The 102305-nt window shown below is 39.1% G+C and carries 68 protein-coding genes; 17 read left to right on the forward strand and 51 right to left on the reverse strand.

Annotation, left to right across the window (positions count from 1 at the left end; all coding sequences use genetic code 11):
- Positions 1-385: 385 nt before the first annotated feature.
- The 4 genes from metG to D1Z92_RS10525 form a co-directional block, all read right to left on the reverse strand.
- On the reverse strand, positions 386-2371 hold the full coding sequence (gene metG, locus D1Z92_RS10510) for a methionine--tRNA ligase (protein ID WP_128895634.1): 1986 nt from the start codon (positions 2369-2371) through the stop codon (positions 386-388).
- Positions 2372-2761: 390 nt separating this feature from the next.
- Complete coding sequence (gene yidD / locus D1Z92_RS10515) at positions 2762-3016, reverse strand: membrane protein insertion efficiency factor YidD (protein ID WP_128895635.1); 255 nt, start codon at positions 3014-3016, stop codon at positions 2762-2764.
- Between the two features lie 17 nt (positions 3017-3033).
- Positions 3034-3444, reverse strand: a complete 411-nt coding sequence (locus D1Z92_RS10520; protein WP_128895636.1) for a Fur family transcriptional regulator — start codon at positions 3442-3444, stop codon at positions 3034-3036.
- A gap of 140 nt (positions 3445-3584) precedes the next feature.
- A complete protein-coding gene (locus D1Z92_RS10525; protein ID WP_128895637.1) occupies positions 3585-4229 on the reverse strand; it encodes a hypothetical protein in 645 nt (214 codons plus the stop codon).
- Positions 4230-5065: 836 nt separating this feature from the next.
- Between D1Z92_RS10525 and D1Z92_RS10530 the strand changes: the two genes are divergently transcribed.
- The gene (locus D1Z92_RS10530; protein ID WP_370741269.1) at positions 5066-5875 is read left to right on the forward strand and encodes an ABC transporter ATP-binding protein; all 810 of its coding nucleotides are present in this window, start codon (positions 5066-5068) and stop codon (positions 5873-5875) included.
- Positions 5862-6629, forward strand: coding sequence for a hypothetical protein (locus D1Z92_RS10535; protein WP_128895638.1), 768 nt, complete (start codon positions 5862-5864; stop codon positions 6627-6629). Before D1Z92_RS10530 ends, D1Z92_RS10535 begins: the two co-directional genes overlap by 14 nt.
- A gap of 62 nt (positions 6630-6691) precedes the next feature.
- Here the strand turns inward: D1Z92_RS10535 and D1Z92_RS10540 are convergent, their stop codons facing one another.
- On the reverse strand, positions 6692-7435 hold the full coding sequence (locus tag D1Z92_RS10540; RefSeq protein WP_128895639.1) for a nucleotidyltransferase domain-containing protein: 744 nt from the start codon (positions 7433-7435) through the stop codon (positions 6692-6694).
- 521 nt (positions 7436-7956) lie between these two features.
- Here D1Z92_RS10540 and D1Z92_RS10545 point away from each other — a divergent pair.
- From D1Z92_RS10545 to D1Z92_RS10575, 7 genes are all read left to right on the forward strand, one after another.
- Complete coding sequence (locus D1Z92_RS10545; RefSeq protein ID WP_164931560.1) at positions 7957-8667, forward strand: nitrous oxide reductase accessory protein NosL; 711 nt, start codon at positions 7957-7959, stop codon at positions 8665-8667.
- Positions 8668-8843: 176 nt separating this feature from the next.
- Positions 8844-10220, forward strand: a complete 1377-nt coding sequence (locus D1Z92_RS10550; protein WP_164931561.1) for a right-handed parallel beta-helix repeat-containing protein — start codon at positions 8844-8846, stop codon at positions 10218-10220.
- Positions 10213-10935 carry a nitrous oxide reductase accessory protein NosL gene (locus D1Z92_RS10555; RefSeq protein WP_128895642.1) on the forward strand — a complete coding sequence of 241 codons (723 nt, stop codon included), beginning with the start codon at positions 10213-10215 and terminating at the stop codon, positions 10933-10935. Before D1Z92_RS10550 ends, D1Z92_RS10555 begins: the two co-directional genes overlap by 8 nt.
- A complete protein-coding gene (locus D1Z92_RS10560; protein WP_128895643.1) occupies positions 10932-11750 on the forward strand; it encodes an ABC transporter permease in 819 nt (272 codons plus the stop codon). The genes D1Z92_RS10555 and D1Z92_RS10560 overlap by 4 nt, the downstream gene beginning before the upstream one ends.
- A complete protein-coding gene (locus D1Z92_RS10565; RefSeq protein ID WP_240666668.1) occupies positions 11743-12471 on the forward strand; it encodes an ABC transporter ATP-binding protein in 729 nt (242 codons plus the stop codon). Before D1Z92_RS10560 ends, D1Z92_RS10565 begins: the two co-directional genes overlap by 8 nt.
- On the forward strand, positions 12472-12855 hold the full coding sequence (locus D1Z92_RS10570; protein WP_128895644.1) for a hypothetical protein: 384 nt from the start codon (positions 12472-12474) through the stop codon (positions 12853-12855).
- Positions 12856-13131: 276 nt separating this feature from the next.
- Complete coding sequence (locus D1Z92_RS10575) at positions 13132-13392, forward strand: metal-sensitive transcriptional regulator (RefSeq protein ID WP_128895645.1); 261 nt, start codon at positions 13132-13134, stop codon at positions 13390-13392.
- Between the two features lie 216 nt (positions 13393-13608).
- Here D1Z92_RS10575 and D1Z92_RS10580 read toward each other — a convergent pair whose 3' ends face one another.
- The 18 genes from D1Z92_RS10580 to D1Z92_RS10665 form a co-directional block, all read right to left on the reverse strand.
- Entirely contained in the window at positions 13609-14811 is a 1203-nt protein-coding gene (locus D1Z92_RS10580; RefSeq protein ID WP_128895646.1) for an acyltransferase, read from the reverse strand.
- 303 nt (positions 14812-15114) lie between these two features.
- A complete protein-coding gene (locus D1Z92_RS10585; protein ID WP_128895647.1) occupies positions 15115-15459 on the reverse strand; it encodes an S-Ena type endospore appendage in 345 nt (114 codons plus the stop codon).
- A gap of 337 nt (positions 15460-15796) precedes the next feature.
- On the reverse strand, positions 15797-17731 hold the full coding sequence (locus tag D1Z92_RS10590; protein ID WP_164931562.1) for an FAD-dependent oxidoreductase: 1935 nt from the start codon (positions 17729-17731) through the stop codon (positions 15797-15799).
- A 369-nt stretch (positions 17732-18100) separates the two neighbouring features.
- On the reverse strand, positions 18101-19159 hold the full coding sequence (ltaE, locus tag D1Z92_RS10595) for a low-specificity L-threonine aldolase (protein WP_128895649.1): 1059 nt from the start codon (positions 19157-19159) through the stop codon (positions 18101-18103).
- Positions 19156-20412: an ATP-grasp domain-containing protein gene (locus D1Z92_RS10600; RefSeq protein WP_128895650.1), complete on the reverse strand. Its 1257-nt coding sequence runs from the start codon at positions 20410-20412 to the stop codon at positions 19156-19158. The genes ltaE and D1Z92_RS10600 overlap by 4 nt, the downstream gene beginning before the upstream one ends.
- Positions 20405-21424 carry a cysteine synthase family protein gene (locus D1Z92_RS10605; RefSeq protein ID WP_370741270.1) on the reverse strand — a complete coding sequence of 340 codons (1020 nt, stop codon included), beginning with the start codon at positions 21422-21424 and terminating at the stop codon, positions 20405-20407. The genes D1Z92_RS10600 and D1Z92_RS10605 overlap by 8 nt, the downstream gene beginning before the upstream one ends.
- A 59-nt stretch (positions 21425-21483) precedes the next feature.
- The gene (locus D1Z92_RS10610; RefSeq protein ID WP_128895652.1) at positions 21484-22380 is read right to left on the reverse strand and encodes a GHMP family kinase ATP-binding protein; all 897 of its coding nucleotides are present in this window, start codon (positions 22378-22380) and stop codon (positions 21484-21486) included.
- A 27-nt stretch (positions 22381-22407) separates the two neighbouring features.
- A complete protein-coding gene (locus D1Z92_RS10615; RefSeq protein ID WP_240666669.1) occupies positions 22408-23874 on the reverse strand; it encodes an argininosuccinate lyase in 1467 nt (488 codons plus the stop codon).
- 22 nt (positions 23875-23896) lie between these two features.
- On the reverse strand, positions 23897-34390 hold the full coding sequence (locus D1Z92_RS10620) for a non-ribosomal peptide synthetase (protein ID WP_128895654.1): 10494 nt from the start codon (positions 34388-34390) through the stop codon (positions 23897-23899).
- 76 nt (positions 34391-34466) lie between these two features.
- The gene (locus D1Z92_RS10625) at positions 34467-43043 is read right to left on the reverse strand and encodes a non-ribosomal peptide synthetase (protein ID WP_128895655.1); all 8577 of its coding nucleotides are present in this window, start codon (positions 43041-43043) and stop codon (positions 34467-34469) included.
- A gap of 23 nt (positions 43044-43066) precedes the next feature.
- Positions 43067-45424, reverse strand: a complete 2358-nt coding sequence (locus D1Z92_RS10630) for a penicillin acylase family protein (RefSeq protein WP_128895656.1) — start codon at positions 45422-45424, stop codon at positions 43067-43069.
- A 138-nt stretch (positions 45425-45562) separates the two neighbouring features.
- Entirely contained in the window at positions 45563-46798 is a 1236-nt protein-coding gene (locus D1Z92_RS10635; protein WP_164931563.1) for an MDR family MFS transporter, read from the reverse strand.
- Between the two features lie 106 nt (positions 46799-46904).
- A complete protein-coding gene (gene asnB, locus D1Z92_RS10640; RefSeq protein ID WP_128895657.1) occupies positions 46905-48839 on the reverse strand; it encodes an asparagine synthase (glutamine-hydrolyzing) in 1935 nt (644 codons plus the stop codon).
- Between the two features lie 413 nt (positions 48840-49252).
- On the reverse strand, positions 49253-52522 hold the full coding sequence (icmF, locus tag D1Z92_RS10645; RefSeq protein ID WP_128895658.1) for a fused isobutyryl-CoA mutase/GTPase IcmF: 3270 nt from the start codon (positions 52520-52522) through the stop codon (positions 49253-49255).
- Between the two features lie 715 nt (positions 52523-53237).
- Complete coding sequence (locus D1Z92_RS10650; protein ID WP_128895659.1) at positions 53238-54377, reverse strand: acyl-CoA dehydrogenase; 1140 nt, start codon at positions 54375-54377, stop codon at positions 53238-53240.
- Between the two features lie 105 nt (positions 54378-54482).
- Complete coding sequence (locus tag D1Z92_RS10655) at positions 54483-55622, reverse strand: acyl-CoA dehydrogenase (RefSeq protein ID WP_128895660.1); 1140 nt, start codon at positions 55620-55622, stop codon at positions 54483-54485.
- 217 nt (positions 55623-55839) lie between these two features.
- Positions 55840-56685 (reverse strand): 3-hydroxybutyryl-CoA dehydrogenase, encoded by an 846-nt coding sequence (locus D1Z92_RS10660; protein ID WP_128895661.1) that lies wholly within the window; start codon positions 56683-56685, stop codon positions 55840-55842.
- A 465-nt stretch (positions 56686-57150) separates the two neighbouring features.
- Positions 57151-58329 carry an acetyl-CoA C-acetyltransferase gene (locus tag D1Z92_RS10665; protein ID WP_128895662.1) on the reverse strand — a complete coding sequence of 393 codons (1179 nt, stop codon included), beginning with the start codon at positions 58327-58329 and terminating at the stop codon, positions 57151-57153.
- A 678-nt stretch (positions 58330-59007) separates the two neighbouring features.
- Between D1Z92_RS10665 and D1Z92_RS10670 the strand changes: the two genes are divergently transcribed.
- The 3 genes from D1Z92_RS10670 (at position 59008) to D1Z92_RS10680 (ending at position 61337) form a co-directional block, all read left to right on the forward strand.
- On the forward strand, positions 59008-59796 hold the full coding sequence (locus D1Z92_RS10670; protein WP_128895663.1) for a hypothetical protein: 789 nt from the start codon (positions 59008-59010) through the stop codon (positions 59794-59796).
- Positions 59797-59858: 62 nt separating this feature from the next.
- Positions 59859-60557 carry a hypothetical protein gene (locus D1Z92_RS10675; RefSeq protein WP_164931564.1) on the forward strand — a complete coding sequence of 233 codons (699 nt, stop codon included), beginning with the start codon at positions 59859-59861 and terminating at the stop codon, positions 60555-60557.
- Positions 60558-60611: 54 nt separating this feature from the next.
- On the forward strand, positions 60612-61337 hold the full coding sequence (locus tag D1Z92_RS10680) for a hypothetical protein (RefSeq protein WP_128895665.1): 726 nt from the start codon (positions 60612-60614) through the stop codon (positions 61335-61337).
- A gap of 177 nt (positions 61338-61514) precedes the next feature.
- On the opposite strand, the gene D1Z92_RS10685 is transcribed toward D1Z92_RS10680, so the two are convergent.
- The 6 genes from D1Z92_RS10685 to D1Z92_RS10710 all read right to left on the reverse strand — a co-directional run bounded on the left by D1Z92_RS10685 (position 61515) and on the right by D1Z92_RS10710 (position 68121).
- Positions 61515-62330 carry an SDR family oxidoreductase gene (locus D1Z92_RS10685; protein WP_164931565.1) on the reverse strand — a complete coding sequence of 272 codons (816 nt, stop codon included), beginning with the start codon at positions 62328-62330 and terminating at the stop codon, positions 61515-61517.
- Positions 62331-62453: 123 nt separating this feature from the next.
- On the reverse strand, positions 62454-63413 hold the full coding sequence (locus D1Z92_RS10690; protein ID WP_128895667.1) for an SDR family oxidoreductase: 960 nt from the start codon (positions 63411-63413) through the stop codon (positions 62454-62456).
- Entirely contained in the window at positions 63410-64336 is a 927-nt protein-coding gene (locus tag D1Z92_RS10695) for a bile acid:sodium symporter family protein (RefSeq protein ID WP_128895668.1), read from the reverse strand. Before D1Z92_RS10695 ends, D1Z92_RS10690 begins: the two co-directional genes overlap by 4 nt.
- Positions 64336-66084 carry a thiamine pyrophosphate-binding protein gene (locus D1Z92_RS10700; RefSeq protein ID WP_128895669.1) on the reverse strand — a complete coding sequence of 583 codons (1749 nt, stop codon included), beginning with the start codon at positions 66082-66084 and terminating at the stop codon, positions 64336-64338. Before D1Z92_RS10700 ends, D1Z92_RS10695 begins: the two co-directional genes overlap by 1 nt.
- A gap of 70 nt (positions 66085-66154) precedes the next feature.
- Positions 66155-67339: an iron-containing alcohol dehydrogenase gene (locus D1Z92_RS10705; RefSeq protein WP_240666671.1), complete on the reverse strand. Its 1185-nt coding sequence runs from the start codon at positions 67337-67339 to the stop codon at positions 66155-66157.
- Positions 67340-67404: 65 nt separating this feature from the next.
- Positions 67405-68121 (reverse strand): GntR family transcriptional regulator, encoded by a 717-nt coding sequence (locus tag D1Z92_RS10710; protein ID WP_240666674.1) that lies wholly within the window; start codon positions 68119-68121, stop codon positions 67405-67407.
- A gap of 309 nt (positions 68122-68430) precedes the next feature.
- On the opposite strand from D1Z92_RS10710, the gene D1Z92_RS10715 reads away from it, so the two are divergent.
- Complete coding sequence (locus D1Z92_RS10715; RefSeq protein WP_128895671.1) at positions 68431-71115, forward strand: peptidase G2 autoproteolytic cleavage domain-containing protein; 2685 nt, start codon at positions 68431-68433, stop codon at positions 71113-71115.
- Positions 71116-71340: 225 nt separating this feature from the next.
- A complete protein-coding gene (locus D1Z92_RS10720) occupies positions 71341-72141 on the forward strand; it encodes an RnfABCDGE type electron transport complex subunit D (protein WP_206099740.1) in 801 nt (266 codons plus the stop codon).
- A 105-nt stretch (positions 72142-72246) separates the two neighbouring features.
- Here the strand turns inward: D1Z92_RS10720 and D1Z92_RS10725 are convergent, their stop codons facing one another.
- The 9 genes from D1Z92_RS10725 to D1Z92_RS10765 form a co-directional block, all read right to left on the reverse strand.
- Positions 72247-73896: a glycoside hydrolase family 13 protein gene (locus tag D1Z92_RS10725; RefSeq protein WP_128895672.1), complete on the reverse strand. Its 1650-nt coding sequence runs from the start codon at positions 73894-73896 to the stop codon at positions 72247-72249.
- 116 nt (positions 73897-74012) lie between these two features.
- Entirely contained in the window at positions 74013-74453 is a 441-nt protein-coding gene (locus D1Z92_RS10730) for a hypothetical protein (RefSeq protein ID WP_128895673.1), read from the reverse strand.
- Positions 74454-74771: 318 nt separating this feature from the next.
- Positions 74772-75242 (reverse strand): nucleoside deaminase, encoded by a 471-nt coding sequence (locus tag D1Z92_RS10735; protein WP_164931566.1) that lies wholly within the window; start codon positions 75240-75242, stop codon positions 74772-74774.
- A gap of 217 nt (positions 75243-75459) precedes the next feature.
- Complete coding sequence (locus tag D1Z92_RS10740; RefSeq protein WP_128895675.1) at positions 75460-76881, reverse strand: alpha/beta hydrolase family protein; 1422 nt, start codon at positions 76879-76881, stop codon at positions 75460-75462.
- Positions 76882-77003: 122 nt separating this feature from the next.
- Complete coding sequence (locus D1Z92_RS10745; RefSeq protein ID WP_128895676.1) at positions 77004-77693, reverse strand: ABC transporter permease; 690 nt, start codon at positions 77691-77693, stop codon at positions 77004-77006.
- A gap of 1 nt (position 77694) precedes the next feature.
- Positions 77695-78606, reverse strand: coding sequence for an ATP-binding cassette domain-containing protein (locus D1Z92_RS10750; protein WP_240666672.1), 912 nt, complete (start codon positions 78604-78606; stop codon positions 77695-77697).
- A 28-nt stretch (positions 78607-78634) separates the two neighbouring features.
- Positions 78635-79552 carry a sensor histidine kinase gene (locus tag D1Z92_RS10755; RefSeq protein ID WP_164931567.1) on the reverse strand — a complete coding sequence of 306 codons (918 nt, stop codon included), beginning with the start codon at positions 79550-79552 and terminating at the stop codon, positions 78635-78637.
- Positions 79549-80256, reverse strand: coding sequence for a response regulator transcription factor (locus tag D1Z92_RS10760; RefSeq protein WP_128895698.1), 708 nt, complete (start codon positions 80254-80256; stop codon positions 79549-79551). The genes D1Z92_RS10755 and D1Z92_RS10760 overlap by 4 nt, the downstream gene beginning before the upstream one ends.
- 498 nt (positions 80257-80754) lie before the next feature.
- Positions 80755-81474, reverse strand: coding sequence for a YebC/PmpR family DNA-binding transcriptional regulator (locus D1Z92_RS10765; protein WP_128895679.1), 720 nt, complete (start codon positions 81472-81474; stop codon positions 80755-80757).
- A gap of 272 nt (positions 81475-81746) precedes the next feature.
- On the opposite strand from D1Z92_RS10765, the gene D1Z92_RS10770 reads away from it, so the two are divergent.
- Positions 81747-83339, forward strand: coding sequence for an aspartate:alanine exchanger family transporter (locus D1Z92_RS10770; RefSeq protein ID WP_240666675.1), 1593 nt, complete (start codon positions 81747-81749; stop codon positions 83337-83339).
- Positions 83340-83533: 194 nt separating this feature from the next.
- On the opposite strand, the gene D1Z92_RS10775 is transcribed toward D1Z92_RS10770, so the two are convergent.
- The 5 genes from D1Z92_RS10775 to D1Z92_RS10795 are packed head-to-tail and all read right to left on the reverse strand — an operon-like array spanning position 83534 to position 89459.
- The gene (locus D1Z92_RS10775) at positions 83534-84433 is read right to left on the reverse strand and encodes a hypothetical protein (protein WP_128895680.1); all 900 of its coding nucleotides are present in this window, start codon (positions 84431-84433) and stop codon (positions 83534-83536) included.
- 36 nt (positions 84434-84469) lie between these two features.
- The gene (locus tag D1Z92_RS10780; protein ID WP_164931568.1) at positions 84470-85729 is read right to left on the reverse strand and encodes an MBL fold metallo-hydrolase; all 1260 of its coding nucleotides are present in this window, start codon (positions 85727-85729) and stop codon (positions 84470-84472) included.
- An 8-nt stretch (positions 85730-85737) separates the two neighbouring features.
- Positions 85738-87387: an ABC transporter permease gene (locus D1Z92_RS10785; RefSeq protein WP_128895682.1), complete on the reverse strand. Its 1650-nt coding sequence runs from the start codon at positions 87385-87387 to the stop codon at positions 85738-85740.
- Positions 87388-87402: 15 nt separating this feature from the next.
- The gene (locus D1Z92_RS10790; RefSeq protein WP_128895683.1) at positions 87403-88473 is read right to left on the reverse strand and encodes an ABC transporter substrate-binding protein; all 1071 of its coding nucleotides are present in this window, start codon (positions 88471-88473) and stop codon (positions 87403-87405) included.
- Positions 88470-89459, reverse strand: coding sequence for an ABC transporter ATP-binding protein (locus D1Z92_RS10795; RefSeq protein WP_128895684.1), 990 nt, complete (start codon positions 89457-89459; stop codon positions 88470-88472). Before D1Z92_RS10795 ends, D1Z92_RS10790 begins: the two co-directional genes overlap by 4 nt.
- Positions 89460-89710: 251 nt before the next feature.
- Here D1Z92_RS10795 and D1Z92_RS10800 point away from each other — a divergent pair, with 251 nt between their 5' ends.
- The gene (locus D1Z92_RS10800; protein ID WP_128895685.1) at positions 89711-90613 is read left to right on the forward strand and encodes a LysR substrate-binding domain-containing protein; all 903 of its coding nucleotides are present in this window, start codon (positions 89711-89713) and stop codon (positions 90611-90613) included.
- Positions 90614-90854: 241 nt separating this feature from the next.
- Here the strand turns inward: D1Z92_RS10800 and D1Z92_RS10805 are convergent, their stop codons facing one another.
- The 7 genes from D1Z92_RS10805 to D1Z92_RS10830 all read right to left on the reverse strand — a co-directional run bounded on the left by D1Z92_RS10805 (position 90855) and on the right by D1Z92_RS10830 (position 96328).
- Complete coding sequence (locus tag D1Z92_RS10805; RefSeq protein WP_128895686.1) at positions 90855-91106, reverse strand: hypothetical protein; 252 nt, start codon at positions 91104-91106, stop codon at positions 90855-90857.
- 320 nt (positions 91107-91426) lie between these two features.
- Positions 91427-91897, reverse strand: coding sequence for a DinB family protein (locus D1Z92_RS10810; RefSeq protein ID WP_164931569.1), 471 nt, complete (start codon positions 91895-91897; stop codon positions 91427-91429).
- A gap of 16 nt (positions 91898-91913) precedes the next feature.
- Complete coding sequence (locus D1Z92_RS10815; protein ID WP_128895688.1) at positions 91914-93119, reverse strand: MFS transporter; 1206 nt, start codon at positions 93117-93119, stop codon at positions 91914-91916.
- Positions 93120-93188: 69 nt separating this feature from the next.
- The gene (locus tag D1Z92_RS10820) at positions 93189-94079 is read right to left on the reverse strand and encodes a 5'-nucleotidase (protein WP_128895689.1); all 891 of its coding nucleotides are present in this window, start codon (positions 94077-94079) and stop codon (positions 93189-93191) included.
- A 151-nt stretch (positions 94080-94230) separates the two neighbouring features.
- Entirely contained in the window at positions 94231-94368 is a 138-nt protein-coding gene (locus D1Z92_RS17320) for a hypothetical protein (protein WP_164931570.1), read from the reverse strand.
- Positions 94365-95657: a helix-turn-helix domain-containing protein gene (locus tag D1Z92_RS10825; protein ID WP_128895690.1), complete on the reverse strand. Its 1293-nt coding sequence runs from the start codon at positions 95655-95657 to the stop codon at positions 94365-94367. The genes D1Z92_RS17320 and D1Z92_RS10825 overlap by 4 nt, the downstream gene beginning before the upstream one ends.
- Before the next feature lie 221 nt (positions 95658-95878).
- Positions 95879-96328, reverse strand: coding sequence for an NUDIX hydrolase (locus D1Z92_RS10830; RefSeq protein WP_128895691.1), 450 nt, complete (start codon positions 96326-96328; stop codon positions 95879-95881).
- Between the two features lie 335 nt (positions 96329-96663).
- Between D1Z92_RS10830 and D1Z92_RS10835 the strand changes: the two genes are divergently transcribed.
- A complete protein-coding gene (locus D1Z92_RS10835; RefSeq protein WP_164931571.1) occupies positions 96664-99099 on the forward strand; it encodes a peptidase G2 autoproteolytic cleavage domain-containing protein in 2436 nt (811 codons plus the stop codon).
- 164 nt (positions 99100-99263) lie between these two features.
- Here D1Z92_RS10835 and D1Z92_RS10840 read toward each other — a convergent pair.
- Positions 99264-102305: peptidase G2 autoproteolytic cleavage domain-containing protein (locus tag D1Z92_RS10840; protein WP_306438816.1), on the reverse strand; the 3042-nt coding region annotated here is incomplete at its 5' end.

The following is a 102305-nucleotide window of genomic DNA, read 5'->3' on the forward strand; positions in this document are numbered from 1 at the left end:
ATCTTATAGATAAGTTGAATGAACTTGTTCAACCAACTTATTACCTCTATTCATAAGATGGAGAAATCTCTATATTAACCTTTACGCCTGGCTACTGAGGCGTAAACTTAGTTCTCATTATTTCTTCATCTTATATGGTTTTGATTTAACAAAAATGATTATACGTAATGATTACGATTTAGTCAATACTTTTAGAGCAGAAAGCCTACTTAATTAGAAAACAGCTAACTTATCTATACATATAATTCCCTATATTCATTAGATTTAATAACATTTATCTTTTACACACATATAAATTAGTTCACGTGGACTAGCCGTCCCATAGGGACGGCACATTTATCTTGTTACGTGGTCTTTTCAATCTGAACGATGTATTTCTAAAACATTATTTCACGATAGAACCATTCGGCATATGCTGTGGCACCGTAGCAAGCGTAAGCTTATCCCCTTTGGATGCGGCAAGTATCATGCCCTGAGAAAGTTCTCCTCGTAACTTTACCGGCTTTAAGTTCGTGACACAAATTACTTTCTGACCAGTTAATTCCTCTACCGTTACATGTTGGGCAATACCTGAAACAACTTGTCGTTGTTCATTTCCCATATCCAATTGTATTTTCAGCAATTTATCTGCTTTCTTTATTTTCTCTGCTGCTATCACTTGACCCACTCTTAATTCTACTTTACTAAAGTCATCTATCGAGATCATCGGGACTTCTTCATCTGTTTGTTTTTTGGATTTGTTTTGTTGCTCTTTTTCTTGTTCTTGCTCTTCCTTTGTTTTCACTTTTGCACCCATCGATTCTACAATGTACACTATTTCTTTCTCCATCTCTAATCGAGGGAAGATCGGATCTGCTTTTGCTACTTTTGTACCTTCTGCAATGTTTCCAAGGTGTTGCATACTCTCCCAACTCGTTACGGATTCATCATGTAAGCCAAGCTGTTCCCACATTTTCTTTGGCGTTTCAGCTAAGAAAGGCTGTAACATAATAGAAATACTACGTAATGCCTCAACAAGATGAATCATAACGGATGCAAGCTCTTCCTTACTTTCCTCTTGTTTTGCAAGTTTCCATGGCTCTGTCAGATCAATATATTTATTCGCACTACTAACAAGCTTCCATATAGAAGTTAGTCCTACAGAAAATTGCATCGTTTCTAACGCATCTTCCACTTCGGATATCACTTCGTTCATAGTATGTTTCAATGACTCATCATGCACGGTAACATTGCCTTTATACGTAGGGATAACACCTTCAAAATATTTATGAATCATCGCAACCGTCCGATTTAATAAGTTCCCTAAATCATTGGCTAAGTCAAAATTGATTCTTTCCACAAAGTTTTCTGGAGTGAAACTTCCATCGGCACCAAATGGAACTTCGCGCAATAAATAGTAACGAACGCTATCTAATCCATAACGATCAATAAGCGTCACAGGATCAACCACGTTACCTTTAGATTTCGACATTTTACCACCGTTCATTAACAACCAACCGTGAGCAAAGATCTTTTTCGGTAAAGGCAAGTCCAAGGCCATAAGCAAGACAGGCCAATAGATGGTGTGAAAACGGACAATTTCTTTTCCTACTAAATGAACGTCTGCAGGCCAGAACTTGTTATATTTAGTGGCATCATCAGAACCATATCCCAATGCCGTAATATAATTAGACAATGCATCAATCCATACGTAAACGACGTGTTTAGGATCTCCTGGCACTTTTACTCCCCAATCAAACGTAGTACGGGAAACAGCTAAATCTTCTAGTCCAGGCTTAATGAAATTGTTAATCATTTCATTTTTACGTGACGTTGGTTGAATGAAATCTGGATGATCCTCATAATATTTTAACAGTCTGTCCGCATATTTACTTACCTTAAAGAAATAACTTTCTTCCTTTACTTTACCCACAGCTCTGCCGCAATCCGGGCAATTGCCATCCTCTAATTGTCTTTCTAGGAAAAAGGCTTCACAGTCTGTACAGTACCAACCTTCATAATGATCTAAATAAATATCTCCTTTTTCCAGTAAGGCAGCGAAGATTTTTTCTACAACTTGTTTATGTCTTGTTTCCGTTGTTCGTATAAAATCATCATATTGAACGTCTAGCTTTTTCCATAGCTGTTGAATACCACTTACAATGTCATCTACAAAAGCTTGAGGGGTGACGCCTTGTTCTTTCGCTTTTTTCTCAATTTTTTGACCGTGTTCGTCCGTTCCTGTTAAGTACATGACTTCATATCCACGTAGTCTCTTATACCGTGCCATCGCATCACCTGCAACCGTCGTATAGGCATGACCAATATGTAATTTTCCGCTTGGATAATATATAGGCGTCGTAATATAAAATGTTTTCTTTTCGCTACTCATTTAATGAAAGTCCTCCTATTTTAACATCATAAAATTTTACAATCATGAAATTACCATGAAAATTATCCTGAAACACAAAAAAAAGCCCTTGTCCTATGGGACGAGAGCTGATCACGTGTTACCACCCAAATTTCTCTTTATTCTCACAAACAAAGAGCTTAGTAAGTCATAGACTTCACTCGTTAACGCCAAGCATACGTTGCCTCTTACTAAACAGGTATAACCTATCAGCTCGATAGCAAATCCTCCAGGACCATCTTCCCTTTCCTCATACGATACCAGTTTTCAGCTAACCTGGCTCTCTGTAATCGCTTCGTAAAAGTACTCATCCGTTCATCGGTCACATGTATTAAACATTACATCTTATTACGTATTGTACACAAAACGTTTCTATTTTACCAGCTCGTCCTTTTTGTTGCCAGGAACATCATCTACTTCTGGTACAGGGTCTAATCCACCATCGTGGAAAGGATGACATTTACTAATACGTTTGGCAGTTAATACCAACCCCTTACCAGCACCATGTTTGTCAATGGCTTGCAGTGCATATTCGGAACACGTTGGATAAAATCGACATGTTGGCGGTTTGAGTGGTGAAAGAAACTTTCTATAGAAGTGAATTGGCATCTTCAATGTCCGCTTCATTATCATCTGATCACCCACTACTTACAATCCTTACAGTATCCAAAAACTTCGAATTTATGTTTCACAGGTTCAAAATCATGAGATAAATGCTTCACTTCTTCCATAGGACAATAATGTAGAGGAAACGTTTTTTCACATTGCAAACAAATCAAATGATGGTGATGTTCTTCGCTGCTACAGTGAAGTTTAAACTTCATACCATCTTCAAAAACAAACTGCTCTAGCACGTTCATTTCCGTTAATACACGTAAATTCCGATATACCGTATCGAAACTGAGACCACTGTATGTTTGTGATAAAAATGAATGAACTTGTTTTGCCGTTAACTGTGAAGTTGTGTTGACAAAAAGTTCTGCCAAGGTTTTACGTTGTTCTGTTATACGCAGCCCTTTTTCGGACATTACGTTAAGCACTTCTTGTACAGTCACAAATATCCCTTCTTTAAACTTTCAAGTATTTAAACCTCTTTACAATATATCATAATGATAAAACAGGATAAAGAAAATGAAAACTTTCCCTCCACATTACACTCTTACAATTTAATAGTGCAACGTTGAAACATCTATGCTTATATTTTCAATTCTGGCCAATCTAACTGTACATCTTTAAATAAACCGGAAACAAAATAATTACCGAATGTATCTCGTTTTGGAAATCCGTCTGGGTGAGCAGGAGATACTTCCATCTCTGTGTTGCATGACGAACATGTTACTGTCTTTGTACTTAAAGGTACAAACTGCTTCCCTTTATGTTTTCTTTCCATTCTACATTTTTCATTTGGGCATGCATAAAATAACTGGTAATGAGGCAATCCATTAATTTGGCGTATTCCTTTGTCAATATCTGACCTCAATGCATGATCTTGATTTTTCTGAATAGAAGAAAAATTGTTATTATTTGACGGCTTTTCCCCAACTTTTTCTATCTCAGCTGAAGCTTCCATATAGGATTGAATCATATTATGGCGTACTTCATCTATATTTTTCGTTTTTCCTTTCACAGAAGGCTTGTCTTCTGTGGGTTTCATATCCTGGTAGAACATTTTATATATTTTCTCTACTTCTTGATACGATTTTAGTAGCTCCGTATCTACACCAAATATACTGAACACATGTTCAATGAGTATAAGCTTCTGATACTCATCTACTTCCGCAAGCTCCAAACTCATTTCTTTATCACCATTTTTAACATACAATTTAATATCTTTATCCATTATATGCCTCCTTTCCCTATTAAAATCTTCATGACCATACGGACTCCACTCCTATGCATAGTACAAAATATTTTGTTTAGTTATCCAATATAATCACAAGTGCATTATGTATACAAAGGAAAATATACTTCCTTTTTGACACCAAGTTTCTTAATTCATTAATAATACATCACAAACATCATAAAATAAATATCAAAATGTGTTTGTGCATTAATGCTATAAAGTTCAATGTTAAATAGTAAATATCTAGAATTTAAAATTTTTTAGATTTGCAAACAAAAATCATGACATGTTGAATGATTAATTTTAATAATTTTACCATATATTATATTATTTTTAAACTTATCTTTTAAGCTTATAATGACTTAAACAGGATTGAAAATTACCTGCTGAGTATCTTTGTGTTTATTCTATCAAATCTGAATCATCATAAACACTTTTTTATTGCTTTATTTTAAAAAAGTTTTCTATTTTTTTAAAAACACACAAAACATTTGAGCACTACCTCTTCTTTTTTTCCCTAATCTCAATATAATTTACCTCTTTCATTGGTCTATATTCATGTCTTTTTTGTGGAAGTGATATACTTTTTCACATCTCCTTTTATTTTTGTTGTATAATAAATGAAATGCAATTGAAAATTATTCTCATTTAACCACCCATACTGTAGCGCAATAAGAAAAAACATTCAACTTCTTGTTGCGAAGTCATTGAAAATGATTATCGATTTCATTATAATGATGATTGTATCAAGCGTTTTATCTTCACTCTAATTATTTAATTCGGAAGAATAATTATATATTAAGCGCAAACAGGGAGTGTTTATCATGTCCTTAATGACAAAAAATATGAAAATGATGTACAGTGATAAGCTTGTATTAGATGACATAAATATTGAGATTCCAAAAGGAAAAATTACGGTTTTTTTAGGCAGTAATGGATGTGGTAAATCTACTTTGCTACGTAGCATGGCAAGATTATTAAAACCAAATGAAGGTTCTATTGTATTAGATGGGAAAAACATTCATAAAATCCCGACTAAAAAACTAGCCAAACAACTCGCTATATTACCCCAGAGTCCTGTGCCTCCAGAAGGCTTAACTGTATTCCAACTCGTTAAACAAGGTCGGTATTGTTATCAAAACTTTTTAAAGCAGTGGTCTGAGGAGGATGAATTTTACGTAACGACAGCATTAAAGGCCACCAACATGGAAGCATATAAAGATGCACCTTTGGACACACTCTCCGGTGGACTCAAACAAAGAGCATGGATTGCCATGACATTAGCACAAAACACAGACACTATTTTACTAGATGAGCCAACTACATACTTAGATATAACGCATCAGATTGAAATTTTAGATTTACTTTTTGATTTAAATGAAAAAGAAAACAGAACGATCATTATGGTCTTGCATGATATTAATTTAGCATGTCGTTATGCCCATCATGTAGTAGCGATTAAAGACCGCAAAGTGTATGCGGAAGGTAAACCAGAAACGGTCGTTCACCCACAAATGATTCGTAATGTATTTGATTTGCAATGCCAAGTTATTTGTGATCCGATATATTGCACTCCACTGTGCATACCAACAGGTAAAGGAAGAAAAATTGAATTGGAGGAACGAATGGATGCTGTCGTCTGAGTACAAAACACTATTAAAAGAAAAATTTCACTTCGTTTTTGAAAAAATAGAAGATCCTATATTTTCTATTAGCATGAAAGATATGTTGAATGAAAATACATTAAAAGAAATGATTTTAGAATATGCCAAACACTTAGAAACAGATAACTTTGCTGCCGCTGCATCTATTTACACTAAATATTATGGACACATGATTTGTGGAGTTCCTTTTTTGATGAGTTATTTACATTTACATTTATCCGCAAAACCTGAGCATATGACATTATATGTTGCTAGGAACAACGTCCCGTATATATATTTTGATCAAGCAGCTTGGATACCAACGGAAAATGCGCAAAGTAGTCAGGAATGGAAAGATGATTGTTTGACAGTTTTATTCCAACACAATATTGATCCTTTCTTTCGTACTATCCATAACATGACGAAAATAAAACTAGAAATTCTTTGGGAAAACCTGCTTGGATACGTGAATTACATGTATAGAGAAGGGGTAAAAGAACTGGATGTACCTGATTCATTAAAAACACAAATAAAGCAAGACCATGCATATGTAACGCAAATTGCTGATCCAGCTCTCTATGGCGATTATGAAGCTAACCCTCTACATATTGAAGGTACTTTTATTCCCCATCCAGATCAGCCTAATGAGCAATTCCGAATAAGAAAAACGTGCTGTTTAAAAAAATTGACGATGGATCGAACATGCTGCAGCAACTGTCCAGACTTGAAATTAGATACTGCAATGACTAGTTAATCACTATTCGCAGCAGCTAGTGCAACCTGTAAACCTGCAAAAATAATGAAAAAATAGAGAGCTTAGTTCTCTTTGCTCTCTTCAACATCCTCACTAGAGATATCAGATAATGCAAAATATCCATTAAAAAATCTCCCACCGTGCGGTTCCAGTATATTATCTACAAATGCAATAATCTTTTCTTTCTCCCCTCGCAAATAAAAAGCATCGAAAGCACTCACCAATTCTTCACTCAGTTGAAGGTGATCCACTTTTAGTTGACGAATACCCCATTTCCCAATTCCATTCCAATTTCCTCTTGTTCCTACAATAAATTCATGAATACGTTGCAGCAACGTATTAGCTGTATACAAAAGCTCTTCGCGATCATACAAATCAATGAAATCATATAAGTTATCGGTAATTTCGTAGCGACTCTGGATAATCTGTGATTCTGACCACTGCCCTGGGCCTTCATTAAATAGTTTTTTTGCTTCATTCATGATTTGCTCCCCGATGCCATCGTCTTTGATAACATAAGCGTGACTTAACATTTTCAGCATCGTAGGAATTCTTGTCTCAATAGATTGCTCAAAAAAATAAGGGTATACTTTCGTGTTAATCACGAAAATCTCTACCTGCCTCTCGTTGTAATAAAAAGATTGGCGAAATGGCGTTTCTTCTTCATCATCACAAACGACGATATCTAGGTCTGAATTGACAGTATCGGTACCCATAATGACACTACCAGATAACGATGCAAAACGTGCATTAGGGAAATACTCTGCTACACATGCTTTTGCTGTAGCAATAGCTTCTAAGTTCATTTTCTCTTGCCTCCCCATTGATTTATAACTTTCCTCCAACCATGACATATGAGCATTTATTAAACTATAGGTAAGGTGCCCCATACACATCGTCACTAAGTTACATATACTTGAAGTATCTTAAGAAATGGAAGGAGGACCATTACATGAGCTACGCAAAAGGATATGGTTATAACCCTTGTTCTTGTGCTTCAATCATTTTAGTTTTATTTATCTTACTTGTAATTATCTTGGCAGCTGGATTCGTAGTCTAATGATGGTTAATTATCCTCTCGCACATGCGAGAGGGTAATGTAAAATCCAAATCCAGTATGCTTATACATAGATGACATGACATTTGGAAGATTAGTGATCATTATATTGCTAGCTGAATTATGTATATTCATGATGAGAATTAGATGACACTCGCCTCAATGTAAAAACTGTCACTTTTTAGTTAAAAATACGAACTTTTTATCAGAAAGATACGTGATAAAATAAATTGTAATCACTTAACTATCATGAAGGTGGGAGTATTTCTAATGAAATTTTGGAACCAATCAAAGAAATCTTTTATGCTGCTATTTGTAATAGCACTAGTGCTTGTAGGCTGTAGTAACGAGCAAGAATTATTTGAACCTGAAGCAATCATCGAAGGTGTAGATATTTGTGAAGAATGCAACATGGTTATTGCCGATGATCATCACGCTACACAACTCATTACAGAAGAAGGAAAAGTGTATAAATTTGATGATTTAGGCGATATGGTCCTATGGAAAGAAAAAAACACAGCAAAAGAGATTAACGTAGAATATGTAAGAGATTACAATTCATTAGAGTGGTTAAAAATTGAAGATGCTTATTTTGTGTATGACGCATCATTACATACTCCGATGGGATTTGGTGTATACTCTTTCAATGAAAAAGAAGATGCTGAACAATTTATAGCAGAGCAAGAAGTTGGAAAGTTATTTTCATATGAGCAATTAGTAAACGATCATGAATGGACTAGAGCTAATGCAAATCATGATCATGGCAACCATCAAGAGGAAGGTGACATGGAAAACGACGAGAGCATGGATCATGATGAACACTCTGACATGGAACACGACGAAAGCATGAGCCATGATGAACACTCTGACATGGAACACGACGAAAGCATGAGCCATGATGAACACTCTGACATGGAAAACGACGAGAGCATGAATCATGATGAACATACTGACATGGAAGAAACAAATAGTGAAGAGTAATTTAAATTCGGGAAAGAAGTGTCACTGCATAGGACACTTCTTTTCATATTAAAATCAACATAAACTTATATTCCGTCATTTTTTTATCTCATATCGTTTTCACATTTTGTTTAAAAGACAGACACACTTATTACCGTTACAGCAAAAACATTATGCTAAAATGGAGCATATGGAAAGTGGAGGTGAGCGTACTGAAAAAGAATTACTTGTTATGCATACTGATGCTATTCTTGTACGTTTCTAGCTGGAATACTACTATTTACGCTAATGAGTACGAAGATGCTTCTAAACTGCAAAACATCATTGAGAAAAGTGTTGCAGGAGATAGTATTGTATTTCCAAAAGGAACATATTATGGGACGATAAAAGTAAATAAACCATTAAGTATATCTGCTGCTGAGACAACACTTACTTATGACGCAGATGCTACGTTACTCATTATAGAAGGTGAAAACGTAACAATAGATGGATTAAACATCAATTCCACTCACCCTCACTACAAGCATCGCGTATTAGAAATGTATGGAAATAACCATCAACTTACTAATGTAAACATAGAAACAAAATCAACGGGTATACACTTATTCGGTTCCAGTGATAACACTTTAAGCAACTTGACGATAATAGGAACAACACCTGAAGTACAGAATGGCATGATTCAACGAAGAGGAAACGGTATTGAACTGTATGATGACTCCAATGATAACCATATCATACAAAACCATGTCGACAACATGTATGATGCCATTTATTTAGAAAATGTAGATCGTAACGTTATTGAAGAAAATATCGTGTTTAACTCAAGGTATGCCTATCATTTAATGTACACGAATGATACACAAATTATAAACAATGAAAGTTATCGGAATGTAACGGGTACGATGATTATGCAAGTGAGAAACACAATCGTAAAAAATAATGTGCTGGCTGAACAAAATCAAAACGTGCATTCTCAAGGCATTTTATTATTTGATGCTTACGATACAACGATTGAAAACAATACTGTAGAAGGAAATAGAATTGGAATTATTGTGGAGCGAGCGCAAAGAAATCTCATTCAACATAACTTTATTTCCAAAAATTTTGTAGGCGTGCAGTGGAAAGATTCTACGGAAAACACATTTACAGGCAACACTTTACAGGCAAACGTTGTTCAAGCACAGGCTATTTCAGATACGGATAGCAATAACAATCAAAGTGCTGAGCAAAGTAATATCATCAAAAATAACTTCTGGGATGACTCAGAAAAGCTGGACCTACAAGGAGATACCCAAAGTGATTTAACATATAAGATTAACCCTTATTTTTTAACATTGACAGATGAACGCCCTCAGTTTCAAATTTTATTTCAGTCACCTGGGATGGTTCTATTAGAACAGTTATTTTCCATCGATTCTGATGAATGGGTAAGTGATGAAAGTCCTAGCATGGCTCCACTCCACACAGTAAACACAGACAATGAGCAATCTGTTAGCTTAATCACTGTCTCTATTTTATTTACTGCCTTGAGTTCTTTCGTTATTTTAAAAGCAGGAGTGAAGAAGAATGATTAAAAAAATGAAATTGCATAACGTGATAGGTTACCTCGTCATCACAACCATATTCATCACTGGTTGTGGCGGCGGAGAAAACAATAAAGCAGCAGTAAATGCGGACGACGTTATAGAAGGTGTAGATATTTGTGACGTATGTCATATGGGAGTAGCTAATGATGAATTTGCTACACAACTCGTATTAGAAAACGGAAAAGTGTTAAAATTTGATGATATTGGGTGTCAACATATTTATAAGCGAGACATCAAGCCTGATGCAAATATTGCCGCTGAGTATGTGCGAGACTATTACACACTGGAATGGGTTCACATGCATGAAGCAACCTTCGTATACGATGAGTCTCTGCAAACGCCAATGGGTTTCGGCATTTACTCTTTTAAAGATAAAGAAAGCGCAGAAAAACTCATAGATGAAGAACAATTAGGACAATTACTTACGTTTGACGATTTAAAAGAGGATCACCATTGGAGAGTAGATATAAACATGTATAGTGGAATGGACCTCCATGCCTTCGACCAGAAATGGATAGATTACTATTTCCCAGAAGGCTTACCAGAAGATTATCACTATGAAGGAAATGAAGATCACCAAAACTCTACTGATACAAAAGCAAATCATAACATAGATGAAATACAGAATGAAATGGACGATGAAACTGAGCATGATGGTGACATGCATAATCACAACAACAGTGATGAGGAGACACATCAATGAACGAATGGATTATATTAAATAGGGAGCTTAAGGTTGGTTTTCGCAATCCATGGGCCTACTCCTTTCTGACCTTGTTCACGTTATTTAGTATTTTTCTCATACTTATTCAAGCACAACAAGGTATGGAAGGATACACTAGTACAACAGGGAGTCTGCTGCATTTTATTTTATTTTTACTTCCGCTCATGGCACTGATTTTAGGTTCTTTTTCCCTTACATCAGAAAAAGAAGACGGGGCTTGGAAACTTTTAGCGACGTATTCCATCTCTACACGTTCTTTTATCATCGGTAAATTTACTGGCATTACTATCCTTCTCATTACGATTATTTTGTTTGGATACGGGATTTCTGGATTGTTTGGTGCCATATTTGGACAACCAATACATTTCAATACTTTTATTTTTTTCGTTTTCTTTTCGATTTTGCTCATATTGCTCTATACAGGAATTTCATTTATTATAGGAAGCATTGCTTCCAATCGATGGACAGCGCTTACACTATGTGTTGCTGTATGGTTTATCACCATTGTTGGTTGGCCTACGATTCTAATATCTTCCGTAGGATGGTTACACTACACGTGGATTAAACCCGCGCTTGTTGTATTGACATTTTTAAACCCTGCGGAGCTTATTCGCTTTTTTATGGTAGTCCAAATGGATGGTGGTTCTATATTCGGTGAAGAATACTACCAATGGGTGAATTGGGCGGAAGGTAGTTACGGCAGTATGGTTTTTGGTTTGGTCATGTTAGCTTGGCTTATGCTTACCATTTTTGTGGCAACGTTCATATGGGAAAGAAGGCGATACCGTGTCTAATCCACCTATTTTACAGATTGATAAATTAACTAAAGTCATAAAAAACAAGACGATTGTGGAGCCTTTCTCCTTAGCGATGAAAGAAGGAGAAGTCATCGCGCTCTGCGGTGGAAATGGAGCTGGAAAAAGCACGATTATACGTATGATCGTAGGGCTTACACAGCCCACTGCTGGAAGCATTCATCTATGCGGCTATGCTGCAACAAAACATCGCAAAAAAATTGCAGATCTTTTTGGATATATGCCAGATGACTTTCAATTTACAAATGGTTTAACTGCCTATGAAACACTACAATTTTATGCTAAATTAAAACAAGCATCGAAGAAAAATATAGATGAATTATTAGCGCAAGTAGGTCTATACGAAGTAAGAGGGAAAAAAGTGAATACATTTTCAAAAGGGATGAGACAACGTCTGATATTTGCACAAGCGTTACTGTCATCTCCTCCCCTACTTATTTTAGATGAACCTACTAACGGACTAGATCCTTTTTGGATGGATTCCTTTGTCACGTTAATGAAACTAGCAAAAGAAAATAATCAGTCCGTTCTCTTTTCCAGTCATCAGCTTCATATTGCTGAACAAGTGGCGGATAAACTCATATTTTTAAACGAGGGACACATATTGGCTCAAGGTGAAACAAAGCAATTCCAAGAACAGTATGGTGAGAACGGCTTACATGGCGCCTTTTCTAAAATTGTCATGAAGGAGACAAACTAAATGAAAAAACTACTAACAACGATGGTATTGACCCTTACACTTATTCTTTCAGGATGTGGCACTACTGATGAGCTGCCAGAGTTAGAATTAGCAACATATAGTCTCGATTACCCAGATCAAATTAAAGTAGGAGAACCCGTTACATTTAACGTAACATTATCTGACCTTTCTAATTATGAAGGCATAGATGTCGAAGTGGATTTTATTAAAACATTTACAGACCAAGATGATAGAATTAACCTTGAATCGGAACAAGAAGAAACAGTATTTACAACAGAAGAGCACACATTTACGGAAGCTGGTACATACGATATTGTCATCCACATGTACTTACCTTGGTTTCATCAACAAGAAAATGGTGGACAAGTCATCGTTGCAGAATAAATGTCTATGCCGAGCATGAGAAGAACTAAGAGCATCATCTAAATAAAACAAACATGATGGAAATGACAGCATGCTTTTTCATATAAATGGCATGCTCTTTCATATCAACTAGTGCTTTAGTGCTAGCATAAGCATTATACGCTTCACCTTAAAATTTTTCCCAACCCATGTAGGTAGGGATTTTTTTAGTAAAAATTGGTTTGAATGCCCATTGACCGACATACCCCCACCTGTATATAATGAAAATACATACAACAAAGAATTGAGGCACGCACGATGGATTACAACATGCAGATGAAAAATAGACTGAAAAGAATTGAAGGACAAATACGCGGTGTGTTAAACATGATGGAAACAGAACAAGACTGTAAAGAAGTCGTTAGTCAAATGTTAGCCGCTCGGAATGCAATAGACCGTAATATTGGTGTTATTGTTAGTAAAAACTTAGAAGATTGTCTACGTCTTCAAATTGAAAAAGGCGAGCAAACGGATGATATATTAAAAGAAGCTGTAGACTTATTTGTAAAAAGTAGATAATGAAGAGTAGAGTATATTAAATCAATACATGTTTTGTACTATCCCTGAGGCTGTTCTAAAGTAGATCTTCTGCTTTAAGGACAGTTTCTTTTTTAAGAGAAGTTTCTTCTTTCAGGGCAGTTTTTCATAAAAAAAGAACATGCATCATTAGAGCATGTTCTCCATCAACATTCATTACATTTTAAAATATGACATGAAATCTCACCAGATTCAAAATTACATGGAAACACTCTTACTATCTTCTGCTTGCTTATCACGTTTTGCTACATACGGTACTCTCTTCGGGAAAGCACCAAATAAAACCCAGGAACCTCTAATATACCTCATCGCCATACCAACTACCATCCATGAAAGGAATAACGCAGCTGCAATCATCGCCATGGCACTTAAATGAAAGCCAAGTGGGTGACCGCTAATGCCGATGTTGTCAACATATAAAAAATTTACTAATGGATGAATCAAATAAACTCCAAAAGAAACGACGCCAAGATGGATAAGACCATTTACTACAAATACGGGTAATTTACGATACAACCAATAAGAAAGCTGCATGACCACAATAGCCGTTAAAATGGATCTCACATTCCACATGAACAAACTCCATAAAGCATAATACTGTATTTGCCACTGATGTACATTGACTCCGTACTCCACTATCACATTTACTCCCATACTGATGAAAGCCAAACACCAAAAAGAAATAAAACCTACTGCATGGTGTTTAAAATAAGATTTGGTAATTAAAATAAACTTCTCTATTTTATCGTAATAAATCCCCATAAATGCACCTAGAAAATAAAAAGAAAAGTAAGATAACGCAATACTACCGTTCGTTATAGGAAACTCATGCCAAGGTACTTGTTTGACTTCGGTGTAAATAACAAACGACCACTGCAACGCAAAACCAATAAAAATACTAAGGCGTGCTAACGTTTTAAATGTTTTCATTAAAGCCAGCAATATTGGAAACAAAATATACAATTGCACACTAATAAACACAAAATATAAATGACCGTTCGCAGTGCCTGTCCATAATTGATGCAGAAATTCAAATAATGCTGCTTTGTAACTAGGATAATCAATATAATAATAAGCTTTAAAACCAAAATAAACGGCTGATATTAAAATAAATGGAATGATAATATACATTAATCTTCGCTTATAAAATTGACCTATTCTCTTTATATTCCAAGGTTTATGGTAATAGCTTAAAAATAGGACAAAACTACTTAACATAATAAAAGTAGGCGTACCAAATTTCGCTATCGTATGTGCAGCAAGATAGAGCGGATACCAAGTAGAATCCGGCGTTAAGCGAACAAAAAACTCTCCAATACTATGGAAAAATACCACAGAAAAAATAGCAATAGCTCGTACAATAAAAAGTTCGTCGATCTGCTTTTGCTTTTGTTTTTGCATGATGTACTCCCCTTTATGCAAAGGATAAAATATGATCTATATAGATGTATACCATCTAAAGTAATAGGAACATAGACCATGCAACATTATAACAGATATAGGACAAATAATATACTATCATCCATATTAGTCAATAATAAAAATATTGGAGAAAGTAACATATCATAGAGAAGGATACGATACTTTCTCCAAAAAAGAAGGTTAATATGATAGAAAAGTGTTCGTCATAGTACAAAATGCAATGTGTTGTATACGCTATGCAATGTACGTGGGCAAAAATGTTATACACCATGCACATTTATATTACAACTTTTCAGCGACACCGTATATTTCAAACTCTCCAGAGCCAGTACCCGCTATACGTTCTATTTCAATCTTCACCACATTACTAAACGTGAACCCTCTTTCTACTGTTTGGTCGACATCAACAACTTCCACACTGTTATTTTTGCGAGTTATTGTAGTTCTAATAGAGCCCCCATCTGTATAAATTTGAATAGAAGCTGATACAATACGGGGGACATCAGACCTGTATATTTCTCTTTTTCCAACAATGTTATTTAAATTAAATTCCTGAAAACTATCTTCAGAAGTTAATAAATGAATGGACTTACCAGGAACAACAGCTCTACGATCTCTAATAGACATATCCTTACCTCCTCTTCTCCTTTATAGTGAAAAACGATGAAACCTAATATAACAAAACATTGTTTTTCATTTATTTCTATGCTATGTCTCAACTTCATGAATGAACACCCAGCTACATTCCCCCTTCTCGTTGTGCTATATCATATGTGTCAAGATACATTTTGCTTGGACGATGAAACAAATATACACACATACAAAAGAGCCATCGAACAGGCAATGATTCCAAAAAAGCTAGATCATGACTCTAACTATTGGATGCAATACCTGCGATGACTCTTTTTGCAAAATAATATAAGCTATATTAAGAATATAAACTAATTATGTTATGACATTCATGCTATGACTGAAGTACAGATTGGAATAATAAATTCAGTGTATAATAGACTTCACCATTTGTTACAATACGATTGCTATCTAAGCGATCCACTATGATGTTATCCACTAGTTCTAAATCCACTGCTTGCTGCCACACATCTTCTTCTAAAGAAAGCTCCGCATCATGCAGTTTAATCAGGATAGTAGCCATATCATCACGGAGTAACGTTTCCTCTGTGTAAGTTCCATATAACTGTTGTACCATTTCTATCATAGGCGATACATCTTCTTCTACATCTAATCGCTTCAATCCATTACCCAAAACATTAAACATTCTTCCAGGTGATGCTTCTTCCTCTACTGCAAAACGTTCGTTGGTATACCCACCAACAATGACACCAATATTGATTAAATTCGTAAGCGCATCATCGTTCCATTCCCCTTCAAAAGGATAATCCACAGTAAATTGATCAATATAAGCACCTTGCTCCATTAATGTTTCACGTAGCTGTTGTATTAACGTTTCATCTTTGGACATTTCACGGAACGTTATATTTTCGTCCATGGATAGTTTAGCCGCTAACCCACCAGCTTGGGCTACATTCATACCAGTAGGGATCATGCGAGTCGTCCCTGCTGCTAGAGAAGAGTATCCTGCCGAACGACTCACGACAAGTAATTGATCCACTTCTACTGGAACGGTAGAACGAAATGGTATGGCATAGCGATCTGGACTAGATATCACATAACCCTGATTTTCTGGAGATGTGGATTGCACATCCACAGGATAACCACCGATAGCGATACTGTCCCAGTGATCTTTATTTCTCCAAATATCTGACATTGGCAATTGGTATTCAGCTAAAATATGTCTCGTCTCACGTATATACATTTCTGTTGGATAACTTGCAATCTCAGCATTTTCAAATCCTGGTATATTCTCTTGGAAATACGTAACGATGTGATCTATTTCTCTAATGCCGCGCTCCAAACCTTCCTGTTTGGAAGCTTCATCTAAGCCATCCACACCGAACACTTGCAAAGCATTAATGTAAAAATGCTCCGTACCCTCACTATCCATCGTGCGAGCGACGTTTAAACCACGCAAATGTGTATCTGCTTCTTTCTCTTCGTATACATGATGAAGTTCTCCATAACCCCATGCTGCATCTCCCGTAGCTTCATAACCGCCTAATACGTCTTGATTGCTTTTGTCTCTCACTTTTTCCCAATCTACATTTTTCAAATGAATCATCGGTGTAACAGCCATCTGTTCATCGTTCAAGTTTAAATCTTCATTACCTACAAAATAAGGGACACCTGCCATAGCAGCTAAATCAGCATCTTGTGTAGCATCAATGAACCTTTGTCCTGTTATTTTTTTCGTTCCTTCTTCATTTTGCAAGGTAATAGCGTTTAAAATTGCACCATCTTCTTCGCTAAAGTGAACATCCACTAATGTCGTTTCTAGTGCAAGCGTAATATTTTCTTCATCTTGTATTAATTTTAAAAATGCAGCTTCCGCAAGCTCAATATCAAAAGCGCTGCCTCCGCCAACCATGTTGTGCCATTCCGTAAAGATACCTTCACTTAATAACTTTCCATCTTTATCTTGTGGTAAGTCTAGGAAATTCAACATCGCTACGGTCATTAATCCGCCTAACCTATCTCTTGGTTCCACTAGTAATGTATCGCAGCCATTTCTTGCCGCAGAAACTGCTGCTGCCACGCCTTCTGGTTCCCCACCTACAACAATACACTCATATGCATCTGCTAGAGACGGTAGTGCTTCTGGATAAACATAATTTTCCACCAATTGCTTCTCTTCATCGGTAGGTGTGGGATCATTATCACTAAACACACCACTTTCATTTAAATAGACAAAGCCAAAAACTGCTATAGCGAATACGACAAGTAAAGCAATAATGGTCGTCGGTTTACGTAGTATAACTTTCAAAATATCACTCCTATTTATATATGTAATGAATATGATGACTACAACATAGAGACATTAAAGCAAGTTATCCTTCCTAATATAAGTGAACATCATTTCAGTTTCATTTTATCCACCTTGAATCTATTAACACAAACTAAAAAATGCATAGAAATTCCCTCACTTCTTACGTAGCGAGGGAAACGTAAGATATGAAAAACAAAAACTATTGGTTAGCTTATATAGATATAGGCGTAGCTCATACAGGCATCATTTGTTTTGACACCATTCATGAACTATTTTCTTGCTTATTTGTCATTGTCAACAATATTTATTGTACAGAAAATAAATGACAAGTCAAATCGTACAAACATGTTATTTTACAGAAAATAATTAGGAAAAGTGTCCTACTACAGCTTCTTGCATGATATGTTCTATAATCTCTAATGCTTCATCCACTTCGCTACTCTTCACCCCTGCATGCGTGACCGCACGAATTCGACCATAACCTAATTCCGCAACATGCAATCCTCTTTCTTTCGCCATCTTAACAAAATTTTGCCAACTTATATTTGGGTGCTCTATAGTAAAAAATACAATATTTGTTTCTACCATTTGGATATCACAATGTATTCCATCCATACGGCTGAGACCTTCTGCTAGTTTATAAGCATTTTGATGATCTTCTCTTAATCGATCTACCATCTTCTCTAATGCCACTATACCCGGCGCGGCCATAATCCCAACTTGTCTCATGCCTCCACCTAGCATTTTACGAATGCGATACACTTTTTGGATAAAGTCATGACTCCCTACTACCATAGATCCTATCGGTGCAGATAGACCTTTGGATAAACAAAATTGTAGTGAGTCAGCATACTGAGCAATTTCATTTACTGGGAGGTCTAGGGCAACAGCGGCATTAAACACCCTTGCTCCATCCATATGCACAGGTAGTTGATTTTCCTTTGCAAACACGCTAACTTCATGTAGATAGGATAAAGGTAACACTCTTCCTCCCATTCGATTATGCGGATTTTCTAAACAGATGAGAGATGGTAGAGCAAATTGAGGATCTTCAAATTCTTTGGGAATTGCTTCAGCTAAATCTTCTATAGCTAGCGTTCCATCCTTCTTTGTTCTTATCGGTTCGTACATTACTCCTCCACAAACCGCTGCTCCTCCCGCTTCATAAATAAAAATATCCGTTTCATCACCTACCAAAACTTTAGATCCACGAGGAGAATGGGCCATGATAGCGCTTAAGTTTGCCATTGTTCCACTGGGCATAAAGATAGCAGCTTCTTTTCCCATTACATCTGCTGCATGCTGCTGTAATTGCTTCACTGTCGGATCTTCTTGGTATACATCATCCCCTAATGCCGCCAAAGGAATTGCCTCTAGCATTTCTTTTGTAGGTAATGTAAACGTATCACTACGTAATTCAATCATTTCATCTTCACTCCTACTTGTATTGGATTTACTTCCATTTGTATGCTATTTACGGCTTTCTCTAAGCAAGCAGTTGTCTCTGATGCAGTGTCTGTATGTGCAATAATATAGCCTATTCTGTCATACGCATTTTGTGGCGTCCTGATGTCTTTCCCTAACTTTGCTGTTACTACTACTTGTTTTACTCCTTCCATTTGCTCCACTGCTTCAACCCCTTTGACAGACACTAATGTACCCGTTTGATTAGGTTGAATAAATCGTATGCCAGCGACCCCGTTACTACGTAGAGCATGCGCCGTTGGCCCTTGCAAAAAACATCGTATTTGCTGCTCTAGTACGTCCACCCCTGTTGTATGATGAATGAGCTCTGGTATCATTCCACCAGCCATCCGCCCATTCATCTCAATAATAGAACAACCCTCTTCTGTCCATTTAACCTCGGTATGCGTGGCTCCATTCTCTATGCCAACTGCGTCTATCGCTTGTCGCACTGTCTCTATCATATGACGCTCTTGCTCTAAGGCTAGTGTTGCTGGAAATTGATGACCTGCTTCCACGAAGTAAGGAAAACCAGAAACATACTTTTTTGTAATGCCAAGTACCATCGTTTCCCCTTGCCAACTTAACATTTCTACACTGTACTCATCACCTGCAACAAACTGTTCGATAAGCACAACAGAAGCGTTTTGTTGTCCTCTCACATTATAAGTAGTAGACAGAATGTGTTGCACTTGCTTCTCCACTTGCTGTAGCGTTTCACAGTACAATACATTATTAGATCCACTATCATCAACTGGTTTGACAATACAGGGCAATCCTATTTTATCTAAAGCCTCATTGATTTGTGTCCTATGTTTTAGAGCATAAAAATGTGGCTGCTTTACTTTCGATGTCGCCAACTGTTGTCGAGTAAAGTATTTATTTCGAACATTCTTCATAGAGTTTAATGAATTCCCGCATAATTCAAAACACGATGCTAGATAAGCTACAGTCTCTAAATAAAATTCACTTGTCGTCATGATTCCTGCTATATGTGATCTATCAACCGTTGTTTCTACTACATGCTTAAGCTGCTCCACATCATTAGTGTTACACGTAATAACACGGCTTCCCGTCTCTTCTAATCCGCGATATCGTTGTGGTTTATTTGTAAAAAAGAAAGGTTGATAACCGAGTGCTGTCACCTTTTTCAAAGCTAACATGCCTGTACCTGTTGTATTGGCTTCAATGAATATGACGATAGTATTAGACATGTTCAAATACTCCTTTCATTTCAGCATAAGACCAATGCTCTACGGTTGTCTGATTCGATACTCGTTGAGGTTCCCTCGGTAAAACAAGATTGTGTATTCCTTTCTCTTGGTGATAAGCAGAATGATATATATTGTGTGCGTATCGGTCTCCACGATCAGGCAAGATTGCTACGATGTTAACGGACTCTTTTACTTGTTGACTAATATAACGAGCTACAGCATACACAGAGCCCGAGGAGTTGCCCGCAAAAATCTGTTGCTCTTTAGCGAGCTGTAATGTCGCAGCAAAAGCTTCCTCATCATTCAACCAATGCACCTCATCTACTAATGCATGTTGCACGTTTTTAGCAATGAGAGAATTGCCTAAGCCTCCTTGTAAACGTTTTGGACGATCAGGTTGACCGAATATGACACTACCTACTGCATCAACCGCCACTACTTTTAAATTGGGATGATACTGTTTGAGTGCCTTTGCTGTTCCACATAACGAACCCCCACTACCAACAGAACCGATTAATATATCCACTTGCGGTATATCTGCTACTATCTCTTCAGCACATTGAATATAGGCATTGGGATTATCAGGATTTTCATATTGTCGAGGCCAAAATGCGGACGGCATTTCTTGTAACATTTGTTGTAATCGTTCAAGGCGAGCACTCTGCCAACCTTGCGCACTCATTTTATCTACAACGTGAACATGGCATCCTAACGACGTCAATTTTGCAAGCGTAATGGAATCGATACGTGGATCGGTTACGATGTGTACTTCATGCCCTAAATATGTACCAACCAGAGCCACACCACAAGCCAATGTACCTGATGAACTCTCGATAATTGGTGCACCATCCAACAGTTCTCCTCTACGTTTCGCTTCCAAAATAATATGTTTTGCGACGCGATCCTTCATTCCAAAAGGATTCTGCAACTCTAGCTTTCCATATACATTTCCTTTACAACATGAATCTAATTTCAACCGAACGAGCGGGGTATTGCCAATACAATCTAGCATCGTATCTCTAATCACGATATATTCCTCCTTCGCTATCCCTAAACATCCCAAGCATCTCCTTAAGAAATAGAATGATAAATCGTCACCTCTCCTGCCAACTCATAGAGCTTATCATAGGCCGTTTGCAGTTGTTGTGTATAATGCTCATCTTCTGGTGAAAGCAAAATGCCAATGCACGTACCGCTGTGCGTGACAATAACACCTAAAGCATGAATGACATTACATATTTCCATGACATGTTCGAAGAATTTTTTCTTTTTTAATTTTTGATTCAATACAGCACTATGGGTAGAAATTTCACCTATTCTCTTTAGATCTTGTGCGGTTATCGCTTTAGCAATATTTTTTAGTAGTTGATCAAACCCCTGCTTCTCTTCTTCTGTAAATGGCTTAGGAAATTGATTGAATTCAACCGTATCTACTTCGCCCCCTTCATCAATACTAACGATGGTAAGTGGAGGCAGCATACCGAGAAACTGTTGTAATTTCACTCTTCGATGGTAAAAAGATACGACACCTTCATACATCACACCATCCGTTGGCTCAATTTGGTGTAACATCGTTTCTAACTGTTCCTCTTCTAATTCGATGTCAAAGCAATGACTTATCGCTCGCGCCGTAGCTACTAAATCGGCAGAAGAACTGGCCAATCCTTTTCCAACGGGAACCGTACTGACAATCTCCAACATTCCCCCTTGTGGAAGATTGAAATACTTCAAAATATTTTTAGCTAATTGCGCTGACTTTTTCTTACTACTTGGTGAGACAATCAACTCTTCTCGATCTGGTTGGGATGTGAAAATAACGGTAGAGTAGCGTTGAATAGGTAATGTTACTAAAAAATCTTGATCATCACTGCCTACCCCTTGTAGTAATTCACCGAATGTTCCAAACGCAGTTCCTTTTCCAATACGACAAAATAAAGATTGTTCTTGTAACTGTGTTTTTAGTTGCATATTTTTCACCTCTACGAAAAATATTGATCACCTTCTCCAACACGCAATCCAATTTTCATATAATGTATACTGTGCTTGTATTTCTTCTTTCTGTAACAGAAGCATCTTGTTTACTTCATCAGGATGAGTAGAACCTGCTGTCCGTTTATTCCAAACATTGTACTCTACCTCAAACATTTGCCGGAGTTGCTTCGCTTCGATTTGTATGTCATATCCTTGTTCACTACATAATGTTGTTAGAGTTTGCACGTCTACAGAAAGAGGATCTCTCTCCTGCTGAATCATTTGAACGATATATTTTCCCGATAGTACTTGTGCTTGGCGATATGGAATATGAAACGTTGCTGTTAATAGATTTGCTAAACTAAAACCACCGAAAAAACCATGTCGGCAATGCTCGTTCAACCGTTCCGTATGAAAGGACAAATGGGTCATGACTAAACTAGATAGTGTAAGTATGTCCATCATATTTTTCATCATGGGATAGAAATGACTTCCCCCTTCTTTTGCCGTTTCAACCAAATTGGTATAAGGTGTATTGCGCTGCGCACTGTTGAAATCATTAAAGTAAGCGAGCATGTGCGCTGTTTTCCCCCGAATGCGTTCCAATATAGGGAAGTTTTTTTTCTGTGGCATAGCTGAAGATATACCTGATAATGCATCAGGAAGATCAATAAACTGATACTCACTGCTGCCCCAAGTAATGACATCTGTTAGAAATCTACTTAGTGTCGTGCTAATAACCGTCAATTCACCTGAAATAAGCAGCATCCATTCTTTTGATGCTATCCCACTTAGTGCATGTCTAACAGGTTGCTTAAATCCTAATGCGGTGGCCATTTCATCACGATCCCATTCTAGCTCAGCACCTGCCATTGCTCCTGATCCTAATGGACATTCATTCAGCTCATCCAATAACCTTTGCAATCTCTTTGTACCTTTTATCCATTGTTCATTTAAAGCGGCGAAGTAAAATCCAACCGTAATCACTTGCGCTGACTGATAATGGGTGTATCCTGGCATAGGTTGTTCCGTATACGTTTGTGCCAATACAAGCACAACTTCAGCAAAGTGTAAACACGCCTTAACGATATGACGTAGTTGATCTCTCATAAACATCACTTGTGCTGTAGCTTGTACATCGTTGCGACTGCGATCCATATGCCATGCTGGAACGGGATGGTCAAGTCGCTTTTCCACATAGTGCTCGATAGCAAATAAAATATCTGTCATATTCTCTTCAGAACATGCAAGTAATTTTTCTTTATTCAGTTCATCTAGCAACACGTGGATTTGCAATTTATCCTCTGAGGTAAGTAGCCCCATTTGCTCATATTGTGTCGTTAATATTTTTTCAATTTCGATATAGTATGGGAGATAGTGAATAAGTTCGAAATCAAATTGCGGCTTCAAGATATGCTCCACGACAATATTGCTAGGTGATGCTTTAATTCTTCCAGTTAACGCTGGCTCATTTTCAACATGAGACTGCAACCTCTTCACCTCCTTATGGACATTAAGCATTTACACTCCATATGTTCAATCGCTCTAAATAGTGTTTCATTTCATTAGCAAGCTGCTCTACGTTTGGAATTTGTAACATCGTATAATGGTTTCCTTCCTGTTCACGTACAGTTAGCTCACCTTGTATTAAGCGTTCCCATCCTAAGGCCTCTCCTCTTTTCTCATGCTTTTCTCCCTTGGCTTTGATAAGTAGAGCTGATCCATCATACGATGCTGGCTTGTAAGATCGCCTGGCTCGTAAATGACTTGTAAATAGCGCATAGGACTGTAAAATATCTTCTCTCATGTTCAAGTCTTCACCAAACTGTTTCTCCAAGTGCTCTATCAGCATATTCATTTTGTCATCATCATTTTTTAGTTGTCGAAAAGCTAGTAAATTGGATTCAGACCACGATGCGCCATAACGTTGTGCTAAATCATACGCAAAATGGGACACATCATCATTTACTTCATCAGATATCTCCGCTGGCACCACAGCATCTAATAGCATTAGGGAAACTTGTTCACCTTGCATTCTTAATTGCTGTCCCATTTCGAAAGCAACGATGCCGCCAAATGACCAACCAGCAAGTTGATAAGGTCCCACCGGTTGAACTTTTTTTATTTCTTTTACATAAAAAGCAGCCATTTGCTCTATGGAGCTGATCGTAACATCCCGATCCACCAGTCCCCTTGCCTGTAAACCATATACGGGTTGATGCTCTCCTAATGCCTTCGCAAGTTCACTATAGTGAAGTACGTGCCCACCAATGGGATGCAGTATGAAAAGGGGCGCGTGAATTCCTTTTGATTGTATAGTTACGATGCATTGCTTTTCCTCACTTCTTTGCTCCTCACTTTTGTGAAGGAACTTCGCCAGTTGTTCAATCGTATCTTTCTCAAACAACACAGCCAGTGGAACTTTGATTTCAAAAGCTTCCTCTATGGCATGTACGCACTGAATAGCCAATAAAGAATGCCCTCCTAATTCAAAAAAGTGATCCGTCACACCGATAGAGGAATGCTGAAGCAGTCGTTCCCATATCATAACAAGCTGTCTTTCTGTCTCGTTTCTTGCAACTATCCTCTCCGTATGCTCTTGAGATGGCGTCATACCTCTTTTACTCCACAATGCAGAATGATCCATTTTGCCACTGGAGTGAACAGGAAATGATGCAATACATACTATTTCTGAAGGCACCATATAATCAGGAAGCTTTTTCTTTATATGTTGTTTTACTATCGATACAGATACCTGCCCTCGCAATTTTATAAAGGCCACTATACGCTGTTCTTTTGCTAAGACGACGGCTTGCTCCACTTGAGGGTGCTGTAATAGTACAGTCGTAATTTCACCCAATTCTATTCTTAGCCCTCTTAACTTGATTTGCTGATCATTGCGACCTATAAATGCTATATCACCGTCCGCTGTATACTTTGCCATATCTCCCGTTCTATATAATCTTTCACCAGCAATGAAGGGATGTGGGACAAATTTTTCTTCTGTTAAATCTGGACGACGTAGGTAACCTCTTGCTAACCCCATTCCACTAATATGCAACTCCCCTTCTACTCCAATTGGAACAGGTTGCATATAACGATCTAATACGTAAGCTTGTACATTTTGTATAGGTCGGCCAATCGGAATATCATCTATTCGGGTATTGTCTGAACATTGCCAAGCTGTTGCATTAATGGTGGTTTCCGTTGGGCCATAACGATTGATTAAATCTGCAGATAATGTCGCAAACCATTTTTGTTGTAAATCCACCGTCAGCTTCTCTCCTCCGCTAAAACCACGACGAAGAGAAGTACATTCTGCTACCCTTTTTTCATCCAAAAACACATTTAACATCGAAGGGACAAAGTGGATGGTCGTCACCTGTTGTTCTATTATTCGTTCCACTAAGTAAGCCGGATCACGCTCTCCTCCTGATTTTGCAATAACAACACATGCACCTGTAGTTAGCGGCCAAAATATTTCTACAACGGAAGCATCAAAGCTCATAGAAGCTTTAAACATCATTCGATCTGACTCATTAAAACCATACATAGAACGCGAATCTAGTTCATTTACTACGGAACGATGTTCAATCATCACCCCTTTTGGTTTTCCTGTTGATCCTGATGTGTACATGACGTAAGCTAATTGCTTGCCGCCTGAGGAGTCGGCTTCAAATGTAGTAGAATAAGTGGCAATTCGCTCTTTTTCACGCTCTATGAACATGGACTTCCATACTTCAGCTCCTGTGAAGCGTTTATCCATATGTTCCTCGAACAAAATAAGAACGGGCTTTGCATCGTCTATCATGTATTGCAGCCTAGTAATCGGATAGCTTGGATCTAGAGGTAAATATGCTGCGCCAATTTTAAAAATAGCTAACATAGAGATGATGCATTCAGATGAACGAGATAAACAAAGTCCTACAATGTCTCCTTTTTTTACTCCTTCATGTTGGAGCGCATGGGCCAATTGATTCGCTCTATCGTTTAGCTGACGGTAAGTGTATACTTGCTGCTCTTCGATGATCGCCTCTGCATCTGGATGTCGTTTCACCTGTTCTTCAACCACTTCGTGCAGACCTTTTTCTTCTATGGTCTGATGGGTATCATTCCAATCTACTATCATGGTGTTTTTTTCTGCAGTATTTAAAATAGGTATTTCCTGTATCCGTTCATCTGGATGTTGCATCACACTTCGTAATAGATTCATAAAGTGCCTTACCATCCGCTCCACCGTTTCATGGTGAAATAAGTCAGTATTATACTTAAATATTCCCTGCATGAACGTATCTTTCTCTTCCATCGATAACAACACATCGAATTTCACACTATCGATTTCATCTGACATCGTGGTTATTTGCAGGTTATTTTCATCCATATCCAGCTTCATTTCGCTTTGCAGCGCAAACATCACTTGAAACAAAGGTGTTTCATTCCATTTTCTTTGATCGCTAACCGCTTGGACTATTTTCTCAAATGGAACGTCTTGATGTGCATAAGCTTGTAACGTCACTTCTTCCACGCGTTGTAAAAGCTCAATAAAAGTTGGGTTTCCTTCTACATTCGTTCTGATTGGCAACGTATTAACAAAACAACCGACAAGACCTTCGAGCTCCACCCTACTTCTGCCCGCTACAGGCGTTCCTACGACAATATCTTGCATTCCTGAATATCGAGATAAAAATAAATTAAATACGGCAAACAAAGTCATAAACATGGTGACTTGCTGTTGTTGACTCCACGCTTTTAGTTCAACATATAGGTCTTCTTCTACGGTAAAAGAAACAGAAGAACCTCGATATGTCTGCACATCAGGTCGTGGATAATCTAACGGCAGTGTTAATGTCGGTAAGTTCCCACTTAAGTGCTCTTTCCAATATGTCATCTGCTTTTCGAGTAAGCCTTTTTCGTACACACTACGTTGCCATACAGCAAAGTCACTATAATCAATCGGTAAAGCAGGAAGCGAAGGGGATGCACCCTTGACCATTGCGGCATACATTAACTGAAATTCCTTGATTAAAATGGACATGGACCAACCATCAGAAATAATATGATGCATATTAATTACAAATACATGTGCTGCTTTGTCCAAACGAATCAAGTGAAAACGAATGAGTGGAAACTGATCTAAATCAAATGGATGTTTCACATGCTTTTGGATCATTCGCTTCAACGCGAATTGCTTCTCCTTATGTTCTAAGTGACTTACGTCTTGTCGATGTAAGCTTTGCCAAGCGTTTTCTCCTATGACTTGCATAAGCTGGCTTCCTTGTTTCACAAACGTTGTTCGCAATCCAGCATGTCGCCTCATCAATGCATTTATTGTTTTTTCCAGAGCCTCAACGTTTAAATCCCCTTCCAAATGCAATGTAATTGGTATGTTATATACGTCTGATTTACCCATAATTTGATCCAGTACCCACAGGCGTTCTTGTGCAAAAGAAAGTGGCAACGGTTCATCTTTAGTCTTATGAGTAGATAAGAAGGATGGAATCGACGATAAAGATTCGGAAGATGCTAATACATCATTAGACTGCTCCACTTTTTGCATTGTTTCTACCACTTGTGCAAGTTCAACTATCGTCGGCGAGCCAAACAACACCTTCAATGAAACACGCAGTTGTAATTGCATATGAATACGCGTGATGACCTGTGTTGCTAATAAAGAATGACCTCCAAGCTCAAAGAAATTGTCGTGTATACCAATAGGTGATACTGCTAATACTTCCTCCCAAATTACAACCAATTTCTTTTCTATCGTTGTTTTAGGTGCAACATAATCGACATCCAATGAGGCCTTCAGATCGGGAGCTGGCAATGCTCTCCGATTGACTTTTCCATTGACATCTAGTGGAAATTGCTCTAACCAAATATACGCTGATGGGATCATGTACGCCGGCACCTTATCTTTTAGCGTAGTTTTTAAAGTAGAAACGTCTACCGTCTTATCTCCTTCACTTACAAGATAAGCTACTAATTGCTTGTTTGCTGTTGAATCCTCATGAACCATAACGAAAGCTGCTTGTATATGCGGATGCGATAGTAAACCGTTTTCAATTTCACTTAATTCAATACGGAAACCGCGTATTTTTACTTGATTATCTTTTCTACCTATAAATTGAATGGTTCCATCCCATGTGTAACGAACAATATCCCCACTTTGATATAGGCGTTGATTGGATTTAAAAGGATGAGGAATAAATGTATCTGCTGTCCATTCTGGTCGATTCAAATACCCAGTTGCTAAACCATCTCCACCGATATAAAGTTCACCTGCAACTCCAATGGGAACTGGCTGTCTGTACGCATCCAATACATACACTTCTGTATTGGCAATTGGAGTACCTATGGAAACCGTCGCACCAACTTGATCTGCATGCGTCATACGATGACATGTCGTTACGGTTGTATTTTCAGTAGGACCATACGCGTTAATAACAGTACAACCTTTTAATGTTTGCAATGCTTTTTTGACGTGAGGAACAGATAGTACATCTCCTCCTGAAATGAGCAAACGAAGAGGTTGGAGACGATGAACATAGTAGTCTATCATTTGATGGAATAAACCTGCGGTTAAAAATAAAATCGTCACACGTTGGTGCTCAATCGCATCGGCTATTTCTTCCAGCGTCGCTTGGTCTTTCAATACAGCCAAACATGCTCCATTTAACAAACTACCCCAAATTTCCATCGTTGCAGCATCAAATGAGATGGTAGATGCTTGCAGCCATATATCCTCCTCACGAACATCCATCAAGGCATCGTTATTTTTCACTAGCCTGACTACACCACGATGAGGAATACACACGCCTTTCGGCTTTCCTGTTGAGCCAGACGTATAGTTAATGTAGGCTAATTGTTCTGCTCCTCGTGCATGTGAAAGATTCTCTATACTTTGATTTCGTATCGCTTCTACATGATCGTCCACACTGACCGTAGTAACATCATACGAAAGAAGTTGATGTTCTTGTTTACTTTGCGTCAGCATCAAGGATACTTCTGCATCTTCCAGCATATAACGAAACCTTTCCTCTGGTAGATTGAGATCAAACGGAACATAAACCGCCCCAACCTTTAAAATAGCAAGTAAACTAATGACCAGATCCGCTGACCTTTCCATGCATACTCCAACATGATCTCCATGTTTCACATCCCAGTCCCGCAGTTGATGAGCTAATTGATTCGCCGCATCATTAAGTTCTTGATACGTTAATGATTGATGATGATCTTGTAGAGCCAACTTATTACTGTGATGCTCCACTACCCGCTCAAAAACCTCATGTATAGTAAGTTCACGTGGATATTGTACTGTTGTGTTGTTCCTTGCTATTAACGATTCCTCCTCTTCTTTCGTAAGGAGAGGCAGCTGTGTTATAGCGGAAGTCGTATCCTTGATCATGTGTTCAAGTATCATTTGAAAATGACGAATCATACTTTGTATGGACTCTGGACGGAAACAATGCTTGTTAAACTCCATCACTCCTGTTAAACAATGCTCTTCTTCCGTCATCGATAGCGTTAGGTCAAACTTTGCAGTTTGACTCTGGTATGGAATTTGGCTGATACGTACATTCTCTAATTTCATATCTGTACTTGGCACATTTTGCAGTGCAAACATCACTTGAAATAGTGGAGATACACTAAGGTCTCTATTGTTATGAAGTTGCTTCACAATATACTCAAAAGGAACATCTTGATGTTCAAATGCAGCTAGTGTAGTTTGTCGCACACGACCCAACAATTGTGAAGCAGTCACATTTGAATTAGTATCTGATGTAATTACAAGTGTATTAACAAAAAAACCAATGAGTTTTTCTAAGTCCTGATGCTGTCTTCCTGCCACTGGCGTTCCAATAGCAAAATCTTGTTGTCCACTATAGCGATACAGCAACGCTTGAAAAGCAGCCATCAGCACCATATACAATGTAGCGTCATGTTTATTTCCCCATGCTTTCAAAGACTTCGTCAATGATGATGGAAGTACAAAGCGAATAGATGATCCTTCGTATGTTTGTACAGAGGGACGAGAATAGTCTGTTGGTAATTGCAGTGGTGGCACACCATCCCCAAGTTTTTTCTCCCAGTATTTTATTTGTTCTTGTAGTGAACGATGTAATTGCTCTCTTTGCCACACCGCATAATCTGCATATTGGATGGGTAGAGGCTCTAAACTTATCTCACTTTCTGTACTAAAATCTTTATACAAAGTCGTAAAATCGTTTATGAGTAAATGAATAGACCAACCATCTGAAATCATATGATGCATATTAATGAGCAAAATGTGCTCTTTCTCATCCATCTTTAATATTGTAAAGTGGATTAAAGGGCCTTCTACTAAATCAAAAATAAACGTCGCTTCCTGCAACATACGTTGTTGCAACTGCTCTTCTTTTTGTATCTTTGTAAAAGAAGACAGATCTATAGTTGGAATTTCCAAAGTGAAAGAATCATGAATAATTTGCACTGCTTTTTCTTGTTCACTCTGGAACGTCGTTCTCAATACTTCATGTCGATCCACAATATGTTGTAACGCTTTTTTCATTGCCTCAACATGTATTTCCCCTTGAAAACGAATAGCTCCCGGCATATTGTATGCACTTTGATCCGTTAGTAATTGATGTAACACCCATAATCGCTCCTGAGAGTATGACAATGGCAAATGTTGCTGCCGAGATACCGGCTTAATTGGTGCGGTATCTTCTGTTGTATGCAATAGATGCTCATCTACTTGTGCTGCTAATGCTGCGCAAGTAGGATGTTCAAACAATTCTTTCAGTGGCAATCGTATGGAAAAGGAGGTATTCATTCTTGAAATCGCTTGTGTAGCAAGTAAAGAATGTCCGCCAAGTTCAAAAAAATGATCCCACTTCCCGATACGTTCTACATGAAGTACATCGCCCCATATCTGAGCAATAACTTGTTCCGTTTCTGTTTCTGGTGTAACATATTTGTTTTCATCATGTACATACTCCCGTTCTGGCTTGGGCAATGCTTTACGATCTAATTTCAAATTAGGAGAAAGCGGCATACGATCTAACACCATAAATGTGGAAGGGATCATATACTCTGGCAACTTATTCTCTAATCTTTTTTGCCACGCTTGAAGGTGAAGATCAAGTTCACTTTCTTTTTCCTCTGCCACCGTAAAATAAGCTACTAATCGACGATCACCTGGTATATCTTCCCGTACGATAACCGTGGCTTCACGTACAAAATCATACGCTAATAAAGCCGCTTCAATCTCTCCAAGCTCCACACGATGTCCACGCACTTTGACTTGTTGGTCGATACGCTGTAAAAATTCAATGGCCCCATTTTCATGAAAACGAGCTAGATCCCCTGTCCGATACATTTTTTGTCCGGCTTCATCTAAGAATGTATTAGGAAGAAACTTCTCATCTGTTAACGTTGGACGATTAACGTAACCTCTTGCTAACGACATTCCCCCAATATACAACTCCCCAGCAACGCCAACAGGAACAGGTTGACCAAACTCATCGACAATGTAACAAGACGTATTATCAATGGGATAACCAATACTAGGGAATGTCTCCCAATCCATTGGGTTACCACTCATTTGATAAGAGGTCACCACATGTGTTTCTGATGGTCCGTACTGGTTTTGCACGACACAATCAGGCAACGTTGTCATCCATGAACGTATTGCGGGTGTAATCTGCAACTGTTCTCCTGCCGAAATCACTTCTCGTATTTGTAAAGCAACATTCTCTCTCACTGCCACTTCCGCTAAATGATGAAATGCTACAAACGGTAGAAAAATGCGCTCCACTTGCTGCTCCTGTAATAAGGACAACAAACTAGAAAAATCTTTTCTTACATGTTCTTCAGGAATAATTAACGTCCCACCTGTACACCATGTAGAAAATATTTCTTGAAAAGATACATCAAAATTGACCGAGGCAAACTGTAATGTAGTCGCTTGTTTGGAAGAGTAAAAATGATTTTCTTGCCATAATAGCAAATTAACTAACGCTCGATGTGGCATCTCCACACCTTTCGGTTTCCCTGTAGAGCCTGAAGTATATAAGACGTATACTGCATGTTCTTGGTTCATTTCTTGACAAGGGTTTTCTGTAGAAAATAATTTCATTTCTTCTGTTTCCTGCATGCCATCTATTACCATCGTCATCCCAGAATGTGCAGGAATTTGATCCACAACAGATTGACATGTCAAGATGATCTTCAAATCCGCATCTTCCATCATCCAATGCAATCTTTGCTCTGGGTAGTTTGGATCTAAAGCAACATAGGCTCCTCCCGCTTTTACAATAGCAAGCATTGCGATCACCATTTCTAATGACTTCTCCATACAAAGCCCTGCATAATCTCCTACTTTAAATCCGTTATGCAGCAATTGATGAGCGACACGATTTGCTTGTGCATTCAGCTGTTTGTACGTGAGTGATTGCTCCTTAAACACTACCGCATGTGCATCTGGTGTACGATGAGCCTGGGCTTCAAATAAAGTATGCACAAGCTGATGTTCATCACGTTTAACGTTCGTTTGATTCCAATCGAATAGTATCCGGTGTTGTTCATCCGAAGTGAGCATCGCAAGTTTATGAATAGGATAGGTTGGGTGTTCTACGACTTGTTCTATAACACGGAAGAAATGTCCGATCATGCTCTGAATAAAAATCTCACTAAATAAAGATATACGATACTCCAACTTCCCTATTAATTGACCATGATCTTCATGTAGCATCATGCTTAAATCAAATTTTGCTGTATTTGTATCCAACTGCTGAAAATGCAGTTTTAAATCTGATTGCTCTACTACACCTTCTAGTGGTTGATTTAATACAAAGAAAGTTTGGAAAAGTGGGGTTTGATGTAAAGATCTGTCAGACACGATTTCTTGCACTATTTTTTCAAATGGTACATCTTGATTTGCATACGCATCCGTACACCTTTCCTTTACTTGTTGTAGTAAGGTAAGAAAAGTAGGATTACCAGATAGATCATTACGAATCACCAACGTATTGACAAAAAAGCCGATTAAGGGTTCCACTTCTTCTACTGTGCGATTAGCAATCGGTGTACCTACTAAAATGTCATTTTCTCCTGTATAACGAGCTAAGATGATGTTATATATGGTGAGCAATGTCATGAACATCGTACATCCTGCTTGATCACTAATCTGCTTCAAGGAATGTACTAGTGTAGCGGGAAGCGTAAATGTTTGTGCTGCTCCCACATCTTGATCCACTGTCACATGATGAGAAGGGTCAGAAAGCGACAACAAGGGGATATCTCCACTTAGTTGCTTTTTCCAATAAGATAACTGTTTCTGCATTTCCCCTTGTTTTAACCAACGATGTTGCCAAAGTGCATAATCGGCATATTGAATTTCAAGAGGAGTGAAAGGAGACGCTGCTCCTTTAGCTAACGCTTCATACAAGTCCATCATTTCTTTTATCATGATGCCCGTAGACCATCCGTCAGCAACAATATGATGCATATTAAACAACAATTCGAACTTTGCTTGACTCCATTTCCATACGGTTACTTCAAGCAAGGGGCCTTGTTCTAAATCAAACAATTTCAATGCTTTCTCACTTCGCTGCTGCTTGAACTCCTCTTCTCTTTCTTCCACAGGGATCTGTGTCAGATCTACTTGTTCCACATCCACCATCGCTAGATCAGAGATTCGAACTTTTGCTTTTCCTTGATGAGAAACAAATGTCGTTCGCAGCACCTCATGTCGCTGTATAATCTCTTTTACACAGTCCTCCAATATGGACACTTGAAACAAGCCCTCTATACTGACTGCAAAAGGTGTATTGTAAATGGGTCGTCCAGGGTATAACTGCTCCAAAAACCATAACCTCTGCTGCGCGTAAGAAGCAATAACCTCCTCTCCCTCCGCTCGCTTTGGTATTCGCTGTTGTTGTTTTTTTCTGAGCTGCGCTTCTAGCCAAGCTCGCTTATCCGCTGATAATGTGTCCAACTTAGACTTCAATTTATCTTTTGGGTTCATCGTAACACCACCTTTTTAAATTGCTATGAGGAGGCAAGCACATAGTGGACTTATACCTCCATCATTTCTGCAAAAGTTAAGATTGTGATTTCAACACTTTTTCCAATTCATCTGGTGATAATTCATCTAATTGTTCCAATAGATCTTGCAGTTCATCATCTTCTTGAAAATCACTTTCTACCTTAATCGCTTCAATCAATGCTTCTAGCTTTGAAGTTTCAAATAATGTTCGAATAGGCAATTCAATTTCAAATTGTTTCCGCAGCATAGAAATCAAGCGAGTAGCTAACAAGGATTCTCCACCTTGCTCAAAAAAGTCATCTTCCAAACTTATATTGGAGTAACCTAACACTTGTCCCCAAATGGAAGCTACTTTTTTCTCTAACTCCGTTTCAGGCTGTACTATCTTTTTATCCATATCATCCAACGAAGGAATCGGTAATTTTTTACGATCTACTTTTCCGTTGAGTGTCATTGGAAACTGCTCTAACGGTATGAAGAAAGAAGGAACCATATAGTCAGGAATTTGTTTTTTCATATATGCTTTCCAGTCGTTCACAGTTATTGTAGTGTCCGTATCTGTATGGATTGTAAAGTAGGCAACAAGACGCTTCGTCCCTTGTTCGTCTGTATAATCTTTCACTATCACTTGCTGGATTGCAGGATGTTGGTTCAATACGTTTTCAATTTCTCCTAGCTCTACTCTAAAACCACGTATTTTCACTTGATGATCCATTCTCCCTAAAAATTCTAGGTATCCATCATGTCTTAAACGAACCATATCTCCCGAACGGTATAATCGTGCATTTGGATCATCAATAAAAGGATCTTTGACAAAAGCTTTAGCCGTTTTCTCTTCATCATGAAGATAACCTCGACCAACACAAACCCCTCCATAGCAAAGTTCTCCTGGAACACCGATAGGCACTGGCTTTAGTGCTGTATCTAACACGTATAATTTACTATTTGGTATGACTTGTCCAATGGGCATTACCTTTACCTCTTCATGAGGTGCTTCATTAATAATTTGGTGCGTGACGTCATCAGAGCATTCCGTTGCTCCACAAGCATTAATGACTGGGATATGGTAGTGATGGAACCACTGTCTCGTTAAACTAGGAGAAAGTGCTTCACCACTAACGACAAGATAACGTAGCTTATCAAATGCTGGCTTCACGCTTTGATCTAAATCTATAGCGTCCATCATCGCTTGCAGCACCGTAGGTACACTCTCTAAAATACATAACTGTGCAGCGTCCATTTCTTGCAGTAATAAGGAAGGTTCCGTCTCTGCTTCATCTGGCAAAATATAGCTTTTCCCCCCAACCACTAATGCCATCAAAAGCTGCCATACGGAGACATCGAAGCATTGTGAAGCATTTTGAGCTACAATGTCATGTTCTCCCGCTTGTAATACTTCTAATTTGGCATAAATATGATTGACGAACCCTTTATGTTCAATCATGGCGCCTTTTGGTTTCCCTGTAGAGCCTGATGTGTAGATGACGTAAGCCAAATCATCAGCACATATCTCTATTTGTGGCATCTCTATTGGATAGGATGCAAAAGTATTTTCGTCTTGGTCTAATAACACTTTTTGCAATCCGGGAACAGCAATGCGATGTTGTAAACGATCATACGTTATTAAAGCGCTCATCTCTGCATGCTCCACCATATACTTCAAACGATCCTCTGGATATTTAGGATCTAATGGGATATAAACTGCACCTATTTTAAAGATAGCGAGCATGGCAATCGCCCATTCCATGTTTCGTTCACCAAAATATCCAATAAATGCACCTTTTTGCACACCTATATGCTGTAAATGCTGCGCAAGTTGGTTGGAACGTCTGCTTAAATCCCCATAGGTTATACTTTCATCTTTATCCAATATGGCAATAGCATTTGGGGTTTTCTCCGCCTGTTGTTCAAATAAATGATGATAACATTGATTTACAGGGAAATCGTTCCACTCTATTGCAGAACTACCAATGAGACTATTCCATTCTTGGGAAGATAGTATGCTATGCTGTTCGTGTTGGTCATATGGCGTATCTACCATCTGTTGCAACGTGTGAACGTAATATTGTCCGATTTGCTCCACTTGCTGCAAGCTCAAATCTTCGGGATAAAAGTCTAATACACACATTAAGGTAGACGTCTGTGGGTTAACAGAAAATTGAGTCGTAAGTGGAACATAAGCCGACTCTTGATGCCATCCATCCAAGATCTCTATTTCACTTGCATGGATGGATTGTTGATAAACATGAAAATGTGTATAGTTAAAAATCGTTTCAAACATTCTACCTCCGCCACTATATTGGCGCTGTAATTCCACCAATGGAAAACGTCGATGAGGATAACTTTCCCTTTCTGCTTCAAATGTTTTCTGTATAAGCTGCTCCCACGTTGCTCCTGTAATATCCATTCTGACTGGCATCGTATTCACCATGGAGCCTAGTACTTTTTCCGCATCTTTTTCTTCTGGTCGGCCACCCGTCACGACACCAGTCACGACATCCGTTTGCCCACTTAGCACACTGACGACTTTCATATGAGCAGCCAATACCATATCTTTTAGCGGTACAGCAAGCTGTTTAGACATCGCAATTAATTGTGCGGACAGCTGTTCCGATATAGTCACATGCATGCGATCTTGCATTAGTGTAGATTTATCTTCCTCTGCACGTTCCCAACGTGGAACTTTAGTAGCAGCAACATCATGTAGTTTATTTTCCCAAAACTGCTGTGATGTTGGTGATGCTGTTGTTTCTCTTTCCAACTGAATGTAGCGGCTGAATTTGGCCTGTAACGGAGGCCACTCCGGTGTATGTTCATCTTTCAATAATTCGGAATAACTCGTAAGCACCTCTGATAGTAATGTAGCCGCGCTCCATCCATCCAATAAAGGTTCGCACATCGTAATTTGAAAAATATCATCTGTAAGACGATGAGCATGGAAGCGACATAATCCTGGCTTTTCCCAATGAAACCGCGCTCGTTCATTTTCGTGTAAAAATGTCGTCAATGAAGCTTGCTGTTCTGTTTCTGTTAAATGTCTTATGTCTACTATGTGCAATGTAATAGTAGAATGAGGATGCACTAGCAACAACGGTTCACTGTAGGAAGAAACATCAAAGGACGTTCTCAGTATGTCATGGCGCTTAACTGCTCTTCTAATTGCTTCGTTAAAACGTTCTTCATCCAATATCCCTTTCACTTTAAATGATTCAATATAGGCCTTATAGTGCGAAGAAGATTCACTATGGAAGTAGAAGGACATTTGTATTGCCGGAATAGGGTAAGCATCTAAAATATGATCCGCTATTTGTAAGCGGTCTTCCTCTGATACGAGGGCGAAAGGTGTTAGCGGCTGCTGATCTAATGCTTGCACATCACTATCTCCAACTACCCTTGCCAACTGTCGAATACTTTGATGTTGAAATATATCTTCTAAACTAATTTGCATGCCTTTCTCTTTCGCTAGTGAAGATACTTTAATACTTCGAATAGAGTCTCCACCAATAACAAAGAAATTATCATCAATACTAATCCCTTTCACATCAAGAACCTGTTCCCAAATCATCACCAATATTTCTTCCTTCCAAGTCGTTGGCGGTTCATAAGATGTTCGTTCTATTGAAAATAAATCCATATCAGGAAGTAATTTATAGTCTATTTTTCCATTGATAGTTAGTGGTATCGAATCTATTGTTTTCATGATGCTAGGAACCATATATTCTGGTAGTTTCTCGTGAAGATGATCACGTAATGCATTCATAGAAAAAGAAGAATGGTCTTCTGGTACGATAAACGCAATTAATCTATTACTGCCATCTGCAATTTCTCTTACCGTTACGACTTGCTCTCGCACAGCTGGATATTGTTTTAATACCGCAGCAATTTCCCCTAACTCGATTCTAAACCCGCGTATTTTCACCTGATCGTCCATCCTACCTAAATAAGACAAGTTACCATCAGCTAAATACCTTGCTACGTCACCAGAACGGTAATACTTCATTCCATTCTTCTCTATAAAACGTTGTTTCGTTAAATCTGGTCGATTTAAATACCCTTGAGCAACCCCTGCTCCTCCAACCAGCATTTCGCCTTTCATCCCAAGTGGCATCAAATTACTATGCTGGTCCATGATAAGTACATGCAAATCTGGGAGAGGACGACCAATGTTGCTTACCGTATGATGTACATCAGCTGCGGTGATAGGGTAAAACGTAGTATGAACAGTTGTCTCGGTTATACCGTACATATTAATTAATGTAGGATGTTGATCACCATACTGATGAAACCATGGCTGTAACATTGGAAAATCTAACTTCTCACCACCAAAAACAACATATCGCAAAGGTAATCGTTGTTCAGCATGAGATTGTATATGAATTAATTGTGAGAATGCGGATGGCGTTTGACTTAATACCGTCACCTTCTCTGCTTGAATTAGGTTATAAAATTGTTCGGGTTCTCTACTAACATGGTGAGGAACAATGAGTAATGCACCACCATGTAAGAGTGCACCCCACATTTCAAAAACAGAAAAATCAAAAGCATAGGAATGGAACATACTCCATATATCTTCTTCGCTGTAGTTCATATTTGCTGAACACGCTTTGAATAATCGTCCAACATTATGATGGTTGACCATGACACCTTTTGGTTTTCCCGTCGATCCTGAAGTATAAATCACATACGCGAGGTCATTAGGTTGTAGTGAATGGTTTATATTTTCCTTCTCTTGACTTTCTAATAATTCCACATCTCTATCTAAACAAAGGATCTCCACAGGGAGGGAAGAGCATCTTTCTCTTGATTGTTCATGCGTCAACATCAACGTAATGTTGGAATCATCCAATATATACTGCAATCGTTCATCTGGATAGGTAGGGTCAAATGCAACATATGCAGCCCCAACCTTATAAAGTGCTAAAATGGCTACGACAATATCCGGTGATCGTTCCATACTAATTCCAACGAGCGAGCCTGACTTCACACCGTTATGTTTCAACACATGTGCTAATTGGTTTGCTTTCTCATTTAACTGTGTATAGGTCCATCGCTGTTGTTCATATATAACTGCTGTGCGAGCTGGGAATGCTTTCACCTGCAATTCAAACTGTTGTGATAACGTAAGCTCTACCTCATAGCTAGCTTTTGCGCTACTGCATTGTTCAACTTGCTTTATCTCTTCTGCAGGTAAAATATTTACTCGTTGCACCACATGTTGAAACGAATGTGCAAGTTCTGCTAGTAATGTTTCATAATGTGTTGTCATTCTCTTGATCGAATCAGAAGCGAACAAGTCAGTATTATAATGAAAATTAATGACAACTTCTCCATTTGACTCTGCTGCCATTAGAGTTAGATCAAATTGAGATGCATCCATATCGATAGGAACAGATTGTAAAGTTAATTCCTCTACATCTACTTCCGCAAACTCACAGTCTACTGTAAAAGGAGCCAGTGTCTTTTGAAACTTTCCGATATTTTGCATCACAAAAGCTGTCTGAAACAGAGGTGAATAGCTTGCATCACGTTCTGGTTGTGCTATCTTTACTAATGCATCAAATGGAACATTTTGATAATTGTAGGCAGCTAACGTTTTTTTGTTTAGATTTTGTAGGCACTGCTGAAATGTCGTTTCTTTTTCCATTTCAAATCGAATAGGCACTGCGTTCGTCATATACCCCACTATATGTTCTAATGCTGCACGTGTCCTACCAGCCATATACGTACCAACAATAAAGTCACTTTGCTGTGTATAGCGATACAACAACGTTCCGTATGCTGCCAAAAGAGTATGAAATAACGTCACATCGTTTTGTTGTGAAAGCAGTTTCAATTTATCTGTCACCTGTTTATTGATCCTAAGTTGGGACACAGCACCTTTGAAACGCTGTACGGAAGGCCTCGGATAGTCCAAAGGCAGTTCCAACATCGTTCGTTCGCCAGCTAATTCTTGTTCCCAATATTGCATTGCTGTCTTTCCTTCATCACTTTTCATCCATTTATTTTGCCAATCCACATAAGAAGCAAACGATAAAGAAATTGCTGTTAAGCCGCTCTCTTCTTCTCTTTTTACACTGCGATACACATGCGATAAATCGTTAAATAATACATCTAGTGACCAGTAATCGATGACCATATGATGAAAAGCCCACAGCATCGTATATTTGTTATGAGATTGCGCATAAATGTAAACTCGCATCGTATCCCCTTGTTCTAGGACAAAAGGACGTTTAGCTTGTTCTGTCAGTTGTTGTGTTAGCTCTGTTTCACTCCAAGTTGCTGCATCAATCACTTCAAAACCACAAGCAATGTCCTCTATCACATGTTGCAAAAGCTCGCCATTTTTTTCATAAAACACCGTTCGTAATATACTATGGCGTTTTATCAACTGATCAAAGGATTGCCGCATTGCCTCCATATCAAGAGGCCCTTCCATTTTGAATGCTTTCGCAACATGATACGCTGTACTTTCTGGATACTGCTTATATAGAAACCACAGTGCTTGTTGTCCCTGTGACATAGGGAAAGCAGAAGTTTCATCCATTTGGTTTAATGAAAGCACTTGTGTTTTTTCATTGTCTATTATTTGCTGAATTATCTTCTCTGTTAACGTACGGACATTTGGTCCTTCAAGTAAATAAGAGGGCTCAAATACGACACCTAGGTCACTTTCTATTTGTGTTTGCAACTGCGTAGATACAAGAGAATCCATTCCCCAGTGATGTAATGGATGTGTGTCATCTATACTCTGTGGAGATACTTTCATATATGTTGCAAGTTGGTGTTTCACATAGTGTTGTACTAATGGTGGTCTCTTGGATTCAGGTAAGTCTATGACCTGCTGCTCTGTGAGTATAGCTTGTTCTACTTCGTTCCCTTGCAATGATTCAATCTGTAAAACGTCACTGCCTTTTAACATCAACTGCTCATTAACATATTGGTCACGACATGCATGACGCTGTATTTTCCCACTTGATGTTTTTGGGATACTGCCAAACTTCAGTAACAACACACCGTAGACTTGAACTTCATGATGTTCTGCAACAGCCTGACGAACAGTTCTCGATATTTCAGATACGTCTATCTTCCTAAAATGACGATCTACTTCGATAGCTACTATGAATCTCTCTTCTCCATCAACAGAGATTGAAAATGCTGCACATGCCCCTTTTCTTAGCGCTTCGTGACTTTTTTCCGCTGTTAGCTCTATATCTTGAGGATAATGATTTCTTCCACGAATAATAATAAGATCTTTCACCCTGCCTGTGACATAAAGGTGGCCGTCCATTACAAATCCTAGATCACCCGTTCTTAAGTAGTGTGCTTCACCATCCTGTAATGTTGCCTTGAATGTTTGTATTGTAGCTTCTTGCCGATTCCAATATGCTTTCGCTACACTGTCACTAGAAACCCAAATCTCCCCAATCTCATGGGCAGCGCAACGCTGTAACGTATGTGGATTCACAATTTCTACTTTATGACCGGAAGGAATCCCGCCACAGCTTACTATTTCTTTCCCCTGCTCCTCTTCTGAAACAAGCATGGACACTTTGCCCTGTTCTAAATCTGAAGCTGAAAACGTTTTCATCTCAGGGAAACCAGATGCAGGTGTTCCAGAGACAAATAGCGTCGTTTCTGCTAAGCCATAGCAGGGAAAAAAGGCTGATTGATGGAAGCCAGCACAAGCAAATGCCTCAGAAAAATCGCGAATACTCTCTGCATGAATAGGCTCTGCCCCATTAAAGGCAACTCTCCAGTGACTCAAGTCAAGTTGTTCTCGCTCCTGTGGCGTTGTTCGTTCAACAAGAAGATCATAAGCAAAATTAGGCCCTCCGCTAATCGTCGCTTTACTGTTCGATATCGCTTCTAACCATCTTAACGGTCGCTGCATAAAATCAATGGCAGAAAATATCGTTACGGTAAAACCTACGGCAAGCGGTTGTAACAAGCCACCAATTAAACCCATATCGTGATAAGGTGGAAGCCAAATGACGGATCGATCTTCTTCTGTTGTACGAAACGCCTCATGTATAAGCGTTAAATTATGTAGTAAATTTCCGTGCGTGACAACAACACCTTTAGGGGTAGACGTAGAACCCGATGTATATTGGAAAAAAGCTGTTGTTTCCCGATGGACTTGTGGGTGGTTCCAATCTTCTTCGATACGATCAGGAATTTCGTCTAACAGTAACCAATTTAAATCCGTCGCATGAAGCGATGGCAGCACATCTTGTTTTAATTTACTCTTTACTTTAGATGTGGTAAGAACAACAGCCGCTTTTGCATCCTCAATCATTCCTTGCAAGCGAGGCATTAACCTTTTAGAACTTGGAGGATAAGCAGGAACGGCAACAGCGCCCGCGTATAAACAACCGAAAAATGCGGCCAAATAATCAAGTCCGGTTGGAAATAATAAAATCACTCGCTCACCTGCAGCATGATGTTGTTGTAACCATGCCCCTATCGCCCTTGCCTGCTGATCTAGCTCTCCATATGTCATCCCGTGCTGTTTACTTTCACCATCTTCTAAAAAATAAAAACCTACTTTATCTTTCTGCTCCTCAGCTCTGGTCTGTAAAACTTGTACTAGTGAAGACATTGTATTTAGTTTTTCCTGCATGAACGATTTCATTTTTTCATCATTCCTCTTTTCATCTAAACTGGATAAAGAGTAAGTTTATTCATTGATGGATTAGACTTAAAATACTGCGGTAATAACTTTCCATCTATATGTGGCATCATTTGATCTTGATAAAATGGGCTAGCCATATGACCTGATTGTCCTGGCGTAAGAATATCAAAAGCCTGATGATGTATATCATCTAAATCAATTACTATCCTCCATGGAGCACTATACTGAATCCAACCTTCTGCATTATTCCCCATTAATCCTACTGTGGTTTTACTACCCCCAGCTTCCACCATAGGTGTTGGAACATTCATACCAATTTGATCCATCACCTCGTGCAGTGGATGGAAAAAAGCAAGACGATGAAACTTGCCCCATCTCCAGTTATCAGGATTGTCGCCTTGTAATTTTTTTATTTGATCGCACGTTTCAGCTAAGCTTTTCGTTACAATGGAGGTCAAACCACCGCTTTGCTTTAGCCAATCATTTTCTTTTCCTAGCGATGCTTCCACAATCATGCTATCCAAAACATGCGTACTCTCTACCATCCATGGATATAACACCTCACCCATTAAAGGTTGAAATATGTTCTGTTTTATTTTTGAATACCATAGCTGAAATAAAAGCGGGGCTGCTTGATCTTTGTCATCGACACAATTCCAGTGTTGTAAAATTGGCATTATTTGATTGGGGATTTCATTCTTTTCCACTCGCTTTAGAAGTAGAGGTAATATCTTCTCTGCATGTAAGTTTTTTTGATCTACTTGTAGTTGCTGGGTATTTTCTACTGTCCACTCATCATGTTGAAGTAACTCATCATAAATCCGCTGAGCTCGATAGGGAGATTCCCAAGCGTGTGTAATGTGATGTGGGTAATGATCGTCTACTATTTTATTATTAGCGTTAACAATGACCCCATCTTTTGGATTCACTATTTCTGGTAGCTCATGAAATGGTACATAACCTTTCCATTCATATTGTTCTGTCCATCCTGGAACAGGGAGAAGTCCATCTCCTTTTTCACGAATGGGTATTAACCCTACCGTTTTCATAGCGATGGTTCCGTCATTGGAAGCAAATAGCACATTCATCGCGGGACTGTAAATATGTTCGATACTTTGTTTAAATGTCTCCCAGTCTACTGCAGTGTTCATATTTAAAAATGCTGCAATTTCTTTGCTCTCTTCATATGCGGTCCATTTTAATGCTAAGCCATAGCGAACATCATCGGTCATTTCCTTTTTTTTGTCTTCTATTAATATAGGACCATGTCTGGTCATTTTTAGCTCAATATGTTCGTCTTCCTCCCCTTTTATTTTGATAATCTCCTGTTTACATGTAATACATTCCCATTCACCTTGATATCTTACTTTATGGTCATCCTCAGGATGCAACTGCTCTATATATAAGTCTTGTGCATCTGCTATGGCATTCGTTACGCCCCAAGCGATGTGATCGTTATGGCCTAATACAATACCTGGAACACCGGGTAACGTTACTCCAATAACATGGAATTTTTCTTGATGATCAACCCTCGATAAATGGGTCTGATACCACGTAGCAGGCGTCTGCATATCAATATGCGGATCATTTGCTAGTAGTGGTTTTCCCGATTTGGTACGTTGTCCCGATAAGACCCAACCGTTTGATCCTTGCTTTTCTTCTTTTCCTGAGAGCATCATAAAAAGCTCTTTCATGTGCAACTTACTTTCATCAGGTAACATATCAAATGTATGACTACATTTATTTTTCTTATTTTTTTTATTACCTACCGTAATAAAGCCTTCGTCTGGGTAAGTTGGCCATAATGATTGGGCTAACTTATCTCCAACTATTTTTCGAAGTTCATACCGATACGCTTCGGATTTGAAATTCTCAGCAAGACTGAACGAGAGCAATTTACCCATGACAAAAGTGTCTACTACACTCCATGGCTCTGGTTGATAGTCTAATATAAGAAACTCAATGGGGAGACACTGTTCTTGTATTGCCTGCTCTATGTAACGATTTACTCCCTCTGCGTAGCGCAACAATATGTTCATCGTTTCTTCCTCATACTGAGTTAAACTTTGTTCCGCAGCTTGTTTTAATTGCAGTTTGCGATACAATCTGTCACTTTGCAGCATGGATCTTCCTAACACTTCGCTTAAGCGACCACTTGCTAAACGTCTAGTCATATCCATCTGCCACAAACGATCTTGTGCAGTAATGTATCCTTGTGCTTGAAAGAGATCCCCGTGACTCCTAGCTTCAATATGAGGCACACCCCTTTCATCTCTATACACATCTACTACATCTTCTAATCCTTGGAAAGGTATGTTGCCTTCTAGCGGTGGTAAACTGCGGGTTAATGCTTGTTCCATCACCTTTTCTTTCGTTTTCATTCCGGCACTCCTTTATATAAAATGAATATGAACTAAATAGTGACTGCATGATTTAGCACCAACATCTATTAAAATGTTGATCACGTTGGTAGTATTTGAATGTATTTAAATGGGAGATGTAACGCAGAAGGCTGTAAGTTATGACTTGATAGATGGACTAGGGGCTATTTTTTCATTTTTGTTATCGTACAATCTTTGTCCATACCAGAAGAAGAAAATACTAAGCAGTGCCACGACACCGAAAACATTGAACATCGTTGTACCTCCATAAACGGTTAACAACACTCCTCCAAACCACGGACCTATAAAATTTCCAAAACCATTAAAGGAATGCGCCCCATAATATGTCCCTCTCATAGCATCCGGTGTAATTCGATCCACCATCACATATTCGGAAGGAACAATCAATATTTCACCAATCGTAAACACTACCATCGCCAAAATAAATAATGTCCACGTTCCAACATAAGCAAAACCAACTTCCGAAATTGCCAACAAAATGCTTCCTAACACAACATTTCTCAATGGATTAAAACGTTCCGCCCAGCGTGTAATCGGATATTGCAGCGCGATGACAACAATGGAATTTGTGCTCATAAGCACAGCAAAAAGTTGAACACCATCTACTAATTTTTTTTCTAAAAATTGCGAAAGCGTAACGGACATTTCTCCCATTACACTAATGGTTAACATACTCCCTACTATGAACAGCAACAACACTTTATCTGTTCTAACGACGCTAACTGCCCTCCTCACCGATATTCTTTCTTCCTGATTGGTATGCACTTGGCGATACTTAAACACTTTGAATGCGATATGTAGGATGGCTACATAAACAAGAAACAATATCCCTCCGAAAATAAAAGGAATACTATCATTTATTTTTGATAACCCAATACCGATCAAAGGACCAATCGCAAAACCAATATTAAAAGCGGTATATCGTAACGTAAACACTCTTATTCGCTTTTCTTCAGGAGTTAAGTCTCCCATCAACGCTTTGGATACGGGATCGAAAAAAGAAATACATAAACCAAGTAGAATGCTTAATAGTAAATAAGCATACGTATTATTGGTAGACACGAATCCAAAAAAAACAAAAGAAAGTCCATACAAACTACCAATCATCACTTTTTTACGACCAATAAAATCCGATAGTATTCCGCCAACAAACCCACCAAACATACCTGCAATAGCTCCTGATCCAATAATGAAACCGATTTCACTCGGCTCTAACGAAGTCATTTTTGCTAAATATACAGCTAAAAAAGGAATACTCATTCCTCTAGCAATAGATAACAAAATCATTCCCGCTAAAATGGTATGTACTAGTGGATGATAAGCTTGAATAAAGGATTGCCACTTCTTTAACATTACATTCTCCTTCATATAGTAAATAGAATAGTATAAACAGTATAAAATGATGCATGGTAGATTGTAATTTCATTGATGGATGTAAAGATGATGAGGGGAAAACATTTTAAGATTTGACTAGTTCGGATGCATTCATAAGACGATCTTGCAAAATACATGTTGTTAGTACGAGTAACAATACCGTGTTCGTCATAATACGTTCGTTCTTTGGCATGTTTGGAAGATGATCCAACAACCCAATGATTTGCTTTTGTTCAAAAAAAGGAACTTGTTTCATGACATCGCTTCTTAACATATCCTGCATTAATTGATGGAGTTTATTATTACTTTGTAGTGTGGATGGTGGAGCTAAGAAAGGTTGTTTTGGTTTTTGATACACATTAGGGCTTAAATACGGTTTTGCTGCTTCTCGCAGCACGTACTTTTCTTTGTATTGATGAATGAGCATCGAAGTAGGAAAACTTCTAACGAGTTCAAATAACTTGTGATCTAATAGTGGCATCCGTATCTCAACACCATGAGACATATCTAAACGCTCTGCAAACAAAATTTGATTCGGTAAAATCGATTTATTCCAAATATACATCCCTTGATTCAAATAATTTCTACCTTGCAATTCTCCAACATTTACGCCGTCGAGAAAATGTCGATGAATATCATAATGTTGAAATTCAGATAAGAAATGGTGGGATAGCATCTTTTGTAAAGGTTTGCGACTAACATCCACCGCCTGAATCCAAGATGGTGAAAAACCTAGTTCTTTTTGAAATGTTGGTAGTTGATGATCAAGATAATGATGCGTGGGAAGATGATTGTAGGAAGGATTCTCTGCAAGAAATTGCTCTAATTTTTTAAGTTTTGTATCTCGATCTAATCCTTCAACACTTTGTAAAAACATATCAATTCGAGAAAAAATATAGCCTGCGAATATTTCATCCGCTCCATCTCCGGTTAAAACAACTCGATATCCTTTTTCGCTTAAAATTTTACTTTTTAAATAACGAGCCACACCATTCATATTAATTCCTATCGTTTCTGCATGCCATACCGCTTTTTCTACATGATCTGCAAAATCTCCAAAATCTAATTGCAGTGGGTTATAATTTGCACCAACAAAGCCTGCCGTCTCTTCCGCAACCTTGCCTTCATCGTAAGCTTCATTATCGAATGTGACGGTAAATGCCTCGAGTGGATCATCACTATATTGCTGTGAAATGCCAAGTACTGTAGAGGAATCGACACCTCCACTCAAATGAAAACCAACGGGTACATCGGAACGCAATCGGATACGTATACTTTCATGTAATGCCTCTTGTACTTCCTCTATATATTCTTGTGGTTTTTTATCAGGCATACGATTTTCTTCTATAGGATAATCATGTTGCCAGTATTCTTTCACTTTTATGTCATCTTCGGTAGCTAAAATAAAATGTCCTGGAGGTACTTGATGTACTCCTTTAAACAAAGAACGATTCATTTGTTTATAAAAAAATAAATGCTGGTAGTATGCTTCATTGTCCCACTCTGCCTTTACTCCTGCAGCAAACAGTGCTTTCACTTCTGAAGCAAGGTAGAGTACGCCGTCTTGAATAGCATAGTACAGCGGCTTTATACCAAATCGATCACGCGCTGCAAATAACCGACGTTTTTGTTGATCCCAAATAATAAAAGCAAATTCACCACGTAATTCCTCTAAACAAGCGACCCCTTTTTCCTTGTACAGATGTAATGCAATTTCACTATCTGAATTGGTCCTAAATACATGCCCACGTGATTTCAAGTCTTTCTGAATCCGCTCATAGTCGTAAAATTCACCGTTTGCAGTAATGACTATCTGTTCATCATAGTCCGATATAGGCTGTTCTCCTGTAACTAAATCAATGATGCTTAGCCTTGCATGTCCCAAGCCAATGGTGTTATCATCTGACATCCACGTCTTCTGGTAATCTGGTCCACGATGAGAAAGACTCACTGCCGCTTTTCTAACTACATCTTCTAGTACAGATTTTTGATTGGAAAGTATCCCAACAATGCCGCACATTTTTCATCAACCTCTCTTTTTTTAAAGTTGATCATAATCGCTTTCTATTAAACTATCAAAGTGGTGGATGTTCCATATACCACTAGTACGTGGTATATTTTTAAATTACTACATGATGACATGAAACTAAATAAAGTATGTCTTATTATAGCATTATTTGGATTTTAAATCATTAATATTCTAAATTTATAAAAAAATTAATAAAATAATAGAAAATTAAATCATTTTAATATATAGGTAAATATTTGTTTTATGTTTATATCCAATAAAATGACTAATTATTACATAATAGTGTAAATATAACCTTTATTAGGTTGGGTGTAAAAAAATAGAATGATCACTACTGATGGAATTTTGTCACATCAAGTAGCAATCATTCTATGCTTCATATAGATAGACTTCGAACGTACTCCTTACATATTTCGTCGATACTGTCCGCCTACTTCGTACAACGCTTTCGTAATTTGCCCTAAACTAGCATGCTTCACTGTTTCCATTAAAGCAGCAAATATATTTCCGCCACCTATCGCGGTTTGCTTCAATTGTTCTAGTGCGTCTTTCCCATCTTGAGCATGCTCAGTTTGGAATGCTTGCAGCTGCGATATTTGCGTTTCTTTTTCTTCTTTCGTCGCACGTGCCAATTCCATATTGTTAACGTCTTCACTGCTTGGTGGATTCGGATTCATAAACGTGTTAACTCCAATGATCGGCAGCTCCCCATTATGCTTTTTCATTTCATAATACATGGACTCATCTTGTATTTTGCCACGCTGATATTGCATTTCCATTGAACCTAACACGCCACCACGTTCATCCATGCGTTCAAACTCTTGCAGCACCGCTTCTTCTACTAAATCGGTCAATTCTTCTATGATAAATGAACCTTGAAGCGGATTTTCGTTCTTCGTCAACCCATGTTCTTTCGTAATGATCATCTGTATTGCCATCGCTCGACGAACAGATTCTTCTGTCGGTGTCGTTATCGCTTCGTCGTATGCATTCGTATGCAGTGAATTACAATTGTCATGCAAGGCCATTAGAGCTTGCAACGTCGTTCGTATATCATTAAAGTCTATTTCTTGGGCATGTAACGATCTGCCTGACGTTTGCACGTGATATTTTAATTTTTGACTGCGCTCATTACCACCATATTTATCTCGCATCACTGTTGCCCATATTCGGCGTGCAACTCTCCCAATAACCGTATACTCTGGGTCAAGCCCATTACTGAAAAAGAAAGATAAATTAGGTGCAAATTTGTCGATATCCATACCTCGACTGAGATAATATTCAACATACGTAAAACCATTGGCTAAGGTGAACGCAAGTTGTGAGATAGGATTTGCTCCTGCTTCCGCAATATGATAACCAGATATAGAGACAGAATAGTAATTTCGCACTTCATGGTCAATAAAATATTGCTGTATATCTCCCATCATCCGTAGCGCAAATTCCGTAGAAAAAATACACGTATTTTGTCCCTGATCCTCTTTTAAAATATCTGCTTGCACAGTACCCCTGACCGTTTTTAATGTAAAAGCTCGCACTACTGTCATTTCCTCTTCGGTTAAAGGCCTACCTACTTCTTCTTGTTTCTTTTCTAGTTGCTGATCTATTGCTGCATTTAAAAACATCGCTAAAATCATCGGTGCTGGTCCATTAATCGTCATGGAGATCGAAGTAGAAGGATGACAAAGGTCAAACCCAGCATAAAGCTTTTTCATATCTTCTAAAGTACAGATCGAAACCCCACTTTCTCCTACTTTACCATATATATCTGGACGGTAATCTGGATCTTCTCCATACAACGTAACGGAATCAAATGCCGTGCTTAGACGCTTCGCATCATCGTCTTTGGATAAGTAATGAAATCTACGATTTGTACGGTCTGGTGTACCTTCTCCTGCAAATTGACGTTTAGGATCTTCCCCTTCTCTTTTAAAAGGAAACACGCCCGCGGTAAAAGGAAATACACCGGGTACATTTTCTTTATATACCCATCGTAAAATTTCACCGTAATCTTTAAATGGTGGAAGCATCACTTTAGGAATTTTGATGCCAGATAAAGAAGTCGTCGTCAGCGCAGTGCGAATTTCTTTATCTCTTATCACGGTTACAAATTCATCTGCTGCATATTGTTTCTTCGTCTCTTCCCAATCATCTAGTATTGCCTTCGATTGTGGAGAAAGAGATTGGGTGTTTTTTTCTATTAAATGTGTAAGAGCACTTTCTTCCTTATGTGCTGATCCTTCTCCTTGCAACATCGCTCTTGCCCCATCCAGTTGAAATAATTTGCGAGCGACTTCTTCTTGTTGCAAAGCATCTTGATGATATGTTCTTACCGTTTCACTTATTTCTCTTAAATAGTACCTTCTATTGGATAGAATGATCGTATTTTGCTTTTTTACATTCTTTACTGTTTGCAGTGTGGAATGCCATGTTTTCTTTTGCTTGTCATTGATTAATTCCAATAATTTTACGAATAACGTATTTGTACCTGGATCATTAAATTGACTAGCAATCGTTCCAAACACCGGCATATCATCTAGTTCTTCCTCAAATAACGTATGGCTGCGCTGGTATTGTTTTTGCACTTGTCGCAACGCATCTTCCGAGCCTTTTCGCTCAAATTTATTTATCGCAATGAGATCTGCATAGTCAATCATATCAATTTTTTCTAACTGCGTAGGGGCACCATATTCACTCGTCATGACATACATGGAGAAATCACATATATTCGTAATACCTGCATCGCCTTGCCCTATTCCACTTGTTTCTACGATGATCAAATCGTAGCCAGCAGCTTTTACAATCGGTATAGCATCTTGAACGGCAAGTGATAATTCTGATCCAGATTGCCTCGTTGCTAGACTTCTCATAAATACATGCGGATGGAAGATGGCATTCATACGAATTCTATCCCCCAGCAGTGCCCCACCTGTTTTTTGTTTCGTAGGATCTACGGATAACACTGCTATTTTAAGTGCTGGAAGCTCATTCAAAAAGCGGCGAATCAACTCGTCAGTCAACGAACTTTTCCCTGATCCCCCTGTTCCTGTAATCCCTATCACAGGGATCTTCTCTATTGGAAGCTGCTCCAACAGGTGGTTTACTTTCATTAGAAAGTTAGGATTTTCTAGATTCCTGTCTTTGTTCTGAACTGTCCGTTCGACTTGGGTGATAAGCTTGGATAATGCCCCCATACTACCTTGCTGCAATTGTTCTAATTCTTCCTCCACACTGCTGCTAGTTTCAAAATCGCACTGCTCCAGCATGTTATTAATCATGCCTTGCAAACCGAGTTCACGTCCATCATCTGGAGAAAAAATACGAGCTACACCATAATCATGCAATGCTTCGATTTCTTTCGGGATGATAACGCCACCACCGCCTCCAAAAACACGAATATGTGCGGCATCTTTTTCCTTCAACAAATCTATCATATATTTAAAAAACTCTACGTGTCCGCCTTGATAGGAAGAAATGGCTATACCTTGTGCGTCTTCTTGGATCGCGGCATTGACGATTTCTTCTACCGATCGGTTGTGTCCTAAATGAATCACTTCCGCTCCACTGGCTTGCAATATACGACGCATAATATTAATCGATGCATCATGCCCATCAAATAAGCTGGAAGCGGTAATAAAACGTATAGCATGTTTAGCTTTATAGATGTCATTCATTGTGATGTGTCGTCACTAGGTTATACCTATCGCATCTAGGTAGCTACGCCCAGCGACTACTCCTTCCTTTGTATATATAACGCAGCAGATAATTTGATTGAACTTGTTCAAGCAAATTATTACCACTATGCATAAGATGAAGAAATTACAATACATCCACCTTTACGCCTGGCTTCTGAGGCGTAAACTTGGTTCTTATTATTTCTTCATCTTTTATATCATTTGATTGAACTTGTTCAAGCAAATTATTACCACTATGCATAAGATGAAGAAATTACAATACATCCACCTTTACGCCTGGCTTCTGAGGCGTAAACTTGGTTCTTATTATTTCTTCATCTTTTATATCATTTGATTGAACTTGTTCAAGCAAATTATTCCCACTATGCATAAGATGAAGAAATTACATTACATCCACCTTTACGCCTGGCTTCTGAGGCTCAAACTTGGTTCTTATTATTTCTTCATCTTTTATATCATTTGATTGAACTTGTTCAAGCAAATTATTCCCACTATGCATAAGATGAAGAAATTACATTACATCCACCTTTACGCCTGGCTTCTGAGGCTCAAACTTGGTTCTTATTATTTCTTCATCTTTTATATCATTTGATTGAACTTGTTCAAGCAAATTATTACCACTATGCATAAGATGAAGAAATTACATTACATCCACCTTTACGCCTGGCTTCTGAGGCTCAAACTTGGTTCTTATTTATTTTGTTAACATACGTGAAATGACTAGCCTTTGAATTTCTTGTGTACCCTCGTATATTTGCGTAATTTTTGCATCGCGCATAAAACGTTCTACTGGGTAGTCTTTCGTATATCCGTACCCTCCAAACACTTGCACCGCTTCCGTCGTCACTTTCATCGCTGTATCCCCAGCGTATAATTTTGACATAGCGGATTCTTTTCCATATGGAAGCCCTTTTGATTCTAACCAAGCTGCTTGATACGTTAAAAGTCTAGCGGCTTCTATTTGTGTTGCCATATCAGCAAGTTTGAAAGAAATCCCTTGATTCGCAACGATAGGCTTTCCGAATTGCTCTCTTTCTTTGCTGTAGTCAATAGCAGCATCTAATGCACCTTGGGCGATACCCACCGCTTGTGCAGCGATACCATTTCTACCACCGTCCAGCGTCATCATCGCGATCTTAAACCCTTCCCCTTCACTACCTAGTAAATTTTCTTTGGGTACTTTGCAGTCTTCAAAAATAATCTCCGTCGTCGGTGAAGAGCGAATGCCTAATTTCTTTTCTTTTTTACCAACAGAGAATCCTTCATAACCCGCTTCTACAATAAAAGCACTAATGCCTCTATTGCCTTTTTCTCTGTCCGTCATGGCAAATACGATGTAGGTGTCTGCTATTCCACCATTCGTAATGAAAATTTTCGATCCGTTTAAAACGTAATGATCTCCATCTAAAGAAGCCGTTGTTCTCATTGCGCTTGCATCGGAACCAGAACCAGGTTCTGTTAAACCATATGCACCAATATGCGTACCTTGTGCCATCGGCTTTAAATATTGCTGTTTTTGTTCTTCTGTTCCAAATTTATAAAGCGGCCACCCTGCTAATGAAGTGTGGGCGGAAATCGTAACACCCATCGATCCACATACTCTAGACAGTTCTTCAACGACGATGACATACGCTAAATAGTCACTTCCGATACCACCGTATTGTTCTGGCCAGGGAATTCCCGCTAGGCCTAGCTCTGCCATTTGCTTAAAAAGAGACATGTCGAATCTTTCTTCTTCATCTCTTTCCCCTGCGCTCGGTGCTATCTCGTTCAAAGCAAATTCTCTCACCATTTTTCGTATCATCTCGTGTTCCTCGGATAAGCTAAAGTTCATTGTCCTCTCCCCCTTGATGTATTTCTATTTCATTTTGTAGTAACGATTGCCGTTGTGTTATATCGTGTTCTATTGTTTTTTGTCGTGTTTTAACATGTTTTATCGCTATTTTATAAGATGTTTACTAATCACGATGCGCTGAATTTCACTTGTTCCTTCGTAAATTTCCGTCACTTTTGCATCACGAAATAGTCGCTCAACCGGATATTCTTTACTATAGCCGTAGCCTCCGTATATTTGTATCGCTTCTGTCGTGATGTTCATCGCTGCAGTGGAAGCAAATAGTTTGGCCATGGATGCTTCTTGCGAGCACGGTTTTCCTTCTGATTTCAAATAAGCAGCTCGATAAATCAACAGCTTAGCAGCTTCGACTTGCGTCGCCATATCCGCTAATTTAAATCCAATGCCCTGCTGCTTGGAAATAGGCTTGCCAAACTGTTCTCTCTCTTTTGCATACGCAAGAGCATATTCCAATGCCGCTTCAGCAATGCCTAGCGACTGAGCTGCAATACCAATCCTACCGATGTCTAAATTAGCAAGGGCAATTTTAAACCCTTCTCCTTCTGATCCGATAAGATTTTCTTTGGGTACTTTTGCATCTTCAAATGAAAGTGGAACAGCTGTAGATCCATGCAAACCCATTTTCTTTTCATTTTTACCAATAAATAATCCTTCGGTATCTTTCTCTACAATAAATGCGGAAATACCTCTATTATCTGCTTCGTTTGGATTCGTTCTAGCAAATGTGATGTAGGTATCTGCTTTCCCACCGTTAGTAATAAATATTTTAGATCCGTTTAATTTGTAATAATCGCCATCTAAATTTGCTCGTGTGTTTAAACTCGCTGCATCGGAACCCGAACCAGGCTCTGTTAAAGCAAATGCTCCCAGATATTGTCCGGATGCAAGTTTCGGTATGTAAGATTGTTTTTGCTGTTCATTACCAAAGTATAAGATGGGGTTTGTTCCAACAGAGATATGTACAGATAGAGCTCCTCCCACTACGGCACTTATTTTCGAAATTTCATGAATAGCCAGAATATAAGAAGTAAAATCCATGCCTGCTCCACCATATTGTTCTGGAATCGTCATCCCCATTAATCCTAGTTCACCCATTTTGGCAAGTATCTGTTGTGGAAAATGACCTTCCTCCATCTTTTCGACAAATGGTGCTATTTCTTGATTGGCAAAATCCTTTACCATGTTTTGCACCATTTTTTGCTGCTCAGTAAAATGTAATTCCATTATTCACCACTCCTTTTCAAACGATGATCTATACAATAGTTTATGGATGTGAATGTAGTCATTCTTTATGCTTCATCTTTACTATATATGTTGGATGAACTTGTTCAACCAACTTATTACCACGATACATAAGATAGAAAAATTTCTATATCAAGACCTTTACGTCTGGCTACTGAGGCGTAAACTTGGTTCTCATTATTTCTTCATCTTATATATGTTAACTATAGGAATAGAAGCCTTTGCCCGTTTTTTTTCCGAGCCATCCTGCACTGACATATTTTTTCAACAAAGGACATGGACGGTACTTATCGTCACCGAGCCCTTCATGTAATGTTTCCATAATATAAAGACAAGTGTCTAAACCGATAAAATCGGCTAAAGTTATAGGTCCCATCGGATGATTCATTCCGAGTTTCATCACTTCATCGATAGCTTCGGGTGTTGCAACACCTTCATAAATGGTATAAATCGCTTCATTAATCATAGGCATGAGTACTCTATTCGATACAAACCCAGGAAAATCGTTGACTTCCACAGGTGTTTTATTTAATTTTTTGGTCACGGACTCTACCGTCGTATACGTTTCGTCACTAGTAGCCAATCCTCTTATAATTTCTACTAGTTTCATGACGGGAACAGGATTCATAAAATGCATACCTATTACTTTTTCTGGACGGTTGGTTACTGCTGCTAGTTCCGTAATCGGTAAAGAGGATGTATTACTTGCTAGTATGGCGTGAGCGGGTGCTAACTCGTCTAGTTGTTTAAATATAGATTGTTTGATTTCCATATTTTCTATTGCTGCTTCTATGATCATATCGGATTGTTTTACAGCATCCATGGACGTTGTAGGTTTTAATAAAGATAGAGCGCTTGCTTTGTCTTGTTCGCTCATTCTACCTTTTTCGACTTGTCTTGTTAGGTTTTTTTGGATATATTGTTGGCCTTTGACAATTGCTTCTTCTTTTATATCGTACATATGGGTTTCAAATCCTGCCATGGCAAACACTTGTGCAATGCCAGAACCCATTTGTCCTGCTCCGATAATGGTTACGTTGTTCATATTTGCACTCTCCTTGGGGTGGCGTGGTAACAGCTGCTCGGCTTCCGTGACGTGAGGCGATGAGGTTGCTCTGGAAGCTGCGCTTCTCTGCTCGGGAGCGGACGAAACGTAGCTTATGCTGTCGGGGATTATCCTGACTTCCGCTTTGTTCCCGATCCGCTTCACTCCGCTTGGTACTCACGTCAAATTCGCTCTCATCTGTTATCACGCCTGCTTTGGTTTGGTTGTGGTGGTAACAGCTGCTCGTCTTCCGTGACGTGAGGCGATGAGGTTGCTCTGGACGCTACGTTTCTCTGCTCGGGAGCGGACGAAACGTAGCTTATGCTGTCGGGGATTATCCTGACTTCCGCTTTGTTCCCGATCCGCTTCACTTCGCTTGGTCACTCACGTCAAATTCGCTCTCATCTGTTATCACGCCTGCTTTATATTTTTAGGTTATAGCTTTGTTGCCTCGTTTATTTAGGGTTATACTTGGATCATGATGGCGTCGCCTTGGCCGCCTCCGCTACATATTGCAGCAACTCCGATTCCGCCTCCCCGTCTTTGCAATTCATAGATTAATGTGGCAATGATGCGTGATCCGCTTGCTCCAATTGGGTGTCCAAGTGCTACTGCTCCACCATTGACGTTTACTTTCTCAGGGTCTAATCCAGCAATCTGATTGCTTGCTAGGGCTACTGCTGCAAATGCCTCGTTTATCTCGAATAGATCAATATCGTTTACTGTTTTTTCTGTTTTTTTAAGCAATTCGTTTATAACAAGTCCCGGGGTCTTAGGGAAGTCTTTTGCTTCGACTGCGATGGAAGTATGTCCAATGATGGTTGCTAATGGTTTTCGTCCATCTTTTTCTGCTTTGTCTGCTGACATTAATACGAATGCTCCTGCCCCATCGTTTACTCCTGGAGCATTTCCAGCTGTAATCGTTCCATCTGCTCCAAATACAGGTTTTAGTTTTGCTAATTTTTCGTATGATGTGTCTTTGCGAGGAGCTTCGTCGTTGTTTATGATGATAGGCTCAGCTTTACGTTGTGGAACTTCTATGGATACAATTTCATCATTAAATCGTCCTTCTTCTATAGCTTTTAATGCTCTCTGATGACTGCGCAATGCCCATTCATCTTGTTGTTCTCGCGATATATTACATTCAGTTGCTGTATGATTACCGTATGTACCCATCGGCACGTTCGTAAAGCTACATGTCAGGCCGTCATGCATCATTAAATCTTTTACCGTATTTTCACCCATTCGCATTCCCCATCGTGCATTAGGCATGAAATATGGTGCATTGCTCATGGATTCCATACCCCCAGCAACAATGACTTCTTCTTCTCCTAATTTAATGAGCTGGTCTGCCATCGTCACACTTCTTAATCCAGAGGCACATACTTTGTTAATGGTCTCCGTTGTTGTACTCCACGGTAAGCCTGCTAATCTAGAGGCTTGCCTAGATGGGATTTGCCCTTGTCCACCTTGCAATACCATACCAAGAATAACATGTTGCACTTCTTCTGAAGCTATCCCCGCTCTAGTTACTGCTTCTTTTATTGCTAGGCCGCCAAGCTCCATGGCACTAAAAGATTTTAATGCTCCGCCGAACTTACCAAACGGTGTCCTCACTGCACTAAGTATGACTGTTTTATGCATCCTGCTCTCCCCTTCTCTTTTAAAATAATCCATTTAATTTACAAAGTAAGCGATTTCAATTTTATTGTGCGCAATTGTTCTCTCCTTCCATTATATAATGAATATGGCGTCTGGCAATATATTTTGTTTTAATATTTCATACTAGATTTAGCCACAATGAAACTAATATGAAGTGAATGTATATGTATTCTCCATTCACCATCTATACAAACTACATTTTTATTCTGAAAATAATATACAAAAACCAATGTAATGTTATATTCTTCTTTTTTCAAAATTCGACATTAATGAGGTGTTTATTCATATTATGTTTTTCTGAAAAAATAGTTTGATTTGCCTGCTGCATTGGTAAATATACATGATGAATTCTGATTACATTCATATTTTTAAAGCTTTATTATCGTTTCCCCTATTTTTTATATCGAGCGAAATTTGAAATATTTTGTCTTGACACATCAAACTAACCTATGTTTATATATACAATAATTACAATAAATACATTAAATTTTTTGAAACTATTTTTTAAATACTTTAATTTTAAAAAATAGAATATAATTCTATTTTTGATTTCTGGAAGAGAAGTAACTATAACTTTTACATAAAACTCATCGTTGTAGGAGAGGAGGTGAAATTTAAGAGTTAGAATTTTCACTCTATTATGAAAAAGGAGGGACATTGATGTTAAAAAAGAAATATATGTTTTCTTGTTTGATGATTTTTATTTTTTTCTTTCATGCTATTCCATCCATAAATGCAATGGGACTAGAGAGCTCAACCTCTAATATTATTATGATGGATAATGACAGTAAGGAAATACAGCAAAGTAATACAGATCATTTTTTTGCAAGCGCTACAACTTCGCAAGCAGCACAACAATTGTCTCCATTGGTTACTAACTTTGATAAAGTTATTCTTACTAACCTTGATAACGAAACAATAAGTCAACCAAGTTTCAAAGATGCGTTACAAAAATTTGATGACTGTATTGATCCGAATAGTTTAAGTTTTGATTTTAACAAAGCATTAAACATTGTAAACAGTGATCCATCATTAGAATTGGTCACTACATTAGATAAGCAGCTGAAAAGTGGAGATCCAAATGTAGACGTTTTGACGAGTGGATTAGATTATTTGATCACCAATCAATTACAAGCAACATTAGACGACACCCAGAAAAGTATTTTGCTAAGCGAAATAAGAAACCAAATCAACTATACTTTTAACAATATGCATGTGACAAATAAAAACTATGTATTTTATTACAGTAGAGAATCAAAGAGTGACAGTAACTATTATCACCTACTGTTTGCTTTTCAAAATGAAAACACCATAGAACTCATCCCTATTAGTTTAGAAATTCAAGCTTATAGATTTGAGTCTTGGGTAGTAGGATTCATACCTACGACAGATAGTGCATTGTTTAGTGTACATGTTAGAAGTTTAAAAGTAACGTATGACTTAAGTTAATTTCTTTACCCCTTTTTACAAAAATGAAAGTGTACATCTTGTGCTTGAAAGGAGGTGAAAAAATGAAAAAGTTCGTCACCCTATTGCTGTTAGGTACTGTGTTAACCACTTCTACTTCCATAGCATCAACAAAAAATATACAAAGCATAGCGACAACTTCAACATCAGTGAATGGGAACATAGTCTCGCTTAGTGAAACAGTAAAAAGTGAAGAATTTAGGAGATTTCATGATGTGGGGGTAGATCGTGTGGAAGGTGCTAGTTTATTAATGTCCAAGCTACAAGAAGGTAGTTTAGACGAAACAAGAAGTAAGATGGATTTTTCTAGCATGATCAAATTTATTCAAACACAACATGACCTTGCTGTTACAGGCACATTGAAGCATTCATTGTCTTCTTCTGCAACAGTATCAGAAACCATTGATCAGGTTACTGATTTAGTTCTTTCTAATTTAGGACTAGAACTAACGGATAAAAACAAACTTGAATATAGGAAGGTGATAAAGAAAGCATTTATTGGACTATGGTCACAGGAAGATGAGAAATGGTTCCATTTATCTTCTGCAAATAATGAGAATTCATCTTATTCTTATTTCTTAATGTTTGTAGTTGAAAGAAACGGTTTGCTGTTCACCCTACCTTTAGAGTTAGAGGTTACAGCAAATACTTCAGAGTTCGGTATTTTACACATGAATGAAAATAATACATTTAACTTTGATATTAACCTTACCGGCTTGAAGGTATTAAAAATGGACATTTAACCTGTACATCATAGCACTTAAAAAAATTGTACTTCATTTGAGGAGGAATATAATATGAAAAAATTACTAAACATCGCTGTTATTTCTGCATTATCTCTTAATTTATCTTTAGCTTCTGCTGCAACTGCGGCAACTACTGTACCCACAGCACCAATTGCACCTACTTCTAATACGGTCATTTCAAATGAAACGATGAATATGCCAGCATTTATTTTACAAGAAGACGGTGAAGTTGTTTTTAAAGAAGTATGGGAATTACCTTTCGAACAGATTGTACCAGCTGCACTTATGTCTAAAAAGTTCGAAGCTGCTATCAATCCGCAAAGCCTAGAACTTGACTTCGCTTCTGCAATTGATATTGTAAAGCAAGATAGCAACATGGCGTTAATTGGAACAGTAAACCAAACCATTACTGAACAAGAAGCAAATGTTGAGGTCATGGTAAATAGACTAGTTGACTTGCTATCTAGCGTATTAGGTATTGCATTATCTGGGGACACACTAGAAGCATATGCAGAAGCAATGCGCGCGACGTTCTTAAATTTACCTGAAGAAAATACGAACTACTTAATTTGGAAATCTAGCAATGCTAGTAATGTAAGTTACCAGTACAATATTTTCTTTGCTGTAGAAAAAAATGGTATCTTATTCGGAATGCCAGTAGGTTTAACCATTTCTGCTGATACTTCTAAGTATGAGATTTTAGGACTTACGGCATTTGATCAACACAATTACAGTGTTAATGTAAAAGCAATTAAAGTCATGAATTTCGACTTCTAATTTCTCTTATGGAAATAAAATGTTGTCTACATCGTTATAATTGGTGATATACAAAAACAAAAAACAGGCGAATGGATCATCTATTCGTCTGTTTTATTTTTTGCGATACAAAATTTGTTTTCTATACTCTACTAATTCATTTTCTACTTTACTGCATTTTGAATTGATTTCTATGATCTATTTGTTTGCAAATTCAGCCATGACTTTCTTTTTCATAATTTTACTGTACATATTGGGGGCGAATCTACTTAACCATAACGACGATTTAGAAATAGGACTAATATACATTCTCTTCTTATTTTTCAAAGCCCCTTTTACAATACATGCAGCTACATAGTCCGGTGTCAACACATTGCCTACCGTTTTAATTTGGTTTAACGGTTTTTTTCCATCACCACTTAGTGCATTTTGTACAATAGCTGTTTTAATGAACGAAGGGTAGACAAGCATGACGTGCACACCATACTCTTCTACTTCTGAGCGAAGCGTTTCAAAGAAACCGTGCAGCGCATGTTTACTAGCAGAATATGCTGTTCTCCCATACAATGGAGCAAATCCAGCAACACTAGAAAGTGCGATAAACGTACCTTTACTTTTTATCACAGAAGGTAGCGTATAATGGGTTAAGTTAATAGCCCCGATGACATTTACGTCTAGCACGTTATGTAGCACATCCAGTTTAGTATCGATGAACGGACTTCGATGAGATATTCCGGCATTATGAATGACAATATCTATGGAATCATATTTCTTTTCTATCTCTGCCATCGTTTCTTGACACTTGCTTTTATCTGTAATGTCCATTAAAAAAACGCCACAGTCTATGTTATTGTCTTTCAATTGAGACTGTAAACTTTCTAGCTTTTCTAAACTAATATCTACAGCAATGATGGACGCTCCTTTTGATCCAAAAGCGAAGCAAAGTTCGGTTCCAAGCCCTCCTGCTGCCCCAGTAATAAGAACATTTTTATGTTGTAATTTAGTATGATCCAATGGTACCCCTCCACTCTTTACATTCAAGTTTTTATGCTAACAAGAAAAGAAGTCACACACACACATGACGCTATTCCCTCTGTTTATATAACGCTGGATCTATATTACTCTTCCTATTGTATTCTATTTCGTATTATGCTTCTGCTCTAGAAAGTACTGGAATACTTGCATAGATGTTAGCTTTGGAGTATAGCCAAACTCATGCTTTAATTTGTAGTTATCCAGCACAGGGCGATATCGGAGAAAATTCACCTGTTCTTCTCCGTATTGTGTTAATGATAATCGCTTTAAAATAAAGAGGATGGATTTCAATAACCATGACGGTATCCAAAGTATTTTTTTATTCAGTATGTGAGCTACATCGGTTATCGTTAGCGCTCCATCACCTGCAACGTTGAAAATACCAGTCTGCTTGTCAACAATACCCTTTATGAGACACGCTACAACGTCTTGATCCCAAATGAATACAAAAGGACTTTTTGAACCGTGAATGCCAACTAACATTTTCTTTTCAAACAATGAAGTAATCTGATTATTCGTTGATTTTCCGAGAATCGTCCCCACTCGAAAAATAACTTGTTCTAGTTCAGGATGCTGCTCTCGATATTGGGACAGCCGTTCTTCCACAAGACGTTTATGATGAGCATAAGCGAAAGCTTCATTCCCTCTAATCGGATGATCTTCTGTTATCCATTCGGCATTATCACGATGATAGCCGTACGCTGCACCACTAGAAGTAAGCACAATGCGCTTCACCTTATTTTCAACACAGGCTTTCAGTACGTTTTCCGTTCCCTTTACATCCACAGCGTACTCAAATTCACGGTTACTTTTCTTCCCCGGTGTCACAATAGAAGCTAAATGCACTACCGTTTCAATCTCATATTGCTTCATCACTTCACTCATTTGCTCCGACCGCACATCTAAGTGTACAAACTGAATACAATCATCTTTGATGCTGATGTCTCTAATATCAGCGGCGATAATATTCCACTGTGCTTCTTTTACATTGCTCATTTCGATTAGTTTTTTCAACAGATTACTTCCAAGATAACCTGCTGCACCCGTTACTAGTACATTCATACCGATATCCCCTCACTAGTAGATTGCTGCCGTGGTATTTTAAATGACCAAAACGTAGCAAGTGATAAACCAGATATTAAATGCCACACTCCCCACCATGCTGCTACAATGGCCATTCCACCAATGCCATCAAAGAAGTTGAAAATGAGAACGAGTCCTAAGCCAGAGTTTTGAATGCCTAATTCGATAGCGATCGTACGTCGATCTCTTTCAGGCAGTTTAAAAGCTCTTGCAGTAAAATAGCCAGATAAGATGGCTACGAGATTTTGTAAGAAAACAATGAAAATAATCATGCCAATAAATTCAACAAAAATATTGAAGTTAGCTAAAAGTGTGACCGCGAGAAACCCGATGAAAAAAAAAATAGAGAAATATTTCATTCCTTTGTTTAATTTTTTAGCAAAAACAGGATATTTATATTTAATGAGCATGCCTATGATTAACGGTAAGCCTAACATCATGAAAATAGAAAACAACATATCTAACGGACTGATTGTAAAAGATCGTAATAACGTATTGGTTTCTGGATATAAAGACCCCCAGAACATAACATTAAAAGGGGTCATAAAGATGGCTATGACAGTGGAAACCGAAGACATCACAATCGATAGTGGTGTATTGCCTTTCGCAAAATACGATAAGAAGTTCGAAAGGTTTCCACCTGGGCAAGCTGCAACTAAAAATAATCCTAATGCAATGCTAGGGGATGGCTGCACCACTAGCACCATTAAATACGTGAACGCAGGAAATAACAAAAATTGACCAATCAGACCGATAACAATGGGTTTGGGGGTGGTAAAAGTTTGTTTGAAATCAGCAAACTTAAGATCCAGGGCTACACCGAGCATAATGATGGCAATAGCAATATTCAAAAACATCATTGTACTCGGATTAAAATTGAGTTGTACTTGATCGATACTCATTATTTCCCCTTCGGTTCTAAATGCATGTCTTTAAAATATTTTAACCCCGGAGCCCACATATGTTTGACTGGATCGACATCCACATGAATAACCGCACACTTGCCACTGTCTAAAGCTCTGTGCAATGCAGGCTTCAGTTCATTTGCATCGTTCACGTACTCACCATGCCCCCCCATACTTTCTGCTAATTTATGAAATTCAATTTCACCAAGATCAGCATTGATCGTTTCCTCAGGACTTAATGATTTCTTGATGACGGTTTTAATCGGCTTCAGAGCGAATTGTTGATTCATTTTCACCATGCCCCATTGTCGATCACACATCACGATAAAAATGACTTGCAAATCACTTCGTATTGCAGTTTCAATTTCTTGTGGATGAAATCCCATCGCTCCATCACCAATAATGCAACAAACTGGGAGATCACGATTTGCTGCTGCTGCACCGAGTGCCTGACCTATCCCTGCTCCGAGCATTCCAAATTTATAAGTAGAAAGCACAGAACCAGGTTTCTCTAACTGATAATAAAAATTAGCCCAGATGACTGTATTCCCACCATCTAATACTTTGATGGAATCTTGTGGAAATACTTCTTGGCAAATAGAAGGAACGTGTACAGGGTTCATCGGAACTGTGTACTCTTCTAATTTTTTATCTAGTTTTGCCCTATTCTTCTCTTTCTCTGCTATTATTTTGTTCATTTTTGCTCTACGATTTTCAACAGAAATCTCATGTTTACGTTCTTGTAATTTTTGATAGAGCTGAGTCAAAAATGTTTTCACATCCGCTTGGATGGCAACATCAGCAGGTTTATTTGCACCGAGGGTACTTTGATCAATGTCCACTTGAATCATTTTTTGATTGCCATTCCAATATGGAGCTTTCCCCCACCAATCTGTTTCTCCTATTCTCGAACCAAGCGTGAGCACAACATCCGCTTCATTTCTAGCTTTATTGTTTGCTTGAATATGGATCATGGGCAGGGTTAAAGGATTACTCTCTGGAATAACTCCTCTTGCAGCCCAGCTCGTTGTAACTAGCGATTGTAATTGTTCTGCAACGAGAGCAAGCTCTTCATAGGCTTGGGCATGCACAATCCCGCTTCCTGCATGAATAAGCGGAAACTCTGCATTAATAAGCAAGTCGACAGCTTGATTCAACTGATTTTCTGATGCACCGGGTAGTTCTGTCACACGATATTGATGAGGCTGCCAGAAAGATATATTACATTTTTCTTTACTGTTTAAAATATTCTCAGGTATATCAATATGAACAACTCCAGGTCTACCTTCATAACATTTTCTTAGCGCCGTTCTTAACATTTCTGGAATGCGATCAAATGACGGTACGGCTTGACTCCATTTGGCAATATTGGAGATGACCCCGACTTGATCGAAGCATTGATACGTTCCCCCTCGATCTGGATACATAATCCCCGTTCTTCTGGAACTAGTAATGACCAGTACTCTATGCCCTTCCCCTTCCTCAACGACCAAGCCTGGTAAAATATTAGCTACCCCTGGACCATTGCTTGCCATACATACTCCCAATTTCCCTGTTACTCTTGCATATGCACCGGCCATGTGGGCTGCCGTCGTTTCATGTCTTGGTGTTATAAGTTCAATTCCATACTTTTGCAATATAGAATAAAATCCGAAATACGTACCATCAATAATACCGAAAACATTCTCCACTTGTTCCATACTCAACATTTTAGCGACTACTTCGCCACCAGACATTTCTATCATGTTTGACCTCCTGTTATCTATATAAGATTTCTCCATCTTATGCATAGTGGTAATAAGTTTTATGACATGTTCATGGTTGTGTTATTTTGGACCATAGCTTTTTATATATTTCTTCTACATCCTCTTCCGTTGGAACGATCTGGTTACTTCGTATTCCGTTCCCTGCCATTGCATCTTTGACTAACGTGGGAACAATGTCTTCAAACGCCTGACCTTTGTTCAAATATTCCCATCCCGCTTGCAAAATACCGAATGTATCATTGCATTGTTCTATAAATATCATCACTTTTTTTGCAGCAACCGCATTACTGTAGGATGGCTTAAGACTATTATTGGGATATAAAACACCTGCTACTGTTGCATAGCGTTCCTCACACACATGCAAGCCATATTCCACTACAAAGGGCAGAAGTAATGCGACACACAACCCATGTGGCATGTTGTAGTGAGCACCAAGCGGCCTGCCAGCAGCATGAGCTAAATTAGTGGAAGCGTTTGAAAAAGCAATGCCAGCATAGTAACTGCCTAGCAACATCTGCTCTCTTGCTTTGATATCATTTCCGTTCTGATATGCTAGCGGCAATGATGCAGCTATCAAGCGCATACTCTCCAGCGCATAAAAATCACTACATGGTGTTGCCTTCGTCGATACATACGCCTCCATTGCGTGTGCTAGCGCATCCATCCCTGTATAAGCTGTAATAGATTGGGGCAACGAAATTGTTAGCTCTGGATCAAGAATAGCTACATCTGGAATGAGCGTATGATGCCCAGGATTTTTTTTCACACCGGTTTTCACATCTTTAATGACCGTTATTTTCGTCGCTTCTGATCCTGTACCAGCTGTAGTAGGGATCGCAATAAATGATAGTCTTCGTAAGCAGTTTTCGTTGGGTATTGCATCTAAACTCATTTGTTCATTTACAGCAAAGACCGAGGCTGCTTTTGCAAGATCCATGACGCTGCCTCCACCAATAGCAACGATGCAATCTGCTCCACACTCTTTTATTTTCATTAACACTGCTTGCAGATGTTCCGTTGTCGGTTCCCCTTTTGTATGTGTAAAGTATGTCGCATCCAAACCATGTTGTTCTATACTCCGTTGAAAGGTAGATGAGATAGTTTCATTTGACAACAATGAGCCAGCAATCACGAATACATGCTTGGCATGCAGCGCGACGACATACTCTCCAATTTTCTGCAAGCTTCCACTACCTATCGTCACCACTCTAGGTGCATATAATGAGTTGCTCACTTTTTGTCCCCCCATTTCGTGCAACATTACAGTAGTTTGCTGTTCTTCATTTTCATCATGCAAAGCTATTTATTCCGTCTCGTTTTGATACGAAACACGTACATATCCGGACGAAAGTAACTAATGTAATACTCAATCGGCTTATCATGTGTATCTGTTATTAACCTCTCCACACTAAGCACGGTTGTACCTTTGGGTATATCTAAGTGCAGAGCATCCTCCATCCTGACTTCTTTGCAAGTAATAAATTGTTCGGCTTCCATCATATCGATGTTCAAACGATTTTCTAATAAATCATAGATCGTCGTGCGATGTAAATCGAAATGTTCTAACTGCAACCCAATTTCTTTATCATAAAAGTGCTTTTCTACTGCAATAGGAATACCATCTGCTGTACGAAGGCGCTCTATGGTGTACACCATATCCGTATTTAAAAACTCGTTGATATGAATGTCCTTTGCCTTACCTGTAATGCCGTTTTTTAGCAGCCTTGATCCAGGTACCATCCCCATTCTTTTTATGGTGTCTGTTAAACTATTCAATGAATCTAACCAATCATGTACAGGAGGTCTTTTTGAAATGAACGTCCCTTTACCATGAATTTTTTCTAACATGCCGTCTTGAACAAGAAGGGAAATAGCTGTTCTAACGGTCGTCCTACTGATGGAAAAACGATCCATCAATTCTCTTTCACTCGGAATCTTATTTTTATAAATGCCCTTTTTAATTTCTTGTGCTAACATTTCCTTAAGTTGTACATGCAAAGGAATCGGATTATTCACATTAATCAATACATTTCTCCCCTTTATACATTTACAAACTCATCGTGACGTACGTACCAGTTCATTTAAACCGCTACATTCACATTAATGTAAGCGGATACATTTTTCTTAAGCTCCATTATAATCATAAACAATACATATCTCAATAACTTTTTGAAAATTTAATGAATTCTGTACAATCCGTGTTGCAAATTATTTTTTTTATGATCAGAAGTTATATATTCTCTCTTTTTCCGGTAATCATGTGACGCGTCTATTCCTGTATCCATAGAATGTAGGTAAATGTAAATCAATACTGGAGGTATTTTTATGTCAGAGTGTAATAGAAATGTGCAAAACATATGTGCTACAGCATTGGGTGAAAATACGACAGCAGCCGGACGTGCCTCATTAGCAGAAGGATCACTCACGTTAGCACAAAACTTTGCTTCCCATGCAGAGGGATGTAACACAAAGAGCATCGGCATATGTTCTCATGCAGAAGGAAATATTACAATTGCCAAAGGACCAAACTCTCATGCGGAAGGGATTTCTAGTATGTCGATCGGCGATTCATCTCATGCGGAAGGATGTTCCACCCTATCCACCGGCGTATGTTCACATAGTGAAGGAAATCTATCAGAATCTAGCGGGGCAAATGCACATGCCGAGGGAATACTAACAACAGCAGAAGGAGATAACGCACACGCAGAAGGGTGTTCTACTATAGCTGTGGGGGTATGCTCTCATGCCGAAGGCGATAGAGCACTTGCTTTTGGGGAGATCGCACATGCGGAAGGAACATTAACGAGAAGTATGGGTCGCGCTGCTCATGCAGAAGGCATAGTAACCATCGTGAATGGAGTAGCTGCTCATGGAGAAGGAGCGATGTGCGCCGCAGATGGGGATCAATCGCATGCCGAAGGCTTTTTCACTGCTTCGGTTGCTGGACAATCACATGCCGAAGGATGCAACACGGTTGCTTCAGGTGGCTGCTCTCATGCGGAAGGGTTTTTGACCATCACCAATGGATTTAGTGCCCACGCACAAGGAACGAATACGGTAGCAGAGGGAGATAGTTCTCATGCGGAAGGAGTAGATACATCGGCCGTTGATATTGCTTCCCATGCGGAAGGAGAACTTACAACCGCTAGTGGCAGAGCAGCACATGCCGAAGGAAGGGAAACGTTGGCCATGAGTGACCATACCCATACGGAAGGAAGACTAACGGCAGCGATGGGTGAGAATGCACATGCGGAAGGGCTATTAACTATTGCCCTAGCGAGAGATACACACGCGGAAGGAAACATCACTGTTGCTGACGGGTTTGCGGCACATGTAGAAGGAACAGCAAGCTTCGCAGGAGGTACAGCAGCACATGCGGAAGGAATCGAAGCATTTGCAGAAGGTACAGCAGCACATGCGGAAGGATTTCTTACGTTTGCAACGGGAGCCTTTAGCCATGCGGAAGGAACATCTACTGCAGCATCAGGTGGTAGCGGAGCACACGCAGAAGGATTTGCTTGTTTAGCTATTGGTGATGCTTCCCATGCAGAAGGTGGAGGAACGAAAGCCAGTGGCGTTGATTCCCATGCAGAAAATAGTTCAACATGTGCATCGGGCTGTAGCTCTCATGCAGAGGGGTTAGTAACCGTGGCTTCCGGGAATTGTTCACATGCCCAAGGTGCTTTAACTACAAGCAGTGGAATGAATGCACACGCTGAAGGAAGTACGACCATGGCTGTCGCTACAAACAGTCATGCAGAAGGAAGTTGTAGTGAAGCAACGGGAAGTCAATCACACGCGGAGGGAAGCAGTACAGAATCGCGAGGGGAAAACAGTCATGCAGAAGGGCAACTTACATTAGCTATTGGTGATGAATCCCATGCGGAGGGATGCAGTACATTTGCATGTGGTGAACAATCTCATGCCGAAGGGTTACTGTGTTTTTCTTCTGGAAATATGTCTCACTCCGAAGGGATGATCTCAAATGCAAGTGGTGACACTTCCCATGCCGAAGGGCTCGGAACCATGGCGTTGGGCACTTCTTCACATACGGAAGGAGAACTAACAGAAGCAATGGGCACTAATGCGCATGCCGAGGGATTTGAAACAAAGGCGAGTGGAAGTAACTCACACGCCGAAGGAAGCGAAACGATGACTTGTAGCGATAACGCACATGCCGAAGGAATGGGTACGACTGCTAGCGGTGTTTCCTCTCATGCGGAAGGAGAGCAAACCATTGCGGGCGGGACTGCTGCTCATGCAGAAGGCATAAGAACGATGGCTTTAGCAGAAGCCTCTCACTCACAGGGAATTCATACAGTTGTAGGCAGTACTTTATCCAGCGCTCATATTATGGGCAATAGTGGTGCAGCTAAATTTGAGAACTCCTGGCATTTGGCTGCTAATGGCATTGTTGCCTTTATCAGAGGTGATACTGGAAATGAAGGGAATGCTTGCTTCAATCAAGTCATGATGGGCGGTAATTGCAATCAATGTGATTTTGCTGAAATGTATGAAACAATCGACGGCGAAGCTATTGATGTCGGATATTTTGTCACGTTAAAAGGAAATAAAATTCGCAAAGCAAAAGAAAATGACGATTATATTTTAGGTATTTCCAGTGCAACACCTGCTGTTGTATGTGGGAGTGCAGAAGTCAATTGGAGTAAAAAATATGTAACAGACGATTGGGGGAGGTATGTGTATGAAGAAGTGAAAATACCTGAACAACTAGATGCTCAAGGAAACGTCGTTATTCCTGCCCATGTAACAAAACAGCCTATCCTTAATACTCTTTATAATGCTGATCTACCTTATACACCAAGGACAGAAAGGAAGGAATGGGTGGCCGTGGGGATGATGGGTCAAATTTTAGTACGTGACGATGGCACTTGTGAAGTGGATGGTTGGTGCATGCCTAACGATAAAGGAATAGCAACGAAAGCAGATAAAGGTTATCGTGTTGCAATGCGGACAGGAAAAAATCAAGTCCTCATCATCTTTAGATAGTTCCACATACAATTTTTACATTCACTACAGGCCTACCTTTCTCACCTTATATGGTGGGATTTTTTTGTCATTATTATCATCACATTTGGAGCAATACAACCTTAAATAAAAGCAAAATATTCCCTACCTTTCCATTATATTAACTGTAAAATAGAGAGAACATGCAAGCATGAACAAAGATGATGATCATCGCATTTATCTCATGGAGTAGAAAGGGGCAATAAAGTGAAGTTGGACACAATCAAGAAGTGGGATCCAAGATATTTCATCCTAGCCTTTTTATTTAGTTTTGTCATCACAGGACAATTTTTTCTCGATTTTTATCAGAAGTGGGATGCACTATTTGCTTCCATTGTGACCGCAGTCATGGTGGAGCTGCTGTTACATCGATGGATCAAAAAAGCTTGGATATTTCCTCTTAGCGCTATCATCTCTGGTACAGGTATTAGTTTAATCCTCAATTCATACTTATTGTGGCCTTATGTGCTCACATCTACTATTGCTATCGGAATGAAATACGTGTTCCGTATTGGTGGAGGACATGTGTTCAATCCTAATAACATCGCTATCGTAGCTGTGCTATTTTTTCTTCCTCAATTCGTGGTAAGCACACCGAAACAATGGAGCAACGGGTTCCTCATTATGGCCTTTATTCTTGTACTGGGCATTATTGCTGCAAGTATGGCCAGAAGATTAGATACGGTACTTGCTTTTATTGGAAGTTACCTTATGTTTGCACTCTTGCGTCATGTATTTGTGGATGAACCTTTATACTATGCACTAGGACCAATGATGGGAGCTTCATTTCAGTTGTTTACTTTCTTTATGCTAACAGATCCAAAAACAACACCATCAACGACTCTCATGAGGGTTGTGATTGCTTTTAGCGTAGCTGCAGTCGATGCTTACTTACGTATTCATCAGATTACCAATTCGTTATTTTACGCCGCTTTTATCGTAACGATTTTAATAGGCTTGCCCTATCGTATTTACAGCACTAGAAAGAATACAATGCTCCCCTCCTGAAAAAAGCTGTCCCAAAGCACAATGCATGTGCATCCGCTTTTGAAACAGCTTAACAGCCTTAACAGCTAACAACTTTTACTTCCTTATCTTATCCCCACAAAAACATTACACTGTTGCGTTAACGTAAACGATAGATTCATATGGCTGAAGTACAAGTTCATGATGCTGGATGTGATTATCGCCTTTGTAATTATGTGCAATTACTTTACCACATTCCGTGATGACTTCTTCAGGTATTTTGACGTGTTGAACCTGATTCGTATGATTCAAAATCACTGTTAATGTATCGTTCTCATGTGTTCTTTGGTAAGCGAAAACAGCCTGTTCTTGTTCTATGATCCGCTTAAACTTTCCATAAACCATCACAGGCATCTCTTTTCTCAATTGTACAAGATGCTTATAATAATAGAAAATGGAATCCTTATCATCTAAAGCTTGCTCTACATTGATGTTATCGTAATTCGGATTCACTTTAAGCCAAGGTGTTCCAGTGGTAAACCCAGCGTGAAGGGAATCATCCCACTGCATCGGTGTACGAGCGTTATCTCTTCCATCAGCGTAAATGCCTTCCATCATACTTTCATGATCCAATTTATTGCTGTCTACGAGATCCTGATAGGCGTTGTGTATTTCAATATCATTGTAATCGCTAAACTGTGGGAATTTGACATTGGTCATGCCAATTTCTTCACCCTGAAAAATGTACGGTGTACCTTTCATAAAATGAATCATCGTAGCTAACATCTTTGCACTTTCTGTACGATATTCCTTGTCGTCACCATACTTCGAAACGACACGAGGCAAATCATGATTATTCCAAAACAACGAATTCCATCCATCGTCGTTCAATGCCAATTGCCATTTTGTAAAAATATCTTTTAACACGTTAAAATCAACGGGCTTCGATTTCCATTTACCAAACTGCTCATCATGGAAGGCAGTAACATGCTCAAATTGGAATACCATAGACAACTCTTCTCGGCTTTCCCCTGAATATTGCAGTGCAATGTCAGGCGTTGCGCCCCAAGTTTCACCTACCGTAATCGTATCTCTGCTTCCAAATGAATGCTGATTCATCTCTTTCAACCTCGGATGCAGGGACGGTCCATTACCCGTAATACCTTTATCGATGTCTTTTCCGATTAGATCGATAACATCCATACGGAATCCTTTTATCCCTTTATCTAACCACCAATTCATCATGTTATAAATGTCATGGCGTAACTGTTCATTGTCCCAGTTCAGATCAGGCTGTTTTTTCGAAAATAAATGCAAATAATATTGACCAGACTTCTCGTCAAATTCCCACGCGCTTCCACTGAAAATAGACTGCAAATCATTAGGCACTCCCCCATTAGTAGCAGGATCACGCCATATATAATAGTCGCGGTATTTATTGTCAGGAGATTGAAGCGCTTCCACGAACCATGAATGTTCATCCGAGGTATGGTTAACGACCAAATCCATCATGATGGAAATTCCTTTTTGTTTCGCCGCAGCAATCAATTGCTCCATATCTTCCATGGTTCCAAATTCTTCTGCTATTGCTTTATAATCCGATATATCGTAACCGTTGTCATCCATCGGTGATTGATATACAGGGCTTAGCCAAATGATAGAAACTCCTAGCTCTTTTAAATAATCTAACTTAGAAATAATCCCAGGAATATCTCCGATTCCATCGTTATTGTCATCATAGAAACTACGTGGATAAATTTGATATACTACCGCATCATGCCACCATCTACGTAACATTGTTCATCTCCACCTTGATTTATATTTATATTGTTGCAGCATAGTCCCTATTGTAACAAAAATAAATGAATTCCCCTAGTATGAACAAAGGGAATTCATCATTATTTCATTATTATTTATGCGTTGTAGTTAATATCGAAAAATTCATCCTGTACATATCTAACTCTACCTATTTTAATGTTTTGCACAATTTTTATTCTTGGTTTATTTCTTTTTCCTATAACCAACACTCTAGGCATACCAATTTGCCCATAACCAAACCATCTCATTTTGTTAGCATTATTAATATTGTTGATGTTTTGATTTCTTCTACCTCTTCCAACTTGTCTATTTTTCCCTAACTGTTTGTTTGCAAATATTCTTATTTTACGACGAATTCTCTTTTTGGCTGCTTTACCTAATTTTGGAGTGTACACCGTATATCTTTTTCTTTTTCCATAAGGTGCAGGTGTGTATCTATGTTTCTTTTTTCTACGTCTCCTATTAGAATGATTTAAGAAATAGCGATATATATTGTGGCCTTTCTTTCTTCTACCTCTGTAACCACGCTTTTTCATTTCTACATTCCCTCCTATTGATAATGAAGTTAGCAGATGTTCCGCTATAAACCATGTTTGATAGAAAGAGACGAGTTTGATACTTTATACTATTCAGGACAAACAGCTGTGGTGCTGTTATTTAACAGTTTAGGCAATGAAAAAGCGAGATTGATACATAAGCCTTAGTAAGACTGTCCCTGTTCAAGGTACAGTATTCTTAAAGTGCAACTGATTTTCTTAAAATGAATAAACTAAAAAATACTCCTCATTCGAGGAGCATACACGTATTTTACAAATTTACAGCAAGACAATGATACTTATACCACCATGACATAGTTAATAGTGTACATGATAAGTTGGGTGTTGGATCCATAGCTCAAATGGATTGGAAAAATACTGATCATCGTAACGAATCATTTTAACATCGCGCTGTGCGGCAGGGAGACATAGTTGTTCATAGATATAAGTATCATCAAAATCACACGATTTTGCTATTTCCATCGGATACACGTAGTGAACAACATTAATATTTGACCAATACAGGGCACTCAAACACATGGGACATGGCTCAGAGCTACTATACATTTCCGCCCCTTCTAAATTAAACGTGCACAACCTTCTCCCTGCATCTCTTATCGCTTGTACTTCGGCATGCGCAGTAGGATCATGATGTGCAACAACGTTATTGACCCCGATTCCAACAACACAACCATCCTTCACCACAACAGCACCAAAAGGACCACCTCTACATGATTGCACATTTTGATACGCTAAATCCACCGCATATTTTAAAAATGCGTATTGCATGGCCATCACCTCTTCACACTATTCATCTTATGCATAGCCGTAATAAGTTGGTTGAACAAGTTCCTTCCACTTATTTATATGGAAAAGATGACGATCTCATGCTGTATTCATTCCCCTATTTATATTCGCAGATGCTAATGATCTCATGTTCTCGAAAAAGTAAGGTGTCGCCTATTCCCACGTTTTCAGAAGTGTAACAGAAAGTGAGAACTTGTAACTAATTCACTGTAAAATTAACTTCTGGATATTTATTCCCCAATTGCTCTAGAACAAGCTCCGTATCGTTTGCTCCTTTTACATAGGTATCAAAAAATGCAACGGTAAACTCGTTGATAATACGATGGTTCAGTTGTGGATCTTCTCCTTCTGCACGAAACATAGGGAAGATGGTGTTTGGACCGAACAGATTATAATCGGTGAAACTGTAATGTGTGGAATTCGGAATGACTAAAGACATACCACCTCCTATAAGACTTTGCTCAAATCCTAACATGGTTTCATTGTAAGCCTGCTCAGCAGTGTCAGCAGTCTGCCCTATTAATACTGCATTATCAATCCAATAATTCAAATCCATGTTTTGCATCGCGTTCATCAATAAGAACGGTTTTCCCACTCCTTCTTTTGGGAGTGTACCTCCATACAATCCTCCATCCATGTCGATTGCAGCTTTGACTCGCTCATCTTGCTGTAGCATCCAGTACGAAGTCGCTCCTCCATAGGAATGTCCCAACATCCCGATGCGACTCAGATCCAGCTTGTTTACAAAGCGCTCGTCCTCTGCGCCTTGATTTAACTGTTCCAACTGATCTATCACAAACGCTGCATCCCCTTTCCATATGTTCATCAAGTCATTCTTTTTTGTCAGTTCATCATATTCGACTTGCATCAACTCCACTGTTCTCCCATCGGAAAATACAGTTGCCATAGCGCTGTACGTATGCTCAATACCAACCACGATGTACCCATGACTCGCTAATTCTTCCACTTGAAACGTGTTTGTATTCCGATGCGTACCATACCCATGAGAGAAAATGATCACAGGATATTGCTGTTCTTCTGAAGATACGTCTGCTTCAGCAAAAGCGTTACTTTGGATTAAATTTAAATGACTATTGATTCCGTTTGTTAAGTTAGGTTGTGTTTGAAGATAGTTTTCCAGTTTCCCCTTTTCTTCACCAGCAGGATACCAAACTTGTACCATTAACTCCCGTTTTGCGTTTGGATCATCGCTAAACGTTTCAGTACGTTGTTCATCGATCCAATGATACGATACTGTACCTATGGAGTACGTCCCTGTTGGGGTAGGAAGTGAAAAAACGGGCATGGCAAGTGGCGGTACAATAGAAATCACCACATATACCGTCAGCAATACCATCTGTAGTGTCACCATATACCACTTTCTTTGCTTGCTTTTCTTGCGGCCGACAAAGCAATACAATGTTAACAATAACACGGTGAAGTAAGCTGGGATCATGCGCCAACTCATCCCTTCAAATACCACTTGTATTATCATGACGAAATAAGCGATGAACAAAGGCCAAAGCGATTTTATATTGGAACCCGCTTTTAATCTCTTCATAAACACCAAATACAGTAATCCAAAATTGACAAACACTAATATCATTTCCAGTAATCTCATTTTTCACCACTCCAATTTATCTTTTCGTTGTACTATGGTTCTAATGATAGATAATAGAGTTGTCATTTTTCATTCGAAATCCTTACTTTTTCCTTACTTTCATTTTCATTTCGTATAGTAAATTAAAAGGATACATCAGTGTATGCTACTTGTTTCCATGCATGATAGAAAAGTATCATGCCAATCAATCCTAGCGTAATAGGAAAAAACATATAGGAAATTATGACGAAACCATTAATATCTGACCCTATAATAAAAGCCAATATAACAGCGGTAGTCATCATACTTGAAGTAGAATGTTTCCATGTCGCGATAAACAACGGGATGAAAGCACTTCCAGCAGTAGATAAACTTAATATGACAAACGTTGTTATTTGCGAATACGATACTGCATCATGAATGAAGGGAGGAGGAATGACTGCAAAATTCATATCCAGTATATAAATAAATAAGAATCCAGTAACCATCAGGATGAAAGTCAGTATGAAGGTAAACATAAAAATGATTATCCCTTTGACTAAAAAGAGTTGTTGACGTGGGAGAGGATACGTAAACAAGACGTCCATCGTTTTATTTTCATATTCCTTGATGATCAACTGACGAACCAAAAAAGCTGAAAAAATCAATGTTGTACTTACGCCATGATATTCAACAACATCAAATATATCGAGGCTTTCACGATGACCTCCAACATAAATATAAAGATACGTTTGGAGTAAAGATAATAAGATACCAAGCTGTAAAAAAAGGAAAGCAACCACATATCTTCTCCAACGCCACTTTTTTATCTCAAGTAAAAATAATGTGAACATATTACTCTCTCCTATCCACAGTCTTCAAAAAGAGATCCTCTAACGTCCCACTTTTTTTCGTGAAGTGATAAATCGGAATCTCGTTCAAAATTAACGTTTTTAACAACGCATGTTCAGAAAAATGCGTATCATATATCCTTATCATACTTTCATCTATTACTTTAAATTGAGAGATATGTAGATACTCCTCTAACACAAAAGCAGCCTTCTTTACATTTGTCGTTTTCATTTCAATACAATCGCTTCTCATCTGCTGCACTTCTTCCATAGACCATTCTGACTTTAATTTACCTTGATGCATAATGCCAATGACGTCTGCGATTTGCTGTATCTCAGATAAGGCATGACTTGAAATGAGAAAAGTTGTCCCATATTGCTCGCTCAATCTTTTAATTAATGTTCTCATTTCCTTTATGCCTATCGCATCGAGCCCAATATTGTGATTATCTAGTATGACTAAGTCAGGTTTCGTCATGATCGCACGTGCAATCCCCAAACGTTGTTTCATTGCTAGGGATAACATGTTCACAGGTTTTTTATCATTCCATTTCAGCCCCACCAACTCAAAAACATCTTGTATAGCATTTTTTTGGTGGTATCCCATATAGTCACCATGCAGCTGCAAATTTTCCTTCGGTGATAAATGCTCATAAAATGCGGGTACATCAATAATAGAACCGATGCGTTTATAGAGGTCATACTTACGTGAGGTTAAAGTCTCACCAAATAGCAAAATCTCGCCATATGTAGGCTGAAGTAAATTCATCAGTAATTTGATTATCGTTGTCTTACCGCATCCCTCTGGCCCTAAAAGCCCGTAGATTTGCCCCTGTTTCACATTCATGTTCACATTGGAAATTACTTCTTTGTCGTTAAAGCGCTTTGTTACATTTCTAGTTTGAATGACGTACACGAACACTCCCACTTTCCGCATGAATGTATTACTTTCTGTTCAATGTAATGCTAAAGATAGTCTTCTTAAAAGGTTGACTTTCCACCTCAATCTTTCCATCCATGGCTTGTACCAACTGTTTCGTAATGGCTAATCCTAGCCCGCTACTTGCCCCTTGTCTTGCTTCATTTTCTGTATATAAACGTTCAAAGATACGTGTTTTCTCTTCCACTCCTTTCCCCTTATCGATGATATCGATGTATGCAAAATCCGTGTCATATCGTAATTGCAATCCTACGTACTTTCCATCTTTTCCATATTTAATCACATTCGCAAGTACATTATTCAATACACGATGCATTCCCTCTTCATTTGCAACAACGTAAATAGGCGTTTCTGGTATTTGGATATCCACTTCAAATCCATGATCTGTAAATAAAGCATAAAAAGATAACATGTTAGTTCTACAAATCTCATTGAGATGAATATGTTCAAAAGTCATAACTTCATCTCCCGATTCTAATTTCGCCAAATCAAAAAAACGATGGATTTGCTGTATCACTTCATTTGTTTTTAAGATCACTTTATCTAGCCATTTGCGTTGTTTCTCTTCGTCGTGATTCACTTTCATCATCTCTGTGTAGCCTAAAATGACGGTTAAGGGCGTTTTGAGATCGTGGGAAATATTAGATAACATTTTTTTCATCGATTGTTGTGTCTCCATATTTTCAATCTCTAAACGCTGCTTACGATGGATCATGTTGTTCATGTGAGTGAGTAATGTTTTTACATCTGGGTCACGAGTGATATACCCTACATGTCCATGCTGACCCTGCTCATTAATTTTCTCCAATTGTTTGTTGATGTGTTGTAACGCAGTCTTTCTAGTTCTTATTTTCGTGTATTGAAAGATATTTGTTGCTAAGAGCAGCACAATGATGATGACAGTTGAACCAATCACCATCATGTTGCTTCCCCACATTTGTACCCTATTCCCCATATCGTTTGAATTATAGTAGGATTAGAGGGATCATCTTCTATCTTGGCTCTTAATCTTCTTATGTGAACATTAATTTTATTGTCATCTCCGAAGTAACCTTCTTCCCAAATAAGCTGACATATTTGTTCTTTTGTGTACACTCTTTTTGGATTTTTAACCAATAAAGTTAGCAATTGAAATTCAGTGGCGGTTAAATGAAGCTGTTCGTTATTTTTTTGCACACTATAATTCGTTAAATTAATACATAATCCATGATGGGATAATAGGATCTCATCTTGTTGAGAAGATTGCTTAGCATACTGTGCGTATCTCCTAATCAACGCGTTGACTCTAGCTAACAACTCAATTAATGAAAAAGGTTTGGCTAAATAATCATCTGCACCAAATCCTAATCCTAGCGCTTTATCCACATCACTTCCTTTTGCAGACATCATTAATACAGGAACCACACTATGTTGTCGAAGATCTTGCAACAATTGCAGCCCCCCTTTTTCTGGTAACATGACATCAAGAATGATGATGTCATATTGATGGTGCTGTAGTTTGTGTTCTGCTTCACTCCCATTAAAAGCATGATGTATGCTGTATCCTTCATTTTCTAAATACTGTGTCACCATCTCACTGATAGAAACATCATCTTCCACTAGTAATATTGTTTGACTCAATATCATCACCTACTTCTTTCCATTCATGACATGCATATTCATCTTTTATCGTATAAATAAAACAGCCCTATAAATGAGCGAATATAAATAATGGTATGTTTGATATAAAACTACTAAAAATTTTAACTTACCTAAGCTGCCTATGCAAGCAACAGCGTATCCTCGCTTTTCTCATCCAAAATAAGCAAACAAATAAAGCAAGCGATACAGGACAGATGCATGTATCGCTTGCTTTTTTTTCAATGAATGTCTCTCCTCCACTGATCTTCCAAATCACATAAAAATGGATATCCCTCATGATTGACCAGGTAACTGCCACATGGGCATTGGTAGTGTGCCAGTCGTGACGAATCGCATAGGCCGTGATGCCTTTCCATCTTCATCCATAAAGAAAAACAGACTTGCTGCCTTGTGCTTTCAGCGAAGTCTGTATCGTCTGTCGTCATGATGTTGTCATTGGACGCCAGTTAAGTTCTAATGAAGTTAGAATGGGGTAAATCAGGATTACCCTTCCATGTCTACATTGTGATAGACACGCTGTACATCCTCCAGGTCTTCCAATGCCTCGACCAGTTTCTCAAACTGTGCCAGGTCTTCCTCGGACAACGTTACTTCGGTTTGCGGCAGCATCGGTAGCTCTGCAATACTGAATTCAGATACACCCGCTTGCCCAAGCGCTTCCTGTACCGCATGGAATTGATCCGGTTCCGTATACACAATAACGGTGGTGTCTTCCTCCAGCAAATCCCGCGCATCCACGTCGGCTTCCATCAGGATTTCCAGCACTTCATCGACACTTTTTCCTTCCAGTCCGATTACAGCCGTTTCATCGAACATATAGGAAACCGAACCACTGACGCCCATGCTGCCGCCATTTTTATTGAATGCAGAACGCACTTCCGGTGCAGTACGGTTGACGTTATTCGTCAGCGCTTCCACGATCAGCATGGAGCCGCTTGGCCCAAATCCTTCATATCTTAGCTCTTCGTAATTCTCATCCGCTCCGCCCTTTGCCTTCTCCAGTGCACGGTCAATGATGGCCTTGGGTACATTGTAGGTCTTGGCGCGCTCCAGAACCACCTTTAAATTGCGGTTTGATTCCGGATCCGGCTCACCCTGCTTGGCGGCTACATAAATCTCACGCCCGAACTTGGCATAAATACGACTGGTGTTTTTATCTTTGTTTGCTTTTTTCTCTTTGATATTGTTCCACTTGCGACCCATTGTGTCCCCTCTTTCTATCAGGTTAAAAAATATGATCAAATGTTTGCGGCAAATTCACTCTTACAGTCTTACATTTTATCACAAACCGCGTATAACCTGAATGATAAAAATCCTGTACATCTTCGTTCAATTGAGTTAGCCATAACCATGAATCAATTGGCTTGACGTTAACTTTATCCATGAGATAATAAAAAGTATCGTTGAGATTATATGCAACATACATGAGCATTTACTATACATATTTTTGAAGATTGGAGGAATGCAACTTGGACATGATCATTTCACTGTTGGATAATCCGTTAGTGTTGCTATTCGTTATCTTACTCGCAGGCTCTATAGTGGGACAATTTAAAATCAAAGGCATTGGACTGGGCTCTTCAGGGATACTGCTTGTCGCGATGATCGCAGGCCACTTTCATTATCAGATCCCATCATTGGTACAGCAGCTAGGACTGAGTTTATTTATTGTAGCCGTTGGGCTGCAAGCGGGGCCGCGCTTTTTCTTGATGATGCGGACGAAAGGGATGCTGTTTGGCATCATTGGTCTGTTGATCGTGCTGATCGGTGCAGTGACTACGGTTGTGGTGTCCAAGCTGTTTTATCTTCCTCCAGCACTAAGCTTAGGACTGATGACAGGCGCAATGACCAGTACGCCAGGGCTAGCTGCAGCGATAGAAGCCACCAACGACCCTCTCGCTTCCGTCGGATACGGTATCGCTTATCCATTCGGCGTGTTGGCGGTCGTTTTTTTTGTGCAGCTACTGCCGAAAGTATTCAAGATCAATTTACAGGAGGACCTGCACCGAACATCAGGCCCCATACGCAATGAGACATCCCCAGAGGTAATGACCATTGAAGTGACCGATCCCGCACTAGAAAAGCGTACCTTGCAGGAGTTGAAGCTTGACCCTTATCACTCTGTCGTGATCAGCAGAGTGATTCGAGGTAATCGAAATATCATTGCCTTAGGGGATACGGTCATCGTAACGGGTGATCGCTTAGTAGCCGTTGGGCTTCGTTCAGATCTAGATAAGTTGGCAGCGGACATCGGTAGAGAGGTTCCAACTAATTTCAAAAATGCCGATCATGTGAAGCTACGCCGTGTGACAGTCCTTTCAGAGGAGATGGTAGGAAAGAATCTACGGGAGCTGGATCTTAGGAAGACATATGGGGTTACCGTCACCCGTCTTGAGCACGGGGGAATCGAATACAACCAAAGTCCAAAGTGGCGATTTGAACGAGGAGATGTGCTCACAATGGTGAGTAGTGAAGACCGTTTGAATGAGGTTGAGAAGCTGTTTCAGCGCAAGCACCATAGCGTGGTCAATGTGCATCTGCTGTCATTGAGCTTTATTCTGTTGATTGGCGTCCTGATCGGGATGATCCCTATTGTTCTTCCCGGCTTAGGTACGATCAAGCTCGGTGTGGCTGGCGGCCCGTTGTTTGCGGCACTGATCATTTCTCATTTCGGCAAACTAGGACCTATTCAGGCACGATATTATCAGCCTTCAAATCAAGTGATTCGCGACATTGGACTCGCTTTGTTTCTGGCAGGAGCAGGCACTACGGCAGGTGAAGGTTTGGTAGAGGTGGTTAGGCAGGAAGGCCTTCGTTTAATTGTAGGCGGATCCATTATTACAATGACGCCAATTGTGGTGGGATACTATATGTCGAGATTCGTATTTCGACTAAGTGTTATTCACTCATTGGGCGCTTTGTGCGGAGGAATGACCAGTACCCCAGGTCTCGGAGCCCTGAATCAACTGTCCAGTTCAGAGGAAGGATCGATCACGTATGCGGCAGCCTATCCATTTGCCCTCATCTTCGTGGCGATCGCATCACAGTTGCTTATTTTCTTCCTTTAGATGATGAAGAGCTATTGATAAATTTAATCCCATCCTTTCTCGGATTAATGAAAAGTGAGTGGAGGAATACCGATCTTTCCTCAGAATTCCTCTGCTCCTTCGCTGCTCTCCCCTTTTTTGTTAAACGCTGATTATAAGGTTGAGCTATTATGGTTTAGTATCTGTATTATGGTTTAGTAGGGGTTTAGTAGGTTTTAGTATCTTTCTAGTATTAAAGAGGTTTTCAACTGATCTACAGGTAGAAACCAACCGGCATCTGCCATTTCTTGTTCTAACTTCTTTTTCTCAGCTTCTGCTTGTGTACCATCATCCATCTTGAATGACGCTTCCACAATGTAATCATAACCCGTTCCGTTCTCGTTCAAAATTTCCCAAACTTCAATGTAGATCTTATGACCATTCCAACTCCCTGTTTTTTTTTTTGCAGATACAGGGCCGTATGGTTTATCCACTTGCTCTAACAAATCTGTTCCCCAATTTTTTGTAGTCCAATTTTCAAATTTTCCAGGAGCTTCTTCTATCGTCCAATCCCTTGAGTCTTTTCTTGTAGGTAATTCCATGCCGTCGTAGCCGTTTTCTTCTATTATTTTTTTACGGCTAATACTGAGTGTTTGCTTCTCATATCCCCAGTCCACTTGTGCTTCATAATTGTCATCATCCAGCGTAAAGTTTTCTGAAGCTGAAAGCGCTAAAGCTGCATCTATATCTCCATTTTCAATTGGATAACGTTTTTTATACGTCAATTCAAATTCTTCGTCGCTATACGCTTCTTTCTTACGAATACGAACGGACCATCCTTCTTGTCTAATGTCTAAATCTTCCGTGTCCATAAATTGTACCGCTAACTTCTCCACTGTATCTTCTGTATTAAAATAATCTTGCACCGCATCATTTAACTTTTTATCTTCATTTAAAACAAGAGCTGGGTCCAGAAATACTTTAAGTTCATAATCAGGTACCATAACTTCCGCTTCCTCCTTCGCATACAACACGTTTTCCGAGAATAAAGTCGTACCGGCAACCAATGATATCATCAAACATGCGCTAATCATGAAGCTAAATGACCATACTTTCCCTCTATTATATAACATCATTCCATCTCCTTTTTATGTTTATGAAGTGAGTTCACTTTACGATACGTTAATACAATCACCTGGCTGTAAGGATAACAATCCATTATACCCATTCTCATGTAGAAGATCAGCTAAATGATCTGTTTTGGCTTTATTTGCATGTGCTAAAATCGTGATGTGCGGTTGCAAGTGATTCAACATATGACGTACGTCGAAATATCCTTGATGAATTTTGTAACGAAAGGACGCTACCTCGCATCCGTGATGATGTTTCAACAAAGTTGCAGCATACGTGTCTGCTGCTGCATGTCCTGTCAATAACACCGCATTTCTTTCATCGTTACGTAATTGTTTGTCATACCACTGACTGATCTTACTCTCCATCATCCCACCAGGTACGAAAATAATATGTGGGGTTTTCATAAGCAGTTCTCTGCGCTCTTCGTCCTTGCTGACGATAGTCATGCGCTCTTTCATCAGTCTATTATCCATCAGAACGTCCTCTCGTACCCAGTTCCCCCATCTCTTCCAATATAACAGCCCTTCTGCAATTTCTTTTTCTACCGCAATGTTTGCTTGAGGAAAACGTTTGACGAACATCATCCATAGTTCTTGACTCCGACCAAATACGGGGACAGGCATCAACACATGCCCTTTCCTTGCTAGAACTTCTGCTACTTTATCTTGCAACACGTTCAGCAAGTCCTGTTGCGACGTTGTGTCTATCCCATATGCTGCATCAATAATAGCAAGATCAGGTGTAGTAGGGAAACTGGGTGGATCCACCGTTAGCAGTGTGCTTTCTGGACTATAGTCACCAGAGTAAAACACATTTTTTCCTGCTATGTGCAACTGCAGCCAGATCGAGCCTAACATATGCCCGCTCGCACCCCAAGTCACCTGTATATCTTTTGTGATAGAAATGGCCTCCCCCATCGGAGCCTCATCTTCTAAAAAGCGGAATGTAATCTCTTTCGTAGTTTCCTCTGCATACGGTACGGTGCCACCTCGCTGCTCCACAAAAGACTTCCACGCCTTAAAATAATAAGGTAGTTGTTCATACGTTGCCTTCGTTGTCCATACGTCGCCAGCGTAACCAAGTTCGTACAAAAGCGGAAGCGCTACACCGTGATCTTCATGCGCATGAGATAAAAATACCGCCGTTATTTTATTGACTTTTGTTTTATCTAATAAAGGATACACACCGGCTGCCTCTTTCTTGCCTCCACAATCCAGTAGTACTGCCATATCTTGATGCTCTACATAATAGCAGGAACGGCCGTGTTCTCCTGCTCCTCCCCATACTTCTGCTTTCAACGATGACTTCATCCTTTCTCTTGCTGGAACAATTGATTCATTACAAGTAGTACAATAGTCGTTAACCCTACAGAAACAACCGCCATGGCCATGCCTAAAGAAACACTGCCTTGTTCAAATTGAGTAAAAATATACGTAGCGGACACTTCCATCGATGGTGGCAAAACCATCAAAGATGCCACCAGTTCACGTACGGATATCGTAAACGTCATCGTCCAACCCGCTAAAACGCCAGGTATAATGAGCGGCAATACCACACGACGAAACGTATACCAAGGCGTTCCACCAAACACATTAGCCGCGTTCGTTAACGATACATTAATTTGCCCCAAACTCGCTTTCACATATTGCACGGTATAGGGGACGTAGAAGACGACATACGTTAAAGCGACCATAGCGTACGTATTGTATATAGGGATGGGCATCCAAGATGCATTCCACAATAAGATGAGTCCAACCACAATAACAATGCCAGGAACGGTATTAGGAAGTAAGCTGAATGCATCGGTTACTCTTTCTGTCCACTTTTTACCCTTTCCAATTTGTAATGCTAAAAAGGTACCTAGAATAGCAGCAATGGAAGCAGCAATGAATGCGAGACCAAGACTGTTCGTCAATGCTTGTAATCCCGGTGAACCAAAAGAGAGCAGTTCCGCATAGTGAGCAAACGTAAAGTTACCCCAAGCCAGTCCTTCACCTCTGAGTTTTTGCAAGGAAGATACCACGATAGAGAAGTAAGGTACTCCGATGGAAGTTCCGAGCAAAAACACAACGTAACCCCAAGATAATACCCTTTTCCATCCTTTGAATTGCACCGTTTTCTGACGAGATCCTTTTCCTGTAATCGTCTGATATTGAAACTTGCGACTCATGACATTTTGCACATACCAAAACAGTAAACACGCTGATAATAAAATCGAAGCGAGTGCTGTTGCTCTAGCAAAGTCAATAGGCCAACTCGAAGTATATTTGTGAATCTCACTTGTTAACACATGATATCCTATCAATCTACCAAACGTTGCAGGTGTGCCGAATTCAGCAATCGTTTTGACCATGACAAGTAATGCGCCCATACCGTAGCTACTTAATAGTAGTGGAATGATAATCTTTCTAAAGCGATACATAAACGTTCCACCGTATACTTGACCCGCTTCCTCCAAATTATTGCCGATTTTAGCTAAAGCATTGCGTAAGATTAAGTACAAGAACGGGAATAAATGCAAACTCATAATGGTGACCATACCGAATAAACTGAAAAAAAATGGCGTGATCTTCTCGGTAAATGGAACCATTTGTTCCAAAAAACCTCGCTTTTGCATAAACAAAATCCAACCCATGGAACCGATATACGGTGGAGTCATAAAGGGAATGATAAGCACGACATCCAACCATTTATGACGTCCAAGTGATGTTTTTGTCATTAAAAATACCATCGGTAAAGCTAGTACCGTCGCACCTAACACCACCATGAAGCCTAATTGAATAGAGTTGAAGAACACTTCACTTAATTCTCCGTCAAACATCGTACGAAATGGTGCTGTAATATCAAACGTATCATCAGGATAAAAACTATGAAGAAGCACTATACATAATGGACTAACAATCAGCACCGCAAGTAGAACAAGCGCAAGCGTAAATCCCCATTTTCTTGTCTTCATGATTTCACCAACTTATTAGTTAAAAATATCTACGATGTTCTGACTGATAGATTGACTATTTTCTTTCATCCAGTTCCAATCGTACGCTAACACTTTAATATCTCCTACATTTGCACGAAGATCTGTTGTGATATCTGCTCTACCAGGAAGCAAGTAAGCTTCAGCAACTAGTGCTTGTGCTTCATCAGATAACAAATAATCAATAAACAATTTTGCATTTTCCACATTGTTTGCATCTTTTAAAATCATAGCAGGTCGAGGATTAATAACCGTACCGCTAGCAGGATATACGATATCAATAGGCTCACCTTGCGCTTTTGCACTGTATGCCATATAATCTACTCCGGCCATAACCACACTTTTTGCACCCGTAATGACTGGATTTAATGCTTCTTTATTCGCACCAGCCATCGCCACTTCGTTACCAGCTAAGTCTTCAAACAAATTCCATCCTTCTTCACCAACTTGGTTCATATAACCACTTACAAAATCGAGTGCAGATCCAGATAGCGTTGGATCAGGGAAATTAACGACACCTTTCCACTGTTCTCCAGTAAGGTCACTCCAGTCCGTTGGTGGCTCATCCACTAAATTAGTGTTATATGTCATACCTAATGCAGAAGCGCTGTACCCAAAATAGTGATATGCTTCATCTACCCATCCATCATTCAATTTATCTGCATTTTTTGCTTCACTATAGCTTTGTGTCATTCCATCTTCTTTCAAGCCCATCGCAGCTGGCCATGAAGCAAGCACGACGACGTCAGCAACTGGGTTATTTTTCTCTGCTTCCAAGCGACCCAGCACTTTACCTGTTGTCGCCTGATATTGTTCTACTTTAATTCCTGAACTTGCCTCAAAACCTTCTAAAATGGATTGTGCTAATCCTTTTGGGCCTGCACTGTAAATCACTAGCTTGTCGCTTTTTTCTTCCGTTGCAACTACTTCCTCTTCGTTAGCATTATTTTGCCCATTAGTTTGTAAATCCGTTTCAGATGAGTCTGTGTTACCACTTCCACATGCCGCTAGCATAACAATAAATAATAAACCTACTACACTTTTCAATACGTTAGCTCTTTTTTTCATAGTAATACTTCCTCCTTATCATGATTGAAAAATTGAATATGTTGTGGAGAGACAAATACATTGACGTTCTCCCCTATTTGCATACGACGATTATAGTATGTAGTCCACGTCATACCATCCGCTATGTGCAACGTGATTTCATACCTTTCCCCTTGATAACTCACGTTACTAACGACAGCTTTCCATGATCGATCCCCTGCATGGTTAGATGTAAAATGAACATGTTCCGGTCGTACCATTTGCATGTCATGCACAATCCAATTGGATTTACCAACAAAATTAGCTACAAAAGCATCTTCAGGCTTACTGTAAATACTTTCTGGGCTACCATGTTGCAGCAACTTCCCTTGTTGCATCACCATGATGTTATCTGACATCGACATGGCTTCTTCTTGATCATGCGTCACGTATACAGCTGTGAGACCAAAATTCCGAACTAGCTCCAATATTTCTCTGCGCATTTCTTCCCGCAACATCGCATCTAGTGCACTGAGTGGCTCATCAAACAAAATTAACTTTGGTTTAATGGCAATCGCTCTAGCAAATGCAACACGTTGCTGTTGACCTCCAGAAAGTTGATGCGGGTGTCTCTTCTCTAATCCTTCTAGCCGAACAGCTTTTATCGCTTCTTCCACTCTTGCTGCCAAGTTTTTTGTATCTTTGGTTGCTCGCAGTCCGAAAGCTACATTTTCAAATACGGTCAAATGGGGCCACAATGCGAATTCTTGGAACACCATACCCAGTTTCCGTTGATGTACCGGTCTGTTTATTTTGCGTTTTGTGGAAAACATGCAATGTTCAGCAAAGTAAATATCACCGTAGTCAGGGGTTTCTAGGCCAGCGATCAATCGAAGTAGTGTCGTTTTTCCGCAACCTGATGGTCCAAGAAGTGATGTAAACTGCCCTGAAGGAAAATGCATGTTCATGGATTCAAGCACTACCTGCGTTCCATATGACTTACTCACGTCTTGCATTAGTACATCCATTGCTTTCCCTACCCTTCTTTAAGTTAATTCCATCATAAGGAGTGAAAGTCATATGGAGATTAAGCATATGTAAATGATGTGTTAAATATTGTATTAGTATATTGTTATCATCATAGATTTTCTCTATAATGAGAGGCGGAAGAAATGAGTAGAGTAAGATATTTTTCTGTATTTTAGTAAAATTTTATTATTTTTTAGTAAAAAGTGATTGTGATAGATTTAGAAGTTTTGTTGTGGGAGGGATACAATCCATGAATTTAATAAAGCTACAGATAGTTGTTTTCATCCACCGATATCAAAAAATTACGACAGTGGCAGAAGCATTAGGGGTAAAACAACCAACCGTTACTTTTCATATGCAAAGTTTAGAGAAGGAATACGGAGTGAAGTTATTTGACCAACGTGCTGGCAAAGTCATGCTTACCGATGCAGGACAGTCTTTACTACATTATGCTACTCGAATCACCGCTTTAGCGAAACAATCAGAACGAATGATGGATGAACATCGCTCTCCCGAACTAGGAAAGCTGCACATTGGAGCAAGTTACGTTCCCGGTACGTATATATTGCCCCAACTTATTTCACAATTTGCTGTGCTATATCCGAAAGTCACCATTACTTTGACCATTAAACCTGCTTCTATCATTAAAGAAATGCTGCACGAACACAGCATTGACATTGGATTTATATCCGCACAACCTGCTGAACAACCGGACTTACAAACAACATTAGTATGCAACGATCCACTCGTTGTCGCTTTTGCTGTCGACCATCCATTCCATCGCTTCAATCAGCTTCCAGATCCCCATGTCATTGCTGCGGAACCATTCATTGTTCATGACAACAGCTCCACAACTCGGCAGATGACAATGCAGTGGAGTAGCTTAAACGATGTTACGTTGCAGCATCAGATTGAATTCGACTCATTAGAAGCCATTAAACGTGCTGTCCATATGAATTTGGGGATTACGTTTATCTCACGCATTGCGGTAGATGAAGAACAATCACTAGGTTTGCTTGATTACCTCCCTTTTCCATCACACCATATGGCGCGGAACATTTATGCTTGTTATCATGAAGATCGCTTGTTGACGAAACGAATGGAATCATTCTTGCAATTACTAGATGATGATAATAGATTGCGGAATACATAATGTTACAGCGTCATTCATGCGCATCTGCTAGTAGAAAAGTTTGAATATGTGAAGCAATTTCTTCTGGGTGAGTTAAGGTAAACATGTGGTCTGCGTTACATGTTATATTTTTCCGTATTTGTATATACGTCAGGAAAAGCCACTAAAGACATTGTCGATAACAACCTTTACCTTTTCGACATGTCCCTTAGTGGCTCCAAATCTACCTTTTATGCATTAATGCTAATTTTCGTTCACTCTTTTAAGAGTTTGGTTCATAATAACATAACCATCTTACCTCATACCAGTCTATGCATGATGTCCTAGTATAAAAAATCCATCTATTTGTAATATAATCATACGCCCCCATAGTAGATGGAGTATTTTCTGGGTTAGGATATTCACTTTTATAATAAATAGCGTTAATGAAAGAGGCTGCGGTAGCTGAGTTATAAGGGATAAGCATACCTATCATAAATGCAAAGATCAATGTTGATAGTAATAATTTTTTCATTATATCACTCCTAATAATTTGAATTTTATAACTTATTTAATATATTATCATAATTAGTAGATAAAAAAACCTATATTAACAAATTTTATTTAAATTATTGTAAAAATATTCTGTTTATTTTTTGCTCTCTTCGTGTACGTGATATAAAAGACTCCTAAAAAAATAATACATCACGAATTTAACATGTTTAATGACAATCAAACATGTCTTACCTCTATGACTTAACAAACACAAACATGTTAGCATGTTACAGATTTTTGTAAGTGAAATTTTAAAATAAATCTAATTGATTTATAGTCTCCTTTATGTTTGATGGATTTTTATGCATGAATAAAGGTGTTGATTTGCTTTTGATGATGCTGTTCGTGTTGTATTATTCCTTGCATATACGAAGATAACGTCAATTCATTTTTACCAATATAAAAGGATGAGGAGTAATGTGCTTCTGGAATTAATTCTAACTTATGTTTGATCCTTGTATTGATTTGTATGTAACGATTCATTAATTCACTTTGTGAGAACTGATTCCGCGCCGAATCTGCTGCTTCTGTATTCACATCTTCCGCGTTTTTAGTAAACACTTTCAATGTATGACCTGGTTTGAACAACTCCAGTCTATTTTCTAATAACATGCTTGACCATGCAGTTAAATGTCCAACGATTTCTGCTGTAGACCATTTCCCCTCCTCTACTGGCTCTAACCACTGTTGTTCACTCACATTTCTCAGCGTTTTGCCCCAATGGATAAAATCATCATATTGCTGCAATATATTTTCCCGTTTTAAACTCAACTTCAATTCCCCCTTTTTATTTTTCAACAAAATATGTTCTTTTCGAGGGTCGTAATACTGCTATGAAGAGTATTGTTGCAAATATTGTACCTATTACAGCAAGTACAAGGCATACTATTTGCAAGGAAAACCACTCAGATGCTAGTCCTAGGATTAATGTGAAAAAAATTTGCAGCATGGCTTGAATCATTTCAGCAATGCTTCCAAATCTGCCCATTATATTTGTAGGAACATTGTTTTGAAAAAACGTAGCATATCCTGTATTGGCAAAAGCTATAAAGAATCCAAGGAATACAAAAGAAAATACTGCTGAAATGAAATTAAAGGATGCGTAAAACATAATATATCCGATGGATGCAAGTACCATCCCACCGCCAAGATAATACTTTACATTCACCAACCTTGTTACCATTGCTGAAACAGCAGCACCTATCACTGCGCCAATGCCCGCAATACTTACCATCAAACCATAATCTTGATCAGATAAGGTAAGGCTTTGTTTAATAAATGTTACTTCTTGTGAATCTAATGCAAATGCAATGAGCATGGATAGTTGAAACAAAATATAAACCGTGATAAAAAATGTTGCTTTTTTTGCGAAACGTAGAACCACGCTCCAATCTTCCAGTATCGTTTTCATATGTATAGATACTTTCATCCTATGTTCATCCTTTTCTATATTTGGCAGAAAATAAATGATGCATGCACATATAAAAAAAGTGATAGCATTAATAAAAATACATAGATTAGTTCCAAAAAGCATGATTAACATTCCACCGATGGCTGGGCCTAAAAGAAATGCACCAGAGCCTGTCATACTCATGATGGAATTGAATCTCTTTCTTTTTTCAGTTGGTACTAATTTCGTAATATAAACGGATGAACTTGGACCAAAAAATGTTCCTATCATATGGATAAGCAAAAGTAGAGCATATATTGTCCATAAAGAGGTAATAAAAGGAAGAAGCATAATTAAACTGCCTCTCATAAGGTCAATTATCATCATTAATTTTCTCTTATTCACTCGATCTACCACACTGCCTGCCCATGTGTTGGTCAAAAGCACTGCAATCGGTCTAATCACATACAAACCAGCAACCGCAGCCGCAGAACCAGTTATATTCAAGATCAAAATATTTAAAGCAATGAAATAAATCCAGTTACCTAGATGTGATATGCCAATTCCAAGTATTAAAAGAAAGGGGTTTTTCCATTCTTTCATCTATTCAACCTTCTTCTACTTTTTTATATCTTTTCTTCTTTTCTCTTTTAATTATGATGATAACTAGCTTTATAATTCATCTTGCTTATACGGCACTCGACTGGCAGGAACTACTTCACTAGCAGGTTGAACATGAACATCCTGATCATCGAAGAAAATATGTGCATTAAACGCCTTTAACACTTCCTTTTTTTTAACACCTCCAAGAAAAAAAGCTTCATCCACTTTAACTCCCCAGTTTCTAAGCGTATATATTACTCTTTTATGCGCAGGACCGTTTCTCGCGGTCACAATTGCTATTTTTATTAATTGAGGTTCTTTATCTTTGATTACAGAAAGTGTTTTTAATAATTTTGCAAATGGTCCTTCTGGTAAAGCTTGTTTTGCATTCTCATGTTCATGAACTAAAAAAGCATCTAATCCATGGGATTTATAAATTCTTTCTGATTCCTCAGAAAACACAACTGCGTCCGCATCAAATGCAATCCGAATTTGTTTATCATCAGGACTGTAATTCTCTGGCACATCATAAATTAATGCTGCTGCAAATCCACCATCGATAGCCTGTTGGACATCACCTTCATTTTTAGAAAGAAATAAGTCCGTCTTAAATGCACCTAGATACCTGGCTATATTTTCCCCACCAGTAAATGCTGCTCTAACAATATTTAAATCATGTGTAGCAATAGAGTTAAACACTCGCAATCCTGTTTCTGGACTATTTCGCGAGATAATTATCACTTCAACAATCTGTTCATTAAATATATCATTTAAAGATAGTAATGCTTGAATAAGTGGAAATGCCGTTCCCTTATCCAAACACTCATCCTCATGTTCAAGCTGATACTGTGAATATGCATCTAAACCTTCTTTTTCATATATCTTATTTTCTTCTTCTAGATTAAATAATGCACGTGAAGATATTGCAACAACTAACTTATTACTTAGATCATATGACACATCTTTGCCCCCTGTCCTTAATCCTTATACTTATGTTTAATTAAAAGTTAAACTATTATTATCACTTATAAATAAGGTTTTATTCAAAAAAATCAAAAAATAAACGTCGATGATGGATACCAAAACTCCTCAACGACGTTATTTGTTTATTTCATTCACCAACATTATAAGTATATAACATGACATGTCCTTCATCACCTTGGCTTGCATGTACATTTTGTCCTAAAAATCCTGAGAAGCTAGCAATTAATAATGCTGTTAACATAATAGATAAAAGTATTTTTTTCATATTCTACGCCCCTTCCCGTTTGTTTTGTTTATTATGTTAATATACATTTCATTAAGTTGTCCAGTATACTTTGCGTTTATCCCACTCTCATTAAAATGTTGAAATATGTTATTGCTAATATAAATAAATTCTTCAAAAGCATTGATCTCTGTAAAGGCTTTAAGGCTTTGCATATAACTAATCATCCCATCATCAATAAGTCCCTGTCGTATTTGAAAATTACCTTTAATTTCAAAATATTTTCCAACACTTAAATACTGTGAGTTTGATTCTGGTAAATTTAAGAATGTCAAAAATTCTTCATTTAAAAATAATTTTTGCATTTCATTATCATTATTTAGATCATCATAAATTTTCAAAAGCTCTATTACTACATACAGTTGTTGCGGCTTGCTAATTTTATTTAGACACTTTTCTAACATCGGTATTGCAATGGTATATTCTTTTTTTGCTACTTTCACAATGGCAATAGTATAGGTTACAAACTCATTCACAAACGTGTATTCATAGTGTATAAATGTATTCAATTCGTGCTCAACTTCGTCATATTTTCTCATTTCATAATAAGCATTAATCATAGCACCATGCGCCCTTGCTTTTAACTCTGTGTTGCTTATTTTGAGTTCCAGACCTTTAGCACAAAATTCAATGCAATCTTCATATCTTTTAATACCAAACGCTTGTAAAGCCATGCGAAAATAATATACAGCTTTCTCTCTATCACTTAAGAAGTCTATGTAGTACAATATTTCTTTTGCTTCATCAAATGTTTTCGCTTTTGTTTTTAAATTTGCTCTTTTAATTAAATATGCCTGCAATAAGCCTTTGGCAATATATGGTGGAATACCACGCAGGCGAGCATACTCCGCAATCGTTACATACAATATCAATCTAATCTCTACATCTTCTGTCTTTGCAGCGTACTGATACAACGATTCTAGCGCATCCTCTGTCTCATGTTTGTCTGATTCTATGTATTTCAAAGCCAATTTGCGAACAAGTTGTGCATCAAAATCAGTTTCTGAAGTAATCTTAATAAGCAATTCATGAAGAATTGGTGGCCTACTTTCTACATTTACATATCGATCTATGATTTTGTCATGTGGGATGTTTAGTTCATCTGCAAGCGTAAATATCGTTTTGAATTCCGGTCGCTTTGTGTCACCTTTTTCAATTTTACTAATGACACCCTTGTTGATTCCCAGCTTTTCTTGAAGTTGTCCCATGGTTACTTCGTTTCGTTCCCTATATTCTCTTACTAACTCTCCCAATGTTTCAATCTTCATCATAACAACACTCCATTAAAATCAATAGAATCCAATAATTGAGTTCATTATACTAATAACCCCATGTCAAAGTAAGGGTAAAAATGTCGAGCATAAAATAAAATGGTAAAGAAAACTTACTTTAGTAGAAAGTTAGATTTTTGTTAATCATCAGTCATACATGGTATAAATATAGTAAATCAATACGTTTTTTGATCACTCCATTTAGGTGAAAGGAACATCATTCAACTAGAAAGTGAATTTGAAGCTTTTTTCACTGCCCAGCTTTGATGTTCATGATATAAAGATGCTGCCGCGTCAAGTGGTTTCATCCATTCAAGGAAGTGATCTTCTTCAGAAGAGACGTTCAATAAGCGAAAATGGTTGCATAAATAAAAATGACCTTCGCTAATATAGTATTTTTGTTCTGTAGTAGAGTAAAAATACCTCTCTGCACATCCTATGAAGTTGCCGACTTCTACCTCCATTCCCACTTCTTCTATCGTTTCTCGTTTCAAACACGCTTCGTGCGTCTCATTATCTTCTATTCCACCACCAGGTAAAAAGAATTGATTTCGACTTGTTCTAATGATAGCGATTACATTTTGCTCATTCTCTTTTCTAAACAACAAGCCGTACACAGCCGGTCTAAGCACATAGGCTACATCTTTTTCTTTTACTCCGAACGTAATCAAATTGGTTTCTCCTTTTTAATTTATTTAATTTTTATTCACTTATAAGTATACTCTTACATCATCTACCATGCTACACTTCTTCTATACTATTACTATCGTCATATACGTGAATATTTTTACATACATCATAATATACGCATACATGACGTATTCGTTTTGTCTATTCATCATTTATATATTAATCTGAATTTAATAGGCATGGCGACCTCAATAAAATAAAAAGCTAATGACTACCGATGTTAGTAGAGTCATAAAAATAGGCAAAACACCAAGGTCAAATCCCTAGTTTCTTCATACACTAAACGTACATACCACACTGGAAGGGGATTATGACATTGATTTGTAACCGTAACAACCCTGGCTTTTGCTCAGAAGCTTTTGGGCAAAATACATTAGCAAATGGAATCGGATCGCTCAGCGAAGGTTGCAACACGATAGCAAATGGCGTTTGTTCTCATGCGGAAGGGAATACAACCATTGCTGATGGTGCCAACTCTCATACAGAAGGCATATTGACCAAAGCTAGTGGGGATAATGGCCATGCGGAAGGTTGCAGCACAAGTGCAAGTGGCGTTTGTTCCCATACAGAAGGGAATTTGACCGTATCTAATGGGGCAAATGCACACGCAGAAGGCATTCAGACGATAGCTGACGGAGATAACGCGCATGCGGAAGGTTACAGTACAAGCGCAAGTGGCGTCTGTTCTCACGTAGAAGGCATACAGACGATTTCCCTTGGAACGGCATCTCATGCGGAAGGTTGCAACACAATGGCCTCTGGTGTCAACGCTCATGCAGAAGGAGAATTGACGTTTGCAGGGGGAACTGCTTCTCATGCAGAAGGTTCGCTTACTTCTGCGATGGGAATTTATTCTCATGCAGAGGGATTTATGACTACTGCTAGTGGCTTCGATGCACACGCAGAAGGTGGGAATAATATTGCCCTAAACTTTGATGCACATGCAGAAGGGTTCGATTGTGTCGCCATGGGGACACAGTCTCATGCAGAAGGATTTTTGTGTACAGCGATAGGACCTCAATCTCATGCAGAAGGAAGAGGAACCACAGCTTATGGAGCTTCAGGTGCTCATTCGGAAGGATTTCAAACTCTTGCAGGAGGAACATCATCTCATGCAGAAGGCATTCAAACCGTCGCTCAAGGTGTCAGTTCTCACGCAGAAGGTTTACAGACGATTTCCCTTGGAACGGCCTCACATGCGGAAGGTTGCAACACCATGGCACAAAACGAGTTCTCACATGCGGAAGGAAAACAGTCCAATGCATTTGGATGTGCCTCACATGCGGAAGGAAACAATACGCTTGCACTACTAGATTATGCACATGCAGAAGGAGACAATAGTATTGCAAATGGGCTTTCATCACACGCGGAAGGAATCAATACGATGGCAAGAGGGATTGCCTCGCATGCACAAGGGACAAATAACGAGGCAAGAGGAATTGCAGCCCATGCAGAAGGAATTATGACGGAATCTAGTGGCATTGCTTCTCATGCGGAAGGGAATGGTACTACAGCTAGCGCCGATCTTTCCCACGCGGAAGGAAGTAATACTATAGCAAGTGGAATTATTGCTCATGCAGAAGGTCTTTTAACTCAAGCCAGCGGAGATGTTTCCCATGCGGAAGGAATAAGCACTACAGCGAGTGGCATTGCTTCACATAGCGAAGGAGACAACACTATAGCAAGCGGAGATCAGTCACATGCGGAAGGCGTTTTGACTATAGCAAGCGGAATTCAATCTCATGCAGAAGGAGTAAGATGCAATGCTAGCGGAGACGCATCTCATGCGCAAGGCATAGATACTAGTGCTCAAGCCCGCGCATCTCATGCAGAAGGGATTGAAACCAGTGTCGGTTCCACCCTAACCAGTGCTCACATCATGGGTTTCAGCGGAACTGCTAAATTTGAAAATTCATGGCATCTTGCGAATGGTAGTGCTGCAGGTGGCAATGGTCTTGTTGCCTTCATACGGGGGGATAATGCTGCTCCAGGTGTGGCTTGCTTTAGTGGAATTACGCTAGGTAATTGTAACAACTGTGATTTCGCGGAAATGTTTGAAACGATAGATGGTAAGCCAATAGATGTGGGATATTTTATCTCTTTAGAAAATAAAAAAGTGCGTATTGCCACAGAAGAAGACGATTATATTCTAGGTATTTCTAGTGCTACGCCAGGCATTATTGCAGGGTCATCCGAACTTCATTGGCAAGGAAAGTTTGAGATGGACGAATGGGGTCGCTCCATATGTGAGACCAGCGTCATTCCAGCTGAGCTAGATGCAGCCGGTAATGAAGTCTCCCCAGCAAAAGAAACAACAACACGAAAATTAAATTCAAATTATGACTCGCAACAGTCTTATCTTCCGCGTGGAGAAAGAAAGGAATGGGTGCCGGTAGCGTTAGTAGGGCAAGTTCGCGTGAGAGACGATGGAACCTGTACGGCTGGTGGATGGTGCATGCCTAATGCAGCAGGGATTGCCAGTAAATCCAGTTATGGTTACAAAGTGTTAGAAAGGACAGGGGAGAAGCAAGTGCTTGTCATGTTTCATGGGGAACAGCATGCGAAACATAAGGAGATGTTAAAACAAGTCAAACAAAAAGATCAACAAATGCAACAATTACAACACGAAGTAGCGCAAACGAAACATATGAATGTAGAGCTCAAGCAATGTAACGAACAATTACAACTGCAAATAGACGCTTTAAAAGAACAAATGCAACATGTAGTCAATCAAGTTCAACTTTTAAAATAGCTTGATTTTTCTGTGCTCGATTATACTAATCATTTTATTTTCACAAAAAAAACAGTGATCTTTTCTATCTGAGATAAAGAAAAACGATCACTGTTGTTTACTTTTGCTGAGTTATGATAAATTATTTGGATTGTGTTTATGCACATCTTTTTCATCTATTTTATTTACTTGAGTAGAATATGCTCCATAATTTTATTCATTTGCTGCTGCAAACGATAATTATCTTCTTGTAGCTCCTTTATTTGCAGCTCTCTGACCTTCTCTCGTTGTTCATGCTGAATATTTTGAGCTTCGTTACGGTGATCACTGTGCTGATTTGCATGTAAAACGATTAATACTTGGTTATCTCCTGTACGCTTCATGACACGGTATCCGTTTATTGCATGGGTGGCAATACCGTCTTCATTCGGCAGGCAGTACCCGTTCACTTGACACGTACCATCGTCTTTCACTCGCAATTGTCCGACCAATCCAACCGGTATCCACTCTTCTCTTTGCTGTCTTGGAATATATTGTTGACTCGGATCGTAGTCTGGATTCAACATTAAGTGGGATTGCACTTTTTCCTCTTGCAGCATATTGCCATGTTCATCAAAACTTGCAGGGGTAATGTTTTGCTCATACTGCAAACGTCCCCACTCATCTGTGACATATTGCCCTTGCCACTGTAACTGCGATGATCCAGCCAACACTGCTGGCGTTGCACTCACTACACCTAAAATATAGTCATCTTGACTGGTGGCTTTACGCACTTTATCTCCATCTAATGTTACAAATGTACCTACGGGAATGGATTGACCATCTGTAGATTCGAACATTTCAGCAAAGTCACAATTACATGACATCCCTTGTGTCACCGTACCCATGAAACAAGCATCACCAATGCCAACACCACCGCTGGATACGCCACTAATAAAAGCAGCAAGGCCATTGCCAGTAACGCCAAATGCACCCGCCGCTAAATGCCACGAGTTTTCTAGCTTCGCACTACCGCTGTGCCCCATAATATGCGCGCTAGTCAAAGTAGCACCGATCGTCGTGTTGATCCCTTGTGCATGGCAAGACACCGCATCGGCAACGGTACTTAAACCTTCGGCATGACTTTGCGCACCTCCTGCTGTGGTGAGAAACCCTTCGGCATGACTTCGTAATCCCGATGCTGTAGTTGAATTTCCCTCTGCATGAGATTGTTCACCTGCTGCTGTGGTCATTGTTCCTTCCGCATGACTTTGCGCTCCACTTGCTGTAGTGACAAAGCCTTCTACATGACTAGCCATTCCACTTGCAGTAGTATTATTCCCTTCAGCGTGAGACTGGTTCCCAGATGCTACAGTCTGTGAGCCTTCCGCATGACTAGATGCTCCACTTGCAGTATTACCGCTTCCTTCAGCATGTGACTGCTCTCCAGACGCTATAGTCTGTGAGCCTTCCGCATGACTTTGCACCCCACTTGCCGTAGTTTCGTTCCCCTCCGCATGACTACTATCTCCACTTGCGTCAGTTAAAACCCCTTCCGCATGAGCAGTAAAACCAGAGGCCGTTGTACCAAACCCTTCGGCATGTGACGCTGATCCATTTGCTACTGTGGACACTCCTTCTGCATGACTGTGAATTTCAGTTGCCATACTCAGAAAGCCTTCGGCATGACTAGCCATCCCACTTGCCGTCGTCATATTTCCTTCCGCGTGCGCTAAATCTCCACTTGCGTTTGTACCGCTTCCTTCCGCATGACTAGATGCTCCACTTGCGTTTGTACCGCTTCCTTCGGCATGACTAGATGTTCCACTTGCGTTTGTACCATCTCCCTCCGCATGCGAAGCCGTACCTCCAGCTGAACCATCACGTCCTTCACTATGAGCAGCCAACGCACTTGCCACCGTTCTCATTCCTTCGGCATGGGCACAAGAATCTTGCGCTAACGTGTTACATCCTTCTGTATGTGAAGCAAATCCTTCTGCGGAAGTTCCAATCCCTTCAGCATGTGAAACTACGCCTACAGCAGAACTAAGCACACCCTCCGCATGACTAAGATCACCACTAGCTTCAGTCAAGTTCCCCTCCGCATGAGAAGTTAAACCACTTGCCGTGGATTCCATTCCCTCAGCATGAGAAGATAAACCGCTTGCGGTACAATTCGTTCCCTCTGCATGGCTTCCGCTTCCACTTGCCACTGTCAAATTACCTTCGGCATGGGAACCAAGATCACCACTTGCTAATGTATTTACTCCTTCTGCATGACTGCCATCCCCACTCGCTTCATTTAACGCTCCTTCGACATGACTGGCTATACCACTCGCGGTACAACCATCACCTTCCGCATGACTAGCACCTCCACTTGCTATGGTATCTGACCCTTCCGCGTGACTTAGATGACCACTTGCCGCTGTATTTAACCCTTCAGCATGACTCTGCAATCCACTTGCTATGGTCAGAAGTCCTTCAGCGTGAGATACTGAACCAATCGCTGTTGCTATAAAGCCTTCCGCATGTGTGAATGAACTATTTGCTATAGTTAAAGCTCCTTCTGCATGAGCTTGCGTACCACATGCAATAGTAAGATTGCCTTCTGCATGTGAATCTACTCCGCTTGCAAATGTGCTATTCCCTTCACTATGTGCTTGATTTCCATTAGCCACGGTATTGTTTCCTTCGGCATGGGAATTAAATCCCGAAGCTGTCGTTCCATTTCCCTCAGTATGGGAGTTAACGCCAAGCGCTGCATTCATATTGCCTTCAGCATGCGCGTTCGCTCCTAATGCCAATGTATTGTTTCCTTCGGCATGGGATTGCGCACCACATGCGGTCGTTCCAAATCCTTCGGCATGCGAGGATTCGCCAGCTGCAAACGTAAACATCCCTTCCGTATGCGAACTACAACCTCCTGCAAACGTTCCTGTTCCTTCCGCATGCGACTCACCGCCAACACTCCAACTGTCTAACCCTTCCGCATGTGAATGATCGCCGAACGCTTCCGTATTGTTGCCTTCGGCATGTGCGGCCATGCCAAACACTTTTGTATTGATCCCCTCTGCATGCCCAGCTGTGGCATCTGCCAACGTCGTGATGCCTTCACTGTGAGCCGCCATTCCACTGGCGGTACTTCCACTACCTTCGGCATGCGCACATGCTGCTTGCGTCACGGTATTACACCCTTCAGCGTGTGAGTTGATTCCAGACGCCGTTGTCCCATTCCCTTCGGCATGGGC

This window comes from Longirhabdus pacifica, assembly GCF_004115085.1.
Classification (GTDB): domain Bacteria; phylum Bacillota; class Bacilli; order Paenibacillales; family DSM-105158; genus Longirhabdus; species Longirhabdus pacifica.

Bases quoted from the DNA above. Each gene is read 5' to 3' on its own strand.
- metG (WP_128895634.1), bottom strand. From the start codon at position 2,371: ATGAGTAGCGAAAAGAAAACATTTTATATTACGACGCCTATATATTAT.
- yidD (WP_128895635.1), bottom strand. From the start codon at position 3,016: ATGAAGCGGACATTGAAGATGCCAATTCACTTCTATAGAAAGTTTCTT.
- D1Z92_RS10525 (WP_128895637.1), bottom strand. From the start codon at position 4,229: ATGGATAAAGATATTAAATTGTATGTTAAAAATGGTGATAAAGAAATG.
- D1Z92_RS10530 (WP_370741269.1), top strand. From the start codon at position 5,066: ATGACAAAAAATATGAAAATGATGTACAGTGATAAGCTTGTATTAGAT.
- D1Z92_RS10535 (WP_128895638.1), top strand. From the start codon at position 5,862: ATGCTGTCGTCTGAGTACAAAACACTATTAAAAGAAAAATTTCACTTC.
- D1Z92_RS10540 (WP_128895639.1), bottom strand. From the start codon at position 7,435: ATGAACTTAGAAGCTATTGCTACAGCAAAAGCATGTGTAGCAGAGTAT.
- D1Z92_RS10545 (WP_164931560.1), top strand. From the start codon at position 7,957: ATGAAATTTTGGAACCAATCAAAGAAATCTTTTATGCTGCTATTTGTA.
- D1Z92_RS10555 (WP_128895642.1), top strand. From the start codon at position 10,213: ATGATTAAAAAAATGAAATTGCATAACGTGATAGGTTACCTCGTCATC.
- D1Z92_RS10560 (WP_128895643.1), top strand. From the start codon at position 10,932: ATGAACGAATGGATTATATTAAATAGGGAGCTTAAGGTTGGTTTTCGC.
- D1Z92_RS10570 (WP_128895644.1), top strand. From the start codon at position 12,472: ATGAAAAAACTACTAACAACGATGGTATTGACCCTTACACTTATTCTT.
- D1Z92_RS10575 (WP_128895645.1), top strand. From the start codon at position 13,132: ATGGATTACAACATGCAGATGAAAAATAGACTGAAAAGAATTGAAGGA.
- D1Z92_RS10580 (WP_128895646.1), bottom strand. From the start codon at position 14,811: ATGCAAAAACAAAAGCAAAAGCAGATCGACGAACTTTTTATTGTACGA.
- D1Z92_RS10585 (WP_128895647.1), bottom strand. From the start codon at position 15,459: ATGTCTATTAGAGATCGTAGAGCTGTTGTTCCTGGTAAGTCCATTCAT.
- ltaE (WP_128895649.1), bottom strand. From the start codon at position 19,159: ATGATTGAATTACGTAGTGATACGTTTACATTACCTACAAAAGAAATG.
- D1Z92_RS10600 (WP_128895650.1), bottom strand. From the start codon at position 20,412: ATGTCTAATACTATCGTCATATTCATTGAAGCCAATACAACAGGTACA.
- D1Z92_RS10605 (WP_370741270.1), bottom strand. From the start codon at position 21,424: ATGCTAGATTGTATTGGCAATACCCCGCTCGTTCGGTTGAAATTAGAT.
- D1Z92_RS10610 (WP_128895652.1), bottom strand. From the start codon at position 22,380: ATGCAACTAAAAACACAGTTACAAGAACAATCTTTATTTTGTCGTATT.
- D1Z92_RS10620 (WP_128895654.1), bottom strand. From the start codon at position 34,390: ATGAACCCAAAAGATAAATTGAAGTCTAAGTTGGACACATTATCAGCG.
- D1Z92_RS10625 (WP_128895655.1), bottom strand. From the start codon at position 43,043: ATGAAATCGTTCATGCAGGAAAAACTAAATACAATGTCTTCACTAGTA.
- D1Z92_RS10630 (WP_128895656.1), bottom strand. From the start codon at position 45,424: ATGAAAACGAAAGAAAAGGTGATGGAACAAGCATTAACCCGCAGTTTA.
- D1Z92_RS10635 (WP_164931563.1), bottom strand. From the start codon at position 46,798: ATGTTAAAGAAGTGGCAATCCTTTATTCAAGCTTATCATCCACTAGTA.
- asnB (WP_128895657.1), bottom strand. From the start codon at position 48,839: ATGTGCGGCATTGTTGGGATACTTTCCAATCAAAAATCTGTACTAGAA.
- icmF (WP_128895658.1), bottom strand. From the start codon at position 52,522: ATGAATGACATCTATAAAGCTAAACATGCTATACGTTTTATTACCGCT.
- D1Z92_RS10650 (WP_128895659.1), bottom strand. From the start codon at position 54,377: ATGAACTTTAGCTTATCCGAGGAACACGAGATGATACGAAAAATGGTG.
- D1Z92_RS10655 (WP_128895660.1), bottom strand. From the start codon at position 55,622: ATGGAATTACATTTTACTGAGCAGCAAAAAATGGTGCAAAACATGGTA.
- D1Z92_RS10660 (WP_128895661.1), bottom strand. From the start codon at position 56,685: ATGAACAACGTAACCATTATCGGAGCAGGACAAATGGGTTCTGGCATT.
- D1Z92_RS10665 (WP_128895662.1), bottom strand. From the start codon at position 58,329: ATGCATAAAACAGTCATACTTAGTGCAGTGAGGACACCGTTTGGTAAG.
- D1Z92_RS10670 (WP_128895663.1), top strand. From the start codon at position 59,008: ATGTTAAAAAAGAAATATATGTTTTCTTGTTTGATGATTTTTATTTTT.
- D1Z92_RS10675 (WP_164931564.1), top strand. From the start codon at position 59,859: ATGAAAAAGTTCGTCACCCTATTGCTGTTAGGTACTGTGTTAACCACT.
- D1Z92_RS10680 (WP_128895665.1), top strand. From the start codon at position 60,612: ATGAAAAAATTACTAAACATCGCTGTTATTTCTGCATTATCTCTTAAT.
- D1Z92_RS10690 (WP_128895667.1), bottom strand. From the start codon at position 63,413: ATGAATGTACTAGTAACGGGTGCAGCAGGTTATCTTGGAAGTAATCTG.
- D1Z92_RS10695 (WP_128895668.1), bottom strand. From the start codon at position 64,336: ATGAGTATCGATCAAGTACAACTCAATTTTAATCCGAGTACAATGATG.
- D1Z92_RS10700 (WP_128895669.1), bottom strand. From the start codon at position 66,084: ATGATAGAAATGTCTGGTGGCGAAGTAGTCGCTAAAATGTTGAGTATG.
- D1Z92_RS10715 (WP_128895671.1), top strand. From the start codon at position 68,431: ATGTCAGAGTGTAATAGAAATGTGCAAAACATATGTGCTACAGCATTG.
- D1Z92_RS10725 (WP_128895672.1), bottom strand. From the start codon at position 73,896: ATGTTACGTAGATGGTGGCATGATGCGGTAGTATATCAAATTTATCCA.
- D1Z92_RS10730 (WP_128895673.1), bottom strand. From the start codon at position 74,453: ATGAAAAAGCGTGGTTACAGAGGTAGAAGAAAGAAAGGCCACAATATA.
- D1Z92_RS10735 (WP_164931566.1), bottom strand. From the start codon at position 75,242: ATGCAATACGCATTTTTAAAATATGCGGTGGATTTAGCGTATCAAAAT.
- D1Z92_RS10740 (WP_128895675.1), bottom strand. From the start codon at position 76,881: ATGAGATTACTGGAAATGATATTAGTGTTTGTCAATTTTGGATTACTG.
- D1Z92_RS10745 (WP_128895676.1), bottom strand. From the start codon at position 77,693: ATGTTCACATTATTTTTACTTGAGATAAAAAAGTGGCGTTGGAGAAGA.
- D1Z92_RS10755 (WP_164931567.1), bottom strand. From the start codon at position 79,552: ATGATGGTGATTGGTTCAACTGTCATCATCATTGTGCTGCTCTTAGCA.
- D1Z92_RS10760 (WP_128895698.1), bottom strand. From the start codon at position 80,256: ATGATATTGAGTCAAACAATATTACTAGTGGAAGATGATGTTTCTATC.
- D1Z92_RS10765 (WP_128895679.1), bottom strand. From the start codon at position 81,474: ATGGGTCGCAAGTGGAACAATATCAAAGAGAAAAAAGCAAACAAAGAT.
- D1Z92_RS10770 (WP_240666675.1), top strand. From the start codon at position 81,747: ATGATCATTTCACTGTTGGATAATCCGTTAGTGTTGCTATTCGTTATC.
- D1Z92_RS10775 (WP_128895680.1), bottom strand. From the start codon at position 84,433: ATGATGTTATATAATAGAGGGAAAGTATGGTCATTTAGCTTCATGATT.
- D1Z92_RS10785 (WP_128895682.1), bottom strand. From the start codon at position 87,387: ATGAAGACAAGAAAATGGGGATTTACGCTTGCGCTTGTTCTACTTGCG.
- D1Z92_RS10790 (WP_128895683.1), bottom strand. From the start codon at position 88,473: ATGAAAAAAAGAGCTAACGTATTGAAAAGTGTAGTAGGTTTATTATTT.
- D1Z92_RS10795 (WP_128895684.1), bottom strand. From the start codon at position 89,459: ATGGATGTACTAATGCAAGACGTGAGTAAGTCATATGGAACGCAGGTA.
- D1Z92_RS10800 (WP_128895685.1), top strand. From the start codon at position 89,711: ATGAATTTAATAAAGCTACAGATAGTTGTTTTCATCCACCGATATCAA.
- D1Z92_RS10805 (WP_128895686.1), bottom strand. From the start codon at position 91,106: ATGAAAAAATTATTACTATCAACATTGATCTTTGCATTTATGATAGGT.
- D1Z92_RS10815 (WP_128895688.1), bottom strand. From the start codon at position 93,119: ATGAAAGAATGGAAAAACCCCTTTCTTTTAATACTTGGAATTGGCATA.
- D1Z92_RS17320 (WP_164931570.1), bottom strand. From the start codon at position 94,368: ATGAAAAAAATACTTTTATCTATTATGTTAACAGCATTATTAATTGCT.
- D1Z92_RS10825 (WP_128895690.1), bottom strand. From the start codon at position 95,657: ATGATGAAGATTGAAACATTGGGAGAGTTAGTAAGAGAATATAGGGAA.